This is a genomic window from Herbidospora sakaeratensis (assembly GCF_001570525.1).
Classification (GTDB): domain Bacteria; phylum Actinomycetota; class Actinomycetes; order Streptosporangiales; family Streptosporangiaceae; genus Herbidospora; species Herbidospora sakaeratensis.
In genome coordinates, this window is the sequence record NZ_BBXC01000007.1 from 423,364 (window position 1) to 538,706 (window position 115,343).

The 115,343-nt window shown below is 70.7% G+C and carries 98 protein-coding genes (1 of these 98 running past the window's edge); 62 read left to right on the forward strand and 36 right to left on the reverse strand.

The genetic code is table 11. The features are described 5' to 3' along the window. From AW271_RS41310 to AW271_RS01825, 7 genes are all read left to right on the forward strand, one after another. The coding region (locus AW271_RS41310; RefSeq protein WP_218007916.1) for a hypothetical protein at positions 1–481 on the forward strand (481 nt) is incomplete at its 5' end. Then, positions 478–1,377: a carbohydrate ABC transporter permease gene (locus AW271_RS01795; protein ID WP_062330682.1), complete on the forward strand. Its 900-nt coding sequence runs from the start codon at positions 478–480 to the stop codon at positions 1,375–1,377. The genes AW271_RS41310 and AW271_RS01795, both read left to right, overlap by 4 nt. Further along, on the forward strand, positions 1,374–2,219 hold the full coding sequence (locus AW271_RS01800) for a carbohydrate ABC transporter permease (RefSeq protein ID WP_062330685.1): 846 nt from the start codon (positions 1,374–1,376) through the stop codon (positions 2,217–2,219). The genes AW271_RS01795 and AW271_RS01800 overlap by 4 nt, the downstream gene beginning before the upstream one ends. A 253-nt stretch (positions 2,220–2,472) precedes the next feature. Further along, on the forward strand, positions 2,473–3,069 hold the full coding sequence (locus tag AW271_RS41315; protein WP_218007917.1) for a hypothetical protein: 597 nt from the start codon (positions 2,473–2,475) through the stop codon (positions 3,067–3,069). Then, positions 3,051–4,028, forward strand: coding sequence for a LacI family DNA-binding transcriptional regulator (locus tag AW271_RS01815; protein ID WP_218007918.1), 978 nt, complete (start codon positions 3,051–3,053; stop codon positions 4,026–4,028). Before AW271_RS41315 ends, AW271_RS01815 begins: the two co-directional genes overlap by 19 nt. Next, on the forward strand, positions 4,025–5,491 hold the full coding sequence (locus AW271_RS01820) for an FGGY-family carbohydrate kinase (RefSeq protein WP_062330694.1): 1,467 nt from the start codon (positions 4,025–4,027) through the stop codon (positions 5,489–5,491). Before AW271_RS01815 ends, AW271_RS01820 begins: the two co-directional genes overlap by 4 nt. Next, the gene (locus AW271_RS01825; protein ID WP_062330697.1) at positions 5,491–7,125 is read left to right on the forward strand and encodes a fucose isomerase; all 1,635 of its coding nucleotides are present in this window, start codon (positions 5,491–5,493) and stop codon (positions 7,123–7,125) included. Before AW271_RS01820 ends, AW271_RS01825 begins: the two co-directional genes overlap by 1 nt. 62 nt (positions 7,126–7,187) lie before the next feature. Here the strand turns inward: AW271_RS01825 and AW271_RS43245 are convergent, their stop codons facing one another. Next, complete coding sequence (locus tag AW271_RS43245; protein WP_218007919.1) at positions 7,188–7,853, reverse strand: hypothetical protein; 666 nt, start codon at positions 7,851–7,853, stop codon at positions 7,188–7,190. A gap of 44 nt (positions 7,854–7,897) precedes the next feature. Beyond that, positions 7,898–8,182, reverse strand: a complete 285-nt coding sequence (locus AW271_RS01835) for a hypothetical protein (protein WP_062330702.1) — start codon at positions 8,180–8,182, stop codon at positions 7,898–7,900. Between the two features lie 147 nt (positions 8,183–8,329). Here AW271_RS01835 and AW271_RS01840 point away from each other — a divergent pair, with 147 nt between their 5' ends. Continuing rightward, positions 8,330–9,109 (forward strand): hypothetical protein, encoded by a 780-nt coding sequence (locus AW271_RS01840; protein ID WP_062330705.1) that lies wholly within the window; start codon positions 8,330–8,332, stop codon positions 9,107–9,109. Between the two features lie 125 nt (positions 9,110–9,234). On the opposite strand, the gene AW271_RS01845 is transcribed toward AW271_RS01840, so the two are convergent. Beyond that, the gene (locus AW271_RS01845; RefSeq protein ID WP_169806258.1) at positions 9,235–10,023 is read right to left on the reverse strand and encodes a DUF1963 domain-containing protein; all 789 of its coding nucleotides are present in this window, start codon (positions 10,021–10,023) and stop codon (positions 9,235–9,237) included. A 122-nt stretch (positions 10,024–10,145) separates the two neighbouring features. On the opposite strand from AW271_RS01845, the gene AW271_RS01850 reads away from it, so the two are divergent. The 4 genes from AW271_RS01850 (at position 10,146) to AW271_RS01865 (ending at position 15,470) form a co-directional block, all read left to right on the forward strand. Beyond that, complete coding sequence (locus AW271_RS01850) at positions 10,146–11,564, forward strand: family 2B encapsulin nanocompartment shell protein (protein WP_062330711.1); 1,419 nt, start codon at positions 10,146–10,148, stop codon at positions 11,562–11,564. 3 nt (positions 11,565–11,567) lie between these two features. After that, a complete protein-coding gene (locus AW271_RS01855) occupies positions 11,568–13,499 on the forward strand; it encodes a terpene synthase family protein (RefSeq protein ID WP_062330714.1) in 1,932 nt (643 codons plus the stop codon). After that, positions 13,484–14,374, forward strand: coding sequence for a hypothetical protein (locus tag AW271_RS01860; protein WP_062330717.1), 891 nt, complete (start codon positions 13,484–13,486; stop codon positions 14,372–14,374). The genes AW271_RS01855 and AW271_RS01860 overlap by 16 nt, the downstream gene beginning before the upstream one ends. 73 nt (positions 14,375–14,447) lie before the next feature. Further along, positions 14,448–15,470 carry an acyltransferase family protein gene (locus AW271_RS01865; protein WP_062330720.1) on the forward strand — a complete coding sequence of 341 codons (1,023 nt, stop codon included), beginning with the start codon at positions 14,448–14,450 and terminating at the stop codon, positions 15,468–15,470. On the opposite strand, the gene AW271_RS01870 is transcribed toward AW271_RS01865, so the two are convergent. Further along, positions 15,460–16,005 (reverse strand): NUDIX hydrolase, encoded by a 546-nt coding sequence (locus tag AW271_RS01870; protein WP_062330722.1) that lies wholly within the window; start codon positions 16,003–16,005, stop codon positions 15,460–15,462. The two genes, AW271_RS01865 and AW271_RS01870, sit on opposite strands and share 11 nt — an antisense overlap. Positions 16,006–16,142: 137 nt before the next feature. Between AW271_RS01870 and AW271_RS01875 the strand changes: the two genes are divergently transcribed. Next, entirely contained in the window at positions 16,143–18,068 is a 1,926-nt protein-coding gene (locus tag AW271_RS01875; RefSeq protein ID WP_062330726.1) for a hypothetical protein, read from the forward strand. Positions 18,069–18,070: 2 nt separating this feature from the next. Here the strand turns inward: AW271_RS01875 and AW271_RS01880 are convergent, their stop codons facing one another. After that, positions 18,071–18,664 carry a TetR/AcrR family transcriptional regulator gene (locus AW271_RS01880; protein ID WP_062330728.1) on the reverse strand — a complete coding sequence of 198 codons (594 nt, stop codon included), beginning with the start codon at positions 18,662–18,664 and terminating at the stop codon, positions 18,071–18,073. A gap of 119 nt (positions 18,665–18,783) precedes the next feature. Here AW271_RS01880 and AW271_RS01885 point away from each other — a divergent pair, with 119 nt between their 5' ends. After that, on the forward strand, positions 18,784–19,095 hold the full coding sequence (locus AW271_RS01885; protein WP_062330731.1) for a PadR family transcriptional regulator: 312 nt from the start codon (positions 18,784–18,786) through the stop codon (positions 19,093–19,095). After that, entirely contained in the window at positions 19,092–19,946 is an 855-nt protein-coding gene (locus AW271_RS01890; RefSeq protein ID WP_062330734.1) for an HAAS signaling domain-containing protein, read from the forward strand. The genes AW271_RS01885 and AW271_RS01890 overlap by 4 nt, the downstream gene beginning before the upstream one ends. On the opposite strand, the gene AW271_RS01895 is transcribed toward AW271_RS01890, so the two are convergent. Both AW271_RS01895 and AW271_RS01900 read right to left on the reverse strand, forming a co-directional pair. Then, the gene (locus tag AW271_RS01895) at positions 19,919–20,773 is read right to left on the reverse strand and encodes a hypothetical protein (RefSeq protein ID WP_062330737.1); all 855 of its coding nucleotides are present in this window, start codon (positions 20,771–20,773) and stop codon (positions 19,919–19,921) included. The genes AW271_RS01890 and AW271_RS01895 overlap by 28 nt on opposite strands. Positions 20,774–20,778: 5 nt before the next feature. Further along, positions 20,779–21,540, reverse strand: a complete 762-nt coding sequence (locus tag AW271_RS01900; protein ID WP_062330741.1) for a nucleotidyltransferase domain-containing protein — start codon at positions 21,538–21,540, stop codon at positions 20,779–20,781. A gap of 94 nt (positions 21,541–21,634) precedes the next feature. On the opposite strand from AW271_RS01900, the gene AW271_RS01905 reads away from it, so the two are divergent. Continuing rightward, positions 21,635–22,654, forward strand: coding sequence for an NADH:flavin oxidoreductase/NADH oxidase (locus tag AW271_RS01905; protein WP_062332951.1), 1,020 nt, complete (start codon positions 21,635–21,637; stop codon positions 22,652–22,654). On the opposite strand, the gene AW271_RS01910 is transcribed toward AW271_RS01905, so the two are convergent. After that, positions 22,596–22,949, reverse strand: a complete 354-nt coding sequence (locus AW271_RS01910; RefSeq protein ID WP_062330745.1) for an ArsR/SmtB family transcription factor — start codon at positions 22,947–22,949, stop codon at positions 22,596–22,598. The genes AW271_RS01905 and AW271_RS01910 overlap by 59 nt on opposite strands. Positions 22,950–22,978: 29 nt before the next feature. Next, entirely contained in the window at positions 22,979–24,013 is a 1,035-nt protein-coding gene (locus tag AW271_RS01915; protein ID WP_062330748.1) for a class I SAM-dependent methyltransferase, read from the reverse strand. Between the two features lie 105 nt (positions 24,014–24,118). On the opposite strand from AW271_RS01915, the gene AW271_RS01920 reads away from it, so the two are divergent. Further along, the gene (locus AW271_RS01920) at positions 24,119–24,709 is read left to right on the forward strand and encodes an RNA polymerase sigma factor (protein WP_062330751.1); all 591 of its coding nucleotides are present in this window, start codon (positions 24,119–24,121) and stop codon (positions 24,707–24,709) included. A 57-nt stretch (positions 24,710–24,766) separates the two neighbouring features. Here AW271_RS01920 and AW271_RS01925 read toward each other — a convergent pair whose 3' ends face one another. Next, a complete protein-coding gene (locus AW271_RS01925; RefSeq protein ID WP_157553854.1) occupies positions 24,767–26,038 on the reverse strand; it encodes a hypothetical protein in 1,272 nt (423 codons plus the stop codon). Positions 26,039–26,305: 267 nt separating this feature from the next. On the opposite strand from AW271_RS01925, the gene AW271_RS01930 reads away from it, so the two are divergent. Continuing rightward, positions 26,306–30,601 carry a discoidin domain-containing protein gene (locus AW271_RS01930; RefSeq protein ID WP_062330759.1) on the forward strand — a complete coding sequence of 1,432 codons (4,296 nt, stop codon included), beginning with the start codon at positions 26,306–26,308 and terminating at the stop codon, positions 30,599–30,601. Positions 30,602–30,764: 163 nt separating this feature from the next. Here AW271_RS01930 and AW271_RS39350 read toward each other — a convergent pair whose 3' ends face one another. Both AW271_RS39350 and AW271_RS01945 read right to left on the reverse strand, forming a co-directional pair. Next, positions 30,765–33,113, reverse strand: coding sequence for a hypothetical protein (locus AW271_RS39350; protein WP_157553855.1), 2,349 nt, complete (start codon positions 33,111–33,113; stop codon positions 30,765–30,767). Between the two features lie 315 nt (positions 33,114–33,428). Beyond that, positions 33,429–34,253 carry a DUF4253 domain-containing protein gene (locus AW271_RS01945; RefSeq protein ID WP_062330769.1) on the reverse strand — a complete coding sequence of 275 codons (825 nt, stop codon included), beginning with the start codon at positions 34,251–34,253 and terminating at the stop codon, positions 33,429–33,431. Between the two features lie 47 nt (positions 34,254–34,300). Between AW271_RS01945 and AW271_RS01950 the strand changes: the two genes are divergently transcribed. Then, positions 34,301–36,160 carry a WD40 repeat domain-containing serine/threonine protein kinase gene (locus AW271_RS01950; RefSeq protein WP_157553857.1) on the forward strand — a complete coding sequence of 620 codons (1,860 nt, stop codon included), beginning with the start codon at positions 34,301–34,303 and terminating at the stop codon, positions 36,158–36,160. Here AW271_RS01950 and AW271_RS01955 read toward each other — a convergent pair. The 3 genes from AW271_RS01955 to AW271_RS01965 are packed head-to-tail and all read right to left on the reverse strand — an operon-like array spanning position 36,157 to position 38,497. After that, positions 36,157–36,804 (reverse strand): class F sortase, encoded by a 648-nt coding sequence (locus AW271_RS01955; RefSeq protein ID WP_063817825.1) that lies wholly within the window; start codon positions 36,802–36,804, stop codon positions 36,157–36,159. The two genes, AW271_RS01950 and AW271_RS01955, sit on opposite strands and share 4 nt — an antisense overlap. Positions 36,805–36,820: 16 nt before the next feature. Beyond that, on the reverse strand, positions 36,821–37,630 hold the full coding sequence (locus tag AW271_RS01960; protein WP_062330775.1) for a DUF4397 domain-containing protein: 810 nt from the start codon (positions 37,628–37,630) through the stop codon (positions 36,821–36,823). Between the two features lie 9 nt (positions 37,631–37,639). Continuing rightward, positions 37,640–38,497, reverse strand: coding sequence for a hypothetical protein (locus AW271_RS01965; RefSeq protein ID WP_062330779.1), 858 nt, complete (start codon positions 38,495–38,497; stop codon positions 37,640–37,642). Between the two features lie 112 nt (positions 38,498–38,609). On the opposite strand from AW271_RS01965, the gene AW271_RS01970 reads away from it, so the two are divergent. From AW271_RS01970 to AW271_RS01980, 3 genes are all read left to right on the forward strand, one after another. Continuing rightward, entirely contained in the window at positions 38,610–39,386 is a 777-nt protein-coding gene (locus AW271_RS01970; protein WP_062330782.1) for a hypothetical protein, read from the forward strand. A 72-nt stretch (positions 39,387–39,458) separates the two neighbouring features. Further along, on the forward strand, positions 39,459–40,658 hold the full coding sequence (locus AW271_RS01975) for an FxsB family cyclophane-forming radical SAM/SPASM peptide maturase (RefSeq protein WP_062330785.1): 1,200 nt from the start codon (positions 39,459–39,461) through the stop codon (positions 40,656–40,658). Beyond that, positions 40,655–41,896 (forward strand): HEXXH motif domain-containing protein, encoded by a 1,242-nt coding sequence (locus AW271_RS01980; RefSeq protein WP_062330788.1) that lies wholly within the window; start codon positions 40,655–40,657, stop codon positions 41,894–41,896. The genes AW271_RS01975 and AW271_RS01980 overlap by 4 nt, the downstream gene beginning before the upstream one ends. Here the strand turns inward: AW271_RS01980 and fxsT (AW271_RS01985) are convergent. Continuing rightward, positions 41,865–44,429 carry an FxSxx-COOH system tetratricopeptide repeat protein gene (gene fxsT, locus AW271_RS01985; RefSeq protein ID WP_083975967.1) on the reverse strand — a complete coding sequence of 855 codons (2,565 nt, stop codon included), beginning with the start codon at positions 44,427–44,429 and terminating at the stop codon, positions 41,865–41,867. The genes AW271_RS01980 and fxsT (AW271_RS01985) overlap by 32 nt on opposite strands. A gap of 167 nt (positions 44,430–44,596) precedes the next feature. Here fxsT (AW271_RS01985) and AW271_RS39355 point away from each other — a divergent pair, with 167 nt between their 5' ends. The 3 genes from AW271_RS39355 to AW271_RS01995 all read left to right on the forward strand — a co-directional run bounded on the left by AW271_RS39355 (position 44,597) and on the right by AW271_RS01995 (position 47,765). Beyond that, positions 44,597–44,740 carry a hypothetical protein gene (locus tag AW271_RS39355; RefSeq protein ID WP_157553858.1) on the forward strand — a complete coding sequence of 48 codons (144 nt, stop codon included), beginning with the start codon at positions 44,597–44,599 and terminating at the stop codon, positions 44,738–44,740. Between the two features lie 119 nt (positions 44,741–44,859). Then, positions 44,860–45,738, forward strand: coding sequence for an SIR2 family NAD-dependent protein deacylase (locus AW271_RS01990; RefSeq protein WP_062330793.1), 879 nt, complete (start codon positions 44,860–44,862; stop codon positions 45,736–45,738). Then, positions 45,735–47,765, forward strand: a complete 2,031-nt coding sequence (locus tag AW271_RS01995; protein WP_062330795.1) for an nSTAND1 domain-containing NTPase — start codon at positions 45,735–45,737, stop codon at positions 47,763–47,765. The genes AW271_RS01990 and AW271_RS01995 overlap by 4 nt, the downstream gene beginning before the upstream one ends. Here AW271_RS01995 and AW271_RS02000 read toward each other — a convergent pair. Continuing rightward, complete coding sequence (locus AW271_RS02000) at positions 47,749–49,119, reverse strand: MFS transporter (protein WP_083975969.1); 1,371 nt, start codon at positions 49,117–49,119, stop codon at positions 47,749–47,751. The genes AW271_RS01995 and AW271_RS02000 overlap by 17 nt on opposite strands. A gap of 359 nt (positions 49,120–49,478) precedes the next feature. On the opposite strand from AW271_RS02000, the gene AW271_RS02005 reads away from it, so the two are divergent. Continuing rightward, positions 49,479–50,348, forward strand: a complete 870-nt coding sequence (locus tag AW271_RS02005; RefSeq protein ID WP_245652940.1) for an alpha/beta fold hydrolase — start codon at positions 49,479–49,481, stop codon at positions 50,346–50,348. Here the strand turns inward: AW271_RS02005 and fxsT (AW271_RS02010) are convergent. The 6 genes from fxsT (AW271_RS02010) to AW271_RS02030 form a co-directional block, all read right to left on the reverse strand. Further along, positions 50,336–54,223, reverse strand: coding sequence for an FxSxx-COOH system tetratricopeptide repeat protein (gene fxsT, locus AW271_RS02010; protein WP_062332956.1), 3,888 nt, complete (start codon positions 54,221–54,223; stop codon positions 50,336–50,338). The genes AW271_RS02005 and fxsT (AW271_RS02010) overlap by 13 nt on opposite strands. A 17-nt stretch (positions 54,224–54,240) precedes the next feature. Then, entirely contained in the window at positions 54,241–55,440 is a 1,200-nt protein-coding gene (locus AW271_RS02015; protein ID WP_083975971.1) for a TIR-like protein FxsC, read from the reverse strand. Between the two features lie 62 nt (positions 55,441–55,502). Further along, the gene (locus AW271_RS02020) at positions 55,503–56,303 is read right to left on the reverse strand and encodes an AAC(3) family N-acetyltransferase (RefSeq protein ID WP_062330801.1); all 801 of its coding nucleotides are present in this window, start codon (positions 56,301–56,303) and stop codon (positions 55,503–55,505) included. Further along, positions 56,300–58,591 carry an FxsB family cyclophane-forming radical SAM/SPASM peptide maturase gene (locus AW271_RS02025; protein WP_062330803.1) on the reverse strand — a complete coding sequence of 764 codons (2,292 nt, stop codon included), beginning with the start codon at positions 58,589–58,591 and terminating at the stop codon, positions 56,300–56,302. The genes AW271_RS02020 and AW271_RS02025 overlap by 4 nt, the downstream gene beginning before the upstream one ends. A 24-nt stretch (positions 58,592–58,615) precedes the next feature. Next, complete coding sequence (locus tag AW271_RS39360) at positions 58,616–58,780, reverse strand: hypothetical protein (RefSeq protein WP_157553860.1); 165 nt, start codon at positions 58,778–58,780, stop codon at positions 58,616–58,618. A gap of 635 nt (positions 58,781–59,415) precedes the next feature. Beyond that, entirely contained in the window at positions 59,416–60,666 is a 1,251-nt protein-coding gene (locus AW271_RS02030) for a M20/M25/M40 family metallo-hydrolase (protein WP_062330805.1), read from the reverse strand. A 70-nt stretch (positions 60,667–60,736) separates the two neighbouring features. Here AW271_RS02030 and AW271_RS02035 point away from each other — a divergent pair, with 70 nt between their 5' ends. Further along, the gene (locus AW271_RS02035) at positions 60,737–61,120 is read left to right on the forward strand and encodes a hypothetical protein (RefSeq protein ID WP_062330808.1); all 384 of its coding nucleotides are present in this window, start codon (positions 60,737–60,739) and stop codon (positions 61,118–61,120) included. A 15-nt stretch (positions 61,121–61,135) separates the two neighbouring features. Then, the gene (locus tag AW271_RS02040) at positions 61,136–61,543 is read left to right on the forward strand and encodes a hypothetical protein (protein WP_062330811.1); all 408 of its coding nucleotides are present in this window, start codon (positions 61,136–61,138) and stop codon (positions 61,541–61,543) included. On the opposite strand, the gene AW271_RS02045 is transcribed toward AW271_RS02040, so the two are convergent. After that, a complete protein-coding gene (locus tag AW271_RS02045; RefSeq protein WP_062330814.1) occupies positions 61,534–62,604 on the reverse strand; it encodes a DUF5925 domain-containing protein in 1,071 nt (356 codons plus the stop codon). The genes AW271_RS02040 and AW271_RS02045 overlap by 10 nt on opposite strands. A 99-nt stretch (positions 62,605–62,703) precedes the next feature. Between AW271_RS02045 and AW271_RS02050 the strand changes: the two genes are divergently transcribed. From AW271_RS02050 to meaB, 7 genes are all read left to right on the forward strand, one after another. Next, positions 62,704–63,798 carry an amidase family protein gene (locus AW271_RS02050; RefSeq protein ID WP_062330819.1) on the forward strand — a complete coding sequence of 365 codons (1,095 nt, stop codon included), beginning with the start codon at positions 62,704–62,706 and terminating at the stop codon, positions 63,796–63,798. Next, entirely contained in the window at positions 63,795–64,724 is a 930-nt protein-coding gene (gene mtnA / locus AW271_RS02055; RefSeq protein WP_062330822.1) for an S-methyl-5-thioribose-1-phosphate isomerase, read from the forward strand. Before AW271_RS02050 ends, mtnA begins: the two co-directional genes overlap by 4 nt. Positions 64,725–64,799: 75 nt before the next feature. Then, positions 64,800–65,918 (forward strand): 5-methyltetrahydropteroyltriglutamate--homocysteine S-methyltransferase, encoded by a 1,119-nt coding sequence (locus AW271_RS02060; protein ID WP_062330825.1) that lies wholly within the window; start codon positions 64,800–64,802, stop codon positions 65,916–65,918. 73 nt (positions 65,919–65,991) lie between these two features. Next, positions 65,992–67,896: a peptidoglycan-binding protein gene (locus tag AW271_RS42110; RefSeq protein ID WP_062330828.1), complete on the forward strand. Its 1,905-nt coding sequence runs from the start codon at positions 65,992–65,994 to the stop codon at positions 67,894–67,896. Between the two features lie 55 nt (positions 67,897–67,951). Next, positions 67,952–69,610 (forward strand): methylmalonyl-CoA mutase subunit beta, encoded by a 1,659-nt coding sequence (locus AW271_RS02070; protein WP_062330831.1) that lies wholly within the window; start codon positions 67,952–67,954, stop codon positions 69,608–69,610. Continuing rightward, a complete protein-coding gene (scpA, locus tag AW271_RS02075; protein ID WP_062330834.1) occupies positions 69,607–71,724 on the forward strand; it encodes a methylmalonyl-CoA mutase in 2,118 nt (705 codons plus the stop codon). The genes AW271_RS02070 and scpA overlap by 4 nt, the downstream gene beginning before the upstream one ends. After that, a complete protein-coding gene (meaB, locus tag AW271_RS02080; RefSeq protein ID WP_062330836.1) occupies positions 71,721–72,656 on the forward strand; it encodes a methylmalonyl Co-A mutase-associated GTPase MeaB in 936 nt (311 codons plus the stop codon). The genes scpA and meaB overlap by 4 nt, the downstream gene beginning before the upstream one ends. Here meaB and AW271_RS02085 read toward each other — a convergent pair. The 4 genes from AW271_RS02085 to AW271_RS02100 are packed head-to-tail and all read right to left on the reverse strand — an operon-like array spanning position 72,639 to position 76,860. Next, complete coding sequence (locus tag AW271_RS02085) at positions 72,639–73,217, reverse strand: hypothetical protein (protein ID WP_062330839.1); 579 nt, start codon at positions 73,215–73,217, stop codon at positions 72,639–72,641. The genes meaB and AW271_RS02085 overlap by 18 nt on opposite strands. Beyond that, on the reverse strand, positions 73,204–74,712 hold the full coding sequence (locus tag AW271_RS02090; RefSeq protein WP_062330842.1) for a vWA domain-containing protein: 1,509 nt from the start codon (positions 74,710–74,712) through the stop codon (positions 73,204–73,206). Before AW271_RS02090 ends, AW271_RS02085 begins: the two co-directional genes overlap by 14 nt. After that, complete coding sequence (locus tag AW271_RS02095; protein ID WP_062330845.1) at positions 74,709–75,803, reverse strand: toxic anion resistance protein; 1,095 nt, start codon at positions 75,801–75,803, stop codon at positions 74,709–74,711. The genes AW271_RS02090 and AW271_RS02095 overlap by 4 nt, the downstream gene beginning before the upstream one ends. A 10-nt stretch (positions 75,804–75,813) precedes the next feature. Further along, positions 75,814–76,860 (reverse strand): hypothetical protein, encoded by a 1,047-nt coding sequence (locus AW271_RS02100; protein WP_062330847.1) that lies wholly within the window; start codon positions 76,858–76,860, stop codon positions 75,814–75,816. 217 nt (positions 76,861–77,077) lie between these two features. Between AW271_RS02100 and AW271_RS02105 the strand changes: the two genes are divergently transcribed. Then, a complete protein-coding gene (locus tag AW271_RS02105; RefSeq protein ID WP_062332962.1) occupies positions 77,078–79,021 on the forward strand; it encodes a CehA/McbA family metallohydrolase in 1,944 nt (647 codons plus the stop codon). A gap of 136 nt (positions 79,022–79,157) precedes the next feature. Then, positions 79,158–80,726 (forward strand): ABC-F family ATP-binding cassette domain-containing protein, encoded by a 1,569-nt coding sequence (locus tag AW271_RS02110; RefSeq protein ID WP_062330850.1) that lies wholly within the window; start codon positions 79,158–79,160, stop codon positions 80,724–80,726. Between the two features lie 56 nt (positions 80,727–80,782). Here the strand turns inward: AW271_RS02110 and AW271_RS02115 are convergent, their stop codons facing one another. Then, positions 80,783–81,064, reverse strand: coding sequence for a TFIIB-type zinc ribbon-containing protein (locus AW271_RS02115; RefSeq protein WP_419672892.1), 282 nt, complete (start codon positions 81,062–81,064; stop codon positions 80,783–80,785). Positions 81,065–81,091: 27 nt separating this feature from the next. After that, positions 81,092–81,907, reverse strand: a complete 816-nt coding sequence (locus tag AW271_RS02120; protein ID WP_062330853.1) for a phosphotransferase family protein — start codon at positions 81,905–81,907, stop codon at positions 81,092–81,094. Between the two features lie 16 nt (positions 81,908–81,923). Between AW271_RS02120 and AW271_RS02125 the strand changes: the two genes are divergently transcribed. Then, on the forward strand, positions 81,924–82,811 hold the full coding sequence (locus AW271_RS02125; protein WP_062330856.1) for a TIGR03619 family F420-dependent LLM class oxidoreductase: 888 nt from the start codon (positions 81,924–81,926) through the stop codon (positions 82,809–82,811). Here the strand turns inward: AW271_RS02125 and AW271_RS02130 are convergent. Further along, positions 82,804–83,823 (reverse strand): LLM class flavin-dependent oxidoreductase, encoded by a 1,020-nt coding sequence (locus tag AW271_RS02130; protein ID WP_062330860.1) that lies wholly within the window; start codon positions 83,821–83,823, stop codon positions 82,804–82,806. The two genes, AW271_RS02125 and AW271_RS02130, sit on opposite strands and share 8 nt — an antisense overlap. Positions 83,824–83,879: 56 nt before the next feature. Here AW271_RS02130 and AW271_RS02135 point away from each other — a divergent pair, with 56 nt between their 5' ends. Next, positions 83,880–84,659, forward strand: a complete 780-nt coding sequence (locus AW271_RS02135; protein WP_062330862.1) for an HAD-IIA family hydrolase — start codon at positions 83,880–83,882, stop codon at positions 84,657–84,659. Positions 84,660–84,698: 39 nt separating this feature from the next. Further along, positions 84,699–85,313, forward strand: a complete 615-nt coding sequence (locus AW271_RS02140) for a hypothetical protein (protein ID WP_062330865.1) — start codon at positions 84,699–84,701, stop codon at positions 85,311–85,313. On the opposite strand, the gene arfB is transcribed toward AW271_RS02140, so the two are convergent. Then, positions 85,310–85,705 (reverse strand): alternative ribosome rescue aminoacyl-tRNA hydrolase ArfB, encoded by a 396-nt coding sequence (arfB, locus tag AW271_RS02145; RefSeq protein ID WP_062330868.1) that lies wholly within the window; start codon positions 85,703–85,705, stop codon positions 85,310–85,312. The genes AW271_RS02140 and arfB overlap by 4 nt on opposite strands. 51 nt (positions 85,706–85,756) lie before the next feature. Here arfB and AW271_RS02150 point away from each other — a divergent pair, with 51 nt between their 5' ends. From AW271_RS02150 to AW271_RS02170, 5 genes are all read left to right on the forward strand, one after another. Continuing rightward, on the forward strand, positions 85,757–86,578 hold the full coding sequence (locus tag AW271_RS02150) for a hypothetical protein (RefSeq protein WP_062330871.1): 822 nt from the start codon (positions 85,757–85,759) through the stop codon (positions 86,576–86,578). 21 nt (positions 86,579–86,599) lie between these two features. Further along, positions 86,600–88,381 (forward strand): HSP90 family protein, encoded by a 1,782-nt coding sequence (locus tag AW271_RS02155; RefSeq protein WP_062330884.1) that lies wholly within the window; start codon positions 86,600–86,602, stop codon positions 88,379–88,381. Further along, positions 88,374–90,401: a tetratricopeptide repeat protein gene (locus AW271_RS42115; RefSeq protein WP_062330887.1), complete on the forward strand. Its 2,028-nt coding sequence runs from the start codon at positions 88,374–88,376 to the stop codon at positions 90,399–90,401. Before AW271_RS02155 ends, AW271_RS42115 begins: the two co-directional genes overlap by 8 nt. A 114-nt stretch (positions 90,402–90,515) precedes the next feature. Next, positions 90,516–92,030 (forward strand): alkaline phosphatase D family protein, encoded by a 1,515-nt coding sequence (locus AW271_RS02165; protein ID WP_062330891.1) that lies wholly within the window; start codon positions 90,516–90,518, stop codon positions 92,028–92,030. Further along, positions 92,027–93,274: an FG-GAP-like repeat-containing protein gene (locus AW271_RS02170; protein WP_062330894.1), complete on the forward strand. Its 1,248-nt coding sequence runs from the start codon at positions 92,027–92,029 to the stop codon at positions 93,272–93,274. The genes AW271_RS02165 and AW271_RS02170 overlap by 4 nt, the downstream gene beginning before the upstream one ends. Here the strand turns inward: AW271_RS02170 and AW271_RS02175 are convergent. Next, positions 93,271–94,641, reverse strand: coding sequence for an MFS transporter (locus AW271_RS02175; RefSeq protein WP_062330897.1), 1,371 nt, complete (start codon positions 94,639–94,641; stop codon positions 93,271–93,273). The two genes, AW271_RS02170 and AW271_RS02175, sit on opposite strands and share 4 nt — an antisense overlap. Before the next feature lie 252 nt (positions 94,642–94,893). Here AW271_RS02175 and AW271_RS02180 point away from each other — a divergent pair, with 252 nt between their 5' ends. From AW271_RS02180 to AW271_RS02245, 14 genes are all read left to right on the forward strand, one after another. Next, positions 94,894–97,071, forward strand: a complete 2,178-nt coding sequence (locus tag AW271_RS02180; RefSeq protein ID WP_063817827.1) for a M6 family metallopeptidase — start codon at positions 94,894–94,896, stop codon at positions 97,069–97,071. A gap of 202 nt (positions 97,072–97,273) precedes the next feature. Beyond that, positions 97,274–97,837, forward strand: a complete 564-nt coding sequence (locus AW271_RS02185; RefSeq protein ID WP_062330900.1) for a hypothetical protein — start codon at positions 97,274–97,276, stop codon at positions 97,835–97,837. 171 nt (positions 97,838–98,008) lie between these two features. Beyond that, positions 98,009–98,980 (forward strand): STM4015 family protein, encoded by a 972-nt coding sequence (locus AW271_RS02190; protein WP_169806260.1) that lies wholly within the window; start codon positions 98,009–98,011, stop codon positions 98,978–98,980. Beyond that, positions 98,977–99,840 carry an STM4015 family protein gene (locus AW271_RS02195; protein ID WP_062330903.1) on the forward strand — a complete coding sequence of 288 codons (864 nt, stop codon included), beginning with the start codon at positions 98,977–98,979 and terminating at the stop codon, positions 99,838–99,840. Before AW271_RS02190 ends, AW271_RS02195 begins: the two co-directional genes overlap by 4 nt. Continuing rightward, positions 99,837–100,784, forward strand: coding sequence for an STM4015 family protein (locus tag AW271_RS02200; RefSeq protein ID WP_245652892.1), 948 nt, complete (start codon positions 99,837–99,839; stop codon positions 100,782–100,784). The genes AW271_RS02195 and AW271_RS02200 overlap by 4 nt, the downstream gene beginning before the upstream one ends. Continuing rightward, positions 100,781–101,698, forward strand: coding sequence for an STM4015 family protein (locus AW271_RS02205; RefSeq protein WP_062330906.1), 918 nt, complete (start codon positions 100,781–100,783; stop codon positions 101,696–101,698). The genes AW271_RS02200 and AW271_RS02205 overlap by 4 nt, the downstream gene beginning before the upstream one ends. Continuing rightward, positions 101,695–102,729, forward strand: coding sequence for an STM4014 family protein (locus tag AW271_RS02210; protein WP_157553862.1), 1,035 nt, complete (start codon positions 101,695–101,697; stop codon positions 102,727–102,729). The genes AW271_RS02205 and AW271_RS02210 overlap by 4 nt, the downstream gene beginning before the upstream one ends. Then, entirely contained in the window at positions 102,726–103,523 is a 798-nt protein-coding gene (locus AW271_RS02215; RefSeq protein WP_062332978.1) for an STM4013/SEN3800 family hydrolase, read from the forward strand. Before AW271_RS02210 ends, AW271_RS02215 begins: the two co-directional genes overlap by 4 nt. Further along, positions 103,507–104,757, forward strand: a complete 1,251-nt coding sequence (locus AW271_RS02220) for an STM4012 family radical SAM protein (RefSeq protein WP_062330910.1) — start codon at positions 103,507–103,509, stop codon at positions 104,755–104,757. The genes AW271_RS02215 and AW271_RS02220 overlap by 17 nt, the downstream gene beginning before the upstream one ends. Beyond that, complete coding sequence (locus tag AW271_RS39370; RefSeq protein WP_062330912.1) at positions 104,754–105,614, forward strand: STM4011 family radical SAM protein; 861 nt, start codon at positions 104,754–104,756, stop codon at positions 105,612–105,614. The genes AW271_RS02220 and AW271_RS39370 overlap by 4 nt, the downstream gene beginning before the upstream one ends. A gap of 24 nt (positions 105,615–105,638) precedes the next feature. Then, positions 105,639–106,508 (forward strand): ABC transporter ATP-binding protein, encoded by an 870-nt coding sequence (locus AW271_RS39375; RefSeq protein ID WP_062330915.1) that lies wholly within the window; start codon positions 105,639–105,641, stop codon positions 106,506–106,508. Then, positions 106,505–107,272 carry an ABC transporter permease gene (locus AW271_RS02235; protein WP_062330918.1) on the forward strand — a complete coding sequence of 256 codons (768 nt, stop codon included), beginning with the start codon at positions 106,505–106,507 and terminating at the stop codon, positions 107,270–107,272. Before AW271_RS39375 ends, AW271_RS02235 begins: the two co-directional genes overlap by 4 nt. A 22-nt stretch (positions 107,273–107,294) precedes the next feature. After that, on the forward strand, positions 107,295–107,972 hold the full coding sequence (locus tag AW271_RS02240; RefSeq protein ID WP_062330921.1) for a response regulator transcription factor: 678 nt from the start codon (positions 107,295–107,297) through the stop codon (positions 107,970–107,972). Beyond that, on the forward strand, positions 107,969–109,609 hold the full coding sequence (locus tag AW271_RS02245) for a sensor histidine kinase (protein WP_062330924.1): 1,641 nt from the start codon (positions 107,969–107,971) through the stop codon (positions 109,607–109,609). Before AW271_RS02240 ends, AW271_RS02245 begins: the two co-directional genes overlap by 4 nt. On the opposite strand, the gene AW271_RS02250 is transcribed toward AW271_RS02245, so the two are convergent. Genes AW271_RS02250 through AW271_RS02260 form a run of 3 tightly spaced genes read right to left on the reverse strand, consistent with a single transcriptional unit; the run spans position 109,585 to position 111,851 of the window. Next, positions 109,585–110,664 carry a DUF6745 domain-containing protein gene (locus tag AW271_RS02250; RefSeq protein WP_062330928.1) on the reverse strand — a complete coding sequence of 360 codons (1,080 nt, stop codon included), beginning with the start codon at positions 110,662–110,664 and terminating at the stop codon, positions 109,585–109,587. The genes AW271_RS02245 and AW271_RS02250 overlap by 25 nt on opposite strands. Beyond that, positions 110,664–110,960 (reverse strand): DUF8820 family protein, encoded by a 297-nt coding sequence (locus AW271_RS02255; protein ID WP_062330931.1) that lies wholly within the window; start codon positions 110,958–110,960, stop codon positions 110,664–110,666. The genes AW271_RS02250 and AW271_RS02255 overlap by 1 nt, the downstream gene beginning before the upstream one ends. A gap of 27 nt (positions 110,961–110,987) precedes the next feature. Continuing rightward, positions 110,988–111,851, reverse strand: coding sequence for a LysR family transcriptional regulator (locus AW271_RS02260; protein ID WP_062330934.1), 864 nt, complete (start codon positions 111,849–111,851; stop codon positions 110,988–110,990). A gap of 125 nt (positions 111,852–111,976) precedes the next feature. On the opposite strand from AW271_RS02260, the gene AW271_RS02265 reads away from it, so the two are divergent. The 3 genes in view from AW271_RS02265 to AW271_RS02275 are tightly spaced (at most 56 nt apart) and all read left to right on the forward strand, a layout consistent with a single transcriptional unit that may run on beyond the window. Beyond that, complete coding sequence (locus tag AW271_RS02265; RefSeq protein ID WP_062330936.1) at positions 111,977–112,696, forward strand: SDR family oxidoreductase; 720 nt, start codon at positions 111,977–111,979, stop codon at positions 112,694–112,696. A 56-nt stretch (positions 112,697–112,752) separates the two neighbouring features. Next, positions 112,753–114,546: a thiamine pyrophosphate-requiring protein gene (locus tag AW271_RS02270; RefSeq protein WP_062330939.1), complete on the forward strand. Its 1,794-nt coding sequence runs from the start codon at positions 112,753–112,755 to the stop codon at positions 114,544–114,546. Next, positions 114,531–115,343, forward strand: the 5' portion of a protein-coding gene (locus tag AW271_RS02275) for an enolase C-terminal domain-like protein (protein ID WP_062330942.1). 270 nt of this gene lie beyond the right edge of the window; the window shows 813 of its 1,083 coding nt (coding positions 1–813); its start codon is at positions 114,531–114,533; the stop codon falls past the right edge of the window. The genes AW271_RS02270 and AW271_RS02275 overlap by 16 nt, the downstream gene beginning before the upstream one ends.

A 115,343-nucleotide genomic window follows, 5' to 3' on the forward strand; every position in this document is an offset into this window, starting at 1 on the left:
GCCCCAGCGTGGTTCCGCACCCGACGCCGGCGGCGCGGCGATCCGGCCCCAGCGTGGTTCCGCACCCGACGCCGGCGGCGCGGCGATCCGGCCCCAGCGTGGTTCCGCACCCGACGCCGGCGGCGCGGCGATCCGGCCCTCGGACGGTTTCGTACTTCAGCCGGCCAGCGCGGTCGTCGATCGCGCGGCGATTCGGCTGCAGGGAGGCTTCGCATCTCAGTCGACCGGCGGGGTCGTCGATCGCGCGGCGATTCGGCTGGTGCGAGGCCTCGCATCTCGGTCGGCCAGTGTGGCCGGTCTTGATCGCGCGGCGATCCGGCTGTCGGGAGGCTTCGCATCGCGGTCGGCCAGTGTGGCCGGTTTCGATCGCCCGGCGATTCGGCTGCTGCGAGGCTCCGCCTCTCAGACGGCCCTTGCGGACGGCTTCCATCGCCCGGCGGTCCGGCCCCGGGTCGGCTCTTCCGGTGAGGTCGGCCGGTGAGTACCGAACACGCGCAGGCCCGGACCCGGGGAGACGGGGCTGCGGCGCTGGCCTTCCTCACGCCGTCGATCCTCACGTTCCTGGTGTTCGTGCTGGCGCCGACGGTCGGCGTGCTGATCCTGAGTTTCTTCGACTGGAACCTGCTCAGCGACGGCACCTTCGCCGGGCTCGACAACTTCGAGCGGCTGTTCACCGACGAGCGGCTGCTCGGCGTCTACGGGTCGACGACCTACATGGCGCTGGTGATCCTGGCCGTCAACGTCGTGCTCGGGCTGCTGCTCGCGGTGCTGCTGGAGACCAGGATGCCCCGCTGGATCAGGGCGTTCTTCCGGCTCTCGTTCCTGTTCCCGTTCGTCGTGTCGGCTTCGGCGGTCGCGCTGATCTGGCGGTTCCTGCTCAACAAGGACCTCGGCCTGGTCAACTACGTGCTCGGGCTGACCGGCCTCGACCGGATCGACTGGCTCGGCAGCTCCACCTGGGCGCCGATCTCGGTCATCATGGTCAACTCGTGGAAGACGATCGGGTTCTCGATCCTCGTCTACATCGCCGGCCTGCAATCGATCCCGAAGCAGCTGCGCGAGGCCGCGATCGTCGACGGCGCGGGCGCCTGGACGCGGTTCTGGCGCATCACCTTCCCGCTGCTGTCACCGACCATCTTCTTCCTCGTCGTGATCAACACCATCAACTCCTTCCAGATCTTCGCCGAACCCCGGGTGCTGACCCAGGGCGGCCCGGGTGACTCCAGCCGCACGATCGTCGAATACCTCTACGACCGCGCCTTCGGCGACTTCGACCTCGGTTACGCCTCCGCGATCGGCATCACGTTCGCGCTGGTCCTGGTCGTGCTGACCGCCATCCAGTTCTGGTTCTCGCGCAGATGGACCCACTACCAATGAGCAGCCGACTGACCGTTGGGCACGTCGCCGCGCGCGTCCTGACGTTCGTGATCCTCGTGGTCGCGGCCGTCGCCATCACCGCGCCCTTCCTGTGGATCTTCCGCGGGGCCTTCTCGGGCTCCGACGCGGAGCTCTACCGCCTCCCGCCGACCTTCCACGCGGAGAACCTCACGCTGGACAACTTCGGCAAGGTGACCGAGCAGGTGCCGTACTTCCGGTTCTTCCTGAACTCGATCATCGTGTCGGGGACCGTGACGATCGCGCAGCTCATCACCTGTTCCACCGCCGCCTACGCGTTCGCGCGGCTGCGGTTCCGGGGCAAGGGCGTGCTGTTCGCCGTGGTCATCGGGTCGCTGATGATCCCGATCCAGGTGACGATCGTGCCGCTGTTCCTCGTGATGTCGAAGATCGGCATGACGAACTCGCTCTGGGCGCTGATCTTCCCGGGCATCTTCTCCGCGTTCGGCATCTTCCTGCTGCGCCAGCACTTCATGGCGCTCCCGTACGAACTGGAGGAGGCCGCCAAGATCGACGGCGCCTCCCGGTTCCACACGTTCGCGCGCATCATCCTGCCGCTGTCGGGCCCGTCGATCGCGACGCTGGGCATCCTGTGTTTCACGTACTGGTGGAACGACCTGCTGCTCCCGCTGGTGATGATCTCCGACACGGAGAAGCAGACGCTCCCGGTCGGACTGGTGCTGCTGGCCGGCCGCTTCTCGACCGGTTCGCTCGGCACCATCGCGGCCGGCATCGCGATGGCGATCGTGCCGGTGCTGATCGTCTTCATCGCGGCCCAGCGGTACATCGTCCAGTCGATCGCGTCGAGCGGACTGAAGCTCTGATGATCACGCTCTTCAACTCCGCATCGTCGGTGACTGGGCCTGAGGTTCTGGTGAGCACGTCCCTGCACTCCGCGTGGCCGGTGGCCCGGGCCGAGATGCCGATGAGCACTTCTCTGGACTCCGCATGGTCGATGACTGGGCCTGAGGTTCTGGTGAGCACGTCCCTGCACTCCGCATGCCCGGTGGCCCGGGCCGAGGTCCTGATGGGCACGTTTCTGAATTCCGCATGGCCGGCGACCAGGGCGAGGTTCTGATGGTCGTGTTTCTGAAACCCGCGTTCCTGCTGTTCTGGCGGGAACTGCCTCGTGCGGTCGTGGCGGGCCTGTTCTTCCTCGCGACGCTCGTGCCGCTGATCGCGTCGGCGACGGTCGGGGCGCCGGCGTGGATGACCGCGCTGGCCGCCCTGCCGCCGTCGCTCGCGATCACCTCCGTCGCGCGGTTCTGCGCGCTGGTCGCCCGTGGTGAGGCTCCGCGCCTCGCTGAGCTGCGCGGATTCGATCCGGTTCTCGCGTTGTTCGTCGCCGGATGCGCGCTCCTGACCGGCGTCACCGTGGTCGCGGGCGCGCTGGCGATGGTCGTGCTCCCGTACGCCCTCGCCTACGGCGCCCTACGCGACAAGCCCGGCCTGAAAGCGCTGCGGGGCGGGGCGATCCTGGTCGCGTTCAAGCCTCTGTGGGCGCTCACGATCGTGGCTCTCTACTGGCTCGGCGGGTTCGCCGCCGCCGCGTCCACCGGCGTGCTCGCGGTGGTCGTCGTGCCGTTGCTGCTGGTCGTCACGGCCACGCAGACGATCGGCCTGCTCGACGAGATCGACATCCTCCAGGGCCGGACGTGGCCGGCCCGAAGGTGACGATCTACCAGGTGGCCGCCCATGCCGGGGTGTCGGCGGCCACCGTGAGCCGGGTCATCAACGGCGCCCGCGTCTCGCCCGCGACCGAACGTAAGGTCCGGGCGGCGATGGCGGAACTGAGCTTCACCCCCAGCCGGGCCGCGCGCCGCCTGCGCGGACAGTATTCCGAGGTCATCGCCCTGATCATCCCCGACGTGGAGAACCCGTTCTTCACCGCGCTGGCGCGCGGCGTGGAGAACCGGGCCCGCGCCGGCGGCTACTCGGTCGTGTTGTGCAACACCGACGACGATCCGGAGCGCGAGCAGACGTACATGGACATCGTGCTGGCCGAGCACATGGCCGGCGTGCTGATCGCGCCCGCCGACGGGGCCAGTGACGTGCAGAAACTCATCGAGCACGGGGTTCCGGTGGTGGCCGTCGACCGCAGCCTGCACCGCCCCGACGTGGACGCGGTCACCGTCGACAACCGGGCCGGCGGCCGGGTCGCGGCCGAGGCGCTGCTGGCGGCCGGGTTCTCCCGGGTCGCCTGCATCACCGGGCCGCAGTCGGTCGAGACCGCGCAACTGCGAATGGAGGGGTGGCGGCAGGCCACCGCCTGGCCCGGCGACCGGCTGCTCCGCTACGCCGACTACCGCGTCGACGGCGGCCGGGCCGCCATGCGCGACCTGCTGTCGCTGCACGAACCGCCGGACGCCGTGGTGGTCGCCAACAACCTGATGGCCGCCGGGGCGCTCGACGTCCTGCGCGAACGCGGGCTCGAACCGCCGCGATTCGGCCTGGCCGTATTCGGTGATCTTCCTTTCACGTCGCTCGAACGGCAGGGCGTGCGGGTCGTCGACCTGCCCGCCCGCAACCTCGGCGAAGCCGCGGCGGCGCTGCTGCTGACCCGCATCGCCGGCGACGACGGACCCGCGCGCACGGTCATCCTGCGCGACACGAACACCCGGGAGAGATTGTGACCTTGTTCTTCGGCGTCGACATCGGCACCTCGTCGAGCAAAGGCGTCGTGGTCGACGGTTCGGGCACGGTCCTCGCTTCTTCTGTACGCGAACACCGGGTCGCCCGCCCCCACCCCGGCCACGTGGAGATGGACGGCGAGATCTGGTGGGCCGAATTCGTCTCCCTGGCCGAGGAGCTGACCACCGGCTGGGAGATCACCGCGGTCGGCGTGAGCGGCATGGGCCCCTGCGCCCTGCTGACCGACGCCGACGGCGCCCCGCTGCGCCCGGCGATCCTGTACGGCGTCGACACCCGCGCGTCGGAGGAGATTTCAGAAATCACCGAGCTCCTCGGAGGCGCGGAGACGATTCTGGCCCGCTGCGGCTCGGTGTTGTCGTCGCAGGCGGTCGGCCCGAAACTGCGCTGGGTCGCCAAGCGGGAACCGGACACCTGGGCCCGCGCCCGGCGCCTGTTCATGCCGGCGTCGTGGCTGCTCTACCGCCTGACCGGCGAATACACCCTCGACCACCACTCGGCCAGCCAGTGCACCCCGATGTACGACGGCACCGGCTGGGACCCCGAATGGGCCCCGCTCGTCGCCCCCGGCCTGGAGCTGCCCGCCCTGCGCTGGTCCGATGAGATCGCCGGGACGGTGAAATCGAACCTGGCGGGCATTTCCGCCGGAACCCCCGTGATCACCGGCTCGATCGACGCCTGGATCGAAGCCGTCAGCGTCGACGCCTGCAACCCCGGCGACCTCATGCTGATGTACGGCACGACGATGTTCCTGATCGCCACGGTCGACCGGCCGCTGCGCACCCCCTCGATGTGGGGCACGGTCGGCGCGTACGCCGGCTCCCACAACCTGGCCGGGGGAATGGCCACCTCGGGCGCGATCACCTCATGGCTGAGCGACCTGACCGGAACCGGTTTCCCGACCCTGCTGGCCGAGGCCGAGGCGTCGGGCCCGGGGGCACACGGCCTGCTGATGCTGCCGTACTTCGCGGGGGAGCGCACCCCCGTCCAGGATCCCGACGCGCGCGGAATCATCGCTGGCCTGACCCTCAGCCACACCCGCGGCGACCTCTACCGGGCCGCCCTGGAGGCGACCGCGCTCGGCGTCAGGCACAACGTCGAGGCGCTGCGGGCCGCCGGAGCCGAGGTCACACGTGTGGTCGCGGTCGGCGGCGGCGTGCGGGGCGGTCTGTGGACCCGCATCGTCAGCGACGTCACCGGCCTGCCGCAGGTCATCCCCACGACCACCATCGGCGCCTCCTACGGCGCCGCCTACCTGGCGGCCCGCGCCACCACCGGCGCCGCCATCACGGACTGGAACCCCCCGGCCGCGACCGTCACCCCCGTGCCCGATCCGGCCTACGACGAGCTCTACACCCTCTACCTCGACCTCTATCCCGCCACCCGCGAGGTCGCGCACGCCCTCGCGGCCCGGGAACACCATCTTTCCTCCGGAGGAGCACGCTGATGTACACCTTCCCCCCGACGCCGCAACGCCCGGCCGCGCCGCCGAAGACCGCCTACCTGATCGCCAGCGGCGACCTGCGCCTGTCGGCCAACCTGGCGGGCTGGCCGACCCAGGTCCAGATGGAAGCCGACGTGACCGCCGCCTTCGCCGAACTCGGCTGGACGGTCGTGCGCGCCAACGACGTCGACCCCGCCACCGGCCACGGCTTCATCTCCAGCCAGCGCATGGGCCTGGAGGTCTTCAAGACCATCCCGCCGGACGCCCCGCTCATCGTCGCCGAAGCGGTCTGGCAGTACAGCCACCACGTGCTCGCCGGCCTGCGCACCCACCGCGGCCCCATCCTGACCGTCGCCAACTTCGAGGGCACCTGGCCCGGCCTCGTCGGCCTGCTGGGCCTGAACTCCGGCATGACGAAGATGGGAGTGGCGTACTCGACGATCTGGAGCGTCGACTTCCAGGACGACTGGTTCAAAGCAGGCATCAAGAGCTGGGTGGAGACCGGGACGATCCAGCACGACGCCTCCCACGTCCACGACCTGCCGAAACTGACCGAAAGCCCCGAACGCGACCTCGGCGTCGCCCTGGCCCGCCAGCTCCTCACCGACAAGGCGATCATCGGCGTCTTCGACGAGGGCTGCATGGGCATGTACAACGCGATCATCGACGACGAGCTGCTGAACCCGATCGGCGTCTACAAGGAACGCCTCTCGCAGAGCGCGTTGTGGGCCGAGATGCTCCGCACCTCCGACGAGGAAGCCGACGCCGTCGGGACGTGGCTCCTTGAGCAGGGCATGACCTTCAAGCTGGGCGAAGACGAGGCCACCGAGCTGACCGAGGCGCAGCTCAGATGGCAGTACAAGATGTACGTCGCCGCGCTGCGCATCAGCGACGACTACGGCCTCGACGCCGTCGGCATCCAGTACCAGCAGGGCCTCAAGGATCTCTCCCCGGCCTCCGACCTGGCCGAGGGCCTGCTGAACAACGCCTCCCGCCCGCCCGTCACCACCCGCGACGGCTCCCGCGTGTTGTGGGAGGACGCCCCGCTCCCGCACTTCAACGAGGCCGACGAAGGCGTCGCCGTCGACGCCCTGGTCACCAACCGCATCTGGACCGCCATGGGCCTCGACCCCGCGACGACGCTGCACGACGTGCGCTGGGGCGAGGAGTACGACGGACAGTTCGTGTGGGTCTTCGAGATCTCCGGCTCGGTCCCGCCATCGCACTTCGAGAACGGCTACGCCGACGCGGTCGGCTGGCGGCAGGACCCGGTCTACTTCCCGCTGGGCGGCTCGACCATCAAGGGCGTCTGCAAGCCGGGCGAGATCGTGTGGAGCAGAGTCTTCATCCAGGACGGCGAACTGCACGTCGACCTGGGCCGCGCGTCGGCCGTCTCCCTGCCCGAGGAGGAGACGGAACGCCGCTCCCAGGCGACGACCCCGGCGTGGCCCATCATGCACGCGGTGTTTCACGGGGTGAGCCGCGACCAGTTCATGGCCCGGCACAAGGCCAACCACCTGAACGTGGCCTACGCGCCTGACGGGGAGACGGCGGACAAGGCGCTGGTGGCGAAGGCGGCCCTGTTCGAGGAACTGGGCGTGAAGGTGCACATCTGCGGAGACGCGAACCTGGGTTAGCCCCTGACCGGCGAGGGAGGCCCTGACGGACCCCGGTCAGGGCCTTTTCGCGTGTACGGGGGTCAGGCGCTGCGCTGCATGAAGGTGATGAGCAGCTCGCGAATCTCCGTCTGCCCGGCCTTCAGAGTGGCGATGTCACCACGCATCTCGGTGACCTCCCCGCGCAGCTCGGTGATGTTCCCGCGCAGTTCGGTGATGTCGCCACGTATCTCGGTGATGTCCTCGCGCAGCTCGGTGATGTCGCCGCGCATCTGGGTGACGTTCCCACGTAGCTCGGTGATGTCGCCGCGCATCTGGGTGATGTCCTCGCGTATTTCAGTGATCTCGCCACGTATCTCGGTGATGTCCTCGCGCAGCTCGGTGATGTCGCCGCGCATCTGGGTGACGTTCCCACGTAGCTCGGTGATGTCGCCGCGCATCTGGGTGACGTCCCCGCGCAGCTCGGTGATGTCGCTGCGCATCTCCTCCATCTTGTTCTCGAGCCGGACCTGGCCGAGGCAGAGGTTGGCGGTGTCCTCTCTGATCTCGGCGATGTCGGCTTTCACGACGGTCATGTCGTCCTGCAGGACGACGACTCGACCGTCCAGCGTCTGGACATCCTTGCGCAGGGCGATGATGTCCTTGCGGGTGTCGATGGCGCGGTCGTGGACTCCGCCGATGTCGTAGCGGATGTCGTGGATGTTGTTCTCGAACCAGTCCATACGGTCTTCGGCGGAACGCTCGGGCACGGTGCTCATGTTAGCGGCTGACTCCAGAAGAGGTCGGTGCTCGTCTACGTGTGATCTGCGGCTTCGCCGACCGCGTCGAGGCGGCGGACGAGTTCGGTCAGCAGGTCGCGGATCTCGATCTGACCGGCCCTGATCTCGCCGAGGCGGTCACGCAGGAGATCGGTGCTGCCCCGGACGAGGGCCAGGTCGTTTCCCCGGAGGGTGCGCACTTCGAGGTACACGTCCTTGACGAAGCTCTCGATGTCCGACTGGCCGCTTCTGAGGATGCCGATGTCCTCCCGGATCCCGGCGGTGTCGGTGGCGAGGTCGCGTTTCTCGGTGGAGGTCATGTCTGTCAGTGTACCGGTTCATGAATATATAGGTCTGGTACTCGTCTAGATCGGTGAGAGTGCACTTCTGCACACAACGGAACTGCCGGGCCACAGGCCCCCGTACTGGTTCGCGAATCACTCCTAACGAGAGAGCAAGGAACTGAAATGCGTACCTTCATCGCCCGGCTGGCCACCCTCACCATCGCCGCCACCGCGCTGGCCGCCGGCCTCTCCGGCACCGGCAACGCCGCGACCGCCGGCACCGTCGAACTCAAGAACGGGAAGATCACCTACGTCGCGGGCGCGCAGAGCGTCAACAGCGCCTCGATCACCGTCTTCAACGGTCAGATCGCCGTCTTCGACACGGTGAACCTGACCCCGAAGGGCGGCTGCGTGAAGTTGTCGCCGCGCGCGGTCACCTGCGGCACCACCGCGACCGAGTTCTCCGCCGACCTGGGCGACCTGAACGACTCCTTCAGCGTCGGCGTCTCGATCAGGGGCACCGTCAACGGCGGCGACGGGAACGACAACCTCATCGGGAGCAGCACCTCGGCCCAGGGGCACAACGTCACCTGGATCGGCGGCACCGGGACCGACACGATCTCCTACAAGTCCAGCAACAGCTCCGTGCGGGTCAGCCTCGACGACAACGCCGGCGACGGGCGCAACATCGACAACGACAACGTCCGCGGCGACGTGGAGAACATCGTCGGATCCACGTTCGGCGGCGACTTCCTGATCGGCGCGAACGCCAACAACCGCATCGACGACGGCGGCGGCGACGGCGACAAGCTGTTCGGCCTGGGCGGCAACGACGAACTGTTCGCCAAGGACCTGGAGAAGGACTCCGACCTCGACTGCGGCCTGGGCGTCGACTCGATCGTCATCGACAAGGACGGTCTCGACCCCGACCCGGTCGCCTGCGAGGACGTGCAGCGCTTCTGAGCTCCCCACAAGGCGGGCTCGATGCCATAAGGGATTTTCGCGAGGACATCCAGCAGTGCTGACCTGCCGAGAACATCCCGCAGGTCTGACATGATCACGGCGCTCCCCGACGGGGAGCGCCGTTTTCAGTGGCCCTGATCGTAGTAGAGCACCCGGGAGAAGTCCCGCGCCGCGAGATGGTCGCGGCGGATCCCGTAGATCAGGTAGGCCCCGTCGCCCCAGATCATCCGGGCCTCCTCGTCCTCCGAGAGTTGGAGCAGGGTCACCCACTCCTTCGCCTCGGCGAGGAAACCGGGGTCCCGCCACCCGCCCGGCACGGTCAGGGCCGCCCCGACCTCCTCGACGGACCGCTGGAAGGCCACCGAGTAGCCGCCCACCGAGTGCATCGTCCGGCGGAAGCGGGCCCGCTCGAAGTCGTCGAGCGCGTCGCGGAAGTCGTCGCGGTGCCACACCGCCGCGTAGGTCTCCTTGACGCCGCCGAACGCCTCCACCAGGTGGGGCTGGCAACTCTCCGGCCAGGTCGCGACCGTCCGGGCGGTCAGAGGGAGCTCCGGGTACGCGTCCGGCAGGGACCTCGCGGCGACGGCGGCGCCCGGAGGGACGTACACCACGAAACCCTCGGTGTCCTCGACCCCGGCCAGGAACACCAGCGTGCCCGTCTCGGGCAGGTCGAGGTCGACCTCGTAACGCGCCAGGGCGGCGCAGTCGAGTTCGGCGGCCAGGGCGAGGCCGGCGGGCACGTGCACGTCGGGCGGCAGCAGGGGCGTGCCGCCGAGGCGGCCGACCACGGGGTCGCCCTCCGCCGCGTGGGTGAGCCGGATCGTCGGGCGGGCCAGGGCGGTGAGCTTCGCGGCGGTCCGGGCGGGCAGGTGGTCGCGGACGAGGGCCGCGTAGTCGGTCAACCACGGGGTCATGATCGGCATTGTGGCGCACGCAACCGGCAAAGCCTTGCCCATGTGCGCCGGTCCACCGCCTCCCTTTCGTCAACGTGATCCACGTCGGAGGGGGCCGGCCCCTCCCTCGTGAAGGGCGTCCGATGACCACCGAGATCAACGCCGAACTCACCGCCGCCGCGGTGGCCGAGCACGCCTCCAGCCTCGGCACCGCCGCCGCCCGCAACCTCGCCACCACCACCAAGTCCGTCCCCCAGATGCAGGGCATCTCGTCCCGCTGGCTGCTGAAGGTGCTGCCGTGGGTGGAGGTCGCGGGCGGCACCTACCGGGTCAACCGCAGGTTGTCGTACACGATCGGCGACGGCCGTATCCAGTGCCTGAAGACCGGCGCCCGGGTGCAGGTCATCCCGCAGGAGCTGGGCGAGCTGCCGCTGCTTCGGGGGTACGGCGACGGCGAGGTGCTGGCCGCGCTGGCGAGCCGGTTCGAGCAGACCGAGTACGCCGCCGGCGACCTGATCGTCAGCCCGGAGCAGGCGGTCGACCGGTTCCACATCCTGGCCCACGGCAAGGTCGACCGGCTCGGCGCGGGCAAGTACGGCCACGCCGTGTCGCTGGGCGTGTTGTCCGACGGGGCCTACTTCGGGGAGCAGGCCCTCCTCGACGACCACGGCGTCTGGGAGTTCGGGTTCCGCGCGGTCACCCCGTGTGTGCTGCTGTCGTTGACGAAGGAGGCGTTCGCCGAGGTCGCCGACCGGGCGGCGGGGCTGCGGGCGCACCTGGACGCGCGGCTGCACGCCGAGACGCCGCACACCGACGCCGACGGCGAGGCGGCGATCGAGTTGTCGTCGGGGCACTCCGGCGAGCCGACGCTGCCGCACACCTACGTCGCCTACGAGACCCACCCGCGCGAGTACGAGCTGTCGGTCGCGCAGACGGTCCTGCGGGTGCACTCGCGGGTGGCCGACCTCTACAACGAGCCGATGAACCAGGTGGAGCAGCAACTGCGGCTGACCGTCGAGGCGCTGCGGGAGCGGCAGGAGCACGAGCTCGTCAACAACCGCGACTTCGGGCTGCTGCACAACGCCGACCACGGGCACCGGATCTCCACCCGGTCGGGGCCGCCCACGCCCGACGACCTCGACGACCTGCTGGCCGTCGTCTGGAAGGAGCCGACGGTCTTCCTGGCGCACCCGCACGCCATCGCCGCGTTCGGGCGCGAGTGCTCCAAGCTGGGGCTCTACCCGAACACGGTGAACATCCTGGGGCGTGAGGTGCCGGCCTGGCGCGGGGTGCCCATCCTGACCTGCAACAAGATCCCGATCAGCGACACCGGGATCTCGTCGATGTTGCTGATGCGCGTCGGCGAGGAGAGCCAGGGGGTCGTCGGGCTGCACCAGACCGGGCTCCCGGACGAGTACGAGCCCGGCCTCAACGTGCGGTTCATGGGCGTCAACGAGCAGGCGATCATCTCCTACCTGGTGAGCGCCTACTACAGCGCCGCCGTGCTGGTGCCCGACGCGCTGGGCGTGCTGGAGAACGTCGAGCTCGGGCACCGGGACTAGCACGTGCGGCCCTTCGAGCTGCCCGACTTCTACCGCCCCTGGCCGCCGAGGCTGAACCCGCACGTCGAGGGGGCCCGCGCGCACAACCGCGCGTGGGCCGCCCGGCACGGGCTCATCGACGAGCGGGTCTGGGACGCGGCCTGGGCCGACTCCATCGACCTGGCGCTGTTCGCCGCCTACTGCTTCCCCGACGCGACCCCGGCCCAGCTCGACCTGCTGACCGACTGGTACGTCTGGGGCTTCTACTTCGACGACTGGTTCCTGCGTCACTACAAGGCGACCGGCGACGTCGCGGGCGCGGCGGCGTGGCTGGCCGACGTGCGCGGGTTCATGCCGGTGGACCTGTCGCAGCCGGTGCCGGCCGCCGAGGATCCCGTACAGGCGACTCTTGCGGAGTTGTGGGCGCGGACCGTGCCGGGCACCACCGAGGAGTGGCGGCGGCGCTTCGGCGACGACACGTTCGCGCAGATGGACGACGCCTGCTGGGAACTCGGCAACCTGGCCGAAGGGCGGGTGCCGAACCCGATCGACTACCTCGAACGGCGGCGCGGCGCGGGGGCGGGCCGGTGGGTGGCCGACCTGGTCGAGCTGGTCAACGGCACCCCGCTGCCCGATCACGTGTGGGCCTCGCGGCCGGTCCAGGTCGTGCGTGACACCTTCACCGACGCGCAGGTGCTGCTCAACGACGTCTTCTCCTACCAGCGGGAGACCGAGCGGGAGGGCGAGCTCAACAACTTCGTCCTGGTGCTGCGCGAGTTCCTCGGCCTGACGCCGCAGGAGGCCGCCGACACGACCAACGACCTGATCACGTCGCGGCTGCTGCAGTTCGAGAGCACCCTGCTGACCGAGCTGCCGGAGCTGCCGCTGACCCCGGCCGAGCGCCTGGCCGTGCTGAACCTCGCGCGCTCGCTCCAGGACGCCAACGCGGGCTCCCACGAGTGGCACCTGCGCTCGTCGCGGTACATGAACGAGGAGACCAGGGGGGCCGACCCGAGGGTGCCGGTGTGGCGTCACCCGATGGGCCTGGGCACGTCGGCGGCCCGGTTGTGGGCCGGTCACCGCCCGGTCGACCGGCTCGCCTCCTTCCGGCCGCCGCCGTGTGAGCGGCCCGCGGCGAGCCCGTTCGCCGGGGCGGCCCGGACCGCCGCGGCCGACTGGGCGCGGCGCATGGGCCTGCCCTACGCGCCGCAGGCGGTGTCGTGGGCGGTCACCGCGCACCGCGGCGTGCCCCGTGACCGGCTCGAAGTGCTCGCTCAGTGGTACGTCTTCCTCGCCGCCCTCGACGGCAGCGTCGACCGGCTGTTCAAGGCGCGCCGCGATCCGGCCGGGGGGAAGGCGTTCCTCCGGCGGCTGCCGCTGTTCCTCACCGACGACGCGCCCGCGCCGGTCAACCCGGTCGAACGCGGCCTGCGCGACCTGTGGGGGAGGGCCCCGCTCGACCCGGCCCACTTCGGGCAGCTGCTCGCGGTCCGCGAGTGGGAGCTGGGCAACAGCGCCCGCGAACGGGTGCCCGACCCGGTCGACCATCTCCAGACCCGCCGCGCCGAGCACGCGGGGCTGATGGTGGATCTGGTCGTGTACGGCCTGGGCCTCCCGGCCCCCGCCAGGGGCGCGCTGGAGGAGTGTTTCGCCGACGTGGCGACGGCGCGGCGCGACCTGGTGACGTACCCGGACAAGATCGGGGTGCCCACCGAGGTCGGCAACGGCGTGCTGGCGCTGCAGCGGCTGCTCGGCTGCGGCCTGCAACAGGCGGCCGACGTGGTCGGCGACCTGCTGACCGCACGCCGTGAACAGTTCGACCGCCTCGCCGCCGACGCCCCGGCGGACTACGCGGCGGCACTGCGGACGTGGCTGACCGGCGACCTCGGCGAACGTACCCGGCTCGGCCTGTCGGGCCTGGGCACGAGAGGAGCACACGCATGGCGACCAGCCTGAGCACGGGCGCGGCCCGCACGCTGGCGACCACGACCAAGACCCGCCCGCAGACCGCCTCGACGACCCTGCGGGCGCTGCTGGACATCCTGGAGTGGCGCGACCTCCCGGGCGGAACCTACCGGCGCACCAGCACACTGCGCCGCACGATCGCCCGCCGGGGCAGCTCCCAGCCGGGGGTCCAGGTCACGGCGGGCCACACGGGCGAGCCGGAGATCCCCGGCATGCACGTCGAATACGGCTGCCCCCCGCGCGAGTACGAGCTGACCGCCGCCCAGACGATCATGCGCGTGCACCGCCGGGTGGGCGACCTCTACAACGACCCGCACGACCAGTACGACGAGCAGCTGCGGCTGACCCTCGACGCCCTGGCCGAACGCAAGGAGCTCGACCTCGCCCGCGAGCTCCTCCAGGCCCCGCCCGGCCGTCACCGCCTCACCACGGCGCAGGGCCCGCCCACCCCGCTCGACCTCGACGCCCTGATCTGCAAGCAGACCTCGCCGCGTTACCTCCTGGCCCACCCGCGCGCCATCGCCGCCTTCGGCCGCGAGTGCAACCGGTTCGGGGTCAGGCCCGACGAGGTCGACTTCGGCGGCCGCCGGGTCACCGGCTGGCGCGGCCTGCCGTTCCTGCCGTGCGACAAACTGCCGATCGCCGCCGACCACACCACGAGCATCCTCGTGATCAGGCCGGGGGAGCGGCGGCAGGGCGTGGTCGGGTTGCGCCCGTCGCAGTCGCCGGTGGTGCGCGAGCTCGGCACCTCGCGGCAGGCCGTCACCGAGTACCTGGTCAGCGAGTACTACGGGGTGGCCGTGCTGATCCCGAACGCCGTCTGCGCCCTCGACGGAGTGCAGGTGGTGCGTACTTCGGCGCACTGAGCATTCCGCCACCGACCGCGCGTCCTCTCCCGCCGAGAGTGAGTCTCCCCGGCGGTGAGAGGACGTGGCGGCGATGGAGACCCGGCAGCGAGCGATCTGGGCCGACGCGGCCAAGGGCGTCTGCATCCTGCTGGTCGTGGTGTGGCACACGGTCAACAAGAGCTACCTGCGGATCGACTGGACGTCGGCCGGCCCGTTCCCGGCGCTCTGGGGCGTCGTCGGCGACGCGCTCATGACGTTGCGCATGCCGCTGTTCTTCACCATCTCCGGCATGTTCGCGCTCAGCGCGTACCGCAGGCCGTGGGGCCTGGTCGTCCGGTCAAGGGTGGCCAAATTCCTCTACCTCTACCTGGCCTGGATGGTCGTGCACACCGCGGTCTTCTGGTTCACCCCCGCGTTCGACACCCTGAGCGCCCGCAGTCCCGGCCAGTTCGCCGAACAGCTCCTCCTCACCCCGCCCAACCTCTGGTACCTGTACGCGCTGGCCCTCTACTTCGCCGCCGCGAAACTCCTGCACCGCATCCCGGTCCCGGTGCTCCTGGGCGCGGCGGCGCTGCTCGCGGTCGTCACCGCGGCCGGCGTCCTGGACACCCCCGGGAACCGCGGCTCCCTGCTGCAGAACTTCGTCTTCTTCCTCCTGGGCCTCCACCTGCGCCCCTGGGCCGAACGGGTCGCGACCACCACGACCTGGCGGCGCACCGCGATCGTCGGTCTCGTGTACGGAACCGCGCTCGCCGCCATGCTCCTGCTGTCGGCCCAGCGGATCCCGGCCGTGTGGACCCTGGTGTCCCTGCTGGCCACGGTCTTCGGCCTCTCGGCGGCCCCCCTGCTCGGCCGCCTGAGGCTGATCGGCGACGGCCTGGCCTGGCTGGGCCGCCGCACCCTGCCGATCTACGTGATCCACATGCCGCTGCTGGCGGTCGTGCACACGACCACCTCGGGCCTGCCGGCCGACGCGCCCCTGGCGGTCGCCGCGCTCTATCCGGCGGCGGTGACGGCCGCGCTGGTCGCCGCCTGCCTGCTGATCGACCGGGTGCTGCCCGCGTGGCTGAGGGACCTGCCGGCCCGCCGCCGGGAACCGGCCCTCACCGCGTGAGGCGGTCGGCGTGGCGGGTGATCAGGTGGCGGGCCGCGAACGTCAGGTCCCGTTCCACCGCCTCCGCCAGGGTCAGCCACTTGTACGCGTCGCCCTCGCCCTCGTCGAGCGCCACCGGCGGCTCCGCGCCGACCGTCGTCAGGAAGGTGTGCCACACGTGGCCGTCGGCCCCCCGGCGGCACTGGTCGCCGTCGATCGGCTCGGTGGCGATCAGCGACAGGGAGATCGCGCGCAGGCCGGTCTCCTCCTGGAGTTCGCGGGCCGCGCTGGCCTCCGGCGACTCGCCGTGTTCCACGTGGCCGGCGGGGATGGTCAGCGCGAACGGGAAGGCGATCCGGTTGAAGAACAGGAACCGGCCCGAGGGGTCGCGGACGAAGACGCCCGCCGTCTCGTGCCACAGGCGCAGCGCCGTGTCGACGATCAGCGACCGGTCGGCGGTCTGGCCGCAGGTGGCGCAGCGGCGGCGGACGCGGCCCCCTTCGGTGTGGGGCTCGACGGTCTCGGCGTCGCAGTGCAGGCAGTATTCGTGGCGCATGGGCGGGGCCCACCCCCTCGTGAAACGCTGACCAGCCCATTGTGCGGCACGGCCGCGATCGAGGGCCTCCGCCGGTGGATACGGATCTGGCCTCGCGGACGGTTCAGGCGCGCGCCCCCGTCGGAGACAATCCGCAGATGTTCAAGAACAGGCAGAAACCGATGGAGACCGACGACGACGATCCCGTCCCCATTCTCGACCTGGCCAGGACCGAGGGCCTGGAGGTCTTCCGCCGGCGCGTCGACGAGGGCGACGTGGTGGCCCGGCAACTGCTGGGCCGGTGGGGCGTCGACGACCTGACCACCGAGAAGGGTTACCTGGCCTGGTTCGGAAACGTGCACGGCGTCAGCCCGGGCACCACCCCCGCCGAGCTCCTGACGGCCCTCGACAGCGTGCCCGAGAAGGACGACCCCGCCGTCTGGTCGGCCCTGGCCCGGCTCCTCGGCTTCCCCCCGGAGACCGCCTCGGCCGAGAAGATCCTCGCCGGCACGGTCGTCCGGCACGTCATGGACGCCGACGAGGGCGTCTACGACCAGATCGGGGAGTTCTTCGCCGCCCTCGGCGAGGACACCGACGCCTACGACCTGGAACTGGCCCGCCAGGGCGGCGTCGCCCTGTTCGGCGACCCCGGGAAAGACCAGCCGGAGGTGCTTCCCGGCCGGCTGAACGACAACGTCAGGCGGGCCACCGCCGAGCGGCTGCGGAAGATCAAGGACGACATGGTGGCGGGGGTCCGGGTCGACACCTCCGAGCAGCGCTCGCTCGACCGGCTGGCCTGGGTGCTGGCCAATCTGAAGGCCAGCCGCGAGTGCGTGGCCGTGGTGACCCTGCTCGAGAACGAGATCCGGCTGTTCGCCAACTCGGCCGACGCCCGGCTCGGCGACGACTTCAAACGGCTCTTCGACACGGCGATGGAAGACCAGCGCCAGGCCGCCGAGGAGATCAGTTCCATGTTCGACGAGATGGTCGCCCAGAAGCTCGAGGTCCGCGTCGTGAAGAAGGGCAAGCTGCCCCCCGACGTGCTGCGCCGGGGCGAGCGGCGGCTCCGCAAGACGATCAACTTCCTGGCCTCCCTGGAGAAGGACTGGGACGACCTGCGGGTGATGACCCACGAGGCCGCGCGCGGCCTGAAGATCCACGCCGAGACCCAGGCCGGAGACGTGCTGCTGCGCCGGCGGGCCGACGCCCTCGGCGAGGAGGCCGGGTGGTCGGAGGACGAGGACGTCGACCGGCGCGAGGCGGAGCTCCGGCGGAAGATCGACGAAGGGAAGCGGGCCCGCCTCTCCCGGCGGATCACCGACGCCAAGATCGCGATCGGCATCTCCAAGTTGTGCTGCTTCAAGTGCTGGCTCATGATCCAGGCGCTCAAGGCCAAGGGCATCGACCTGTCCCCGTCGGGCACCCACGCCAAGACCTACGGGGCCGGCTGGCCCGCGCCGGCCAGCCTGTCGCGCCCGTCGTTGCTCCGCGCGTTCCTGCAGATCCCGCGGGACGCGAAGAAGCGCACCGACGCCGACCGGTATCTCCTGAAGGCGATGTCGACCGCCGACGGCCGGGCGGCGATCGTCTCGGAGATCGTCTCCTTCACCGACAAGGGCCAGCTGGAGTCGGGCTACGACTCCAGCGAGGACGAGAGCGAGGTCTCCCTCACCCTCTGGGAGAACTACTACGGAGACGAGGACGAGGGCTCGTCCTCCCAGGAGGACTCCTCTCCCGAAGAGGTCGAGAAGCCGGTGCGCAAGGCGCAGCCGAAGCCGAAGCGGGTCGTCAAGAAGCCGGCGTCCGTCGACGTGGTCGAGCCCGAACCGTCCGACGGCGAAGACGAGCGGAACCAGTCGAGCGACGACGACTTCGTCGACACCCCCCGGAGGAACCAGCCGGCCGCCGACCTCACGCCGCGCCGGGTCACCCGGTCGAGCGGTCTCCAGTTGCCCGAGCTGGTCGGCTCCGACTACCCCGCCGACCCGGCCGAGGCGAGGTTCGCCAAACGCAAGGGCAGCGGAGGCGACAAGCGCAAGACCCCGATCAAGCGCCGCAAGACCAGCAGCAAGAAGAGAAAGTAGCGTCAGCGGCAGACGAGCCGGAGCGTGTCGTCGACCGCCGCGTAGACGGCCTCGATGGGCTGCCGGCCCATGATCCAGCCGCGCAGGCCCTGGTCGGCGACCGCCCGCAGCGTCGACACGACCACCGCGTCGGCGTCGGCCGAGGCGGCGCGCATGACGTCGGACAGCAGGGTGTCGAGCGGGGCGTAGACCTCGGCCGCGCGGGGGTCGTCGGTGGTCTGTAAGACGATCATGAGCCGGTAGAACTGCGGCTGCGTGTGGAACGCGCCGATGGCGGCGTGCAGGACGTGCCGCAGCCGGTCGACCTCGGTGCCGCCCTCGGTGCCGCCCGTCGGGGGCAGGCGGTCGAGCCTGCGGCGCAGGCCGTCCTGCCACTCGTCGAAGACGGCGGCGAAGAGGTGTTCCTTCGAGGAGAAGTACCGGTAGAGGGTGCCGAGCGCGACCTCGGCGTCGCGGGCCACGTCGGAGACCTTGATCTTGTCGTAGTCGCTGCCCGACAGGCCGCGCAGGCCGGTTCTCACGATGCGGGCGCGGCGTTCCCGCTGGTCCTTGCGGAGCGATTCCGGCGCCGCCGGGCCCGGCACGTCGGTGACCATCGCGGAGTTCTCCTGATCGGGTGGGAAATTTCGATCTAGGTTACCGGTCCGGACGTCGTAATGATCATGAAATCGCCGACTTGTTGTACTGTGCGACGCACAGTACTGTGTGAGGCATCATGGAACTCGAACTCCGGCGTGGCGTGATCGTGCTGGCGGTGCTCTCCCAGCTCGGCTCCTTCCGCTACGGCTACGAGCTGCGCCAGGCCCTCGCCGAGCAGGGCATGGCCATCGAAGAGGGCACCCTCTACCCGCTGCTGCGCCGACTGGAGAACCAGGGCGCGCTGGTCAGCGAGTGGCGGACCGACGGCGGCTCGCCCCGCCGCTACTACACGCTCAGCGACGAGGGCCGGGCCCTGTACGCCCGGCTGACCGGCTCGTGGAAGGAACTCACGGCCACCATGGACCGACTTCTCGAAGGGGCGTCATGAACGCCGAACAGCTCATCGACGCCTACGTCGCCGACGTCGCCCGCAGGCTGCCGCGCCGCCAGCGCGCCGACGTGGCCGCCGAACTGCGCTCGATCCTCCTGGACGAACTGGGCGACCACGCCGACGCCGAGAGCGCCCGCCGGGCGATCGACGCCTTCGGCCGCCCCGCCGAGGCCGCCGCCCGCTACCGGCCGCCCCTGGTGCTGCTCGACCCGGCCGACTCCCGCCCGTTCCTGCGCTGGTCGGTGGGCGGCCTGGTGGTCATCTGGGTGCTGGGCGCGGTGTCGGTCGTCCAGGAGCCGGGCCCGAACCCGGTCGCCGCGTGGTGGCTCGGCATCGCGGTCCCGTCGTTGTGGTGGCCGGGTGTGCTGTTCACCGGCTACGCCCTGTCGGCCTACGTGCGAAGGCGGTGGCCCGACCGGGCCCGCTGGCAGCCGCGCCCGATTGACACCGGCCAGGTCAACCGCTGGGGCCACGCCGCCGCCTGGGTCTTCTACGCCTGCGGCACGGTCGCGCTGGTGACCCTGCCGTGGTTGCACTACGACCCCGCCTTCCACGCGCGGCGCGGCCCGTGGGTGCTGGCGTTGCTGATCGTCCATCTGGTCCTGTACGCCGTCGTCATCGTCAACGGCCGCTGGAACTCGCTGACCCGGCGGCTCGACATCGTGATGAACCTGCTCGTCGGGGGAGTGCTGATCTGGGTCATGGCGGCCGGGGCGGTGTTCACCGAGGGGTGGGTCGACGACATGGTGAAGGGCGTCGTCATCCTGATCCTGCTGGTGACGGCGTTCGACGTCGTCCAGAAGACCCGGCGCGAGCTGCGTCAGCACTCCCTCAGTTCGTCGACGTAGGTCGCCGGGTCGGCGGCCGAGAACGCGCCGCAGGTGTCGTGGTTCCACAGGCTGCCCGGATAGAGCGCCGGCGCCTCCTTCGGCGGCCGCATCCCGGTGACCCGGAAGGGCGCGCCGCCGTCGTCGATCGTCAGGGTCACCGTCCTCTGCTTCTGCAGCACGTCGGCGACCAGCCGGTATTCGCAGTAGCGGGCCGTCTCCACCTGCACGTCGAAGACCTGCTGCTCGCCCGGCGCGAGCAGCACGGTCTGGCCGTCGAACCAGCTCGTGTCCGACCAGCCGTACTCCTCCATGAACCGGGGGATCGGATGGCGCGCGTCGAGGTCGAAGGACAGGTCGACGAGCATCTCGTTGCCCTGCGGCGGCGAGTAGAAAAGGGTGCCGCCGAGGGGCTCGCGGCAGTCGGCGTCGACCCGCAGGTCGAGGATGCGCACGTCGAGCTTCGAGACGTTCTCCAGCACGAACCGGGTGCCCAGGGTCTGCACGTCGACCCCGCCGAGCGAGCGCATCAGCACCGCCAGCGCGTCCATGTCGGGCGACTCGCGCAGCCCGTTGATCTTCCGCAGCGTGGCCGCGTCGGGCCGGTAGGCCGTGGGGAACACGAAGGTGTCACCCGGGTCGAGGTCGCGCACCTTCAGCGCCGCGACCACCACCGGTTTCGCGATCGGGCTCGGCGACGGCGAGGCCAGCACCACGAGCTTGGCCGCGTCGGAGGTCACCGCCGCGACCGTGCCGGTGACGACGGTCAGCAGGGCCCCGCCCACGACGAGGGCGGGCTTGCCCAGCAGCCGCTGGCGTAAGGACGGTTTGGGGTGGTGTCGGCGCACCTGCCCTATCGAATAGCCCGGACCGTCCGGGCATCGGCCGTTTCCTCCACCTGGTTGGAGGCCCAGGTTCTCCGGTACGCGTCGACCAGCCACGCGTCGGCCCGCGCCTCGTCCGGATGCTCGGGCAACACGCTCACCGGGGCGAGTTCGGCCAGCCGGCCCTCCAGCCGCGCCGCCATCGCCAGGGCCTCCTCGCGGCCGATCTCGCCGGTCCGGATGGCCACGATGACGTCGCGCCGCGGCATCGGCAGCGTGATCCGCCCGGTCTCCAGCAGCTCGGCGCCCTGGAGGCCGAGCCGGACCATGTGCCCGGCTGCCTTCGGCGTCTGGCCCCGGTCGCGCTGGGCGCGCAGGTAGCCGATGAACCGGTCGGCGGCCCGCCGGGACAGGATGAACGACGGCCCCTCGGCCAGCAGCTCGGCCCCGAGCGGGGTGACCGTCGCGTCGGGCGCGAACAGGGCCAGCAGCACGGTCGGGTTGCCGTCGAGCGCCAGCCGCATCCATTTGCGCAGGCTGTAGACGGTCAGGTCGAGGTCGCCCGGCCCCGACCGCACCCCTTCGGGCACCGAGCGGTGGATGTACTGCTCGAAGGTCCGCAGGCCGATCACGTATTCCGGCGGCTCGACGCAGATGCCCAGCTCGTCGCGGTCGCCGGTGTCGCCGACGGTGGTGCCGTGGAGGCGGGAGCCGATCTCGCAGCGCAGGATCGAGTGCTCCGCCGCGATGGCCGCGAATTCGGGGGTGCTGTGCCGCGTCCAGCCGGTCATAGGCTGAATAGTACGATAAATGTCGAACTAAGGAGACGCCGTGCTGTTCGAGCCCCTCACCCTGCGGTCGCTGACCTTCCCCAACCGGGTCTGGATGTCGCCCATGTGCCAGTATTCGGCAGCCGTCGACGGGCCCGGCACCGGGGTGCCCCATGACTGGCATCTGGCCCACCTGGCCGGCCGTGCCGTCGGCGGCGCGGGGCTCGTGATGGCCGAGGCGACCGCCGTCTCGCCCGAGGGCCGCATCAGCCCCGCCGACACCGGCCTGTGGAACGACGCGCAGGAGGCGGCCTGGGAGCGCATCGCCCGGTTCGTGGCCGCCCAGGGCGTGGTTCCCGGCATCCAGCTCGCCCACGCCGGGCGCAAGGCGTCGACCGACCGGCCCTGGCTCGGCGGTGGCCCCGTCGGCCGGGCCGACCACGGCTGGACCCCCGTCGCGCCGAGCCCGATCCCGTTCTCGCCGGCGCATCCCGTACCGGACGAACTGACCGCCGCCGAGATCGGCAAGCTGGTCGAGGCGTTCGTCACGGCGGCCGAGCGGGCGCTGCGGGCCGGGTTCCGGGTGGTCGAAATCCACGGCGCCCACGGGTACCTCATCCACGAGTTCCTGTCCCCGCACAGCAACCACCGCACCGACGCCTACGGCGGCACCTTCGAGAACCGGGCCCGGTTCGGCCTGGAGGTCGTCGACGCGGTGCGCGCGGTGTGGCCGCAGGAGCTCCCGCTGTTCTTCCGGGTGTCGGCGACCGACTGGCTGCCCGAGGGCGAACCGGCCTGGACGCCCGGCCAGACCGTGATGCTCGCCGCCGAACTGGCCGCCCGGGGGGTCGACCTGATCGACGTGTCGAGCGGCGGCAACGCCTCCACGCAGCGGATCCCGCTCGGGCCGGGTTACCAGGTGCCGTTCGCCCGGCAGGTCAGGGCCGAGGCCGGGGTGCCGGTGGCGGCGGTCGGCCTGATCACCGAGCCGGAGCAGGCCGAGGAGATCGTGGCCACCGGCCAGGCCGACGCGGTGTTCCTCGGCCGCGCGCTGCTGCGCGACCCCTACTGGCCGGTCAGGGCGTCGGGCGACTGGCCGGCGCAGTATCGGCGCGGTGCGCCTCAGCCGCGCTGACCACGCTGTCGAGCAACCCGGGGAACAGCCGGTCGAGGTCGGCGCGGCGCAGGCCGTTCATCTTCGAGGTGCCCCGGTAGACCTGGGTGATCACCCCGGCCTCGCGCAGCACCCGGTAGTGGTGGGTGGTCGTCGACTTGCTGACGGCCAGGTCGATCGCCGAGCACGGCGCCTCCGTGCCCGCCGCGGCCAGGAAACGCACGATCTCCAGCCGCGCCGGATCGGCCAGCGCGTGGAGCACCTCGTCGAGCCGGATCTCCTCGGCCGGGGGATGCTCCAGGACTCTCGCCGTCATGATTCGATCGTAGTCCGACGGACGTCGGACTACAGCAGCCGGTAGAAGCGCCAGAAGCCGAAGTCGCCGATCGGCAGGGTCTCGACGTCGGTGAAGCCCGCCTCGCGGGCGTAGCGCCGCAGGATGCCGGGGCGCATGACGGTGCCGGTCGCCGCCGACGGGGTGTGGGCGCGGCCGTCGGGGAGGCAGATGAGCAGGCTGAAGCCGTACATGAGGCGTTCGACGTCGTCGCCCTCCGGGCGGAAGGCGTCGGCGACGGCCTCGTCCATGACGACCACCTGGCCGCCGGGCCGCACCGCGCGGCGCATGGCCGCCAGGGTCTCGACCGGCCGGGGCAGGTCGTGCACGCACTCGAAGGCGAACACCGCGTCGTAGGCCGCCTCCGGCAGCGTGGCCGCGTCGGCGGCGCGGAAGGACACGTTCGGCACGTCGGCGTTGGCCTCGGCCAGGGCGATCGACGGCGGGTCGACGTCGACGCCCTCCACCGTCGCCTGCGGATAGGCGCGGGCCAGCGCGATCGACGACCACCCCGCCCCGCAGCCGACGTCGAGCACCCGCGCGCCCGGGACGTCCAGCACCGCGTGCAGGTCGGCTATCTTGGCGAGCGCGCCGGGGAGGGCGTGCTCGAACCACGGGCGGTTCATGTCGGCCTGCGACTCGCGCAGGTCGGGGCCGTAGGCGTCCCAGCCGACGCCGCCGCCGGTCCGGTAGGCGTCGAGCAGCGCCGGCAGCTGGACGGCGGCCCCGGCCAGCATGCGGGCCAGCGGGGCCAGGTAGTCGAGGCTGCCGCGGTCGGTCAGCACCTCGGCGGCGGCCGGCGGCAGCACGAAACGGCCGTCGCCGCCGACGGCCAGGATGCCGGCCACGGCCTGCTGCTCCAGCCACTCGCGGGCGTAACGTTCGTCACCACCCGCCCGCGCCACCAGTTCGGCCGGGGTGGCCGGGCCGGTCGTCAGCGCGTCGTACCACCCGAGGCGGTCGCCCAGGTGGATCGCCAGCACGTCGGTCATGCCGAGCGCGGCGCGGAAGAGCCGGTCGGCGAACCCGGCGACGGTCGTCTCCATGTGAATCCCTTCGGTCACCGGTCAGTACGCGTCCTGCACCGGGATCGGTTCCCCGTGACAGCGCCGCGAAGGGTCCGTGACAGGGGCGTCCCGCACGGTGGGGGCATGACACTCGAAACACGTTTCCAGCGGGGAGACGAGGAGGCCTTCGCCGACATCGCCGGCCGCTACTCGCGCCCCATGTTCGCCGCCGCCTACGGGATGCTCGGCGACGCCGAACTGGCGGCGGACGCCGTCCAGGAGGCCCTCGTGAAGATCTGGCAGAAGGCCGCCACCTACGACCCCGGCCGCGACCTGGCGCCGTGGTTGTTCACCATCACCCGGCGCGCCGCCGTCGACGTCCACCGCCGGACCCGGCGGGACGCGGGCGCGACCGACCTCGACGCGGTCGCCGCCCGCCTGGCGGTGCCGCCGCCGTCGCTCGACCACAAGTGGACCTCGGTGCAGGTGGCGCGGGCGCTGGCCCGGCTGACGCCGCAGGAGGCCGAGGTGCTGCGGATGGCCTACTTCGAGGACATGACGCAGAGCGAGATCGCCGCGGCGCTGGGGGTGCCGGTCGGCACGGTCAAGAGCCGCACCTTCCGCGCCCAGAAACGGCTCGCGGAACTGCTCGCCCACCTGCGATTCGGACCGGCCGAAAGCCGTCACGAAGAGTCGGAGGCGGGGCACAGGACCCGCCTGTGCCCCGTCCGGTGAAGATCTCAGAAAAGCGCGCCCTGCGTCCTGTCGACCACCTCCTTCCGTGGACGGCGGTCAGGCGGCCAGGAAGCCGGTGAGCCGCCGGGTCAGCGCCGGCAGCTCGTCGGCGCCGTCGATCACCATCAGCGGCGGCCGCAGCCGGGGGGCCGGCTCGGGCGGCGCGTCCGGGGCCACCAGCGCGCACCGCGACCACCGCGCGGGCTCGGTCGCGTAGGCGAGCATGGCCAGTCGGCCGCCCCGGCCGACGCCGTAGAGCGCGGGCCGTCCGCCGGCCGCGCGGGCGATCCGGCGCACGGCGTCGAGGTCGGCCGCGTCCGGGTCGGGGGCCACCACGGCGATCCCGGCGGCGGCCATGGCGGCGAACACCGGGTCGTACCCGAACCGCCACTCCCCGCCGAGGGCCACCACGACCCTCCCGGCGCCGCGCCAGTCCCCGTACGTGACCGCCTCGACGCCCGCCACCTGCTCCACCCGCGCGTCGGCGGGCCGGGGCGGCGGGTCGAGCCGCACGCCGTCGGGGCTCACCGACAACACCGACCCGGGCGTCCCGGGCGAGGTGAACGGCACCCGCACCACCCCGCCGTCGACGCCCGCCACCGAGCCCAGCACCCCGTCGGGGATCGCCGGCTCGGCCACCTCACCGGTCGACGGCGTGAAGACGGCCAGCCGCGAGCGGCACCCCCGGTCCACCCGCAGCACGATCCGCGCGCCGTCGCCGCCGAGCGGGGTGACCCGCCCGGTCAAACCGCCCAGCACCGGACGGCCCCGCCACCGGAACTCCGGCGGCCCGCCGGGCGGCATCCCGACGAGGCCGCCGGGCAGCACCCGGGCCCCGGTGACGGCGCCGGGCATCAGTTCCCAGCTCCCGTCGGACAGGTCGAGCACCACCGGGCCGGGCGCCTGCGGCCGGGTCAGCCCGACCAGCCGGGGCGCGAGCACGACCGCGGGGCCGCTCGCGCCCGGCGGCAGGGCGGCCAGCCGCGCCGGCCCGTTCGCGGTCACCCGGTAGACGGCGTCGCCCGTCACCAGGTCGCCCGACAGGTGCACGAAGGGCCCGCGCCCGGCGGTGAGGGTGGTCTCGGCCGACTGGGTGACCAGCGAGATCCGGTGGCGGCCGTCGTCGTTGCGGCACAGCAGCGCCCGCTCGCCGTCGAGCGGGCTGATCTGCGTGCCGGGGTCGCAGGCCGAGGCCAGCGGGCGCACCAGCGGGCCGGGACCGGTGAAGTCCCATGCCTCCGGGCGCGCCACGCCGCCCTCGGTCACCGCCAGGCAGGCGGCGTACCGGCCGTCGGCGGAGAACCGCCAGCTCACCCTCACCGTCGTCACGGGTCACACGATGCTCAGGCCGCCTTGTGGGCGACTTGTGGGTTACTGAAGATCCAGTGGGGCGGGCCGTAATGCCTCATCAGGGCAGGTTTTTCTGACCGTTGACGCCCTCTTAGCACACTTGTAACATTCAGCCATCACTGCGCAAGAATCTTGCAAGCTGATGTTTGATTCCTATCTTTTCCTCGCAACTTCAGGGATGCACAGCGTCCGTGCTCCTGTACCCCCCGACCCCTGTAGTGCCATGCCGAGAGATAGAAGAAGGCGATGACGAGAAAGCACGGACCGTTACGGCTGCTGGCGGCATTTGTCGCGGCAGTTCTCGTCGTGACCGTGGGGCCGCTGCAGCCGGTCTCCGCGGCCGGCGGGCCCAACCTCGCGGCCGGGAAGGCCACCGCCGCGAGCAGCACGAACTCCCCCTACCCCTCATCCAACGTCGCCGACGGCAACCAGGAGACCTACTGGGAGAGCTCCGGCAGCAGCTTCCCGCAGTGGGTCCAGGTCGACCTGGGCAGCGCCCAGAACGTCGACCAGGTCGTCCTGAAGCTGCCCTCCGCGTGGGGCGCGCGCACCCAGACCCTCTCGGTCCAGGGCAGCCTCGACAACAGCGGCTGGTCGACGATCGTCGGCTCGGCCGGGCAGAACTTCGCCCCCGGCAACGCCAACACCGTCACGCTGAACTTCGGCGCCACCAACACCCGGTACGTCCGCGTGAACATCACCGCGAACACCGGCTGGCAGGCCGCCCAGCTCTCGGCCCTCGAGGTCTACGGCGTCACGAGCTCCTCGGGCAACCTCGCCTCGGGCCGCACGATGACCGCCAGCAGCGTCTCGCAGAACTACGTCGCGCCCAACGCCAACGACGGCAACGCGAGCACCTACTGGGAGAGCAACAACAACGTCTTCCCCGAGTGGCTCCAGGTCGACCTCGGCTCCTCGGTCGGGGTCAACCGCGTCGTGCTGAAGCTGCCCCCGGCCACCGCCTGGCAGACCCGCACCCAGACCCTCGAGGTGCAGGGCAGCGCCAACGGCACGAACTTCTCGACCCTGGTGCCCTCCGCCGGCTACGTGTTCAACCCGGCCACCGGCAACACGGTCACGATCAACTTCTCCTCGGCCGCGACCACCCGCTACGTGCGGCTGAACATCACCGCCAACACCGGCTGGGCGGCCGGTCAGATCTCCGAGTTCGAGGTGTACGGCCCCACCGGCACGGGCGACACCCAGGCGCCCAGCGCCCCGGGCAACCTGACCTACACCGAGCCCGGCGGCACCCAGATCCGGCTCGCCTGGAACGCCGCCACCGACAACGTCGGCGTCACCGGCTACGACGTCTACCGGGGCGGCCAGCTCATCGCGAGCGTCGCGGGCAACGTGCTGACGTACACCGACAACCAGCCGGCCACCGCCACGGTGACCTACTTCGTGCGCGCGAAGGACGCCGCGAGCAACGTCTCGGGCAACTCCAACTCGGTCACCCGCACCGGCCAGTCGACCGGTGACACCCAGGCGCCGACCACCCCCGGCAACCTGGCCTACACCGAGCCCGGCTCGAACCAGATCCGCCTCACCTGGACGGCCTCGACCGACAACGTCGCCGTCACCGGCTACGACATCATCCGCAACGGCTCGGCCGCGGGCAGCGTCTCGGGCTCCACGCTGGTCTTCACCGACACCCAGCCGGCCACCGCCACGGTGACCTACCTGGTCCGGGCCCGCGACGCCGCCGGCAACGTCTCCGGCGACAGCAACTCGGTCACCCGCACCGGCAACAACCCCCAGCCCGGCACCAACCTCGCCACCGGCAAGGAGATGGTCGAGTCGGGCCACGTCCACACGTTCGTCGCGGCCAACGCCAACGACAACAACCTGGACACCTACTGGGAGGGCGCGTCGGGCACCTGGCCGAGCACCCTGACCGTCAAGCTCGGCGCCAACGCCAACGTCACCTCGGTCGTGCTCAAGCTCAACCCGTCGTCGGCGTGGGGCGCGCGCACCCAGAACATCCAGGTCCTGGGCCGCGAGCAGAGCGGCACCACCTACACCAACCTGGTGTCGGCGGCCAACTACACGTTCAACCCGAGCGCGCAGAACACCGTCACCATCCCGGTGACCGCGACCACGGCCGACGTGCAGATCCGGATCAACAGCAACACCGGCGCGCCCGGCGGCCAGATCGCCGAGTTCCAGGTGTTCGGCACCCCGGCCCCCAACCCCGACCTGGTCGTCACCTCGGCCACCTGGTCGCCCGCCTCCCCGGTCGAGACCGACTCCATCACGCTGTCGGCGGTGGTCCGCAACAACGGCAACGCCAACGCCCCCGCGTCGTCGGTCAACCTCTACCTCGACACCACCCGCGTCGCCACGGTGAACGTCCCGGCCCTCGCGGCGGGCGCGCAGACCACCGTGACCAGCAACATCGGCCCGCGTGACGCCGCCTCCTACTCGGTGAACGCCAAGGTCGACGAGGCCAACACGATCATCGAGCAGAACGACGGCAACAACGCCTTCGCCAACCCCACGGCCCTCGTGGTGCGCCCGGTCGACAGCTCCGACCTGGTCGCCGCGCCGGTGGCCTGGACCCCGAGCAACCCCTCGGGCGGCCAGACCGTCACCTTCAGCGTCGGCATCAGGAACCAGGGCACCGTCGCCTCGGCGGGCGGCGCGCACGGCATCACCCTTACCGTCCTGAACGACCAGGGCACCGTGGTCCGCACCCTCACCGGGTCGTACACCGGCGTCATCGCCGCCGGCGCGACCACCTCGCCGGTGAACCTCGGCACCTGGACGGCCGCCAACGGCCGCTTCACGGTCCGCGTCGTGCTCGCCAACGACGGCAACGAGCTGCCGGTCAAGCAGGCCAACAACACCACCAACAACGGCCTGTTCGTGGGCCGCGGCGCCAACATGCCCTACGACCACCTGGAGGCCGAGGACGCCGTCCGCGGCGGCGGCGCGGGCGTCGTCGGCCCGAACCGCATCATCGGCGACCTGGGCGGCGAGGCCAGCGGCCGCCGCGCCGTCACCCTCAACACCACCGGCGCGTTCGTCGAGTTCACCACCCGCGCCCAGACCAACACCCTGGTCACCCGCTTCTCGATCCCCGACGCGCCCGGCGGCGGCGGCATCAACGAGGAGCTCAACGTCTACGTCAACGGCGCCTTCCACAAGGCGATCAACCTGACGTCGAAGTACATGTGGCAGTACGGCAACGAGGCGAGCCCCAACAACTCGCCCGGCTCCGGCGGCCCGCGCCACATCTACGACGAGGCCAACATCTTCCTCGACGGCTCGTTCCCGGCCGGCACGAAGATCAAGCTGCAGAAGGACGCGGCCAACGCGACCAACTACGCGATCGACTTCATCAACACCGAGCAGGTCGCCCCGATCGCCAACCCCGACCCGGCGAAGTACGTCGTGCCGACCGGCTTCACCCAGTCGGCCGTCACCGCCGCGCTCGACAAGGCCCGCATGGAGAGCGGCTGGGAGGGCGTCTACCTGCCCGCCGGCGACTACCAGGTCGCCAGCAAGGTCAACGTCTACGGCAAGGCCATCAAGGTCGTCGGCGCCGGTCCCTGGTACACGCGCTTCTACGCCCCGACCAGCCAGGAGAACTCCGACATCGGCTTCGACGTCCAGTCGTCGGCCAACGGCACCTCCTTCAGCGGGTTCGCGGTGTTCGGCAACTACACCTCCCGCAACGACGGCCCCGGCAAGGTCTGGAACCTGACCGGCATCAGCAACATCTCGATCGACAACATGTGGATCGAACACCAGATGGTCATGGTGTGGGGCACCAACGTCAGCAACCTGCTGCTGACCAACAGCCGCGTCCGCAACATGTACGCCGACGGCCTGAACCTGACGAACAACAGCAAGAACAACACCGTCAGGAACATCGACGCCCGCTCCACGGGTGACGACGCCTTCGCCCTGTTCAACGCGATCGACATCGTCCAGGGCGACAACACGGGCAACCTCTGGGAGAACCTCTCGGTGACCACCCCGTGGCGTGCGGCCGGCCTGGCGGTCTACGGCGGCCAGAACAACACGTTCCGGAACATCTACATCGCCGACACGCTCTGCTACTCGGGCATCACGGTCTCCTCGCTCGACTTCGGCTACCAGTTCAAGGGTTTCGGCACCCAGCCGACCACCCTGGAGAACATCTCGATCATCCGATCGGGCGGCCACTTCTGGGGCGCGCAGACCTTCCCGGGCATCTGGATGTTCTCGGCCTCCAAGGAGTTCCAGGGCATCCGCATCAACAACGTGGACATCGTCGACCCGACGTACTCCGGAATCATGTTCCAGACGAAGTACAACGGCGCCGCCGAGTACCCCCACACCGACACGATCTTCAACAACGTCTCGATCTCCGGCGCCCAGAAGAGCGGCGACGCGTTCGACGCGAAGTCGGGCTTCGGCATCTGGGTCAACGAGATGCCCGAGCAGGGTCAGGGCCCGGCGGTCGGCTCGGCCACCTTCAACAACCTGACCTTCAGCAACAACTTCCAGAACATCAAGAACACGACCTCGACGTTCACCCTCAACATCAACTAGTCACCCGCTGAGCGGGCGCTGCCGCCGGAAGGCCAACCTCCGGCGGCAGCGCCTTTTCGTCTGGGTGTCCAGAGATTTCTGGAGGAGAAGTCATAGCGCGAAAGCCGGTTCAGTGAGTTGGTTTACCACGCATTGTGCTCGATGATGGCGAAAAGGAAAGATGCTAGTCGAGCTGAGACGACTTTATTTCGGTCGAGTTTAGTTCCGGGAAGGGAATCGGTATGTGGGAATCCAGCAGTGCCGTGAAGGGGGTTTCTTCGACGAATTTGAGTCTGATCGGCTCACCGGTGGAGCGGAACCGCAAGCCGAACGGTATCAGCTGTGGCTCCTCAAGGCCGGGAAGGCCGGATTTATCGATCTCTGAGGGACCGACCAGATCAAGCTCGTTTCCGTCTCCGTCCTCCATCACCGTTTGCTGTCTTCCATATCCGTCAAAGGTCGCCGACCGCTTCTTGTAGACGGTGGGAAGAAGCCCTGTCGCCCGCAGGTTCGACAAGGTTTGAGTTATGCTTGTGCACGCCTGCATGACCGCACTATGGTCGGGAAAGGTGGGGCGTGGATGACTTAAGCTGTTTCTTAGCCACGGGACGTTCCCGCCGACGAGGAGACCTTTTGTGGCCGTGAGGGTGTCGGCAATTTTCTCCCGACATTCTGGGTGAAGGTCGTAGATCAGGCGAGTGTGCAGGAACGGGAATATGTAGATCGGCGTGTGCTGGGTGGCGTGGGGTAGAACATCGTCTGGGCGTCGGACGAACTCTATGGTGGGTTCGGGGTCAGCGCAGATCTCGGCTGTCATGGCGAAGCCGTCCAGTAGCGATCCGAGAGAATTCTTGCCGTCTGTGCCGTAAGAGTATCCGGCGTGACTGTGCGCATAGTCGCCAAGAAGACGTTCGCTGAATTTGGTAGCCATTTTGGCCCGATATGTGAATCTGGCGTCACGCTTGGCCGGATAGTGATCAGAGAATAAGAGCCAGCAAATATAGTTTATGGTCTCGTGCAATAAGCTCTCCAGGGCGACGAACATTGTCACCCCCTGGCTGCGAACCCTTTCCACGGTGACTTCGTTGCGCGGAACTGCTTCTGATGAAGAGGCCTGGAATGCCAAGATGAATTTCTGCACTCTGGCATCGCTTGCCGGAGGGGGTGGTAACGGGGCGCCCAGCTTCCATAGGATGCGCTGAACTAGAAAGTCTTCACTCTCCTGATCCGTGGGTTGGACGAAGTGTCCTGCGCCCACGATAGCTATTGCTGCGTCCATGCGGTCTCTGGTTGCGAGCACCAAGGTCTTGATAGCTTCTTCGGGAGTGTTCTGCGACAAGTAGTTGTCGAGTTTCTCTATGTCGCCGACGCCCGGCTGCTGGCGTAGCAGCCATAGGAGTTCCTTGCGCCCGTGTCCGGAGTACAACTGCTGAATGAAGTTCTTCAATCTCAGGTAGGTAAGCTCCATCCTAGGTCTGAAGCGCACCCCGAGGCGGCTGGCTTCAGATCTCGAACGGAAGTATCCGTCCTCCGTGCGCCCGCGAATCGGATAGCGTGTTTCGCTCACCCCCATAGATATGTGACCGCTGTCGATCAGTTGTTCCAGATGCCGAATCAGTTGATCATTATTGACGCAGAGAAGTAGTTGCAGGCTCTCTGCCTCTGACGTGAGCCTTGAAAGCTCATCGGGGCTCTTCTTCGAAGCCCGGCGGCCTAACATCGTCTGCGTCTTGACCCGTATATTGTCTTCATTGGACATCAGCAAAGTCGACAACAGTGTTCGACGCTCGTCGGAGGTGAATCCGCTCATAAGGAGCCATGGCAGCCCCCAGTCATTTCCGGGCCTGTAATAGAACTGGTCTGGCATGCGGATGTCCATGAGTAGTTGCCTCAAGGAATAAGACAGCGGGGAGTCGACTCCAAGGGATGAATACACCTTGCCCGCGTCGGTTTCTCCCGTACGGAATTCGACGTGGTGGACACCTGGGCAGCCAGGATCACTGCATGAGACCTCAGGGCCATTGAGCACAGGTGGAAGGTGTCGCTCCTGCGGCCCCACGAGCATTCCGAACGGACCCACGATGACATCGGCTATCTGAAATACCCCTTGAGGCAGATGGTCCAGGACGCGAGTCGTGTCCGCATGGGAAATGAAGGCCTTGGGACTCTGGCCGTACAGTTCCCGGTAGACCGATTCCAATTCATCGCCGTGAACCCACGGGTAGCGAATGATCTTGTTGCGTATATCGGGGTCGATGGCCTGACGGAGATCCTCGAAGGAAGTGGCTTTATGGTCGATCAATAACTTGTCGCCGATAGCGAACGCTCCGAGCATCGCTGCACGTATGTCGGCGTCCGCGACGGCGGGGAAGCGAGCCGTGAGTTCGGCGAGGAGCTCCTCTCCGGAAGAGGTGAGCGTGACCGCGCTTTCAAGCGAACTGGGAAACAGATAGCCGTCCGGAAGAACGCAGCCTACCAAAAAGATGCTGGCTGCTCGGAGACGCTTCACATTCTGATCACCCGCGAGGTTCATCGCTGATCACTCTTTCGTGCGGTGACTTAAGGGGGTGTGATCATAGCTCAACTTCGGCTAAATGTCCGGCATGTCTGCTGCGTGAGGAGTGACACATCTACTGCACGCCATGCCATCCACAGGCCTTTGAGTTCGGGGCCAGAGATTGTGACGCTCTCAAAAGGCGTGCTTTCGCCGTCCAAATCCATCGCCCGAAGCCGTTCGGGGCATGCTCAGGCCAATAGCCGAGTCTCAGCAAGAGAACAAGAAGTGAGGTCAGTCCTCTAGATGGTTGAGGTGGGCGGTCATGCATTCACAGCACATTGGCGTACGAACTCAGTCCCACCAGAACGACCAGGCGTTCCGCCCCATGATCAGCTCGGCGTAGTCCTCCAGCGTGCCCGGCCCCTGCACGATGGTGTCGGGGCAGAACGTCCAGTGCTCGGCCGCCACGTGGACGGCGTGCAGCGGCGTCGTCGGCGGCGCGGCCACGCTCAAATCGAGGGTGTTGAAGCCGACCCCCACCACACGGGCCCCGAACCGCTCCTCCCACGAGCGCACGACCGCCGCCATGGGCACCGCCCACTCGTTGTGGTTCACCGCCCCCTGCCAGCCCATGACCGCCAGCGCGTCGGCGCCGCGGTCGGCCGCCACCAGGCCCAGCGGGGTGCCGTTGCGGGCCAGCTCGCGGGCGTACCAGTCGGCGACCACGTCGGGGTGGGCGACCGGCACGCCGGGCTCGGCCAGGCCGGGGGAGACCGGCCCGAAGGGCTCCAGATTGCCGATCTGGTCGTGGGAGGCCATCTCGACCCAGTCGGCCCACACCTCGTCCATGAACGCCTGGGCGTGGAACAGGTCGATGCGGTCGGCGTCGTCGGGGGCGATCTGGCCGACCGACCACGGCTGCACCGACTCCTCCATCAGCAGCGGCCACAGGCCCGAGGCGGGGTGCTCGGCCCGTAACGCCGACCACAACTCGCCGGGCACGGGATCGTCGCTCAGCCAGAACGCCGGCCGCCGGTGGGGGCGCCCGCGTTCGAACGTCGGATCGGGCCACACGGTCACGCCGGGAGGCAACTCCACGGTGAGCTCGCGCCGCACGCCGTCGTCGGCGAACAGCTCGCGGAGCTCGGGCGGCAGCAGCCCCTTTCTAACCGGCACGGCGGAAAGAATAGTTCACACGTTGTTCGTGCGGTTATCGTGTGGTCATGCCGGTTCCCCGACCTCTGCGGCCGGGCGACCCGCGGCAGGTCGGGAGCTACACGCTGACCGGCCTCATCGGCGAAGGCGGCCAGGGCACCGTCTTCCACGGCCAGACCGAGAAGGGCGAGCCGGTCGCCGTCAAAGTCCTGCACGCCCGCGTCTTCGGCAAGCGCGACTTCCACAACGAGGTCGCCGCCGCCCGCCGGGTGGCCCAGTTCTGCACCGCCCGCGTCATCGACGCCGACGTGACCGGCGAACGCCCCTTCATCGTCAGCGAGTACGTCGACGGCGAGTCGCTGGAGGCCCTGGTCAAGCGCGAAGGGCCGCGCGACGCCGGCTCCCTCGACCGCCTGGCCGTCGGCACGGCCGCCGCGCTGGCCGCCATCCACCGCGCGGGCATCGTGCACCGCGACTTCAAACCGGCCAACATCCTGCTCGGCGCCGACGGCCCGCGCGTCATCGACTTCGGCATCGCCCAGGTCGTGGACGCCGCCGGCACCGAGGCCAGCCGCGTGCAGGGCACCCCGGCGTACATGTCGCCCGAGCAGCTGGCGGGCCGCCGTCCGGGCCCGGCCTCCGACGTGTTCTCGTGGGGCGTCACGATGACGTTCGCCGCGACGGGGAAACCGGCGTTCGGCAACGACAGCATCCCGGCGGTGATGAACCGCATCGTCACCCGCGAGCCCGACCTGTCGTTCGTGCCCTCGCGCCTGCGCGGCGCGCTGGCGGCCGCTCTGGCCAAGGACCCGGCCGACCGCCCCACGGCCGCCGACCTGCTCGTGACGCTCGTGCACGCCCGCGACGAGGGCCAGCACGCCCGCGAGCGCGGCTCCCGCCGCCGCCTGATCCTCATCGGCGGCTCGCTGGGCCTGATCGCCGCCTCGCTCGCCACGGCGCTGGTGGTCCTGCCGCCGGAGCCGGCGGCCGAGCCCGTGGTCACGGTCTCGCCGATGAGCCGCCCGGTCGACGCCGCCTTCGGGCGGCCGATGGGCGCGCCCTTCACCGGCCACGGGGGAGAGGTGCTGTCGGTCGCCGCCGGGTCGCTCGGCGCGCGCCCGGTGGTCGTGTCGGCCGGCCGCGACGGCACGGTCCGCGTCTCCGACGCGGCGACCGGCGCCGCGATCGGCAGGCCGCGCCCGGTGAACGCCCTCAGCATCTCGTCGCTGGCCGTCGACGGCGACGTCGTGGTCTGCGGCGGCTACGGCGCCGGCGTGTGGCTGTCCGACCTGCGCTCGGGCCGCAAGATCGGCTTCGCCGCCGAGACCGGCGACGTGCTGGCCCTGGGGGTGACCCGGCTGGGCGAGCGCAGAGCCGTGGTCACGGCGGGCCCCGGGGCCGTCCGGGTGACCGACCTGTCGACGGGCCGCACCCTGCTGAAACTCGGCGGCGGCGCGACCGCGGTGGCGTTCACCATCCTCGAAGGCCGCGACGTCGCCGTCACGGCGGCCCTCGACGGCACGGCCGAGGTGTGGGACCTCCACTCCGGCGACCCCGTCGGGGCCCCGTTCCCCCTCCCGGGCGAGCTGCTGGCCGTCTGGTCGGACGTCGTGGTGACCGCGGCCCCCGACAACACCGTGCGCGCCTTCGACGCGGCGTCGGGCCGGCCGCTGGGCGACCCCTACCGAGGCCACACCGACCGGGTCAGCGCGCTCGCGACGACCGAACTCGACGGCCGCCCCGTGGTGGTGTCGGGCAGCTGGGACGGCACCATCCGCGTGTGGGACCTGACGACCGGCACCCCCGTCGGCCCGCCGCTGACCGGCCACCGGGGGTGGGTGACGTCGATCGCGGTGGCCATGGTCGAGGGAGCTCCCGTGGTGGTCTCCGGCGGCCGCGACGGAACGGTCCGCACCTGGCGGCTCTAACGCTCCAGCGAGGCGAAGACGATGACGTTGTCGGCGTAGTGACCCGCGCCGGCGTCGAACGCGCCGCCGCAGGTGATGAGCCGGAGCCGGGCGTCGGGGGAGGGGCCGTAGACGTCCCGGGTGGGGAACTGCTTCTTGGTGTGTGTACGCACCTCGTCGACCCGGAACGTCACGGTCCGCCCGTCCCTGGCCCTGACGAGGACGCGGTGTCCCGGCTTCAGCGTGCCGAGTTCGGCGAACACCCCCGGTCCCGTGGCGGAGTCCAGGTGCCCGGCGATGACGGCCGGACCGGGGTCGCCGGGGCGCACGCCGCCGGCGTACCACCCGGCGACCGCCGCCTTCTCCGGCGGCACCATGACGCCGCGGGCGTCGAGCCGCAGCCGCTCCAGCCGCGACCGCACCCCGATGGCGGGGATGACGACCTCCACCGGTTCGGCGTGCCTCGTCTGGGGCCTGACCTTCGCGACCTGGTTCTCGACCGGCCCCCACCCGGCCGCCGCGGCGGCCTCTCGATCGAGCGTGCCCGGCGGTTCGGCCCGGGCGCTCGCCGCGAGGACGGTGGGGGCCTCGGCGGGCGCACCCGGGGCGGTCGCCGAGCATCCGGCCGTCAGCAGCGCCGCGACCAGCATCGCCGTTCGTCTCATGGGGCGGTCGGACAGGTCACGTCGTGCGGCCCGAGGGGGTGCGGAGCCGTACCAGAACGGCACCGACGGCGAGCACGAGCGCGCCCGCGAGCCCGAACAGCCAGACCGGAACCCCGGTGGGCGCGAGCCCGCCCAGGCCGGTGTCGACGGCGCCCTGGGGCGTCACCCCGGGCGCGGCGGCGTCGGTGAGCGGCAGGAGCCGCAGCCCCCGCTTCCCGTCGAGCACGACGACGGTGTTGGTCGACCCGGGCGCGAGCCGCACGTCGGCGCTGGCGCTGTCGTCGCCCGCCGCGGCGGTGATCTTCTGCATGGCGGCGTCGACCTCGGTGTACTCGGGCGTGTCGGCGAACCGCAGGTCCTCCTTCAGGTCGCCCGCGGTGACCGTGAGGGTGCGTTCCTTCAGCGACGCGGCGATGACCCGCAGCCCCGCCTTCCCGTCGGGAAGTTCCATGGAGTCGTTGAGAACCTGCAGCCGGATGCTCTTGTACGGCCCCATCCCCGCCACCGTGTACGCCTGCCCGCCCTCGACCCGCACGTTGGCCGACAACACCGGCTGCGTGTCGGGCGCGGCCCCGGCGGGCCGCATGGCGACGGTGTACTGCCCCGCGCTCAGGTTCTGGTAGGGCGACACGCCGCCGTAGGGCACGGCGTCGAGCACGAGCTTGGCCCGGTCGCCGCCGAACGGATAGAGGTAGACGTCGACCGCCGGGGTGTCGGGCGACAGATGCGCCAGCCGGACGTGTCCGACCTGCGGCGCCGCCTGCGCCGGGGAGACGGCCAGGAAGATCAGCAGGAGGGCGCCGGTGAGTAACCGAGGGAGTTTCATCGTGCTCCGTTATGAGGACAACGAGCCGGTGGGGCTCGGCGCTGCGTACCGTATGCGCAGGATTGTTGACACTGCGTCGACCGGTCGAGCGATATTCACCTCAATGGGATGAAATCGTGACTCTTGTGCCTCAAGAAACCGGATGATCCCGGAAACCGACGCCTCGCTCGGCTCGTCGCCATCGACGGAGGAGATCTCGACCGTCCGGTACGGCACCTCCCGGGGGTCGCCCCCGCCGTCCTCGAACTCCCGAATATAGAGCCTGTGTGACGCGGCGAGCGCCGCCAGTGACACCAGGATCCGGGCGTCGACCTCCCCGCCGGCGAGCTGCCGGGTGGCCCGGGGCGTCGCGGCGAGCCGGGGATTGGCGAGCAGCTCGCGCCCGGCGTCCCGCCGATCGCGCTTGTCACGCTCCAGCGTCTTCGCGAACGTGCCTGCTCCTTGCGGGGTGACCCGCACGATCATGATGCTCCCGACGGTGGCGAGCGGCTCCGGCGCGGTGACCGGCTCCAGCCCCGGCCCGAAGAGCTCCCGCAACGCCGGGGTGAGCACCACGACGTCGGCGTTCAGGACCTCCTCCTGACCACGCAACGGCAACAACCGGGAGGGCTCGATCTGCCCGGCCAGCAGGGCGCACACCGGTGCGTCACACCCCACGATGCCCCTGACCTGCCGCGCCACCCAGGCGGCGGCCTGCTCCCGCTCCCGCGCCGCCGCGTCGATCTGGGGCACCTGCTCCGTCGGCGCGGCCACCTGCTGGACGGCCCGCGAGTTCACGAAGGCCCCCGCGACCAGGAGTCCGGCCGCCGCGAGCGCCAGGCCGCCGGCGGCACGCAACTGCCGCGCCGGAGGCAGGCCGAACAGCACCAGACCCCCAATTAGAGTTCGTCCCTTATGCGCTTACGTCATCACGGGAACACGCGCAGTGGCAAGACTCTAGCGGGTGGATTTAAAGCGATAAACGGGCATATGAAGGGTCGTGACGTGGTGGCGTCGCCTGGTCGGCGACCTCAAGGCCCGCAACCACCTCGACACGTATGCCCTCAGCCTGGTGGTGTTCTCCTTCGCCATTCTGTCGCTGCTGAGCGACGAGCTGAACGAGAACCTGCGATGGGCGGTCCTGCTGTCGGGCGTCGGCCTGCTCATCTACCGGCTGACCCTGGTGCCCGCGTCGCCGTCCCCCGTCGAGCTGCTGCACGACCGGACCGTCTTCGAAGAGGCCCCGCTGGCCCCGCTGCTGCGCGACGCCCGCGACGTCCGGGTCTTCGCGCCCTCGGCGGTGAACCTGCTGTCGCCGCAGACCTGTGAACTGCTGCGCAAGACCGTCCTGAACCGGCGCAACGGATCGGTGCGCGTGGTGGTGCTCGACCCGGCGGAGACCGCGGCGATCGCCATCGCCTCCCGCCAGCTCGACGACTCCCTGGAGTTCCCCATCCAGCGGCTCCCGCAATCGCTGGCGTCGACCCTCGAACGACTGAAACTGATCGCGGGATGGCGGACCGAGGGCGCCTTCTCCTATCGGCTGTTTCCGTACAACCCCGGCTTCTCACTGGTGCTCGTCGATCCGGAGACGCCGCATGGACGGGTGATCGTCGAGTTTCACGGGTTCCATAATCCGTCGACGTCGTCGCGCATGCATCTGGAGTTGGTGGCGGGGCGTAATGAGCGCTGGTATCGGTACTGGATCCAGCAGTTCGACCGGGTGTGGGAGGAGGCGTCCGCGCCGGAAATCTTGACGCGACGGGAAAAGCCGTGAGAGACAGTAATCGCGGAGGTACGTCAGGTCGGCGCCGACAGGGCGAAGGGGACCGCGATCACGTTACCTGAATTGGGACATCGGCCATTTCCGGCATCCCTCGACGTCGAGGCCCTCCTGGCGTCGGGGTGGAAACCGCATGCCTTCCGGCAGTTCATTCTGAAGATTCACAGCCGGTGCGACCTCGCCTGCCGCCATTGCTACGTGTACGAAATGGCCGACCAGAACTGGCGCAACCAGCCCCGGCGCATGTCGGAGCCCATCGCGAAGAAAGTCGCCCTGCGCATCGGCGAACACGCGATGACCCACGGCCTCACCGAGGTCGACGTCATCCTCCACGGAGGCGAGCCGCTGCTGGCGGGCCCCGGCTTCATCGCCTACGTCGTGCGCGCGATCCGCCGTGAGATGGACACCGGCAGCATGGTCAACGTCAGCATCCAGACCAACGGGATGCGCCTCGACGACGAGTTCCTCGCCCTGTTCGAGCAGCTGGGCATCCGGGTCGGCATCTCCCTCGACGGCGACGCCGCCGCCCACGACCGCCATCGCCTCTTCCGCGACGGCCGGGGCAGCCACGCCCTGGTCAGCGACGCTATCAGGCGCCTGTCCCGCAGCCGCTACCACGGCCTGTTCAGCGGCCTGCTGTGCACCATCGACGTCCGCAACGACCCGCTGAAGACGTATGAGGCGCTGCTGGCCTTCGACCCGCCGGCCGTCGACTTCCTGCTGCCGCACGGCAACTGGTCGACCCCTCCGCCGTTCCGCGACGCGGGGGCGTCGTCGACCCCCTACGCCGACTGGCTCATCCCGATCTTCGACCGCTGGTACCGCACCGCCGAAACCGAGGTCCGGCTTTTCACCGAGATTCTCCGGCTGATAACCGGACGGCCGTCCCGCAGCGAATCCATCGGGCTTTCCCCGGCGCTCCTGGCGGTGGTGGAGACCGACGGTTCCATAGAACAGTCCGATATTCTGAAATCCGCATATCACGGTGCGGCGGCCACCACATTGCACGTCCTGCGCGACTCCTTCGACGCGGCGTTGCGACTTCCTTCACTGGTGGCCCGGCAGATCGGCGTCGAGGCCCTCTCACCGGTGTGCCGTGAATGCGACGTCGTGGCGGCGTGCGGCGGCGGGCTCTATGCCCACCGCTACGACGAGGATTCCGGATTCCGGAATCCGAGCGTCTACTGTCCCGACCTCTACGCCCTGGTCAGCCATATTCACCGGGTTTTCGCCGAAGACGTGGCCCGCATGAGGGGAAACCGATGAGCATCCTCCCGCACCGGATCTCCGATGCGGCCTTCGCCGCACTGGCGTCGGGCGGCGGGGGAGCGCCCGCGATGAACGAACTCCGGGCGGCCCAGTTCAGCCGCCACCTCATGCTGCTGCGGGGCGTCGTCGAAGCCTTTCCCGAGGCGCGGGTGGCGGCGGAGGCCTTCGCCGTCCTGGCGGGGTTGCAGCGGGACGCCCCCGACGCGGTCGAGGCGGTGCTGCGTTATCCCGCGGTCGGAGCCTGGGCCGCCGGATGCCTGCGCGGCACGGCCGACCCGGCCCGGCTCACGGCGGTCACGCTCGCCGCCGCCTGCCTCGCCGGCCGCGAGTGCACCCTTCCCGTGAGCTCCCACCGGGGCTGGGTGACGCTGCCGTCGGTCGGCGGCTTCCCCGCCACGGGCGACTTCGAGCTCACCGTCGGCCCGGGAGGCGTCCGGGCCGACGGACGCCCCGTGGAGGGATGGCGCCCCCTCGCCAGGATCGGCGCCCGCGGCTACAGCGTCACCGTCGACGACCTCGACCCGCACCGCTGGCCCGACGAGGGCGTCGACCTGCCCCGCCTGGACGAACCGGAACGCGCCGCCTGGCAAACACGGCTCGGCGAAGCCTGGGACGTCCTCACCGAACGCCACTGGACGGTACGCGACGAGGTCGCCGCCACGGTCAGCGTGCTCACCCCCCTCGGCGCACCCGGCGACCGGCCGCAGAGCGAGTCGTCGCGGGAGGCGTTCGGCGCCATCGCCCTGTCGGCCCCACCCGACGGGGTGTCGCTCGCCGAGACCTTCGCCCACGAGACCCAGCACGTGAAGCTCTACGCCCTCATGGACGTCGTCCCCCTGACCCTCCCTGACGCCGGCGACCTCTACTACGCGCCCTGGCGCCCCGATCCGCGCCCCGCCCGCGGCCTGCTCAACGGCGCCTACGCCTACCTCGGGGTGACCGGATTCTGGCGCCGGGAACGGGCGACCGGGCATCCGCGCGCCGAGTTCGAGTTCGCGCAGTGGCGTTCGGCCGCCTACGAGGCGACGCAGGCGCTGCTGGCCGGGCGGGGGCTCACCGACGAGGGACGGCGGTTCACCGAAGGAATGGCCCGCACGCTCGGGACCTGGGCCGGCGAACCGGTCGGCGCCGCGGCACTCGACGAGGCCCGCCGTGCGCAGTCGCGACGCCGGCGGGCCTGGGAGGAACGCAACGAGATGTCGTCTAGAGTGGCTGAGGGTCGAAGTCCGTATTGATCCGGCGGTTCTGGGCGGTGGAGACGGCGTCGGGCTGGTTGATCCCGTCGAGCTCCTGGTAGCGCCGCAGCACCTCGGCCTTCAGCGCGTCGGCCTCGGCGGCCGCGCCGAAGGCGCGCAGGTCGAGCGAGAGGTTCGCGGCCGCCGACAACGTCATGAAGTGGTCGTCGCCGAAGAGGTCGCGCAACTGCTGGTGCAGCTCACGGCCGCCCTTGACGGCCTCTTCGACCTCGCCCAGCGCCGCGAGGTCGGACTGCATGTTGATCAGGCAGGTCAGCGGATAGTCGTGGTCCCAGCCGAGCCGGGCGACCAGCGCCTCGGACGCCTCCTGGTTCATTCTCCTGGCCCCCGCGGCGTCCCCGCGCAGCCGCAGCAGCACCGCGAGGTTGCTGCGAGTGGTGTGGGCGAAGGGATGGTCGCCGTCGAACACCCGGGCGTAAAGAGGGGTTATCTCCAGGGCCAGGGCGTAGGCCTTGTCGATGTCGCCCTTCGCCCGGTGGGCGTTGGACAGGTTCACCCCGGCGGCCAGGGTGTCGGAGTGGAAGGCGCCGAGCAGTCGCCGCAGTCCGTTGTAGGTCGTGTCGGCCAGATCGAGCGCCTCGTCGAAGTCGCCCCTGCGCCGCAACGCGATCGACAGGTCCTTGGCGGCCAGCAGGGTGCCGTGGTTGTCGAGCGACAGTTGCTGGCGGCCGTAGTCGAAGGCGTCCTGCCCCAGGTAGACGGCCATGTCGTAGTCGCCGCAGAGACGCACCGCCCTCGACAACGCGCTCCAGGTGCTCAGCACCATCGAGGAACCCACGCCGGTCCGGGCCGTGCTCAGGTCGCGCAGCAGGACCTGGAACATGTCGCGGGCGGTCGCGTAGTCGCTCGTCAGGGAGTGGTCGATCGCCAGGTTGTGGCGGACGCGGAACATGCCGGTGGTGTCGGGTGTGGTGGCCTTCCGGTAACGCCGCAGCAGTTCGCCGTCCTGCTCACGGGCCCGCTGGAACTCGCCGGCGACGCGCAGCGTGCTGCCGTAGCTGTTGGTGGCCCACAACGTCTCGGAGTGGTCGGCTCCGAGTTCCTTGCGCATCGCCTCGAGCGTGTCGTGGTCGGTCTGGTAGGCCAGGGTGTACTCGCCCATGCCGCGCAGGATGTTCCCGAGGTGCTTCCTGGCCACCAGGACGTCGGGGTGGTCGTCGCGCTCCTCGCGCTCGGTCCACTTCTCGATCAGCTCCTCCACCTGGGCGCGGGCCAGTTCGTAGTTCCCGGCCCGGTAGAGGTAGCGCACGGTGTTGAGCGCGAACTCCCGGACGTTCGGCGTCGCGCACTCGGCCAGGTTGGAGTAGCCGATGTGCGGCACGAGTTCCTCGAACGCCTTCCAGTTCGCGTTGTCCTCCGGGTCCTTGGGCGCGGAGTGCGCGAGCAGGAGATGCACCTCGTGGCGGATGTCGTGCTGCTGCCTCGGGTCGAGCTCCTCGCGGAGGAGGGTCTGGATCAGCCGGTGGACCTGGATCGTCCGGGTGGTCGAATCGATCTTCGCGAGGGCGAACCGGCCCAGGCCGCTCAGCGCCTTCGTCAGCAGCAGCGGGTCGTCGAGGATCGGGGCGATACGCGGCGTCTCGGCCTCGGTGCCGCGGCGGAAGACGTCGCGCGGAATCGGTTCGGGGCCGAAGAACGCGCAGCAGCGCAGGATGTCGATCGCCTGGGGCAGCCGGGTGCGGAGCTGGTGCACCGACAACTGCCAGGCCGCCGCCATCGACTGCGGGTAGTCGTCGGACTTGCCCATGCCCATCAGGCCGGTGGTCTGCGACTCGAGCAGGGTGATGTACTCGTCGATGTCCATCGCCGTCTCGTACATCAGGGCCCCCGCCTGCTCCAGGGCGATCGGCAGGTCGCCGAGCTTCTCGGCCAGGATGTCGAGCTTCTCTTCGGGCATCTCCCGGCGGATGCGGTTGGCCAGGAAGGTCTTGCTCTCGTCGCGGTCGAACACGTCGACGCGAAGGCTCTGGACCCGGCTGCCCCACTGCGGGTTGCGTGAGGTGATGAGGGCGTGCCCGGGGCCGCCGGGGATGTAGTCGCTCAGCGAGGCCGGGTCGACGGCGTTGTCGAAGATGAGCAGCCACTTGCGATAGGGCTCGCCCCGCTCCAACGCCCGTTTCACCGTACGGGCCGTCTCCTCGATGCCCAGGCCGACGCTGGGCGGCAATCCCAGGTGGGGGGCCAGCGCGGCGAGCGAGGCCGGCACGAGTTCGCGCTTCTCCGATGGGATCCAGTAGACGACGTCGTAATGCCGCCGGTATCGCCAGGCGTATTCGATCGCGAGCTGGGTCTTCCCGACACCGCCCTGCCCCTGTAAGGCGTTCGCCTTCGGTTCCAGCACCACCGAGCTCACCTGGGTGATGTTGTCGCGGAGGGCCAGCAGAAGATCCTCACGTCCGGTGAAGTGAGGATTCTTCGGTGGCACCCGTTCCCAGACCAGTGGAACCCGATCGGAAGTCGAGTGCGCTGCATGGGAAAGCTCCACGGGAAACCTCCGCCACTGTCCCACCACGGGAACCTTGGATTATGCCGCAATACTAAAGCTTGATTCACCGCCCCGCTCATCACAGAATCGTAAGGAAGCATGGTGACGTTGCGGGGAGACCTCCAGGGGAGGAACCGGTCCTGATACCGGGAAAAGGACGCCCGTAACCCGCCCTCAGGGTGCGAGGAGAGCACATGCAGGAAAATCAGAACGGTGGGATTCCCAATTACGGATCGTTGTCGCTCAGGGATCTCATGGCCATGAGCGTGCAGCGTCCGGCTCTGGACTGGGTGCTCGCCGAGGGCGAGCCCGTCGCGAGGTTCCAGAGCAGCTATTAACGGACGCCGTCCGCCGCCGTGCAGGTGCGACCGACCGGCCCACAAACGATCAGAACCGATATATCGTGCCGGAAAGTGGCCGTGGGCCGGTTCGACCGCGAGGTGTTTCTTTGCACGAGATGGACGAGCGCGACTGGGAACGATTGATCTTCCAGTTGACCAGAGGCGCCTGCACACCGTTTCTGGGGGCCGGAGCCTGCGCCGGAGTGCTCCCATCGGGCTCCGAACTCAGTGAGACCCTGGCCGACCAGTGGGACTACCCCTATTCCGACAAGGGAAATCTCACCAGGGTCGCCCAATACGGCACGGTGAAGTTCGGTGAGGCGGTGTACGTCAAGGAGAAGATCTGCCAGGTGCTGTCGACCGGCGCCATCCCCGATTTCGGCGATCCCGCCGAACCGCACGCCATGCTCGCGCGTTTTCCGTTGCCCGTCTATCTGACCACCAACTACGACGACTTCATCGTCAGGTCGTTGAGGGCCGTGGGCAAGGATCCCAGTGTGATGCTCTGTCCGTGGAATCCGGGCATCACCTTCGACGAGGAACTGTTCCGGCGGAAGATCGGCTGGAATCCCCAGCCCGACGCGCCGCTCGTCTATCACCTGCACGGCCGTCTGGGAATGCCCGAGTCGATCGTGGTGACCGAAGACGACTATCTCGAATTCCTCACCAATCTGGCCTTTGATCGAGCGTCGGATGAACCTACCATGCTCCCACCGGTGATTCTCGGCGCCCTCACCACGCGGTCGCTGTTGTTCATCGGCTACAGCCTGCAAGACTGGACCTTCCGGCTGCTGTTCAACAGCCTCAACCGCGCGGTGCCGGGAATCAACCGGCGCCGGCACCTGAGTGTGCAGTTGTCGCCGGATGGCGACGACGCCGCGGTGAAAGTGCTGCAGCGGCAGATGGAGCAGCACTATGGAGAATGGAAGGTCTCGATTTTCTGGGGGACGGCCGAAGAGTTCAGCAAGCAACTTCTAGGGCGGATGACGACGTGAATTGGGGCAGTGGAGGTCCGGCGGCACACCAGCCCTACGTCGGCCTGCGGGCGTTCCGCGCCGACGACGCCTACCGGTTCTTCGGCCGGGAGCGGGCGGCCCACGACCTGGCCGCCCACTGGCAGGCCAACCGCCTCACGATCCTCCACGGCCCCTCGGGCGCCGGCAAGACCTCCCTGCTCCAGGCCGGCGTGCTGCCGCTGCTCGATCCGGAGACCACCGACACCCTGCCGGTCGGCCGGGTGTCGTACGGCTCCGCGTTCCCCGTCGTCGACGGCGCGACCTATCCGACCGCGGCCCTGCCCCCACAGCACAATCCCCACGTCTTCGCGCTCCTGTCGGCGTGGGCGCCCCGGGAGTCCCCGGCCCGGCTCGCCGGCCTGACGCTGGAGAGTTTCCTGCGCAGCCGTCCGGCCCGGCAGGATCCCTACGGCGATCCGATGCTGGTGCTGCTGGCGATCGACCAGGCCGAGGAGCTCTTCGACGACTTCGCGCAGCGCCAGGTCTACCGCGAGTGGTTCCTCGACCAGCTCAAACGGGCGCTCGACGCGGACAAGAACCTCCGGCTGCTGATGTGCGTCCGCGACGACCATCTCGCCTCGATCATGCCGTACGGCCGCAAGCTGGTCGCCAACGACCATCGCCGGGTCCGGCTCGACGCCCTCGCCCGGGAGGAGGCCCGAGAGGCGATCACCGGACCCGTCCGGGGCACCGGCCGCGTCTACGACCGGGCCGCGGTCGACCGGCTGCTCCGCGACCTGACCGCCGACTCGCCCCCCGGCGAGCCCCGAGCCGAGCCGGTGCGGCTCCAGACCGCCTGCTCGATGTTGTGGCGCTCGTTGCCGCCCGGCGTCCGGACCATCACCGAGGCCCACGTCGGGGACATCGCGGTCACCGACAAGCAGGGCACCACCTACTGCGAGCTCAAGGTCGGGGAGGTCGCGGCCGCGCATCTCGACGGTGACACCGGGCGGCTGCTGTCGTGGCTGGCCCGCACGTTCGTGACCCAGCTGGTCACGCGGCGGAGGGTGCGCGTCAGGGACCACGTCACCGCGGGCATGGACAACGTGATCATCGAGGCGCTGGTCCGGCGCGACATCCTGCTGCGCGACGCCGAATGGTGCGAGCTGGCGCACGACCGGCTCATCCAGCCCATCCTCCAGGCGGCCGGGCCGGTGGATCTGTCCGCGTCCGGCACCGACCCCGACGACCTGCTGGGCTCGGCCGAACTCGCGCTCCGCGACCGCGACCTCGAACAGGCCAAGGCGCAGGCGCGGGCCGCGCTCGACCGGGTCAGGGGCGACCGGCGGCTGGAGGCGGAGATCCACACCTTCCTGGGCAACATCGCCCACCAGGAGCAGGAGTACGCCGACTCCATCGAGCACTACCTCCGGGCGGCGGAGCTGTTCGAGTCGCTCAGCGCCTTCGACGCGGTGGGCCGCCTCCTGGTGGGGATGGGCTGGTTGCGGCTCGCGCAGGGGCGGCCCGACCTCGCCGTCGACGAACTCAACATCGCGCAGGGCCGATATCGTCACGATCTGAGCATCAAGACCGCCTTCGCGTGGGCCCTGTGGCACGACGGTGCTCCCGCGCTCGCACGTGACACGGTCACCGGCGTGCTGGAGCAGGACGGCGACGCGCTCGACGCGCTCCAGGCGCGCGGAGAGATCCTGGCGAGCATGGGGGAGTCGGCGGCCGCGCTCGCCGACCTCGAACGGGCCAGCCCCCTGCAGTGGCCGTCCACCAAGGCCGCCCACGCGCTGGCGTCGGCGCGGCTCGCCGACGTGCAGGAACCCACGCCGCCGATCAAGAAGGAGATCCGGGAGGCGCTCGACGACGCCCCCGACAGCGGTCCGGTCTGGCTCTACTCCGCATGGATCAACCTGGCGCAGGCCGAGCGCGACGTCGCCGACGAAACGGCCAGGGACACCGCGAGGGAACACGCCAGGAGGGCGCTCAAGGCCCGTTCGCCGAGCCTGCCCCGCCACCTGAAGGACGAGGCGAGAACGCTCAGCGGGGAGAGCTGAGCACCTCGGGCACACCTCGCCAGCGCGGCATTCCGACGGACGCGCCGATCGCCATGATCAGGGCGAAGACGAGGATGAAGCTCGTCGCGTTGTGCCCCGATCCGATCGTGGCCAGCCAGCCGCCCAGAGGCGCCGCCAGGCAGACCGCGGCATGCGACGCCAGCCGGTGCACGCTCACCACCCGCGCGAGTTTGGCGCGTTCGACGTTGCGCAGCTCGTAGGTCCGGATCGAGACGTTCATCAGCGAGCCGGCGCAGCCGGTCACCAGCGTGGCGAGCCCGTAGTACATCGGTTCGGTGAGGGTGGTGATGCCCAGCGCGACCACCCAGATCCACATCTGGGTGAGGAGCGCGCCGGTGCTGGGTTTTATGTATTTCTGTACGACGTCCAGCCGGGCCAGATTCGATCCGATGGCCCCCCCGATTCCGCCTCCCGCCAGCACGATTCCCACCAGGAAGGGCGGCACGTCGGCAGACCCGGCGAGGAAGATGACGATGACGGTGTTGATGGCGAAATTCGTGGTCGTCGTGGCGAAGACGGCGTTCCGCATGAATTGGTGGCGGTTCAGCTCCGTCACCCCGATCCGGGTCTCCGTCAGGAGCCGCCGGGCGCTCCACCGGACGTCTCCTCGCTTCCGGTGGCGGGCGGAATCGGCCCGGCGGCGGCGTTTTCTCAGGTCGGCGATGGCCGACAGGAACACCCCCGAGCAGACGAACAGCACGGCGTTCATGAAGAGCGCCACCGGCGCGCCCAATTGGAAGAGCAGGCCGCCCAGAGGCCGGCCCGTCAGCACCGCGAAGTGCACGCCGGTCTCGCTCGCGGCCAGTCTTTTCGTCATGTTGTCGTCGGGAATCAATTTCGAGAGAAGGGCCGTGTCCGCGAGAGAATAGACGACGCCGAGCGCCCCTTCGAGAAATGCGACGAAAACGAGGTGGTATATGGTGACTTCGTGCACGCAGACGGGCACGAGAACCGAGAATATGGCGAGCCCGCGCAGGATCTCCGTGCAGAGCATGATCGAACGAGGGTTCAGCCGATCGGCCAGCACCCCGGCGGGCATGTAGAAGAGCAGGCCGGGCACGGTCAGCGCGAAGGTCACCAGCCCGATCTGTATGGGTGATGCGCCCTCGGCCACGGCGAGCAACGGATAGATTATTCCCAGTGTCCGCGAGCCGATCGACGAGGTGGCGATGCTCGCGACGGCCCGCCGGAAATTCGACCGCTGCCGGCGTAGCCGAATGGTATGTTTTCGCAGCTTGGCCCGTTGTCTTTTGGTCGTCGGCGGGCCGGGCGCGGGAGAGTTCAAAAAACTCTCCTTTGCAGCCGTACGGACAATGGGCAGCCGAAAACACACCTATTGCCCGTGGGGCTGGTGCCGATACGGGGTCAGGCCATGCCGAAGCGGGCCGGGAACACCCGAGGTTCCGAAGCATACTGGTGATTCGATGTCCTGGCCGTCTTTTGGGGAATCACGGAGCGGCGCGGGGGCGTGCGCATGTGGCTGGTCAAGGCCAACCCGCCAGTAAAGCGCTGATTAGCCCTGATGTCTGGGAATTTGATTTCGATTCGGCAAAGATGCGCGTCCCGGAGGCGGTCGTGAGCGGCGGGAGGACTGGTCACTCTTCCCTTCTTGGAACATTTGCGAAGAGCAAGTACAAAGTACGGTAAGCGGGGGATTCGACGACGGCCGAAGGCGGGGGAGGAACCTTGACCGTGAAGGTGGAGACGTCGGACGGCCGAAGGCTCGCGGTCGAGGAGAAGGGGGCGTCCGGCGGCCGGCCGGTCTTCCTCCTCCACGGCACCCCGGGCAGCCGCGTCGGCCCCGCGCCGCGGCCGTCGGTGCTCTACCGCGAGGGCATCCGGCTCATCACCTTCGACCGGCCCGGTTACGGCGAGTCCGATCGGCACCCCGGCCGGACCATCGCCAGCGGCGCGGCCGACGTCGCGGCCATCGCCGACCGGCTGGGCATCGAGCGGTTCTCCGTCGTCGGACGGTCGGGAGGCGCCCCCCACGCCCTGGCGTGCGCCGCGCTCCTGCCCGGCCGGGTGGTGCGGGCGGCGGCGCTGGTCGGCCTGGCGCCCAAGGAAGCCGACGGGCTCGACTGGTTCGACGGCATGACGCCTTCCAACGTGCGCGAGTTCACGGTCGCGGGGGTCGGTCTCTCGGCCGTGGCGGCGAGCCTCGGGGCGGCGGCCGCGCAGATCCGGGCCGACCCCGCCAGCAAGATCTCCGGGCTCGCGCTGGAGGCGCCCGAGTCCGACCGGCGCACCGTCGCCGACATCGGCATCCGCCGCATGCTGCTGCGCAACTTCGCCGAAGGACTGCGCGACTCCAGCGACGGCTGGGTCGACGACGTGCTGGCCTTCTGCTCCGACTGGACCTTCGACCCGGCGGCGATCCAGGTGCCGACGCTGCTGTGGCACGGGGAGAACGACGTGTTCTCCCCGGTCAGCCACGCCCGGTGGCTCGGGCGGCGCATCCCCGGCGCGATGTTGCGCATCGAGCGGGGCGTGGCCCATTTCGGCGCCCTCGACGTCCTGCCCGACGTGCTCAGGTGGCTGACCCAGGATCAGGTCGGCTGAGGCTCCAGATCTCGGTTGACGCGGCGCCAGCTCTTCAGCGACGCGATCAGCGGATGGGCGTCGCCCAGTTTGTGGGCCATGGCGTCGAGGGTCTCGGCCTGGAGCTCGCCCGCCTGGGCCGTACGGCCCGATTCGAGCAGTGTGATCGCGAGGTTGGCCTCGCAGACGATGGTGTCGGGGTGGTCCTTGCCGAGGGTCTTGACGAGGCCCTCGCGCGATTCGCGGAACAGCGCCTCGGCCCGCTGGTGGTCACCCAGGTCCGACAACGCGTTGCCGAGATTGATCATGCAGGTCAGCGTGAAGGGGTGGGTGGCGCCGAGATGGTCGCGGAAGGCGTCGAGCGTCTCGTCGCCCAGCGCGATCGCCTCCTGCGTGCGGCCGAGCGAGCGCAGGTAGATGGCCACGTTGTTGGCGGCGACCCGGGCGTAGGGGTGGCCGGGCCAGAACAGCTCGACGTACTTCTTCCGTGTCGACTCCGCCAGTTCGTAGGCGCCCGGCTTGTCTTCGAGGGCCGACCTGCAGGACGCGAGTTCGAGCAGCGCGGCCGGGGTCTCCGGGTGTGAGGGGTAACGCTGGAGGAACATGTCGGCGACCCGTTTGGCGATGACGAACGCCTCTTCGTGCCGGCCCGCCTTGCGCAGGGACACCGACAGGCTCTTCTCCGCCCGGAGCGGTTCGATGTGGTCGTCGTCCACGGCCTCCCGGTACTTGCCGATCGTCGTGGTGAGCCACTCCGCCGACTCCCGGTAGAAGCCCGCCTCACGCAGGTCGCGGCCGAGGTTCTGGGCGCTGCTCAGCGTGTCGGGGTGCAGGGGGCCGAAGACCTGGTTCATCCGGTCGTAGGTGTCCTGGTCGAGATCGCGGGCGCTGAAGCAGTCGCCGACCAGCCGGTAGGAGACCGCGAGGTTGTTCGCGGCGTTGAGCGTCTTGTCGTAGTCCTCACCGTAGAGATCCCTCCAGAGTTCGTACGTCTCCAGAGCCAGCGCCAGGGCCTTCTCGAACTCGCCGTTGGCGCGCAGGTCGGCCCCGAGGGTGCCGCGGGTGAGCAGGGTGTGGGGGTGGTCCTCGCCCAGGAGCGTCCGCTGCTGCCGCAGGGTCCACTCGTTGAGCCGCAACGAGGTCTGCGTCTTGCCGAGCCAGCGGTGCGCGTTGCTGATGTTGTGCAGCAGGAGCAGCCGCTGCCGTTCGACCTGGCCGAACTTGGTCTCCCAGAAGTCGGCCAGCCGCTGGCCGAGGTCGAGGGCGTTGATGTACTCACCACGCCGGTTGTAGTAGCGCACGCGGTCGGTGAGCAGTTTGCGGGTGTCCTCCTCCATGCAGTTCTCCGCCTCGGAGGGCAGCAGGTGGGGCCAGATGATGTCGTAGCGCGGCCAGTTCGACGGGTCGTCGACCTCGCCCTTCCGGGGCCGCGCCCCGACCAGGATGTCGTGCACCTCGTGGGAGGTCGACTCGGCCTCCTCGGTGGTCATCTGGTTGCGGATGACGGTCTGCACCAGCCGGTGCAGCTGGATGGTGTTGGTGGCCGGGTCGACCTTGGCCAGGGCGAAGCGGGTCACCTCGCGGATCAGCCGGGCGATCATGACCTTCTCACCGCGGAGGTTGGGGTCGTACTTCAGTAGCGAGCGCATCATCTCGTCGCTGTAGATGAGCTCCTGGGAGATCGGCTCCGGCGCGAAGAAGGCGCACAGTTGCAGCAGCCGGACCGCGGCGGGCGAGCGTTCCTTCAGCTGCGCCAGCGAGATGTTCCACGTCTGCGCCACCGGCAGCGGGTAGCCCCGGGGCGGTTCGGTCAGCAGGAGCTCGGCGCTCTGCTTCAGCTGGGCCAGGTAGTCGGCGGCCGGGATGGCGGTCTCCGCGAGCCAGGCGGCGGCCTGCTCGATCGCCAGCGGCAGGTGACCGAGCTCCTCGGCGACGGCGAGCGCGCCCTCGCGTTCGAGTGACGGGACCCTGCGCTTGAAGTGCTCCAGGCTCTCGTCCTCGCTGAAGACGTCCACCTCGAGGGGGGCCGCGACGTCGGCCCAGGAGCGGTTCCTGGACGTGACCAGGATGTGGCCGGCGCCCCCGGGCAGATACTTCTGGACCTGCTCCGGATCGCGCGCGTTGTCGAAGATCAGCAGCCAGCGCATCTGCCCGATCCGGAGCGCCTCCCTGGCCGCCTCGGCGCCGGCCACGACGCTGTCGCCGTAGCGGATGTTGAGCTTGGTGGCCAGTTCGGCGAGGGCCGTGTTGATCAGGTCGGGCTGTTCGGCGGAGATCCACCAGACCAGGTCGTAGTCGGCGCGGAAGCGGTGCGCGTACTCCAGGGCGACCTGGGTCTTGCCCACGCCGCCGAGGCCGTGCAGCGCGATGGTCTGCTCCGGCTGGGCGATGGTGCGGTTGACGCCCATCAGCTGGTCGCGAAGGGTCTCCATGGCGGTGCTGCGGCCGGTGAAGGTGTTGTTCCGGGGGCCGACGTTCCAGATGGGCGGCACCGAGCCGGGGAAGCGCGAGCCGAGCTGCAGGTCGGCCGGATAGCCGCGCGGGTCGCGTCCGATCGCGTGCAGCAGCGCCTCGGTCGCCTGCTCCGCCGTGTGCCGGAGCAGGTCGACGGGAAGCTGGTCGGCGAACGGCGCGGTCAGCCGCACGTCTGCCACCCGCAGCGCGATCAACGACCGCGGGTTCAGCAGGTCGGACGTCTGGCGCAGGCCGTCGAGCTCCGCGACCACCCGCATGTACGCCGGCGACACCACCGCCATGACCTGCATGTGCGGATCGAAGGCCGGGTCGGCCGCGCTCGGCGAGAGCGCCTTCGGCACGACCCGGGCGCCCGCGCGTTCGAGCACCGACCTGATCCAGTCGGTCCACATCCGGTCTTCCGGCACGTAGCTGAGCAGGACGTCGGCCTGGTCGGCGACGCGCCGGCGGGTGAAGGCGTCGAGCCAGCGGGTGCGCAGCGCGCCGTCCATCGGAGGCAGCGCGGTCACCCCGCCGTCGGTGATCGCCCCGGTCAGCCGTTCGTAGGCGGCCAGCAGCGAGTTCGGCGACCCGGAGCCGTCTCCGAAGGTGGCGAGCGTCTCCTCGAACGCGTAGAAGCGCTTGTACGGGATCTCGACCGCGCCCCAATAGCGGTTGCGCTCGTCGGGCGTCATGCCGGCGGGCAGGTTGTCGAACCGGCTCCGGGCGAGCTGGCGTCCGGCGTCGAGCTTCTCCTTCTCCCCGTCGTCGATGCGCATCGGCACCGGCAGGATCCGGATGGGCTTGGTGCGGATGCGCTCCTCGATGTACCGGGCCACCTTGGCGGCCCCCTCGATGCTCTGGTCGGCCATCGTGAAGCAGTCGACCAGCATGTCGGGCAGGTGCAGCGTGCAGATGTCGGCGATGTCGCTGCGCCCGGTCCGGCTGTCGATCAGCGTGAAGTCGTAGTTGGCCTTCATGTCGGCGCGCATCGCGTCGAAGAACAACCCGCCGCCGAGCCGGTCGTAGAGGTTGTCCCAGTCGAACGTGGACACCAGCGACGAGTAGTCGCGGTTCTGCTGCCCGGCCGAGATGAAGTCGAGGGTGCCCTCGTCGGGGAACTCCCACTCGAGGGACACGGCGTGCGGCATCACCTTCGCGTAGTCGAGGTGCCAGTCGGTGGCCCGCTGCTGCGGCCGGATGGCGGCCCAGACGTACTCGTTGATGATGTCGATCACCCCGGGGGTCGAGGCGATCACCTCGTCATCGAGGAAGGGGTGGAAGAACTTGTGCAGGCCGGGCGACTCCAGGTCCCAGTCGACGACGAGGACGCGCTTGCCGTTCGCGGCCAGCACCCACGCCGTGTTGGCCAGCGCCATCGTGCGTCCCGTCCCGCCCTTGTACGAGTAGAACGTGATGATCTGGCCTTCGCCGTCACCCATCGGGCCCTCCGCGTCCATCAGTCTGAGCTTTCCGGGCTGTTGCCCTTCGGGGGGTACGGCGTGGCCTTGCGCAGGAACTGGTTGCCCGCCCGGTTCAACGCGTCGGGGAAGGCCCGCCGGAATTGGGAGTGGTGGTCGATCGACTCGGTGGACAGATCGGACCATCGTCTGTGCAGCGTCGCCTGCAGCGCCGACCGCAACTGCGCCTCGCGGGAGACGGTATCCGCGTCGTCGCGGTTCCAGGGGATGATCACGCTGACCCAGGGAAGCTCCGCCTGGTCGAACGCGGCCAGCGCGTCCCGGCAGACCCGATCGGTCACCGCCCACGGATCGATGATCATGACACCGGGCCCGCTGGGCTGTTTGCCGGCGAGCAGGTCGGGACGAAGGTCCGACAACGATCCCATCTCCGTGCGGAAGCCGTTGGCGGTGGCCAGTTCGAGCGCGTAGGAGAAGAGCGACCGCGGGTGTTCCTCACTGCGGAACGGGTTCCAGTCTTCCGGCAGCCGTCCGTAGAAGTAGGGGTCGCGGCCGGTGGGCAGCCGGTCGCGGTCGGGCACGACCACGGTGAGGGTCAGCGCCTGGGCCGCGTCGAAGTCTTCGAACGCGCTCATGAGCGAGGGGAAGTCGAGGGGTTCGATCGGCTCCAGCCGCGTGCTCTCGCCCACCTCGACGATGCGGTTGGCCAGCGCGTGGGTGGCCACCTGGTAGGACGGGCGGCGGACGGCCAGCTTGGTCAGGCCGTAGAAGCCCTCGTCGCGGTAGCGCGGCCCGAGCCCCTCGTGCGCGAACTGGATCGAGCGGGCGACCAGGGGGAGTGCTTCGGCCTGCATCGGCGTCCACAACGCCGGGATGATCGCCTCGGGGCGGCGGCCGTCGAACCGGGGCTGACTGTTGAGCCGCTGGACGAAGGCGGTCCACTCGCGACCGCAGTTCTGGCTGACGAAGTAACGCCGGGAGTAGAGCGGGACGAACACCCGGCAGGTGGCGAGGGCCTCCGCTAATCGCTGGTGCCAAAGGTGCCCGGTGAGCAGGCCGGTGTCCATGAAGCCCGCCATCGAGGGGTCGGGCAGGTCGGTCATCTCCAGGACGTGGTCGCACAGGTCCTTGAAGAGCTTGGCGACCCACCGGTTCGCCTTGGGATCCTCATTGGGGGTGTGAGCATAGCTGAGGAAAAAATAGGGGCCGGGTGGCCGTGGAGTCGGCTGCAGTGCCATCCCCCTCCCTCCACTTGCTCACTATAGGAATGCGTCCCCCAGGGGGAGAGACCCCGAGGGGCCTAATTTCCCAACTTTCTTTCCCGCCTCATCCAGACCACGGCGAAATCCACCGCCTGGCGTACCGGAAAGAAATGGCAGAGCGCCCCGCCGACCATCCCGCGGCGCACGTTTCCCGTCGCCGCGAAATCGGCCCCGAGCTGGGCGAAGTCGCTGTCGTCGAGGATCACGTCGGTGAACTCCCACCATTTCCGGCCGTCGCCGTCTCGTATCACGCAACGGTAGAGCCTGGTCGGAGTGTGCGGATGGAGGTAGCGATATTCGGCCAGGTGGAAAACGGTGCAACGGTCGAACCCGACACCGATCAACAAGACGTGCCCGCCGATGTCGTAAAGCCGGGCGAGTGGCGAATCCTCTCCATGGTGGCATTCCCGATCGTGCCCGGCGGTCAGCTTGCCGGCCAACGGCCCGACGGCGGCGTAGGAGGTCTGCGGATGTGCGCTCCGCACCGCCCCCGGAGAGAGCCGGATCGCCTCGGCGACGGCGCCCATGGCCGTGGACGCGGTCGTGGCGGCGTCGAACGGCGGCATGTCGTCGCGGAACCGCCGGATCTCCTCCTCGGACATGCCCCGGGTCGCCGCCCGGAACCAGGGCGAGGTGTCGGAGTTGGCGGTGGTGAAGACCGGCGCGACCAGCGTTCCCTCCGGCCCGAGCGCGCCCGTCAGCGCCGCGACCACACTCGGGGCGCCGCCCTCGACCCAGCCGATGCTCCGCAAGGAGGAGTGCACCATCAGCGTCTGACCGGGGACGACGCCCAGGGCGCGGAGGCCGTCGCCCAGACCTCCGGCGGTGACGGCCGTCACGACTGCGACTGGAAGGCTTCCAGGTGGGCGGCGGAGGCGGCCCGGGCCTGTTCTTCGACCTCATGTGGGAGCCGATCGAGAAGCCAGGGGGCCAGGGTGTCACGCATCCGGGCGACGAAGGCGTCACCCAGTTCCGTGAGCGCCCCGCTCCCCGCGAGCGTCTCGATCGCCTCAGCCGTCTGCGCCCGCCACCGCGCGAACTCGTGGGTGGCCGGATCGGGGGCGACGCGCCGGCGGCGTCGCCAGAAGTCGGCCACCGCGATGTGCGCGTAGGTGCCCTGCAGCAGCCCTTCGAGCGGCCGGGGGTCCGGGCGCCAGGGGGCGTAGAAGGTCTTCTCGACGGTCTCGTCGTAGAGGTCGTACATGTCGAGGATCGCGCCCAGCTTGACGTGCTGGAATTCGTGGATCAGCAGCAGCGCGAGAGTCGCCGGATCGGCGGGCGGCGCGGCCGCCACCGCGCCGAACGCGTGGCGGGCGGCCGAGCTGACGTCGCGGCCGGTGGGGTCGGGGCGCAGCGGCATCAACGTCGTCAGCCCGGCCCGGAGCCCGGGCAGGTATTCGGAGTAGTCGGACGCGATCAGCTCCCACGCGGCCGCGAAGCTCTCCTGCCACTGGGCCACTTCGGCGTCGCTCAGCCGTCCGGCCGCGGGCCACTGGTGGCAGTCGCGGTAGGGGTCGGCGTCTTCGACGACGACGGAGTGGCCCGCCGCGTGCAGGGTGCGGACCGGCCGCCATTCGCCGCTGCCGTCGATGGCCCTGACCCGGCCTTCGTCGACTTCGATCCAGAGGTCGTCGCCGTCGACGTCGACGAGGGTGCCGACCGTGGGCAGGTGCACCGCGCCCGACCGCACGTCGGCACGGATCTTCAGGTGCGTCCCCGACCGGGCCGCGACGGCCGCCGCGATGTTGCGCAGGTGCCCGGCGGGCGCCCTGCCCTGCAGGAAGCCGACCGCCCACACCCGGACGTAGGGATGGGCGATGACGCTGTTCACCACGCCGCGGAAGGCCTCGTCGAGGTCGACCAGGGTCCGGGCCGCGTCGGGTTCGGCGGAGCCCAGCCGCTCGTCCGTGATCAGCGCTCGGCGGATGCTGACCTGCGATCCGATGAGCGACCGGATCTCGGCCTCGCCGCCGTAACCGGCGGCCAGGTTCTCGATGGTCTGACGGGAGACCTGGTGGGCTTGCATCGGGGTGGCCTCACGGACGTGGCTGATCAGTTGGAAGAGGTCTGCGCAGTAGACGCTTGGGTTGTCGAAAGAGTTGTCACGGAACCGGTGGGGGTAGAGGCCGCCCCCGCAGCTGGACACCACCGGGCACGCCTGACACGTCGCCGACAGCCCGTCGACGCCGTTCTGCCGGGCGGTGATGCCCGGATGGCGCGCCACCTCGTCGAGGCTGTCGCGGAAGACGTCGAGCCCGGTGGCCGGGGCGCCGTCGTAGGCCACCTTCAGCGAGTCGACCTGCTCGTAGGAACCGTCGGTGTCGATGACGACCAGACTGCTCGGCTCCACCCCGATGGCCTCGCTGAGACTGGACTGGCCGTAGGTCGTGCGGATGATCGAGTCGAACAGCCGGATCCGCACCGGGCGCGCGTCCTTCTCCCAGCGGTCGTAGATCGCTCCCAGCCAGTCGGCGTAGTCGGTCTCCGACCGGCGTGGGGGAGGGTCGTTCCACGTGGCGTGGGGCAGCAGGAAATCGATCTTCGGCGGTTGGAGGCGGAGAAGCGATTCGTAGACGCGAATCGGATCGTTCGCGGTGTCGATCGTGCACAGGATGCCGCTGAACAGGTGGGGGCTGTGACGCTGTAGAAGCTCGATGCCGCGCACGACCTGGTCGTAGCTGCTGCGCCCGTTCGCATAGCGCCGATGGCGGTCGTTCGCCTCGCGGTCGCCGTCAAGGGAGACGCCGATCTGGACGGCGTGCTTATCGAAAACGTCGAGATATCGTTTGCTCAGAAGTACGGCATTCGTGTGGACTTTTAGGCGGAGTTCGGCTGCCGGACTTATGTGAAGATTCAGGATGGTGAGGATCTCGTCGAGCCGCTCTGGACCCGCCAGAAGCGGCTCGCCGCCATGGAGAATGACCGATACGTCACTCAGTCCGCGGCTTCTCGCGTGGTCGGAGATTCGTTCCGCGATACGAGTGACGGTTTCGGGCGGGACCACCTTGGGTTTCGCCTGCCATGACTGGTCGGCATGCTCGTACACATAACAGTGATCGCAGGCGAGATCGCAACGAGTGTGCACCTTCACCACGAATTGGCGAAGGGCAAGATGGTGCCCTTTCATTTAGCCCGTCCGGGTCGAGTCGGATCAGATGGAAGCCTGGAAGGCGGCCACGCCCACCCGGGACGTTTCCGGCATGATCCGCCCGAGCATCGAGGCCAGTTCGCGGCCGTTGTACTTGGCCACGGACGACAGCGGCTCGTCGCAGATGTCCATGATCGCCGAAGGGATTTCGGTCCCGTAGTGGTTCATTTCAGGCCCCTAGATAGGACGGCGGCGGGGAGGGTGCCACCGCGTCGTTTCGATGTGCACACGTCCGGACCAGGGCGCCACCCCTGACAGAAGTAATCCAGACATACCCCCAAAAAGGTCATGCCATAGATGAAATACGGCATGCCTTTGGAGCGGGATCTATCTTGGTTCTGTATGCCCGGTGCCCGGATAAGCCCACGTCAAGACGGCATGGGCTGATGCTCTCCGAGCGAGCGCGCCCCTCGGCCGGAATCGGCAAGGAGGCAGCACCGATTTTCTACCACACAGAGTGACCGTGATAAGGCACCTCGATCGAACCGAGACGTGCGGCACTCGGATTCGGCCATGCCCGGAACACGGAAGGCTCGTGGTCTGGCGACTCACCCGCGGGGGTCTGGGGTGGTGCGGGCGGCGGGTGCGGAGGCCGGCCCGGCACTCCCCATGGTCGCACAGCAGGGCGGGCAATTACAGTCGGTCCGCACCCGGAGAATTCGCTCCACCAGTTCTCCGGGACCCGGGAGTGATGGATCTCCGTGCCACCCTGAGGGAAATCTTCTTTCGGGCATCGGTTTCCCTGTTGATCTAGCGCGGTGTTTGGGTGTCCGAGCTCGATTATACGCTTCGATCCGGCACGATCAATGGGCTGGGGCGAGCAGTCTGTTCAATGTCTGAACACCGAATTCCAGCCCCTCGATCGGCACCCGCTCGTCCACCCCGTGAAATAGTCCGAAGTAGTCGAGATCGGGCGGAAGCAATAGCGGGGCGAAACCGTAGCCTTTGATGCCGAGGCGGGCGAAGGATTTGGCGTCGGTGCCCCCGGTCATGACATATGGCACCGGCCGCGCGGTGGGGTCCATGGCCGTCAGGGCCGCGCTCAGCTCGTGGAACAGGCCGCTGGTGGGCGCCGAAGGTCCGTCCTCGAAGTTGATGAACTCCCGGGTGATCCGGGGGCCCAGCAGCCGGTCGACGGTGTCGAGGAATTCGTCCTTGAATCCCGGTACGAATCTCCCGTCAATTCCCGCCTCAGCGGTCCCGGGAATAACATTGATCTTGTATCCGGCGTTCATCATCGTCGGGTTGGTGGAATTCCTGATCGTGCCCTTGAACAGAGCCGCGGCCTTCGGCGGCACCTCTGACAGGTTCGCCGGGTCGATCTCCATCCCCAGGATGTCGGAGAGTTCCGCGATCATGGCTGACACCCCGGGCGTGAGCCGGATCGGCCACTCGTGGTCGGCCACCCGCGCCAGCGCCCGCGCCATCTCCGCGACCGGGTTGTCGACGGGCGGCTTCGACCCGTGCCCCGCCACCCCGTGCGCCGTCACCTTCATCCACGCCGTGCCCCGCTCCCCGACGCCGATCGGGTAGACCCGCACCCCCGACGGCATCGTCACCGAGAACCCCCCGGACTCGGAGATCGCCTCCGAGCACCCCTCGAACAACTCGGCATGCTCGGAGACCACATACCGCGACCCGAACTCCCCGGTCGCCTCCTCGTCGGCGAGGAAGGCGAGCACCAGGTCACGCCGGGGCCGCACCCCCTGCCGCACCCACGCCAGGGTCATCGCCAGCGACCCCTTCATGTCGACGGCCCCGCGTCCGTGCACGTACCCGTCGGCGATCTCCCCGCTGAACGGGTGCAGCTTCCAGTCGGCGGGGTCGGCCGGCACCACGTCGAGGTGGCCGTGGATCAACAACGCGTCCGGGGAGTCGCCGGGCACCCGGCAGACGACGCTGGCCCGCCGCGGCGCGCTCTCGACGATGACGGGGGAGAGCCCGACTTCGGCCAGCAGGCCGGCCACGTACTCGGCGGCCTCCCGCTCCCCGGGGCCGGGGTTGGTCGTGTCGATGCGGATCAGCTCGGAACAGATCTTGGCAGCCTCACTCATGATCCAAGCCTTCCTGATTGAGCATCCCCCTACTCACGCCACCCCACCAGAAGCACGCCAAGCTCCGGATGTGCGGAGGAATCTGCTGATCTATCAGGGCCCCGGCGCGCCGCCCGCCCCGGAGGGCTGGCACGCCGCCAAGGTCGCCTGCCACGACCCGAGAAGCCTCTGCCGGTGGATCGACGCGAACTGGGACGGCGGCCGTCTCGCCCTGGTCGCGCACGGCACGGCCGGTCTCGTCCTCCGGCACGCCTACCTGGTGGCCAACGGCGACGACGACTCCCGCGAGCACCGCCCGTGGGCCGGGCACGTCTCGCGCATGGTCCTGCTGGCCGTCCCGAACAGGGGCGAGGGCCTCGGGCGGTTCCGCAGGGGCGGCCCCTACGTCACCGACCTGCGCATCCGCTGGGTCGACCACTTCGACCGCACCACCGACCCGGTCAAGGTCGTCTAGATCAACGGCCCGTCGGTGCGCCGCGACGACTGCGTGGACGTCGAGCAGTTCCCCAACGCCCGCGTCGTCACCGCACCCGACGTCTTCGACGGCCGCGCCATCCTCGACGCGGTCGTCGGCCGGTTCCAGCCCACCACGCCCCCGTCACGGCCGACCCCTCAGCCGATGGAGTTCCTGCTCACGTCGTACACGAGACTGAGCACCTTCCTGGACGTGTACGCCCAGGCCTACGCCCTCCACCGGCACGCCGGCCTCACCGTCACGGCGGTCGGAGGAGGCGCGAGAACCCTGGCCAGAGCCCTGAGCCGGGTGCCGTCCCTGCGGTTCGACACGGTCCGGCTGGAGCGGCCGGCCCTCCCGCCCGACTTCCCCTGGCAGCGGGTGGTCGAGCGGGAACAGGCCGGCCACATCACCTACAGGTAGAGGCCCGTCTCCACCGGCGTCTCCTCCGGCACCACCCCCGCCTTCAGAGCGAACATCTCCGCCAGCGTCAGCCCGCCGGGCCCGACGGAAACCGAGTCCCCCAGCCACGCCGAGGCCTCGTCAGGCTGCATCCGCCCGACCTCGATCTGCGCCAGGCACCGCCCCGGCCGCACCACCGCGGGATGCAACCGCTGCAGATCCTCATTGGTCGTGACCGCCACCAGCACATCCCGGCCCTGCCCGAGAAGACCGTCGGTCAGGTTGAGCAGCCGGGAGAGCCCCTGCCCCGCGGAGAGCTTCGCCTCGGCCCGGATCAGCTCGTCGCAGTCCTCGAGCACCAGGAGACGCCACTTCTTCTCGTCATGGTCCGGGCAGTCGCACCCGACCGCCACCTCCATCAGATAGCCCGGGTCGTTGAACAGCCGCTCGGGATCGAGCACGCAGTCCACCTGACACCACGACCGCCACTCCCGGGCCAGGGTCCGCAGCAGCGTCGTCTTGCCCGTCCCGGGCGGCCCGTGCAGCAGCAGCAACCGTCCGGGAGCGGAACCGGCCCGCAGCGCCATCAGGGAGTCCAGCTTCCCCTGCGCCAGCCGGGGGTAGTTGCGCCGCACGTCGGCCCACGCCGAAGCGCCGATCGTCTTCGTCGAGCGTCTCCGGCCGTGTTCGGACTTCCAGAAGAAGCCCATCGTCACGTTGTCGTCGTCGACCGGCCTCGGTTCGGCGGCGTCCTTCACGGTTTCGGCCACCACGGCCGCGGCCAGGTCCTCGGTCACGGCCGTCACCGCGACCATCGCGTTGCCGCCCTTGTAGCGGATGACGCGCATGGTCCAGCCGTCGCCCTCGTACAGGCGGGAGTCGGGGCCGTCGTCGGACGATGCGCCGCGCACCAGGACGCCGCCGGACGCGGTCAGGGGCGCGTCCTTGCGTACCCTTTCCACGCTGGCGGTCTGCGCCCACGGCTGTACCCCGGTCGCGAAGGGGGAGAGGGCCAGGGCGTCGATGATGTCGGCGGGGCTGTCGCTGTCGTCGACCCACACTTTCATCTCGAGCGGAGTCATGGAGGTAATGATCCCGATCTGTCGGGGGAGGTGTCGACGCATTATCCGTTTACGCGTGGGACACGGGGGCGAAATCGGCCTCGCGTAGGAAGGTGAGGCATGGCGATCGATCCGTTCGTACCGTGGGGTGTCGCGACAGAGCAGTCCGACGGGCCCCGGCTGGCCGTCAAGGACGTCGTCGACGTCGAGGGGCTGCCCACCGGGGCGGGGCATCCCGATCTGCTGGGGAAGAAGGCCGAGCGCGACGCGGAGGCCGTCGCGCGGCTGCGCTCCATGAGCGTGTTCGCGGGCAAGACGCACACCGACGAGCTCGCCTGGAGCCTGGGGGGCACCAACCAGCACTACGGTGCGCCCGAGAACCCGGCCGCCCCGGGTCACGTCTGCGGGGGGTCGTCGAGCGGGTCGGCCGCGGCCGTCGCCGCCGGCCGCGCCGATCTCGGGCTGGGCACCGACACCGCCGGTTCGGTCCGCGTCCCCGCCTCCTTCTGTGGTCTGTACGGCTACCGCCCCACCCATTCCCGTGCTCCCCGCGACGGCATCGTGCCGTTGGCGCCCTCCTACGACGTTCCCGGGCTGCTGGCCAGGGAGCTGCCGCTGCTCGAATGGGCGGCCGACGTGCTGATCGATCCCGCGTCCCGGCCGGCGGCGCCCGAGAGGGCGTGGGTCCCGGCCGACCTCTGGGGCGAACTGTCCCCGCGGGTGGGGGCCGCGCTCGCCCCGGCCATCCGCGACCTGGGCCTGCCCGTCGACCGCACCCCGCTCGGGCTCGACGTCACCGACGCGTTCGCGGTCGCCCAGGCCGCCGAGGTCTGGGCCTGCCACGGCGCGTGGGTGCGCGAGAAGCGGCCCGTGTTCGGGCCCGGCGTCGCGGCGCGGTTCGAGCGGGCCGAGCGGCTCACCGCCGAGGAGGTCAGCCTGGCCCGCAAGACCGTCGCCGAGGCGCGGCAGCGGCTGCTCGACCTGCTGGAAGGGGCCGTCCTGGCGCTGCCGAGCGCCCCCGGCACCGCGCCCGCGCTCGGCCGGCCGGCCCGGACGCGGGCGGCCACGTTGCGGCTGACGTGCCTGGCGCCGATCGCCGGAGCGCCCGTGCTGGCGCTGCCGGCGGCGCGGGTCGACGGGCTGCCGCTGGGGTTGTCCCTCATGGCGGCCCCCGGAGGCGACGAGAACCTGTTCGCGCTAGCGTCGGGGGCATGACGACGATTGGCTGGGACGGCGACGCGATCGTCCTCATCGACCAGACCCGGCTGCCCGGTGAGGTCGTCCACCTCCGCATCACGACGGTCGCCGGGCTCGTCGACGCGATCAAGCGGCTGGCCGTGCGCGGCGCGCCCGCCCTCGGGGTCGCCGGGGCGCTGGGGGTGGCGCTCGCCGCCCGTACGGGAGAGCCGATCGAACCCCTGGCGGCGGCCCGGCCGACCGCGGTGAACCTGGCGTGGGGGGTGCGGGAGGCCGCCCTGGCGGCCGATCCGCTGAAGCGGGCCCTGGAGATCCGCGAGGAGGACATCCGGGCCTGCCGCGAGATGGGGGAGCGCGGCGCCGACCTGCTGGCCGCCTACGGCGCGACCCGGATCATGACGATCTGCAACACCGGCGCGCTGGCCACCGTCGAGCGCGGCACCGCGCTCGGCGTCATCCAGACCCTGCACGAACGCGGCGCGCTCACCGAGGCCATCGCGCTGGAGACCCGGCCGCTGCTGCAGGGCGCCCGGCTCACCACGTGGGAGCTGCAGAAGATGGGCGCGCCGTTCCGGCTCGTCGTCGACTCGGCGGGGCCGTTCCTGCTGGCGCGGGGCGCGGCCGACGCCGTCGTCATCGGGGCCGACCGGATCGCCGCCAACGGCGACACCGCCAACAAGATCGGCTCCTACATGCTCGCCCTGGGCGCTCACCGGGCCGGGGTGCCGTTCGTCGTGGTCGCGCCCGAGACCACCGTCGACCCGCGCACACCCGGCGGCGGCGACATCGAGATCGAAGACCGGGGGAGCGCCGAGGTCACCGCGCTGCCCGGGGTGGCGACCTACAACCCGGCCTTCGACGTGACGCCCGCCGAGCTCATCACGGCCATCGTCACCGAGCGGAGAGTGGTCCGTCCCGCGCGGGGCGAAACGCTCATTTCGTGATCAAGAAACTGGTGACATGCGCTAGCGTCTTGACGACTTCCGTCATGTTCCAGACATCAATGGAGATGATTCGCAATGCGCACAGAACCCCCCTTCCGTGCGGATCACGTCGGCAGCCTCCTGCGCCCGGCCACCCTGCTCCAGGCTCGTGACGACTACGCCAAGGGCGCCCTCGACGCCGCCGGTCTGCGCGCCGTGGAAGACGCCGCCATCCGCGACGTCGTCGCCCTCCAGGCCGAGGCCGGCCTCCAGACGGCGACCGACGGCGAGTTCCGCCGCGCCTCCTGGCACATGGACTTCATCTACCGCCTCGGCGGCATCAGCGTGGCCGCCGACGAGCAGATCGTCGTCAAGTTCCGCAACGAGAACGAGAAGATCGAGTTCACCCCCAAGGGGATGAAGGTCGACGGCAGGATCACCCTCAACGAGACGATCTTCGCCGACGACTTCGCCTACCTGCAGAGCGTGGCCGGCGAGGGCCAGACCCCCAAGCTGACCATCCCGTCGCCGAACATGGTCCACTACCGAGGCGGCCAGGCCGCCATCGACCCCGACGTCTACCCGGACATCGAGGAGTTCTGGGCCGACCTCGCGGCGGCGTACCAGAACGAGGTGGCCCGCATCGGCGCGCAGGGCTGCACCTACCTGCAGTTCGACGACACCTCCCTCGCCTACCTGAACGACCCCGCGCAGCGCGCCGAGATCGCCGCCCGCGGCGACGACGCCGACCACCTCCACCTGCGCTACATCCAGCAGATCAACACCGCCATCGCGACCAAGCCCGAGGGCATGCGGATCACCACCCACATGTGCCGCGGCAACTTCCGCTCCTCGTGGGCCGCCGAAGGCTCCTACGACTTCGTCGCCGAGGCCCTGTTCGGCGAACTCGGCGTCGACGGCTTCTTCCTGGAGTTCGACGACGAGCGCTCCGGCGGCTTCGAACCGCTCCGCTACGTGCCCAAGGGCAAGTACGTCGTCCTCGGCCTCGTCACCACCAAGTCGGGCGCCCTGGAGTCGAAGGACGACCTCAAGCGGCGCATCGAGGCCGCCTCGAAGTACATCGACGTCGACCAGCTCTGCCTGTCCCCGCAGTGCGGGTTCTCTTCCACCGTGGAGGGCAACTCCCTCACCCAGGAGGAGCAACTCGCCAAGCTGCGGCTCATCGTTGAGACGGCGCGCGAGGTCTGGGGCTAGCGAGACCGATGACCGTTGGGCATATCGGCCGTCGATCTGGGCAAAGCGCCACTCGCGCCATCCGGCGGCCAATATGCTCGGCGTCCTGTCCAACCTGTTCGGGAGTTTCCTCGTGGCGATCTCGCTGGTGACCCGCTCGCAATGGGGGGCCCGCGCTCCCAAGGGGTCCTACTCCCCGCTGACGTCCACGAAGGGTGTCAAGGTCCACTACACGGGCGGCCGCGTGCCCCCGGAGATCGTCAACGACCACAACCTCTGCATCGCCCAGGTCAGGTCGATCCAGAACTTCCACATGGACGGCAACGGCTGGATAGACATCGGCTACTGCGTCGACGAGCAGACCGAGATCCTCACCCGCGACGGCTGGAAGTCCTACCGGGAGATCCAGCCGGGCGACCTGACCCTGACGCTGAACCACGAGACCGGCCTGTCCGAGTGGCAGCCCCTTCTCGACGTGTACGTCTTCCCCGCCCAGTCCCGAACCATGATCCGCATGGAAGGCGACCGGCACTCCTCGCTCACCACTCCCCAGCACCGCTGGCCGGTCGAGCGCTATCGGCGCCGGACCGGCACGGTTCGGGTCAAGGACGACCGCGGCCGATGGGTGGCGACCGGCCGAAGCCGCCGTGAGGTCACCTCCCGGGAGCGCCTGTGGGCGACCACGGAGACGCTCACGTACTGGGACCGCATCCCGATCGCCGCTCCCTGCGCCGACCTGCCGACCGAGGCCAAGTGGTCGGACGCCTTCGTCGAACTGGTCGCCTGGTTCTGGACCGAGGGCACCATCAAGCGCTCCAGGGACAAGACGCCCAGCACCTCTGTGGCGATCTATCAGGCGGTGAAGAACGCGGCGAACGTCAGCCGTCTGCGGATGGCCCTGACCGAGGTCTTCGGCCCTGACTCGGGCGCGTTCCCCCGGCTCGGCCGAAACACCGACGGCGTGCCGCGATGGCGTGAGGCGCTCAACGACGACCTCGTGGAGTTCCATCTCTCCGCCGATGCCGGTCCCCATCTCCTCGACGTCGCGCCCGACCGGGTGCCCACTCATGAGTTCCTGCTGTCCTTGACCAAGGCCCAGCTCGGGCTGTTCATCGAGACGTCGCTGGCCGCCGACAACGCCGGTGAGGACAAGCTCGCGCAGAAGAACCGGGCCGCCTCCGAGGCTTTCATGTTCGCGGTCCTGCTGTCCGGCCGCAGCGCCTCCCTGCGCCGCAGGCCGCCCACCGCCTCCTGCAAGACCGACATGTGGCAGGTCGCCATCCGCCGGCAGGAGTTCTTCGGGCCGCGCGCGGCCAGGCAGAGCAAGGGCGAGTTCCAGATCTCGGAGGAGATCTACGACGGCGAGATCTGGTGTCCGCGTACCGAGAACCAGTCTTGGCTCGCCCGCCGGAACGGCTCCGTCTACTTCACCGGCAACTCGATGATCGCCTGCCCCCACCGGAAGGTGTTCGTCGGGCGGGGGCCCGACCGGCTGCCCGCCGCCAACGGGTCCGGCCTCAACTCCGACCACTACGCCGTGCTCGGCCTGGTCGGCAACGCCGGGTTCGTGAAACCCACCAACGATCTGCTGCACGGCATCCTCGACGCGATCGACTACCTCCGCCAGGAGGGCGGCGCCGGGACCGAGATCAAGGGGCACCGCGACGGCTTCTCCACCGACTGCCCGGGAGCGGCGCTCTACGCGTGGGTGGAGCGGGGCGCGCCCCGGCCCGGGGGCGGCACCCCCGGCACCCCGCCCGGCGGGCAGATCCCGGCGTGGCCGGGGCGGTTGTTCACCTTCCCGCCGGTCACCGTCGGTGACGACGTGAAGCGGTGGCAGCAGCAGATGAAGAAGATCGGGTTCGAGTTGGAGGCCGACGGCGCCTACGGGCAGCGGTCGCGCGACGTGTGCAAGACGTTTCAGCGCCGGGTCGACCTGCCCGACGACGGGATCGTGGGGCGGCGTACCTGGGAGGAGTCGTTCCGCTACACCTTGTGAACCCGCGGACGGCCGGTAGAGGTCCGCTTCAGCGCTTCGGCCTATCATCCGGAGCATGACAGTGGATCTGGCGGCCGGATTCGATCCCGGTTCGCGGGAGGAATGGCGGGCACTGGCGCTGTCGGTGCTGCGCAAGTCGGGATACGAGGGCGACGACCCCGAGGGGCGGCTCGCGACGCGCACCCCCGACGGCGTGACGATCGTGCCGCTCTACGACGAGGCCCCTGAGCTGCCGCGCCCGGTCGGCCACGCCGGGCCGTGGGACGTGCGGCAGCGGCACGCCCACCCCGACCCCCGGGTGACCCGGGAGGCGATCCTGGCCGACCTGGAGAACGGCGTCTCGTCGCTCTGGCTCGACCTGGCCTCGATCGATCCGGCCGCGCTGCCGGTGGTGCTCGACGGGGTGCTGCTCGACCTGGCGCCGGTCGTGCTCGACGCCGGTGACCGGGCCGCGCGGGCCGCGCACGCCTTTCTCCAGTTGAACGAGACCGCGTCCCAGTTGGACGATTTGCCGGGCGGGAACCTGGGTTTCGCGCCCGGCGATCCCGATCTGGCGGAGTTCGCCGGCCGGGCCCGCGGGGGGCTGCGGCTGGTCGTGGTCGACGCGCTGGCCTACCACGACAGGGGCGCCGCCGACGCGCAGGAGCTCGCCGCGTCGATCACGCAGGGTGTCGCCGCGCTGCGGCGGCTCACCGAGGCCGGGTTGCCGGTCGAGCGGGCGTTCGAGCTGATCGAGTTCCGGTACGCCGCCACCGCCGACCAGTTCCTCACGATCGCCAAGCTCCGGGCGGCCCGCCGGTTGTGGGCCCGGGTGGCCGAGGTGGCGGGCGGCCCGCCCGTGCAGCTCCAGCACGCGGTGACCTCGGGCGCGATGATGACGGCGCGCGACCCGTGGGTGAACATGCTGCGCACCACGCTGGCCTGCTTCGCGGCCGGGGCCGGGGGCGCCGACGCGGTGACGGTGCAGCCGTTCGACGCCGCGCTCGGGCTGCCCGACGCGTTCGCCCGCCGGATCGCCCGCAACACCCAGTCGCTGCTGGTCGAGGAGGCCGGGGTGGCGCGGGTCGCCGACCCGGCCGGGGGTTCCTGGTACGTGGAGCACCTCACCGACGACCTGGCGAACGCCGCCTGGGATCTGTTCCGGCAGGCCGAGAAGCACGGCGAGCAGGTGATCGAGGAGGCGATCCGGCAGGCCAGGGCGTCCAGGGAGAAGGACGTCGCCCGCCGCCGGCGGCCCGTCACCGGGGTGAGCGAGTTCCCGAACCTGGCCGAGAGGATCCCGGTGCGCGAGCCCGGCCCGGGTCTGCCCGGCACGCCCGACCGCTACGCCGAGCCGTTCGAGCGGCTGCGCGACCTCGCCGACCGGCAGGAGACCCGGCCGGCGGTGTTCCTGGCCACGCTCGGGCCGGTCGCCGTGCACACCGCCCGCGCCTCGTTCGCCGCCAACCTCTTCGCCGCCGGCGGCGTCGCGACCGTGACCGGCGAGGTGGCCGACTACACCGGCGCCCCGGCGGTGGTCTGCGTCTGCTCCTCCGACCGCCTGTACGCCGAGCAGGCCGCCCAGGCCGCCGCCGCGCTCAAGGCGGCCGGGGCCGCGAAGGTGTGGCTGGCCGGCAAGGGGGAGTATGAGGGTGTCGACGCCACCCTCTACGCGGGGTGTGACGCCCTGGAGGTCCTGGAGACCACGTTCGACGACCTGGGAGTGGACCGATGATCCCCGACTTCAGCGAGATCCCGCTCGGGACCGGCCACCCCGAGGCCGCCAAGGTCGACGGCGAGGTGTGGGAGACCCCCGAGGGCATCGCGGTCAAGCCCGTCTACGACGCCGCCGACCTGCCCGGCTACCTGCCGACCTACCCCGGCAAGGCGCCGTTCCTGCGTGGCCCCTACCCGACGATGTACGTCAACCAGCCGTGGACCATCCGCCAGTACGCCGGGTTCTCCACCGCAGAGGAGTCCAACGCCTTCTACCGCCGCAACCTGGCGGCCGGGCAGAAGGGCCTGTCGGTCGCGTTCGACCTGGCCACCCACCGGGGCTACGACTCCGACCATCCGCGGGTGCGGGGCGACGTCGGCATGGCCGGGGTGGCGATCGACTCGATCTACGACATGCGGCAGCTGTTCGACGGCATCCCGCTCGACCGCATGTCGGTGTCGATGACCATGAACGGCGCGGTGCTGCCGGTCCTGGCGCTGTACATCGTGGCGGCCGAGGAGCAGGGGGTGAAGCCGGAACAGCTCCAGGGGACCATCCAGAACGACATCCTCAAGGAGTTCATGGTCCGCAACACCTACATCTACCCGCCCGAGCCGTCGATGCGGATCATCTCCGACATCTTCGAGTTCACCTCGCAGAGGATGCCGAAGTTCAACTCGATCTCGATCTCCGGCTACCACATCCAGGAGGCCGGGGCCACGCTCGACCTGGAGCTGGCGTACACGCTGGCCGACGGGGTCGAATACCTGCGGGCGGGCACCAAGGCGGGCCTGGACGTCGACGCGTTCGCGCCGCGCCTGTCGTTCTTCTGGTGCATCGGCATGAACTTCTTCATGGAGGTCGCCAAGCTGCGCGCGGCCCGGCTGCTGTGGGCGCGGCTGGTGCGCGACTTCGGCGCGACCAACCCCAAGTCGTTGTCGCTGCGCACCCACTCGCAGACCTCCGGCTGGTCGCTGACCGCGCAGGACGTCTACAACAACGTCGCCCGCACCTGCGTCGAGGCGATGGCGGCGACCCAGGGCCACACGCAGTCGCTGCACACCAACGCGCTCGACGAGGCGCTCGCGCTGCCGAGCGACTTCTCGGCCCGCATCGCCCGCAACACCCAGATCGTGCTGCAGCAGGAGTCGGGCACCACGCGGGTGATCGACCCGTGGGGCGGCTCCTACTACGTCGAGCGGCTCACCGAGGAACTGGCCCAGAAGGCGTGGGCGCACATCCAGGAGGTCGAGGAGGCCGGCGGCATGGCCCGCGCCATCGACCTGGGGCTGCCCAAGCTCCGCATCGAGGAGGCCGCGGCCCGCACCCAGGCCCGCATCGACTCGGGCCGCCAGCCGGTCATCGGCGTCAACAAGTACCGCCCGGAGGCCGACGAGCCCATCGAGGTGCTGAAGGTCGACAACAGCGCCGTCCGCGACCGGCAGCTCGCCAAGCTGGCCCGGCTGCGGGCGGAACGCGACCCGGCCCAGGTCGAGCGGGCGCTGGCGGCGCTGACCGAGGCCGCCGCCGGGAGCGGCAACCTGCTGGCCCTCGCGGTCGACGCCGCGCGGGCCAAGGCGACCGTCGGGGAGATCTCCGACGCGCTGGAGAAGGTGTTCGGCCGCCACGAAGCCCGCATCCGGACCATCTCCGGGGTCTACCGCCAGGAGGCCGGCGCCGACATGAGCAGGATCGACGAGGTGCGCGAAGCCTGCGCCGAGTTCGCCGAGGAGGAGGGCCGCCGGCCCCGGATCCTGGTGGCGAAGATGGGCCAGGACGGCCACGACCGGGGCCAGAAGGTGATCGCGACCGGCTTCGCCGACCTCGGTTTCGACGTCGACGTCGGCCCGCTGTTCCAGACGCCCGAGGAGGTCGCCCGGCAGGCGGTCGAGGCCGACGTCCACGTGGTCGGGGTGTCGTCGCTGGCGGCGGGGCACCTGACGCTCGTCCCGGCGCTGAAGAAGGCGCTGGAGGAGCACGGCGCGGGCGACATCATGATCGTGGTCGGCGGGGTGATCCCGCCCGGCGACTTCGACGCGCTGCGCGCGGCGGGCGCCGACGCGATCTTCCCGCCCGGCACCGTCATCGCCGACGCCGCCCTCGACCTCGTCGCCGGCCTGCGGAACCGATGATCGCCGAAGGGGTCGTGCGGGGCGACCGCCGGTCGATCGCGCGGGCCATCACCCTGGTCGAGTCGACCCGCGCCGACCACCGTGAGCAGGCCCAGCGCCTGCTCACGGAGCTCGCCCCGGCGGCCGGGAAGGCCCGCCGGGTGGGGGTCAGCGGGGTGCCGGGCGTGGGCAAGTCGACGTTCATCGAGGCGCTCGGCACGATGCTGACCGGCGAGGGCCACAAGGTGGCGGTGCTCGCCGTCGACCCGTCCTCCAGCAGGTCGGGCGGCAGCATCCTGGGCGACAAGACCCGGATGAGCCGCCTGGCGGTCGACCCGAACGCCTTCATCCGCCCGTCGCCGACCGCCGGGACCCTCGGCGGGGTGGCGAAGGCGACGCGCGAGGCGATGGTCGTCGTCGAGGCGGCCGGGTACGACGTCGTGCTCGTCGAGACCGTCGGGGTCGGGCAGTCGGAGACGGCGGTGGCCGAGATGGTCGACACCTTCCTCGTGCTCTCGCTCGCGCGGACCGGCGACCAGCTCCAGGGCATCAAGAAGGGCGTGCTGGAGCTGGCCGACGTGATCGCGGTCAACAAGGCCGACGGCGAGTTCGAACTGGCGGCCAAGAAGGCGGCCCGCGAACTGTCCGGCGCGCTGCGCCTCCTCAACGCGCACACGCCCGTGCTGACCTGCAGCGGCATGACCGGGGCGGGGCTGCCCGAGTTGTGGGCGCACGTCCTCAAGCACCAGGAGACCACCGACCTGACGGCCAAACGGCAACGCCAGGCGGTCGACTGGACGTGGGCGATGGTCCGGGAGCGGGTCCTCGGCGACCTGCGCGAGAAGACATGGAGAATCGCCCCGGAGATCGAACGGCGGGTCCTCGATGGGGAACTGACTCCGGCCCAGGCGGCCGAGCTGCTGTACAGAGGGGGGTCACAGGTCCAGGGATGATCCGCCGAACCGGTCCTGGAGGAAGCGGCCCTGGTCCTTCAACGCCTGTTCGTCGCCCGCGTGGACCGCGTCCGCCACCCGGCCGAGGCCCGTTTTCAGCAGGTCGAGCTGGCTGAGCAGCTCCGCGTGGGCGGCCTCCCGGCGGGCCAGCGGCAGGCGGCCGTAGGCGTCCAGGCTCGTCGGGAGGTAGTCGCGGATCGTCTGCGCGACCACGTGGAGGTGGTCGGGGGACTCGACCCGGCCCAGCACGCCGCGGAGCGTCTCGGCCAGGTCGACCACGCGGTCGATCACGTCGGGCGGCAGCCCGCGCAGCCGCCCCATCAGGGTGTCGAGTTCGGCCCGCAGCGCCGACGTCTCGGCCGTGGCGAGGGACAACACGACCCTGGTCTTGTCCGAGGGGGCCAGCAGCGCGCCCAGGCCGTACAGGCCGACGACCACGACGGGCCAGAAGGCGCCCGCGACGCCCAGGAAGACCAGGCCCACGCCGACCAGCCCGCAGACCGAGCCGACGATGTTCTTCGTCGAGCCCAGGTAGGTCAGGATCCGGTCACTGGTAGCCACGGATCTCCTTGAACGCCTCGGCCAGCGAGCCGTTCCTGGCGTCGAAGACGGCGCCGCCGGTCAGGGTCGCGATCTCGTTCATCTCCTCGACGTCGCTGTCGCCGAACAGCACCACGAAGGTGCGCACCGCCTTCTTCTCGGCGGGCAGCCCCTGGTAGTAGAGCTGGAAGTCGAGGTACTCCGACCCGTCGGTGTTCTCGCCGTCGGTCATCAGCACGATCGACGAGTAGCGCCCCGGGTCGACCGGCTGCTCGTAGGCGGCGCGCAGCGCGTCGTAGATGGCGGTGCCGCCGTCGGCCGACAGGCTCTCGGCGTAGGTCTTGATCTGGCCGAGCACGGCTTCGGGCCCCGTCTCGGGCACCTGGTAGTCCTGCTGCCCCTTCAGCCGGTCGGCGAACGGCAGCAGGGTGACCTGCTCGCGGTTGCGGAACCGGGAGAAGGTGCCGTAGGCGGAGGTGTCCGCGCCGGTCAGCGTCACGAGCGCGGTGCGCAGGCTGTCGATGCGGTCGCCCTCCATCGACCCGGAGGTGTCCAGCACGAACACCGCCCGCGCGGGCACCCGCACCTGGTTCAGGTAGGCCCCGATGAGCTCGTCGGCCGCCGAGCGCCGGTTCGGGAACGGCAGCTCCACCAGCGGCGCCGACCCGAACTCGGGCGCGAGCGCGACCCCGGGCACGATCGGCCGCCGGTGGGTGGCCGTCATGATCTTGCGCTGGGTCTCGGGTGTACGCAGCCACGCGACCAGCTCGTCGTACTGCTCCTTGCGGTCCGACCCCGCCAGCAGGGTGAGCGGGTAGTCCGCCGACACCACCCCGTCCGACGGATAGACCAGCGTCAGCTTCTCGCGCATGCCCAGCAGCACCGACTCGTAGTTGACCAGCCCGTCGACGTCGGGCCGCGCGGTGTAGGCGTCGGCCAGCCAGCCCGACGAGCCGGAGGTGAGCTTCTGCGCGGAGAAGAACTCCTTGAGCCGGGGCGTCACCGCCGAGATGGTCTGCGCGTCGAGGGCCTCGCCGGCGTCCGACAGCGCCGCCGCGACCCCGACCAGGGCCGAGAACCCGGAGTTCGAGGAGGCCGGGTTGGTCATGCCGAACGTGAACCGGTTCGCGGCGGCGGTGGTCGCGATGTCCGACCAGGTCACCGGCTTGGCGTCCCAGCCGAGCTCGGCGGCCTTGGCGGGCTTGAGCCCCAGCACCACCGGCGAGTTCATGATCTTCGTCTGGGTCGACAACTTCTCCCGCGCCCCGTCGATCAGCGACAGGTAGCGGTTGGAGGAGAACCACGTCGCGTCGTAGTCGCCCGCGTCGCCGCGGGCCACCTGCTCGGCGCCGTCGAGGGTGCCGGTGTAGGTGAACTCGACCTCGACGCCCGACTCCTTCAGCAGCGGTTCGAGGTCGGCGACCTCACTGCCCGCCAGGATGCGGAACGGCTCGTCGGCCGAGCACGCGGTCAGCGACGCCGCGACCAGCGCCAGCGCCAGGAGGGCTCGCCTCATCGCTCGCTCCGCTCCAGGTACTTCTGCGCGTTCTCGATCTCCACCGTCAGGCTGCTCACCGTGGTGGCCATGTTCTCCACGGCCCGCGCGCGGAACTCGTCGATGGTGTCGATGGTGGCGTAGATGTTGTCGAACGCCTTGCGCAGCGAGTCGAGGTCGACCGTCGTCGCGGCGGCCTGCGCTTGGATGTCGGCGGCCTGGCCGCGCAGCAGCTCGCTCGTCGACACGATCAGGTCGGAGGTGGTCGCGTTGAGCGCGGTGATCTGGTCGAGCACGAGCTTCTGCCCGGCGAGCGCCTGGGCGACCACGACCGCCGTGCGCAGCGCGGCCATCGTCGTGGTGGTGGCGCGGTCGACGCCCTTGATGAGCTCCAGGTTGTTCTTGCGCACCAGGTCGAGGGCCAGGTAGCCCTGCGCCGAGACGGCGAGCTGGGTGAGCAGGTCCTGGTGGCGCTGCCGCACCGCGAACAGGGCGTCGCTGCGCAGCGCGGTGACGCGCTCCTCGTCGGGCTCGCGCAGGATCAGCTCCTCGATCTCGGCGTCGAGGGCGGTGGCCATGACGGCGTACTCCTGGAGCTTGAGCATCGCGTCCCACAGCAGGCGGCGCTCGCCCTCGATGGCGGCGTTGTCCTTGCGCAGTTCGTCCTGGCCCGACTTGAGCGAGCGCACGATGTCGTCGAGGTGCTTCTGCGCGCTCTGGTACTTGGCGAAGTAGTCGCGCAGCTTGCCCGGTAACAGGCCCATCAGGCGGCGGCCGGTGGTGGCGTTCTTCGGGTCGAGGTCGACGATCGTGCGGCGCAGGGACACCAGGTCGTCGGCGACCGGCCCCTCCGCCGCCTTCAGCGGGCGGCGGAGCATGCGGTTGGAGACCTGCGACGACGCGCCGATCTCGGACGCGCCCATCGCGGTGATGTCGCCGACCTTCTTGGTGAAGTCGGGGGAGCGCGGGTCGAGCGCGGCCAGCTCGCCGGCGAACGCGCGGGCCCGTCCGGCCAGTTCGGCGTCGCGTTCGCCGGAGATCGGCATCATCCGCGACGCCTTCTCCGCGGGCACCGGTGGGACCGGCTCCGGTGGCGTGAGTACCAGGTCCATCAGGGTTTCCTCAGAGGTAACGCTCTTCGATCATGGCGACGAGCTGTTCCAGGTGGTCGTAGGTGGGCGGCTCGACCACGTCGACCAGGTCGCGGGTGAGCGGGGTGCCCTCGGCGAGGCCGGCGAACACGCCGGGGTCGGCGGTGCGGAAGCCGTGCTTGGCGGCGAGCTCGGCGAACTCGGGGTCGTCGGTCAGCAGCCGGCCGATCTCGGTCGCGTTCTCGTCGAAGGGCACCAGGGTGTGCTTGCTGAGCACCGTCGGCGACGGGTAGAGCAGGCGCATCTGCGGGCTGATCGAGCCGTCGGCGGCGAACAGGCGGGCGGCGTACTGGGCCTCGTACACCATGATCATCGGGGTTTTCCCCATGCCCATGGCGAGGTAGTCCTCGAACGGCGCCTCGGAGGTCGACTCGCTGTAGCCCTGGTCGAGGAACAGCGGCGAGACCCGCTCGGCGACCTTGGCGTCGGCCCCCCGCACGACGTCGTCGCCGTTGGCGACGTAGCTGGTCAGCGCCAGGTACATGGCCGCCGAGTTCGAGGTGCGGATGTCCGTCGTGGTGAGCAGCACCCGTTTTCTGGCTTTGTACGCCGAACCAGGCAGCGCATCCCACCGAGTGCCTTTATCTACTATTTCCAGATATTTCTTGATGTCGAACGTGGTGCCACTCACGACCCCCGCCTGGGTCAGCGTGGCCACGATCGGCTCGAAGGTCGCCACCGCCATGGGCGAGAAGAACGGCGCGAAGGTCGCGGCGACGCCGCGGTCCTTCTTGATCTTCTCGGCGGCGGGCGCGCTCGACGGAAAGGCGAACGAATAGGTGCTCAGGTCCACGCCGGCGGCGATCTCGCGGGACCCGGCGGTGTCGACCTCCACCTGGAGGCCGTGCTTCGCGAAGGCGGCCTTGACCTGGGGGTCGTCGAAGAACGGTTTCTTCTCCGACCCGATGACGCCGCGGACGACGGTGACCCCTGACCCGAGGTTGCCCAGGACGAGGGCCGCGACGACCCCTCCCCCCAGAAGGACGGCCAGTGCCACGCCGAGTAATCTTCTCCTCATCTCACCCTGAATTATGTGAGACGCTGCGAAAACCGGCGTGTGTCACAAAAAGAATTCAGAGCTCGTTCACCACGATTTCACGGGTGACGGTTCTTACTCCCGGTTCGGGTTTTCTCCCCCCGCGTTCGACCTCACTGCACCCCGACGCACGATTGCACCCCATGCCCGGTGATGCGGTGTGACGATGCTGTCGCTTTCGGATATCGGGGAGGCGACCATGCATCATGACCCGTTGTTGCCACCGGTGGTGGCACGGGCCCTCGACGACTACCGCGCCCTGCTGGCCGAGCACGGCATCACCTGGGGTGAACCGCCGATCGGCTACGTGCGCATGCTGAGCTTCCTCCGGTTTCCGGACGAGGCTTACCAGATGTCCGGCGACACCGACCTCGACCGGGCCTTCCGCGACGCCGTCAGCGGCCGGGAGGCGCCCGACGGGCTCACCGTGCTGCGGCTCACCGCCGGCGGCTACATCCTGGAGGCCCGTTCGTGCGCGGTGCTCTCCGCGACCCCCGTGGCGGGCGTGCTCCTGGTCGACTCGGCCCGCACGACCACCGCCACCGTCACCCTCGACGGGACCGAGCACGTCCTCGGCCCGGGCGGCGCCCACCTGGCCGAGTTCACCAGCGACAGCGACCTGCGCTGCGACGGCGAGCCGGTCGACCTGTCGGTGCTCACCCGGGCGGCCGTGCCCGCGCGGCTGCGCCTGCGGGCCGGGTTCCCCTGCCGCTGGAGCGTGACATCGACCGACGGCCAGGGCTGGTGGCCCGACGGCGTGCCGCAGCGGCGCGACTACCACGGCGTGCCCTACTTCCACGGCGACGACCTGACGGTGCCGGTGCCGGCCGAACCGCTGGTCGTCCGGGTGACCCGCGGCATGGAGTACGACGTCGCGGAGACCCAGGTCGTGCCGTCGCCCTGGCGTGAGACCACGGTCGAGCTCACCCCGGCCCGCGTGTACGACGCCGCCGCGAAGGGCTGGTACGGCGCCGACCTGCACGTCCACCTCAACTGGGCGGGCGACGTGGTGGCCGCCCCCGCCGAGGCCGCCGTCATGCAGCACGGCGAGGACCTGCACGTGCTCAACCTGGTGGCGGGCAACGTGGCCGGCCGCCGCGTCTACGACCAGGAGGCGCTGCACCACTGGGCCGGCCGCGACCTGCCCTGGTCGGACGCCGGGCACGTCGCCCGGATGGGCGTCGAATACCGCAACGACCTGCTCGGCCACGTGCACGCCTTCGGATTGGCCGCCCCGCCGTCGATCTACCACACCGGCTTCCTCGACGACGCCGACTGGCCGCCGAACGGCGCCGCCTGCGGTGAACTGCGCGAACTGCAGGCGGTGCTCGGCTACGCCCACCCGTTCCACGGCCCGGTCGCCACCCCCGCCGACGTCGTCGGCGCGGGCAACCGCGACTGCAACGCCCGCGCCCTGGTCGTCGACGCCGCGCTCGGCCTGGTCGACGGCGTCGAGCTGCTGCACTTCTCGGAGTTCTCCGGCACCGTCGAGGTCTACCGCCGCCTGCTCGGCGCCGGCAACCGCCTGGCCGCGCTGGCGGGCACCGACTCGATGTTGTCCTACACCCGGCAGGACACCGTCTCCAGCCCGCCCGGCTGGGAACGCGTGTACGCCCGTCTCGGCGGCCCCCTCTCCGCCGAGGCGTACGCGCACGCCGTGCGACAGGGCCGCACCTTCGCCACCACCGGCCCGTGGCTGGAGCTGACCGCCGGGGGAGCCGAGATCGGCGACACCTGGTGCCTGGCGGCCGGCGACGAGGTCGAGATCGTGGCCCGCAGCGTCGGCCCCGAGGTCGAACGCCTGGAGATCGTCACCGCCGACGGCGTGGTCGCCGCCGGTCCGGGCGGCGAACTGCGGACCACCCTGAGGGTCACCGAACCGACCTACGTCGTGGCCACCGCGAGCGGCGGCCCCCACCGCCGCAGCCTGCACCGCCGGGTGTACGCCCACACCAGCCCCATCTACGTCGACGTCGCGGGCCGCCCGGTCGCCCGGGTCGAGGACGTGCGGTGGTGCCTCGACTGGCTGGCGCTGCTCGACCAGACCGTGCGCTCGCACGCCCGCCTCGACTCCCCGAGCCAGCTCGCCGACCACCTCGACCTGATCGAGAAGGCCGCCCAGATCTACCGCTCGCGCCTCTGACGTAAATGGTTTGCGGGCTGGTGACCAGCTCGCCTAGCGTGGACGACGTCACATCGCCTGCCCAGGGGAGATCCGTTGGAGCTCTAGAGATCATGTCCGTTTCTCTCTGACACATGACCTCTGGAGTTGGTGCGCCATGTTGCGCTGCGACGATCTCTTCTTCTATTGGGCCGACGGCACCCCCGTCTTCGAAGGCCTCGACCTCGTGATCGGCCCCGGCGTGACCGGGCTGATCGGGGTGAACGGTTCCGGCAAGTCCACCCTTCTGAAACTGGCCGCCGGCGAGCTGGTGCCCATCAGGGGCTCGATCCAGGTGTCGGGCTCGGTCGGCCATCTGCCGCAGAACCTCCCGCTCGGCGTGCGGCGCACCGTCTCCGACCTCATGGGCATCACCGAGGCCCGGCGCGCCCTGCACGCCATCGAGGCCGGGGACACCGCCGAGGAGCACTTCGAGAACGTCGTCTGGGACGTCGAGGAACGCGCCCGCGCCGAACTCGACAAGCTGGGCCTCGACGACGTCGGCCTCGACCGGACCGTCGCCACGCTCTCGGGCGGCGAGACGGTGATGGTCGGCCTGGCCGCCGAGTTCCTGCGCGCCCCCGACGTGCTGCTCCTCGACGAACCGACCAACAACCTCGACCTGGCCGCCCGCCACCGGCTCTACGACGCCGTCACCGCGTGGCCGGGCACGATCGTCGTGGTCAGCCACGACCGGGTGCTGCTCGACCTCGTCGACCGGCTCGCCGAACTGCCCGACGGGCGGATCTTCGGGGGCGGGCTGACGGCGTACGAGGACGTGCTCGACGTGGAGCAGGAGGCGGCCGAGCGGATGGTCCGCGCGGCCGAGGGCGAGGTGCGGCGCGAGAAGCGCGACCTCGCCGAGGCGCACGAGAAGATCGCGCGACGGGCCAAGAACGGCAGGAAGGCGGCGCTGACCAAGGGCCTGCCGAAGATCGCCATCGGCGCCCGGAAACGCGCCGCCCAGGAGAGCGCCGGCAAGCACCGCATCCTGCACGAGGAGCGGCTGTCCGACGCCCGCGACCGGCTCACCGAGGCGGAGGACGCGGTCCGCGACGACGCCGAGATCCGCGTCGACCTGCCGGGCACGGCCGTGCCGCAGACCCGGATGGTGCTGGAGTTCCCGCTCGGCGGCACGTTCGTCACCGACCGCGACGTGTCGGGGCCGCTGGAGGTGGTGCCCGAACGGCGCGGCCGGGAGCCGTCGGAGCTCGTCATCCGGGGGCCCGAGCGCATCGCGCTGCTCGGCCCGAACGGCTCGGGCAAGACGACGCTGCTGGAGGCCGTCACGCGGTGGCCCGCGCTGGTGCCGACGCGGTATCTGCCGCAGCGGCTCGACGTGCTCGACGAGACGGTCAGCATCGCCGACAACGTGCGCGCCGTCGCGCCCGGCGCGTCGGAGAACGAGATCCGCGCGGGCCTGGCGCGGTTCCTGTTCCGGGGCGACCGCGCCGACCAGATCGCCGGCACGTTGTCGGGCGGGGAGCGGTTCCGGGCCGCGCTGGCCCGGCTGCTGTTCGCCCAGCCGCAACTGCTGCTGCTCGACGAGCCGACCAACAACCTCGACCTGGCGAGCGTGCGCCAGCTCGCGGGCGCGTTGTCGGCCTACCGGGGCGCGCTGATCGTGGCCAGCCACGACCTGCCGTTCCTCGACTCGATCGGCGTCACGCGGCGGCTGGACCTCTGAACACGCGACGAGCCGCGACCCTGTGACAGGGCCGCGGCTCGCCGGACGTTCGGGGGTCAGCTGGAGAAGAGCATGCCCACCCAGCTGTTGCGGCGGTGGCCGTAGTGGCCGCCGTGGTGACCACCGTGACCCCAGGCGGGACCGTGGGCGGGCGGCGGCGGGGGCGGCGGGGCCGAGTAGTGCTGCTGGGCCCACTGGCTCTCCATGCGGCTCAGGGTCTCGAGCTCGCCGTAGTCGAGGAAGATGCCGCGGCAGTTGTCGCACTGCTCGATGTGGACGCCGTTGCGGTCAAGAGTCCGCATGTTGCCTCTGCACTTAGGGCACTGCATGAGGTTCATCTCCTTATGTGACGTGCATCGTTCACTCTAGGACAGCGGCGGGGCGGCGAGGATCCTCTCGCAGGAGGACATCAGAGCCGCCGCCGCGTCGTCAAGCGGGACGCCGTCTTCGCGGGCATTGGCCACCGCGACGGCCGCCAACTGGACGGTCAACGCGCGGGCCGGGCCGTCGAGTTCCCGCCACATGTCGTCGCCGGAAATCGCGGTGCCGCCGGCCCGCAGGTAGGAACGTGACAGCCGGTCCCAGCCCGCCGGGTCCATCAGCCCGTTGGCGAACCACGCCGCGGGCCGGGCCAGATCCCATGCCGGGTCGCCCCAGCCGAGGTCGTCGGGGTCGATGAGCGTCCAGGCGCCGTCGTGGCGCAGCAGCTGGCCGAGGTGCCAGTCGCCGTGCGTCAGCACCCGCCGCCGCTGGTTGAGGTTCAGGGTGGTGTACGCCCTGCGGGGGAGGTCGTGCGGGTCGAGCCGGGCCACGGCGCGTGTCACCCGGTCGGGGCCGCCCATCATGGGCACGCCGTCGGGCACCGGCTGGCGGTGCAGCTCGGCGAGCAGCTCGCCGGCCTCCTCCCACGGGGCGTCGTCGAGGTCGTCGGGCGTGAGCGGGGTGCCGGCGGGCCACACGGTGACGACGCGGTCGCCGACCCGGTCGACCGACAACGCCCGGAGCATCAGCCCCGCGGGCAGCTCGACGGCCAGGCGCGCCTTCAGCGCGGCCTCGTCGGTGTCGGCCTCGTGGGCCTTCACCACGACGTCGCCCACCCGGACCACGAGCACACGGGTGTCCTTCAGCACGGTGGGATCGCCGCCGCCCGCGTGGCGGACGAGTTCGTCGAGGAGGGACACCCGGACAATCTAAGACATGAGAATCGGCTTCGGTGTGCCCGTGTCGGGCACGTGGGCGACCCCCCAGATCATGGCCCGGGTGGCGACGCGGGCGGAGGAGCTCGGCTACCACGAGGTCTGGACGTTCCAGCGGCTGCTCCATCCCGCCGGCACCGACATCGGCGCCGTCTACCGCAGCGTGCAGGACCCGATCGTGTCGCTGGCCTACGTCGCGGCGCTGACCTCGCGCATCAGGCTCGGCGTGGCCGTGCTCAACCTGCCCTTCTTCTCGCCCGCGCTGCTGGGCAAGCAGCTGGCCACGCTCCAGTCGGTGAGCGCCGGGCGGCTCGACGCCGGGCTCGGGCTCGGCTGGATGGAGGAGGAGTTCATCGCCTCGAAGGTGCCGCTGGAGCGCCGGGGCAAGCGCGCCGACGAGTACCTCATGCTGCTGCGCCGGTTCTGGACCGACGAGGTGATCGAGCACCACGGCGAGTTCTACGACGTCGTGCCCTCACGGCAGGAGCCGAAGCCGGAGACGCCGCCGCCCATCCTGCTCGGCGGTGGTGCGCCCGCCGCGCTGCGCCGGGCCGGACGGCTGGCCGACGGGTGGATCAGCTCCAGCCGCATGCTCGGCGACGACCTCCCGGCCATGATCGGCCAGGTGAAGGAGGCCGCCGCCGAAGCGGGCCGCGAGGTGACCCGCTTCGTCTGCCGCGGCGTCACCCGGCCCGGCAAGGACGCGAGCCAGCCGCTCTCCGGCCCGTACGAGAAGATCCGGGAGGACGTCGAGGCGCTCGCGGAGCAGGGCATGACCGAGGTCTTCCACGACCTCAACTTCAACCCCGCCTTCGGCGCGCCCGACGCCGACCCGGCCGTCTCCCTGGCCCTGGCCGAGGAGGCGATGGAGAACCTGGCCCCTAGATGAGGCCGTACGCCCCGGCGATCAGCTCGTAGGAGCGGATGCGCGTCCCGGTGCCGTGCGTCATCGTGGTGATCATGAGCTCGTCGGCCTCGGTGCGCTTGCGCAGCTCGTCGAGGTGGGCGCGGACCTGCTCGGGGGTGCCCAGGGCGACGTTCGCGAGGCGGTCGCGGACGAACTCGGCCTCCATGGGGCTGAACTCGTACTCGGTCGCCTCCTCGGGGGTCGGGAAGGCTCCCGGGTTGCCCGACCGCAGCCGGAGGAACGACAACGCGCCCGGCAGCGCCTGCCGGTACGCCTCCTCCTCGGTCTCGGCCGCCAGCGCCGAGACGCCGATCATCGCGTAGGGCTCGGCCAGCACCTCCGACGGGCGGAAGGAGGCACGGTAGAGCTCCAGCGCCGGTTCGGTGTTGGCCGCGCTGAAGTGGTGCGCGAACGCGAACGGCAGGCCGAGCAGCCCGGCGAGCTTGGCCGAGAAGCCGCTCGACCCGAGCAGCCAGATCGGCGGGCGCTGCGGCCCGCGCGGGATCGCCTGGATACGCGGGAAGGTGCCGTCGAGGAAGGCGGTCAGCTCGTTCACGTGCTGGGGGAACTCGTCGGGGTCGACCTCGGCCCGGCGGCGCAGGGCGTGCGCGGTGGCCATGTCGGTGCCGGGCGCGCGGCCCAGCCCCAGGTCGATGCGGCCCGGGTGCAGCGCCTCCAGGGTGCCGAACTGCTCGGCCACCACCAGCGGGGCGTGGTTGGGCAACATCACGCCGCCCGACCCGACCCTGATGCGCTCGGTGGCCGCCGCCAGATGCGCGATCAGCACGGCGGGCGACGAACTGGCCACCCCCGGCATGCCGTGGTGCTCGGCCACCCAGATGCGGTGGAAGCCCCACGCTTCGGCTTTCCTGGCCAGGTCGGTCGCGCCGCGCAGCGCCTCGGTGGGGGTGATCCCCACGCCTACCGTCGCGAGTTCGAGGACCGACAGCGGGACCTCGGCCGTGCCCCGTGCGACACCGTGGATGTTGTCCATAACCCCAGATAACCGGAGTCTTACTCCGGTTATTTCCTTCTGCGATGCTTAGCCCCATGAGTGAGCGCAAGCCGATCGAATGCTGGCTGTCCGACATGGACGGCGTCCTGGTCCACGAAGGTCAACCCGTGCCGGGAGCCGACGAGTTCATCAAGCGGCTGGAGGCCTCGGGGAAACGGTTCCTCGTGCTCACCAACAACTCGATCTACACCCCGCGCGACCTGTCGGTGCGGCTCCGGTCGGCCGGGCTCGAGGTGCCGCCCGAGGCGATCTGGACCTCCGCGATGGCCACCGCCGACTTCCTGTCGGCCCAGCGGCCCGAGGGCAGCGCCTACGTGATCGGCGAGTCGGGCCTGACCACCGCCCTCCACGAGGCCGGCTACGTGCTGACCGACCTGAACCCCGACTACGTCGTGCTCGGCGAGACCCGCACCTACAGCTTCTCCCACATAACGCGTGCGATCCGGCTGATCGAGAACGGCGCCCGCTTCATCGCCACCAACCCCGACGCCGTCGGCCCCTCCCACGAGGGCAACCTCCCGGCCTGCGGCGCGGTCGCCGCGATGATCACCAAGGCGACCGGCGTCGACCCCTACTTCGTCGGCAAGCCCAACCCGATGATGATGCGCAGCGCCCTCAACCGCATCGACGCCCACAGCGAGTCGACCGCGATGATCGGCGACCGCATGGACACCGACGTCGTCTGCGGCATGGAGGCGGGCCTGCACACCATCCTGGTGCTGACCGGCGTCTCCAAGGCCGACCAGATCGACCGCTGGCCCTACCGCCCCTCGCAGGTCGTGAACTCGGTCGCCGACCTCGTCGACCTGGTGTAGCTGCCACGTTCTGGCAGGTACGGGTGCCAGGGTGGAGGCATGCACACCATCTACCTGGAGCTCGGCAAGAAGCGGGTCTTCGCCAACTCGGTCGACTGGCCGGGCTGGAGCCGGTCGGCCAAGTCCGAGGACGACGCGATCGAGGCGCTGCTCTCCTATGAGGAGCGCTACCGCGTGGTGGCCGACCGGGCCGGGCTGGTGTTCGAGCCGGGCGAGATCCGGGTCGCCGAGAAGATCACCGGCGACGCGACCACCGACTTCGGCGCGCCCGCCCTGCCCGCCGTCCTCGACTCCGAGCCGTGGGGCGCGGCCGAGGCGGCCAAGAACGCCGCGCTGATGAAGGCCGCCTGGGAGGTCTTCGACGCCGTCGTCGGGATCACGCCCGAGGAGCTGCGCAAGGGGCCCCGGGGCGGCGGGCGCGACCGCGACAAGATGGTCGACCACGTGGTGAACGCCGAACGGGCCTACGCCGCCAAGCTCGACGTGCGGATCAGGCCGGCCGAGGTCGCCGGGATGCGGCCGAGACTGCTGGAGGTGGTCTCGCGCCCGCTCGACGGCGACGACTACCGGTGGCCGGTGCGCTACGCCTCCCGGCGCATCATCTGGCACGTGCTCGACCACGTCTGGGAGATGGAGGACCGGACCGAGCGCTAGAAGACGTCGCGGCGCAGCCGCTTCACGTCCGACCGGCGTTTCTTGTTCTCCAGGCGGCGCTCCACCTGGCCCTTCGAGGGCTTGGTCGGGCGCCGCTTCTTCGCGGGCGGCGCGATGGCGTCGCGCAGGGCCGCCTCCAGGCGGACGCGGGCGGCCTCGCGGTTGCGCAGCTGCGAGCGGAACTCCTGGGCGGCGATCGTCAGCACGCCGTCGACCAGCCGGTGGGCCAGCCGCTCAAGGGCCCGTTCCTTCTGTACGTCGGTCAGCGCGCCCGACTGCGCGATGTCGAAGCTCAGCTCCACCCGGCTGTCGGTCGTGTTCACACCCTGGCCGCCGGGCCCGGAGGAACGCGAGAACCGCCAGCGGAGCTCGGCCTCCGGGATCTCGGTCATGCCTCTCAGATTAGCCGTGCCATCAACGCATTTTTCCGGCACTGTGGGCGGGTGACCATCGTCGGCGTGCACGGCATCGGCAAGTACAAGTACTTCGAACAGGGCGGCGGTTCCCCGGTCAAGGCGGCCGAGCTGATGCTCGCCAAATGGAACCGCTACCTGCACGACGGCGGGTTCCCCGGGAGAGATCCGGTCGCCGAGGTCGCCTACTACGCCCACCACCTGCGCAAGGGCGCCCCGCAGCCGCCGAAGAAGATGGCGCCGCCCGAGAAGATGGTCTTCACCGACTGGATGCGCCAGGTCGAGGACCACCGCGTCGCCGCCGCCGCGGGCGAGACCCTGACGGCGGTGGCCCACCGGCTGGCGGGCTGGCTGCTCGACCGGCTCGGCGCCGGGGCGCTGAGGTTCGCCGAGGACTTCTGCCCCGAGGTGGCCACCTACCTGGGCGGCGGCGCGCCCCGCACGTCGTCGCGCGACGCGGTGGCCGCGGTGATCCGGCGGCGCAGGCCCCGGGTGGTGATCGCCCACTCGCTGGGGAGCGTGGTGACGTACGAGGCGTTCTGGGCGCATCCCGATCTGCGGGCCGACCTGCTGGTCACGCTCGGGTCGCCGCTGGGCATGCGGAACGTGGTGTTCGAGCGGCTCGCGCCGCTGCCGGTCGCGGGCATGGGGGCCCGGCCGCCGGGGGTCGGGCGGTGGATCAACGTCGCCGACAAAGACGACATCGCCGCCATTCCCGCCGAGTTGCGCCCGGTTTTCAAGGGTGTGGAACGCGACGTGCAGTGCAACATCGACTGGCTGGATTTTCATACCGTCCGCAATTACCTGGGTTGTGGTGTCTTGAACTCCCATTTGCGGGACTTTCTCCAGTAAAAAGCTCGATAGGGTCGTCGCGTGCCGTACACCGAAGGGACCCGGGCCTTTCAGGTCGACCTGCGCGGAGTGGTCGATCTGCTCAGCCGGCATCTCTACTCCAGTCCGCGCGTCTACGTCCGTGAGCTGCTGCAGAACGCCTGCGACGCGATCGTCGCGCGGCGGGCGGGCGATCCGATGGCGCCCGGGCGCATCCGGGTGGAGGTGGGGCCCGGCACGATCCGGGTGCACGACACCGGGATCGGGCTCACCGAAGACGAGGTGCACACGCTGCTGGCGACGATCGGGCGCTCGTCCAAGCGCGACGAGCTCGGGTTCGCGCGGCACGAGTTCCTGGGCCAGTTCGGCATCGGCCTGCTGTCGGGGTTCCTGGTCGCCGACGAGATCCACGTCGAGTCGCGGTCGGCCTCCGGCGGGCCCGCCGTGGTGTGGACCGGGCGGTCGGACGGCAGCTACGACGTCGCCGCCGGAGCCGCCGGGCCGGGCGAACCGGGCACCACGGTCACCTTACGCCCGCGCCGCGACGCGGCCGTCTGGACTTCCAGCCGGACCGTAACGGAATTGGCCCAGCTCTTCGGCTCGCTGCTGCCCGTCGAGGTGAGCGTCGACGGCGTCGCGGTGTCCGGCGCGGGCGCGCCCTGGCAGGTCCGCCACGCCAGTCCCGCCCTGAGGCGGGAGGCGCTGACGGCGTACGGGAGAGAGCTCTTCGGCTTCTCCGCCTTCGACGTGATCGACCTGGCGGTGCCCGAGGCGGGGCTGACCGGGGTGGCGTTCGTGGTGCCCCACCCGGCCAACCCAGGGGCCCGCGACGCGCACCGCGTCTACCTCAAGGGCATGCTGCTGTCGGAGAAGCTGACCGGGCTGCTGCCCGAGTGGGCGTTCTTCGTGCGGTGCGTCGTCGACGCCGCCGAGCTGCGCCCGACCGCCTCCCGTGAGGCGCTCTACGACGACGACCTGCTCGAACACACCCGCGACGCGCTCGGCGCGCAACTGCGCGAGTGGCTGGTGCGGCTGGCCACCACCGACCCGGCCCGGTTGCGCGGCTTCCTGCGGCTGCACCACCTGGGCGTGAAGGCGCTGGCCCTGCACGACGACGACATGCTGCGGCTGGTCGACCGGTGGATCGAGTACGAGACCGCCGAAGGGCCGATGACCCTCGCCCAGTTCCGGGTCCGGCACCCGGCCGGGCGTTTCACGACCAGCGTCGACGAGTTCCGCCAGCTCTCCGGGGTCTGCGCGGCCCAGGGCGTGGGGCTGCTGAACGCCGGTTACGTGTACGACGGCGACATCCTCGCCCGGCTCACCCGCATCGAACCGGGCCACGGGCTCTCCCGCCTCGAACCGGCAGAGCTCACCACCCGCATGGCCCCCGTCGACCCGGCCGCCGAACTGGCGGTCCGCGGCTTCCTCGCCACCGCCGCCACCGCGCTGGCCCCGCTCGGCTGCGAGGTCGTGCTGCGCGACTTCGACCCGGCCGCGCTGCCCGCCCTCTACCTGACCAGCCGGGCCGCCCGCCACGAGGCCCAGGCCCGCGAGGCCGGCGAGATGGCGGGGGAGATGTGGGCCGACGTGCTGGGCGCGCTCGACGCCGGCCGGGGCGAGCAGCCGCAACTGGTGCTCAACCATCGCAACCCGCTGGTGCGCCGGGTCACCCGCCTGTCCGACCCAGACCTGGCCGCCACCGCCGTCGAGGCGCTCTACGGCATGGCGCTGCTGCACGGCCACCACCCGATGCGGGCGGCCGACACCGCCACGCTCAACCGGTCGTTCCTCGGCCTGCTCGACTGGGCCGTCAATGGATGACGTCCACGAGCTGATCGACCGGGCGCGGGCGCTGCCCTACGGCGAGGCGAAGACCACGCTGCTGGAGACGGCCCTGCGGCACGCCGAGGCGACCGGCGACAAGGCCCTGACCTGGGCGGTCCGGATGGAGCTGACCGAGGCCTACCAGTACGGCGCCGAGCACGCCAAGGCCTTCGCGGCCTTCGCCCGCTGCCTGGCCGACCACGACGCCGAGCCCGGCGGCTTCGGCGAGTGGTCCGTCCACAACCTGCTCTGGCAGTTCAAGTGGATCGTCGGCGACCTGCGCCGCTTCCCCGAGGTGCCGCTGGCCCGCACCCACCAGATGCTCGACGACATGGAGCGCCGCTACCGCGAGAACGGCGACGGCCTGCACGCCGTCTGGGCCGCCCGCTGCGCGCACGCCGCCCACCTGGGCGACCACGCCGCCGCCGACGAGCTCTACCACCGCTGGACGACCACCCCGCGCGACATCCTGAGCGACTGCGAGGGCTGCGACCCGACCTCCCGGGCCTTCTACCTGATCCTGCGCGGCCGCGACGAGGAGGCCGTCGAGCTGGCCGAGCCGGTGCTGCGCGGCGAGCTGACCTGCCACGTCCAGCCGCAGAGCATCCTGACCACGCTGCTGCCCGCCTACGTGCGGACCGGCCGGTTCGCCGAGGCCGCGCACGCCCACCGGGTCGCCTACCGGGCGATCCGCGGCGACGCCAACGAGGTCGAGGAGATCGCCTCCCACCTGTGGTTCTGCGCGGTCACCGGCAACCTGGCCCGCGGCCTGGAGATCCTCACCCGCGAACGCCCGCTGCTCGACCGGGCCCCGAACCCCGGCGCGGCCATGTGGTTCGCGGCGGCCGGCGCGCTGCTGCTCCGCCTGCTCCGCGAGCAGGGCCACGCCGGGCCCAGCGACCCGGCCGAGGAGGCCGCCCTCACCGCGAGGGCCCGCGAGATCGCGGGCCGGTTCGACGCGCGCAACGGCACCTCCGAGCAGAGCCGCCGCGTCGACGAGTGGCTGACCGCCGAACCGCTGGGCGAGCACGTGCCGCTCGACCCCCGCGCCCGGCACTCCCCGCCGCCGATCCCGCCCGCCCCGCTGCCGCCCGCGCACACCCCCGAAGAGCTGCTCGACCTGGCCGAGGAGGCGTGGCAGCGCGGCCGCGTCGACGAGGCCAAGGCCGCCTGGGCCCGGTACGACACGTGCCCGCCCGACCCCTCCCTGGAGGCGCGCCGGGCCGACGGCCGGGGCCTGGTCGCCATGGTCGACGGCGACACCGCGACCGCGCTGGCCGAATGGCGGCGGGCCGCCGGCCTGCACACCGACGACGACCGCCGTCAGGGCTCCCTCGGCCGCATCGGCCTGCTGCTCTGCCAGCTCGGGCAGGGCGACGAGGGCCTGCCGATGGTCGAGCGGTCGGCCGGGGCGCTGAACACGCCGAACGCGATCATCCGGCTCGCGCACGCCTACCTGACCCTGGGCCGCGACGACGACGCGGAGCGGGTGCTGGCCGCCGCGCCGCCCACCGGCGCCGGCCTGCTGCTGCTCGCCAACGTGCGCGGCGACGTCGCGACCGCGCTGCGCGCCCGCGACGCCCTGCGGGCCGAGGACGACCGCGAGGGCCTGGCCCGCGCCTGCGGCCTCCACGCCCACCTGCTGCTGTCGGCCGGGGTCGACGAGACGGGCGCCCGCGAGGTGCTGGCCGCCTACGACGAGGCCCTCGCCAACGCCCCGGCGTCCGACCGGGCCGGGATCCACCACGACCGGGGCAGCCTGCACCTCCAGCTCGGGCTGGTCCCCGAGGCGCTCGACGACCTCGTCGAGGCGGTCGCCCAGTACGTCGCCGACGGCGACATGGAGCCGGTCCGGTACGCCCGGTTGTCGCTGGCCGAGGCGTACGCCCGGCTGGGCCGCCCGGTCGAGGCGGAGATCGCCGCCGAGGAGGCGCTCGGCGGGTTCCGGGCCGCAGGTGACGACGAGGTGTGCGCGCGCATCGAGGAATTCATCGCCGACCTGCAAGAAGACGACTGACCGTCGCCTGGCGTTCATTGACAACGGGTACCCGCTTATCTGTTCATTTTTGGTTATCACGCTGGTCAGAGCCGTAAAACAATTCCGACAGACTGACGGTCTGCACTGTCAGACGTGCAGCGCAGATCGTTCATCTCCGGCGTGCTCCTGGCCGCCGCGGCGCCCGCTCTCCCGGCTCTCCCGTCCCGAGCCCTGAAGGCCGATCCCTTCGCCGTCGGCGTCGCCTCGGGGGATCCGTCCCCTGATGGCTTCGTGGTGTGGACCCGTCTCGTGATCGACCCCTACGGCGCGGACGGCCGGGGTTCGATGCCCTCGCGGGACATCGACGTGAAGTGGCAGGTGTCCACAGACGAGAAATTCGCGACCATCGTGCGCGACGGGACGGCCACCGCGTCGGCCCGCTCGGCGCACAGCGTGCACGTCGAGCTGGAGGGGCTCCAGCCCGGCCGGGAGTACTTCTACCGGTTCCGGGCCGAGAACTCCGTCTCGCCCGTCGGCCGCACCCGCACCAGCCCGTCCGTCGTGTCGCCGCTGACCTTCGCCATCGCGGCCTGCGCCCACTGGGAGCACGGCTACTACACGGCGTACCGGCGGCTGGCCGAGCAGGAACCCGACCTGGTCGTCCACCTGGGCGACTACATGTACGAGTACCAGCCCAACGGCTACACCGCGCCCTTCGGCAACATCCGCACCCATTCGGGCGGGGTGAAGTGCGCGACGCTGGCCGACTACCGGATGCGGCACGCGCAGTACAAGAGCGACCCCGACCTGCAGGCCGCGCACGCGGTCGCGCCGTGGCTGGTCGCCTTCGACGACCACGAGATCGAGAACAACTGGGCCGCCGACGTGTCGGCCAGCGACGCGCCCGCCTTCGAGCAGCGCCGCGCGTTCGCCTTCCAGGCGTACTACGAGAACATGCCGCTCCGGCGGGCCAGCGTGCCCAAGGGCGCCTCGATCACGATCAACCGGCGGGTCTCCTGGGGGCCGCTGGCCCGCTTCCACCTGCTCGACACCCGCCAGTTCCGCGACGACCAGGCGTGCGAGGACGGCGTGCGGGCCGGCTGCGACGACCGCCTCGACAGCGGGCGCACCCTCCTGGGCAAGGCCCAGCACAAGTGGCTCGTCGACGGCCTGCGCGACTCCCCGGCCCAGTGGAACCTCGTCGGCCAGCAGATCGTGATGACCCAGAAGGACCTCAAGGTCGGGCCCGGCCGCGAGTCGAACCTCGACTCCTGGGACGGCTACGCCGCCGAGCGCGACCAGTTGCTGCGCGGCATGGCCGGGGTGAGCAACCCGGTCGTGCTCACCGGTGACGCGCACATCCACCACGCGGCGGAGTTGCGCACCGACTTCGACGACCCCGAGACCAACGTCGGCGTCGAGCTGGTCGCCACCTCGATCGCCAGCGACGGCGACGGCTACCGCGACACCGAGCGCATGTCGGCGCTGCGCGCCGAGAACCCGCACATCAAGTACCTCGACCAGCGCCGCGGCTACATCCTGGCCCGCCTGTCGGAGCAGGAACTCACGGCCGACTTCCGCACCCTCGACTACATCAGCCGCCGGGGCGCCCCCGCGAAGACCTCGGCCCGGTTCACCGTCCCGGCGGGCGAGCGGAGGTTCGCGTGATCCTCGGCGTGGTGGCCCTCACCATCCCCCTGCTCACCGGCCTGGCCCCGCAGTGCGACGCCTTCGTGGCCATCGCCCAGCCCTACGCGACCGTCGACGGCCAGGTCAGAGCGGGCGCGGTACGCATCCTCGACGGCCCCCTGATCACCCAGGACGACCCGGAGCCGGGCGACATGTTCGGCTCCGCCCTGGCGACGGGCGACTTCGACGGCGACGGCTGCGCCGACCTGGCCGTCGGCGCCTCCGAGGAGGACGCCGGCCCCGGCGGCCGCGACGGGCACGGCGTCGTCGAGATCCTGTACGGCCTGACCTCCCGGAAGACCGTCACCCTGCCCGGCAAGGGGGCCGACCGCTTCGGCGCGGCCCTCGCGGCGGGCGACCTCGACGGCGACGGCGACGACGAACTGGCCATCGGCGCGCCCGGCGGCGGCTCGGTCTACGTCCACGGGCAGGGGCCGAAGCTGCGCCGGATCAAGAACACCGGCGGCGCGGTGACCGACCAGTTCGGCGAGGCGCTGGCCACCGGCGACTTCGACGGCGACGGCACGGACGAGCTGGCCATCGGCGCGCCCGGCGCCAACCTGATCCGCCAGGGCGAGGGCACCGTCACCCTGATCGGGAAGAACGGCCGCCGCCTGCTCTACTCGCAGGAGACCTACGGCATCGACGGCCTCTCGGAGAGCTGGGACGCCTTCGGCGCGGCCCTGGCCACCGGCGACTTCAACGCCGACGGCCACGACGACCTGGCGATCGGCGTGCCCGGCGAGGGCCTGAACAAGCTCCAGCGGGCCGGCGACTACGGCGAGGGGGCCGTGGACGTCGTCTACGGCTCACCCGGCGGCCTGCGCCCGGCCACCGCCGAAGCCTGGACGCAGAACAGCCTGGCCGGCGACGCGATCATGTACGACCGTTTCGGCACCTCCCTGGCCGCGGGCGACCTGAACGGCGATGGCGACGACGAGCTCGTGGTCGGGGTGCCCGGCGAGAACGCCGTCCAGGTGCTGGCCGGCACCCGCACCGGCGGCCTGACCAAGAACCACAACCTGCTGATCCCCGGCCCGAAGGGCGCCGAGTTCGGGGCGGCCGTCCTGGTGCACGGCGGCGACCTGATCGTCGGCGCGCCGACCAAGGGCGAGGTCTACCGCTACCGGGGCAGCGTGAAGAAGGGCTCCTACCCGGGCGTGGGGAGGAAGGGCGAGAAGATCGCCGAAGGGAACGGGTTCTTCGGCTTCGGCCTCGGCTAGAAGCGGATCCTGATGCCGACCACGGAGATCAGCGCCGAGATCGCCATCATGCCCGCGCAGGCGTACATGGACAGCCGGAAGGCCGTGTCGAACAGCGCGGGGTTCAGGTAGGCCTCGCCGGTCAGCCCGACCAGCGGCGGGACCGCCGCCACGGCCAGCAGGCTGCCGGTCCGGGCCAGGGCGTTGTTGACCCCGCTGGCGATGCCGGCGTGCCGCTGCGAGGCGGTGGCCAGCACGGTCGCCGTCAGCGGGGCGACCGTCAGCGACAGGCCCAGGCCGAACAGGGTCACCGGCGGCAGCACCTCGGTCAGGTAGTGGGCGCCGTAGCCGATCCGGCTCATCCACATGAACGCCAGCCCCGACAGCAGGATGCCGATCGTCATGGGCCAGCGCGGGCCGATGCGGCGGGCCAGTTCCCCGGCGTGCGGGGAGATCACCAGCATCAGCAGCGTCACCGGCACCAGGGCCGAGCCCGCCGCGAACGCCGTGAACCCCGAGACGGTCCGCAGCTGGAGCACGAGCACGAAGAACACCACGCCCATCGCGGCGTACATGAACAGCGTCACCGCGTTGACGGCGGTGAAGGCGGTGTTCTTGAACAGGCCCACCGGCACCAGCGCCTGCGCGCCCCGGTGGTGTTCGACGATCACGAAGGCGGCCAGGATGGCCGCGCCCAGGACCATCGGCACGACCTCGGTCTCGATCAGGCCGTAGGTCAGCGCGGCCAGCCCGATCGCCGCCAGCCCCGCGCCCAGCGCGTCGAAGCGGCCGGCCGCCTCCTCGTCGCGGGTCTCGGGCACGTGCCGCGCCGCGATCAGCAGCACGATCACCGCCAGCGGCAGGTTGATGAGGAAGACCCAGCGCCAGCCGATCGTCTGCACGATCCAGCCGCCCAGCAGCGGGCCGATGGCGGCGGCCGTGCCGCCCAGGCCCGACCAGGCGCCGATCGCCTTCGGCCGGTCCTGCGCCGCGAACGTGGCCTGGATGATCGCCAGCGAGCCTGGTGTCAGCAGCGCGCCGCCGATGCCCTGGAGCGCGCGGGCCGCGATCAGGGTCTCCATGCTGGGCGCCAGCCCACAGAGGGCCGAGGCGATGGCGAACCAGACCACGCCGATCATGAACACCTTGCGGCGGCCGTAGCGGTCGCCCAGGGAGCCGCCCAGCAGGATCAGCCCCGCGAGGGTCAGCGTGTAGGCGTTGATCGTCCACTGCAGGCCCTCGATGTCGGCGTCGAGCGCCCGGCCGAGGTCGGGCAGCGCCACGTTCACCACGGTCCCGTCGAGGAGCGCCATGCCCGAACCGAGCACCGTCGTCGCCAGGATCCAGCGGCCCTTGGCCGTGCTGAGCTGCACCGCTTCCGTTGTCACGGGACCAACATAGTCACCAGGCCGGCCTGCTCCCGGCACCGGGATCGAGTACCGGTACGGCCGTATTTCGTGCCCCAAATGGTTTTTTCTTTTCTCACGCCTTTCCCGGAGTGATGTGAGGGAGAGCCGCTTACCGCCAAAATGACTGATGTTTATTGGCAGATGTCATGCTTGAAGGCCCCGCCTCCAGCCAGATAGTCACGGTGTGTCAGTGCGGCATGTCATGTCGCAGCAGCACCCTAAGGGGGTCTCATGACACGCAGACGTGTCATCGCGTTAGCAGTCACCGCCCTTGCCCTCCCGTTCGCGACGCTCCTCCCCGCCACCGCCGGGGCCGCGGCGCCGGCCCCGCCCTCGGCGCCGCTGAACGACTTCCGGCACTGGGACGGCAAGCTCGCCGACACCTTCCAGGGCAAGGAGATCGACCTGCCGGCCCGTTACGAGCCGTCGAAGGCGCGCAGGTCGACCGCCGCCGCGGCCGCCACGCCGCCGGTGGGCACGGTGCGGAACTGGCTGGCCATCGACGACACGCAGGCCGGGGGAGCGCCGTTCCCGAAGGCGTTCACCCTGCGCGGCGTCGGCGACAAGATCGAGGTGTGGGTCGCGAACGATCTGTCGTTCCCGGCCGGGGACTGCCGGGCGCAGATCCCGAACTCCACGACGATCACCGACGCGCAGGTCGCCTACTTCGTGAACGAGTTCGACACGAACATGTACCCGAAGGAGACGGCGGCCTTCTCCACCCCGCCCGACCGCGACGGGACCAACGCCCGCATCCCCGGTGACTACACCGGCGACGGCGACAAGACGGTCGCGCTGATCGACAACATCCGCGACGACAACTTCTACGACTTCCCGGCCAACCCGACCTACATCGCGGGCTTCTTCTCGGCCGGCATCAACGAGCGCGTCGACCGCAACGTCATGACCGTGGACGCCTTCGACTGGGCCCACCGGACCGGCGACCAGCCGGCCGACGAGCCCACCGGCGACCTGTGCACCAGCCGCCCGGCCCGCCCGAACGCCTACGAGGGCACGTTCGCGCACGAGTGGCAGCACCTGCTCATGTACTACACCGACCCGTTCGAGGGGAACTGGATCAACGAGGGCCTCTCGGACTTCGCCCAGACCCTCACCGGCTACGTCGACGCCCGGGCCACCATCAACGACTTCGGCGCCGACAGCCACATCTACTGCTTCCAGGGCTTCGGCAACGTCCAGGCCCGGTACAACCCCAACCCGCGCCAGTGCGGCGGCCCGCAGAACTCGCTGACCCTCTGGGGTGAGGGCGAGCCGAGCGAGGTGCTCGCCGACTACGGCAACGCCTACGAGATCATGCTCTTCCTGTACGACCGCTACGGCGCCGACTTCATGTCGACGTTGCACCGCGACGGCGAACACCAGGGCCTGGCCAGCCTGCAGGCCGCGCTGGCGGCGGAGGGCGCCGACCTCTACCGGGTCATCCACGACTACCAGTCGATGGTCCTGCTCGACCGGATCGTGGAGAGCCGCACCGGCATCGTGCTGGGCGTGCCCAAGTCGCGGGTGACCTCGGCCTCGCTGAGCTCCACCGTGAACCTGGCCAACCCCGACACCTACGACACGCCCGGCGCCGCCCCCAACGGCGCCGACTACGTGACGCTCCAGAAGGCCAACGGCCAGCCGTTCAAGGGCAGCGAGCTGCGCACGCTGAAGTTCACCGGCGCCACGGGCCTGCCCGCCCTGCCGCTGGCCTGGACGATCGTGACCAACGAGCCCGACCGCCCCGGCAACCCGGTGCTGTTCTCCGGCAACGAGAACAACCTGAACGTCAGCGCCGTGGCCGAGGTGAGCGTCCCGGCCGCCGACCCGACCCTGCGCCTGCTCGCCAAGTACGGCGCCGAGGAGGGCTACGACTACGGCTACGTCGTCGTCTCCACCGACGGCGGCGCGACCTACACCCCGGTCGCCGGCGACCAGACCGTCGAGGGCCCGCTCGGCCCGTCGCTGAACGGCACCACCAGCGGTTTCGAACCGCACACGTTCGACCTGTCCGCCTACGCGGGCCAGAACGTCCTGCTCGGCTTCCAGTACGTCTCCGACGGCGGCGTCAACGAGGGCGGCCTCTACCTCGACGACGTCACCGTCGGCGGCACCGTCGTCAGCGACGGCTCCAGCCTGGAGCCGTTCGACTCCTTCACCGAGATCAAGCCGACGGCCGTGCACAACTGGAACGTCCGCCTGGTCGGCCTCGACGAGAAGCACAAGGTCGCCGCCCAGGTCGAGTTCAACGGCAAGGGCACGATCAACCTCAACCGCCTCGAACTCCTGCTCGCCCGCCCGTTCACCAAGATCGTGGCGATCGTGGCGTACGACGAGCCGACCGAGCTCGGCCAGCAGTACGCGCCCTACACCCTGACGGTGAACGGCGTGACCCAGCCCGGCGGCTGATCGTGCTGACCCGGCGCTGCGTGCAGATGCCTGACTAGCCGGGCGGGCATTCGAGATGCTCCGTGACCCGCATGCCTGGGGCTAGGCGTGCGGGTCACGGTTTTGTCCGGGCTCTGGGCCCGAGCCCGGCACGTGCCGGGCTCGGGGCGTGCGATTCTCGTCGCCCTCCAACCTTTTGCGGCGGTGGCGCGTCTCACCAGTCATGATCAAGCGAATCATTTCAATCGCCGCCGTCGTCGCGGCCGTGGGCGCCTTGACGCCCGCCACGGCACAGGCATCGGCCGGGCAGGTGCTCAAGCTGCGCAAGGGACTGACGATCACCCTGCCGAACGCCTGGAAGGTGCACGGCAAGGGCGACTTCACCTACGTGGTCGCCGGTAAGTGCAAGAAGCTCCATCAGCCCGGCTGTCACCAATTCTCGATCTTCGGCCCGAAGGGCATCGCCATAGGGGATGAGCTGTTCGAGCCCTACACGGGCAAGTCGCCCTACTACCCTGCCACCGACGTGCAGCCGTGCCCGCTGAACGCGAAGTGGAGCTACGGTGGCGGCGCCAAGCTCCTCACGTCCGGCTATCGCGAGATCGGCAAGGGGCACAAGGCGCAGTACCGCGCCTGGCGGATCACGTGCGTCGGGAACGACTCGTCCAAGGTGAAAGCGACCTTCATCCAGCGCGAGTGGCTGCTGCCGAAGTCCAAGATCCTCGTCGTCGACAAGTTCAGCACTGCCGGCCTGTCCGAGGTGCTCACGAACGCGGTCTGGCGCTGACCGATCGGCTGATCACCGGCGCTCGGGTACCTCAAGCCGGAACTGGCCTCGTCCGACGGGCAGGCCATGACGGTTCGAAAGGGAATCCGGCCACGATCTCCGGGCAGCTTCGATCACGAAATGTGGGCCAGATCGCTGATTTGTCGCCGCGTTCTGGTAGGAACAGGGCCCATGCTGACAATCCTCCCGGAGAACATCCACCCTGACCCGTGGGACCTCTACGACGAGACCTACGCCGGTCTGGACGTCTGCGTCTTCCCGCCGGACGACGACGACGACGAGAAGCTCCCGGCCGCCGGGTCGGTGGCGTGGCGGATCGCCGAACCCGACGCCTACGACGCCGAGGAGGGCGCGTTCGCCGGGACCCTCCAGGTGTTCCTCGACCAGGTCGCGACCGAAGAGGTGCGGGCGCTGGTCATCGGGTGCTGGGAGCAGGCGTACGACACCGACTCCGCCGCGATCGTCACCCTGTTGGCCGAGAACGCCAAACGGTTCCCGGCGCTGCGGGCGATCTTCCTGGGCGCGATCCAGTCGGAGGAGGCGGAGATCTCCTGGATCCAGCAGTCCGACGTCACCGCGCTGCTGACCGCCTTCCCGCAACTGGAGCGGCTGGAGGTGCGCGGCGGCAGCGGCCTGGCGCTCTCGCCGGTCCGGCACGAGAACCTGCGGGTGCTGCGGTTCGAGACCGGCGGCCTGCCCGCCGAGGTGGTGCGCGCGGTCGCCGCGTCCGACCTGCCCGCCCTTGAGCACCTCGACCTGTGGCTCGGCATCGACAACTACGGCGGCGACTCCACCGTCGCCGACCTGGCCCCGATCCTGGCCGGCGACCGGCTGCCCGCCCTGAAGCACCTGGGCCTCCAGGACAGCGACCACCAGGACGAGATCGCCGCCGCCGTGGCGGCCGCCCCGATCGTGGCCCGCCTCGACGTGTTGTCGCTGGCCATGGGGACGCTGGGCGACGAGGGCGCCGAGGCGCTGCTCAGCGGCCAGCCGCTGAGCCACCTGAAGATGCTCGACCTGCGCCACAACTACGTGACCGACCCGCTGGCCGAGCGCCTGCGCGTCTTCGTCGGCGACGCCGAGCTCGACCTGGAGGAGCGCAAGGAGCGCGACGACTGGATCTACGTGTCGGTGGCCGAGTGACCCACGAGTTCTTCAGCGACGTGTCCGACGGTGTCTGGACTCTCCAGGCGATGGAGGAGGACGACGACGTCCTCGCGGAGATGGACGCCGTCTTCGAGCGGGGCGACACCGACAAGGTGGTCGCCGTCCACGTCGACTCCTGGCCCGAGATGTACGAGGAGAGCTCGGCGGCCATCGTCGAGAAGCTGGTCGCCAACGCGCACCTGCTCCCCGGCCTGCGCGGCCTGTCCCTGGGCCACGTCGACCCGGAGTGGTGCGAGATCTCCTGGATCCAGCTCAGCGACCTCACGCCGCTGCTGACCGCGTTTCCCGGCCTGGAGCGCCTTGACCTGCGGGGCGGCGACGGGCTGGCGCTGACCCCGCTCCGGCACGAGAGCCTGCGGGTGCTCCGGGTGGAGTGCGGCGGCCTGCACAGTTCGTTCGTCCGGTCGCTCGCCGCCTGCGACCTGCCCGCGCTGGAGCACCTGGAGCTCTGGCTGGGCGTCGAGCGCTACGGCGGGAACACCTCGGTCGCCGACCTGGCCCCGATCCTGGCCGGTGACCGGCTGCCCGCCCTGAGGCATCTGGGGCTGCAGGACAGCGAGATCCAGGACGAGATCGCCGCCGCGGTGGCGTCCGCGCCCGTCGTGGCCCGGCTCGACGAACTCGACCTCTCGATGGGCACGCTGACCGACGCCGGGGCCGAGGCGCTGCTCGACGGCCAGCCGCTCAGCCACCTGATGGTGCTCGACCTGCACCACAACTTCCTCAGCGACGCGATGGCCGAGCGCGTCGAGAAGGCGCTTCCGGGGGTCGACGTCAAGCTGCACAACCGCCTCGCGCCGCGCGACGACCGGTTCTACGTGGCGGTGTCCGAGTGACCTCGCTCAGCCTGCCGCTGTACCCCCGGCAGAACGACGACCACCGGAAGCGCTATGCCAACCTGCCGGTCGTCGGCTGGTACGGCGACGATCCCGGGGAACCTCCCGCAGACAGCCCCGGAGCCTGGCACCTGTCGGTGTTCGAGACGGATTTCGGCAAGCTCATGGACGCCTTCTTCGAGCGGGTCGACACCGAGACGGTGCCGGCCCTCGTCATCGGCGACTGGCGCGACATGTACACGGACAGCTCGGCGCCCATCGTCGAGAAGCTGGTCGCCAACGCCCACCGGCTGCCCGCCCTCCGGGCGCTGTTCCTGGGCGCGACGACGGGCGAGTGGTGCGACATCTCCATGATCCAGCAGAGCGACGTCACCGCGCTGCTGACCGCGTTCCCCGACCTGGAACGCCTGGAGATCCGGGGCGGTGAGGGACTGGCTCTCAGCCCGGTCCGGCACGAGAAGCTGCGCATGCTCCGGGTCGAGAGCGGCGGTCTGAGCGGCGCGTTCGTCAGGGGAGTCGCCGCCTGCGATCTCCCGGCGCTGGAGCACCTGGAGCTCTGGCTCGGCGTCGAGGAGTACGGCGGCGACTACACCGTCGAGGACCTCGCGCCGATCCTGAGAGGCGACCGGCTGCCCGCCCTGCGGCACCTGGGCCTGCAGGACAGCGACCGCCAGGATGAGATCGCCGCCGCCGTCGCGGCCGCCCCGGTCGTGGCCCAATTGGAGAACCTCGCCCTGTCGATGGGCACGCTGACCGACGAGGGCGCGGAGGCCCTGCTCGGCGGCCAGCCGCTGACCCACCTCGACCAGCTCGACCTGCACCACCACTTCCTGAGCGACCCGATGATGCAGCGCGTCGAGAAGGCGCTGTTCGTGGTGGGCGTCGACCTCGGCGACCGCCCGTACGACGACGACGGCTGGTTCTACGTGGCGGTGGGCGAATGACGATCTCCCTCGACCTGCCCCGGCACACCGACGACACCGACGTCTACTACCGCCGCTACGCCGGCCTGCCGACGGTCGACTTCAACGGCAAGGCCGACCACCCGCCGGGCGAGGTGGCCTGGGAGGTGGGCTCCTGGGAACTGGCCGACTTCTACGACGCCGTCGACAGCCGCCAGGTGCGCGCCCTCGTCGTCGGCGGCTGGGACGCCGACCCCCATCAGGTGGTCGAGGACCTGGTCGCCGCGGCCCCCCGGCTGCCGGCGCTGCGCGCGCTCTTCTTCGGGGCGATCCCGCAGGAGGCGCAGGAGATCTCCTGGATCCACCAGACCGACGTCACCCCGCTGCTGACCGCGTTCCCGGATCTGGAACGCCTGGAGACCCGCGGCGGCATGGGCCTGCGTCTCTCGCCGGTTCGCCACGAGCGGTTGCGCATGCTCCGGGCCGAGAGCGGCGGCCTGGACGGCGACTTCGTGCGCGGCGTCGCGGCGTGCCGGTTCCCCGCGCTGGAACACCTGGAGCTCTGGCTCGGCGTCGACGAGTACGGCGGCGACTACACCGTCGAGGACCTCGCGCCGATCCTGACCGGCGACGACCTGCCTGCCCTGAAGCACCTGGGCCTGCAGGACAGCGACCGTCAAAACGACGTCGCCGCCGCCGTCGCCACCGCGCCGATCGTGGCCCGGCTCGACAGCCTCGCCCTGTCGATGGGCACGCTCACCGACGAGGGCGCCGAGGCCCTGCTCGGCGGCCAGCCGCTCACCCACCTGCGCCGGCTCGACCTGCACCACCACTACCTGAGCGACGCCATGATGGCCCGGTTGTCCGCCGCTCTCGCCCCGGTCGAGCTCGATCTGGAGTCCCAGGAGGACCCGGAGGAGTACGACGGCTGGCTCTACACCGCGGTGAACGAGTGATCGTCGTCGGCACCCCCGGAGACCGCCGCGCCGACCTGTTCGGCGCGGCGGCCCGCGCCCACGGCCTGGGCGAGATCACCGTGGTCCCGTGGACGGAGGTGCTGACCGGCGCTCCGCTCGCGTTCTCGGGCCTGGTCCGGGTCGACTCGCCCGGCGAGTCGGCCGAGGCCGACGCCCTGCTGCGGGGCGCGGGCGACCCCACCCGCGTCGGGGGAGGGGCGACCTGGTACACCCGGTTCGTGGACGGACTCGGACGGGTGGCCGGGGCGGGCGGCGAACTCCTGGCCAACGTCGAGGAGATCGCCGTCATGTTCGACAAGCGACGCTGCCACGCCCTGCTCGCCGGGGCGGGCCTGCCCGTGCCCGGAGGCGTGACCGTGACCTCCTACGGCGAGCTGCGCGACCAGATGCGGGCACGGTCGTGGCCCCGGGTGTTCGTCAAGCCCGCCCACGGCAGTTCCGCGTCGGGGGTGATCGCCTTCGAGACCTCCGGGACCCGCCTGCGGGCCGTCACCTCGGCCACCGAGGACCTGCGGAACTCGCTGGCGGTCCGGACGTACACCGACGAATCGACCGTCGCCCGGATCGTCGACGCGCTGGCTCCTGACGGGCTGCACGTCGAGCGCTGGTTCCCGAAGGCGTCGGTGCCGGGCGGCTGCTTCGACCTGCGGGTGGTCACCGTGGCCGGGCGGCCGACCCACGCGGTGGCGCGGGTGAGTCGGGTGCCGATGACCAACCTGCACCTCGGCGGGAGACGCGGCGACGTGGGGGAGATCCGGGCCCGGCTGGGCGCCGGCCGGTGGGACGAGGCGATGGAGATCTGCGCCCGCACCGCCGCCTGCTTCCCCGGCAGCCTGACGACCGGCGTCGACCTGATGATCGGCGCCGACTGGCGGTCGATGGCGGTCGCCGAGGTCAACGCCTTCGGTGACCTGCTGCCCGGCCTGGGCGCGCTCGACGGCAGCGGCCTGACGACCTACGAGTGCCAGGCGCGGGCCATCGCGGCGGGGTGGCGACCGTGCGCGACATGAACACGGTCGTGGGGACCCACGACATCCTGCTCGTCACCCTCGACACGCTGCGGTGGGACGTGGCCGAACGGCTCATGGCCGAGGGGCGCACGCCGGGCTTCGCCCGGTTCCTGACCTGGGAGAAGCGGCACAGCCCCGGCAGCTTCACGTTCGCCTCGCACGCCGCCATGTTCGCCGGGTTCCTGCCGACGCCGGTCACCCCCGGGCCGCACACCCGGCCGTTCGCGGCGTCGTTCCCGGGCAGCGCGACCACCGCGCCGCAGACCTGGGTGTTCGACGCGCCCGACCTGCCGACGGGGCTGGCGAAGGCCGGATATCGCACGGTCTGCGTCGGCGGGGTCGGATTCTTCAACCGGCTGAGCCCGCTGGGGTCGGCGCTGCCCGGCCTGTTCCAGGAGAGCCACTGGGCGCCCGAGTTCGGGGTGACCGCCCCCGACTCCTTCGAACGGCAACTCGACCGGGCCGAGGAGGTGCTCGACGGCGTGCCGGAACCGGTCTTCCTGTTCCTGAACGTCTCGGCGCTGCACCAGCCCAACCGCTTCTACCTGCCCGGCGCGGCCGACGACTCGATCGAGTCGCACGCGGCCGCGCTGGAGTACGTCGACCGGCACGTCGCCCGGCTGTTCGCCCTGATGACCCGCCGCCGGCCGTGTTTCGTGATCGTCTGCTCCGACCACGGCACCGCCTACGGCGAAGACGGCCACGTGGGCCACCGGCTCGCGCACGACGTCGTCTGGACCGTGCCCTACGCAGAATTCGTCCTCGACCGGAGCTCCGATGATCAGTCCGTATGAGAGTTACGTCTACGCGTACCCCCACAAGACCGCCTACCGACCGCTCGACCCGCGCCCGGCGCTGACCGACGTGTGGCGGGGCGAGCGGGCCGGGTCGTTCTACGCCCACATCCCGTTCTGCGAGATGCGCTGCGGCTTCTGCAACCTGTTCACCCGGACGGGCGCCCCCGAAGAGCTGGTGGCGGCCTACCTCGACGCGCTCGAACGCGAGACGCTCGCCCTGTCGGACGCGCTCGACCCGGCGTTCACCACAGCGGCGATCGGCGGCGGCACGCCCACCTACCTGAGCCCGGCCGAGCTCACCCGGTTGTTCGACGTCACCGGCAAGATCACCCCTTGGGGCGAGATCCCGCTGTCGGTGGAGACCTCCCCGGCGACCGCGACGCCCGACCGGCTGGCCGTGCTGAAGGAACGCGGCACGACCCGGGTCTCCATCGGGGTGCAGAGCTTCGTCGACGAGGAGGCCCGCGCGGCGGTCCGGCCCCAGAAGCGCGCCGAGGTCGACGGGGCCCTCGACGCGATCAGGGCGACCGGCTTCCCGATCCTGAACATCGACCTGATCTACGGCATCGACGGCCAGACGGCCGCCTCGTGGCGGCACTCCCTGGAGACCGCGCTGCGCTGGGCCCCCGAGGAGCTCTACCTCTACCCCCTCTACGTACGCCCCCTCACCGGCCTCGGCAAGATCGGCCGCGACTGGGACGACCAGCGGATGGAGCTCTACCGCGAGGGCCGCGACCTGCTGCTCGACCGGGGCTACGAGCAGGTGTCGATGCGCATGTTCCGGCTGCCCGGCACCGGGACCTCGACCGGCTACTGCTGCCAGACCGACGGCATGGCGAGTGTGGGGTGCGGGGCCCGGTCGTACACGGGCACCCTGCACTACTCCCACGAGTACGCGGTCGGCGCGCGGCACGTACGGTCGATCATCGACGACTACGTGCGCCGCGACGACTTCACCGAGGCCCTGATCGGCTTCACCCTGGACGAGTCCGAGCGGCGGCGGCGGCACACGATCCAGAGCCTCCTCCAGAAGGACGGCCTCGACCTGGCCCTCTACCGGAGCCGGTTCGGCGGCGAGCCCGACGTCACGGCGGTGCCGGCCGAGTGGCTGGTCCGCGACGGCGACGTGCTGCGGCTGACCGGCGAGGGCCTGGCCCACTCCGACGCGGTCGGCCCGGCCCTGTTCTCCGCCGAGGTCCGCGCCCTGATGGCGGGCAACGACGCCCGATGACGCACCTGACGATCCTCTATCGCGGGCCGCTGGCCAGCTGCGACTACGACTGCGCCTACTGCCCGTTCGCCAAACGGCGGGACACCCCCGAGCAGCTGCGCGCCGACCGGGCGGCCCTGCTCCGCTTCACCGCGTGGACCGCCGAGCAGGACCACGAGGTGAGCGTGCTGTTCACGCCGTGGGGGGAGGGCCTGGTCAGGTCGTGGTACCGGGAGGCGATGGTCGGGCTCAGCCACCAGGCCAACGTGCGCCGCGTGGCCGTCCAGACCAACCTCAGCTCCCGGACCGGCTGGCTCGACCGGGCGAACCCCGAGAAGCTGGCGCTCTGGGTGACCTACCACCCGACCCAGGTGACCTACGACCGGTTCCTGGCCAAGGTCACGGCGCTGCCGGTCCCCCACAGCGTCGGCGTCGTGGGCGACCCGGCCCATCTGGAGCACGCCCGGCGGCTCCGGAAGGACCTCCCGGCCGCCACCTACCTGTGGATCAACGCCGAGGAGGGCCGGACCTACACCGACGACGAGGCGGCCCGCTGGCAGGAGATCGACCCGCTGTTCCACTACAGCCGCTTCCCGCATCTCAGCGCGGGCCAGGCGTGCCGGACCGGCGACACGGTGATCTCCGTTGACGGCGACGGGACGGTCCGGCGGTGCCACTTCATCCCGACGGTCCTGGGAAATCTCTATGACGGCACGTTCCGCGCCCGGCTGGGGCCGAGGGCCTGCCCGAAGCTGGAGTGCGACTGCCACATCGGCTACGTGCACCTCGAACCGACCGGCCTGTACGACGTCTTCGCCGGGGGCGTGCTGGAACGTATCCCTCACAGGGTTCTCCCAGAACCGTCCAGGAAGCCCTGAGCCGGAGGGCGCAGGCTCGGCCGCATGATCGAAGTGACCCGGCTGAGCAGACGCCACGGCGACGTCGTCGCCGTCGACGACCTGACGTTCGACGTGAAACCCGGCGCGGTGACCGGGTTCCTCGGCCCCAACGGGGCCGGCAAGACGACCACGATGCGGCTGATCCTCGGGCTCGACGCCCCGCACGCGGGGAGCGCCCGGATCCTCGGCGCGCGCCTCGCCGACCTGCCCGAGCCGATGCGGGCGGTCGGGGCGCTGCTGGACGCGGCGGCCGTGCACCCCCGCCGGTCGGCCCGCGACCACCTGCGCTGCCTCGCGGTGAGCAACCGGCTCGGGCGGCGGCGGATCGACGAGGTGCTCGACCTGGTCGGGCTGACGGCGGTGGCGCACCGGCACGCGGGCGGCTTCTCGCTCGGCATGAAGCAGCGCCTCGGGCTGGCCGCCGCGCTGCTCGGCGACCCCGGCGTGCTGATCCTCGACGAGCCGGTCAACGGGCTCGACCCCGAGGGCATCGTCTGGATCCGCACCCTGCTCCGCGACCTGGCCGCCGAAGGGCGGACCGTCCTGGTCTCCAGCCACCTGATGGCCGAGACGGCGGTGACCGCCGACCGGCTGATCGTGGTGGCGCGCGGGCGGCTGATCGCCGACACCACCGTCGAGGCCCTCGCCCGGCCCGACGGGGTGCTGGTGCGCACCCCGGAGGCCCGCCGGTTCGCGCGGGCCCTCGTCGCCCACGGCGCCTCGGGGGTCGAGCCCGACGGCGACGAGCTCGTGGTGCGGGGGCTGGCGCCGAGGCGCGTCGGCGAGCTCGCCGCCGCCGAGGGAGTGGTCCTGTACGAACTGACGCCCCGCCGCGCGTCGCTGGAAGAGGCGTTCATGGAGCTGACCCGATGATCGCCGCCATCCGCTCCGAATGGGCCAAGACGCTGACCACCCGGTCGAGCTGGTACACCCTGGCGGCGGTCATCGCGCTCGGCGCGCTGTTCGCGCTGCTGTTCGGCTACGCCGGCGCCGCCGAACACGCCCGGATGACCGCCGCCGAGCAGGCCGCCTACCGGCCCTCGCCCGACTTCCGGCCGCTGATCTTCGTGCAGATCGCCGTCGGCTACTTCGGCCTGCGCGCCTTCACCGTCGAGCACCTCACCCGGACGATGGCGCTGACCCTGACCACGGTGCCCCGCCGGGGCCGGGTGCTGGCCGCCAAGGCGATCGTCTGCGCCGGGCTGACGCTCGCGGCCGGGACGGTGACCGGGCTCGTCGTGGTCTTCGTCAACCGGGCCGTGCTGACCTCGCGGCAGGTGCCCGTCAACACGCTCTCCGAGCCCGGCATGCTCCGGGTGCTGGCCGGGCCGGGGCTGCTGCTGACCCTGCTCGGCCTGATCGGCCTGGCCGTCGGCTGCCTGGTGCGCAGCACCTCCGGGGCGCTGGTCGTCACGATCGTGATGGGGGTGTTCGTCCCGGCGATGGCCTCGCTCTACCCCGAGTGGCTGGCCTGGCTGATCCTCAGCTACTGGCCGATCACGGCCGGGCTGCGGCTGCTCAGCCTCGACGCCGACCCCGACCTGCCGGGCCCGGCGGCCGGCCTCGCCGTGACCTGCGCCTGGGCCGTGATCCTGCTGGCCGCCGCGTACGCGGTCTTCCGGCGGCGGGACGCATGATGTGGGGGACGAAAGGGGCGTGATGGAGCGGCTGCTGGTCGTCGACGACGAGCCGACGGTACGGGAACTGCTGTCGGCGACCCTGCGCTTCGCCGGGTTCGAGGTCGCCTCGGCCGCCACGGGGGCCGAGGCCGTCGAGGCGGTCCGGCTCTCCCGGCCCGACCTGATCCTGCTCGACGTGATGCTGCCCGACCTCGACGGCTTCCAGGTCGTCCGCCGGCTGCGCGACCTGGCCCGGCCGCCGGTGCCGGTGTTGTTCCTGACCGCCCGCGACTCCCCGGCCGACAAGGTCACCGGCCTCACCCTGGGCGGCGACGACTACGTCACCAAGCCGTTCGACCTGCCGGAACTGCTGGCCCGCATCCGCGCGATCCTGCGCCGCACCGGCGTCCCGCACGCGCACGCCGTGGTCGTCGGCGACCTGGAGGTCGACGTCGAGGGCTGCCACGTGCGCCGGGCCGGGGTGACGGTCCGCCTGTCGCCCACCGAGTTCCGCCTGCTCAGCTACCTGGCCGAGCACGCGGGCCGGGTGGTGTCGAAGACCTCGATCATCGAGGACGTCTGGCAGTACGACTTCGCCGGCGACACCAGCATCGTCGACACCTACGTCAGCTACCTGCGCCGCAAACTGGAGACCGGCGGCCCCCGGCTCATCCACACCGTCCACGGCGTCGGCTACGTCCTGCGCGAGCCCCGATGACCTCCCTGCGCGGACGCCTCCTCCTGATCACCTGCGCGCTGCTGGCGGCCGGCCTCCTGCTGAGCGGCTCCATCGTCGTCGGCCTGCTCCGCTCGGGCCTGGTCGACCGCGTCGACACCCAGCTCCGCGTGTTCGGCGGCATCATCTCGGCCATCCCGCCCGTCCTCACCTCCCGCACTCCGGCCGACCGCGCGGCCGGCAACGCGCTGAGCACCAACCTCGACCTGATCAACCGCCTGTACATCGCGGAACTCGGCCCCGACGGCAAGCCGATCTCGGAGGTCCGCCTCCCACCGGGCCCGGGCGGCCCCGAACTACCAGCCGACGTGAGCGCCGACCCCGGAACGGACAGTCGCGCGCCGACCGCCCGCAGTGATGACGCGCGCGGCCCGGAGACGGCCGCTCCCGAGACGGCCGCTCCCAAGACGGCCGCTCCTAAGCCGGGCGTTCCCACGCCGACCGCTCCCACGCCGACCGCTCCCACGCCGACCGCTCCCACGCTGGGCGCTCTCGCGCCGGGCGGGGGTGCCGAGTGGGCTGTTCGGGACCACCAGCCCTTCGAGGCGCGGGATTCCGCAGGCGGGGCCGACTGGCGGGTGCTCGTGGTGCCGCGTCAGGGGACCGGCACCTTCGTGGTCGTGGCGGCCTCGCTCGACGCCGTGCAGGCCACGGTCGGGCGGGTGCGCGTCGTCTACGTCGTCTCCGGACTGGGGTTGCTGGCGCTGCTCACGCTCGCGGGGTGGTTCGCCATCAGGGCCGGGTTGCGGCCGCTGCGGGCCATCGAGGAGACCGCCGCCGCCATCGCCTCCGGGGATCTCGCGCGGAGGGTGCCCGACGCGGCTCCCGACACCGAGGTCGGGCGGCTGTCGGCCGCGCTCAACGGCATGCTCGGGCAGGTCGAGCGGGCCTTCGCCGCGCGGACCGAGTCGGAGGCCCGGCTGCGGCGGTTCGTCGCCGACGTCGGGCACGAGCTGCGCACCCCGCTCGTCGGCATCAAGGGGTTCTCCGAGCTCTACCGCATGGGCGGGCTGACCGAGGTCGCCCCCGCGATGGCCAGGATCGAGAGCGAGGCCGGGCGGCTGGGCCGGCTCGTGGAGGACCTGCTGCTGCTCGCCCGCCTCGACGAGGGCGGCGCCGCCCTGCCGCTGGAGCTGGCCCCGATGGACCTGCGCACCCTGGCCGCCGACGTCCGCCTCGACCTGCGCGCCCTCGCCCCCGACCGGCCGGTCGACCTGACCGGCCCCGACGGCGGGCCGCCCGGCTCGGCCCCGGTGATCGGCGACGAGGCCCGGTTGCGCCAGATCGTCACGAACCTGGTCGGCAACGTGGTCGAGCACACCCCCGGCGGCAGCCCCGTGCGCATCGGGGTCGGCACCCGAGACGGCGAGGCGGTGCTCGTGATCGAGGACCACGGCCCTGGCCTCACCCCGGAGGAGGCCGCCCGGGTCTTCGACCGCTTCTCCCGCGCCGACGCCTCCCGCAGCAGATCGGGCCCCGGCGGCGCGGGCCTCGGCCTGGCCATCGCCCGCTCCCTGGCCGAAGCCCACGGAGGCCGCCTCGACCTCCGCACCGCACCAGGCCGGGGGGCCGCCTTCACCCTGGCGATGCCCGGTCAGGTCTCCTTTTCGGGGAAGTAGTTCTCCTCGTTCACCCCGAACGTCCACGCCACACCCTGGCGGGCCCGCTGGACCCACGGCGGCACCCGCAGGAAGTAGGTGCGGAAGGTGCCGTCGGGCTCGGCGGTCGAGTTGACCACCTCGACCGTCACCACGTCTTCGTCGTCGGGCAGGCTGATGCGCCACAGGATGCCGGTCTCGTCGCGGTGGAGCGGGGTCGCGCCCGATTCGGACAGGTAGCGGTCGAAGCCGAAGTGTTCGAGCATGACCCGGCGCAACTCGGCGTTCTCCTCGTCGCGGATGCGCTCGGGGGTCAGGTCGGCCATTGACGCGACGAAGCCCTCGGGCACCGGCATGCCGTGCCACGACTCCAGCGCGAACCCGTCGGGGAAGACCAGCGCCGGGCCGTCGGAGCGGTGGAGGCGGCCCGCCTCGTCGAGGTGGAGCTCGGCCGGGCGCTCGCAGACGATGGCCGCGTTCGCATAGGGGAACCACCAGCCCGCGTGGCGGGACACCCGGGTCAGCCCGGCCAGGCCGGGGGCGTCGGCGAAGGCCGACAACCAGGCGGCGTCGTGCTGGCCGAGCACGGCGTCGAGCGCGGCCTGGCGCAGCAGGTCGCCGGCCCCTTCGCCGCCGAGCACCGACAGGCCGCGGCGGATCTCCTGGACGACCGTGTTCACCCTCGGCCACAACAACCCGCCGGTCGACTCCCACACCCGCGCCCACCCGGCCCCGCCGGTCTCGCGCAGCACGTCGGCGCGGGCCCACTCCCAGGGCTGGGTGCGCACCTCCTCGCGGACGGAATGGCCGAGCGGCTGGGCCAGCAGCGGCGCGGCCGACAGGATGAGCGAGCCCAGGCCGGCCTTGTTCAGCGCGTCGACGGCGGCCTCGCCGCCGTGGTGGATGGCGGCCGCCGCGGCGGCGACGACCGGCGACCCGGCCCACAGGATCACCGAGGGGGCGGCCAGCCCGGCGGCGGCGTAGGCCTCGCGGACGCCCGCCTCGGCCTCGGCGCGGTCGCCGGGGCCGGTCATGAAGGCGACGTCGGCCCAGGTCATGGTGGTCTCGACGCTCATCAGTCGGCCACCACCCGGAACGAACCCGGCACGTATTCACGCTGACGGACGATCCGGAACCAGCCCTTGGGCAGCGGGATCGCGGCGTGCTCCTCGTGCACCAGCCGGCCGCCCTCGGGCAGGTGGAGGTAGCCGGGGTAGAGGGTGCCGGGGCCGTGGAGCGCGTGGGCGTGGCCGGTGGCCTCGCCCAGGGCGAGCACGATGCGGCCCTTGTGGTCACGCGGCTCGGAGACGAGACCGGGAGGCACCGACGCCTCGGGGACCGGCATGATCAGGATGTCACCCTGTCGGTACATGACCAACCTTCCGTGTTCGGGGGTTGATCAGAAACTATCGACGGCCACCGACATTTCCCGGGCGACGGCGGCGAAGCCGGCGATCAGCGGGCTGCGGCGGCTGCCGCTCCAGGCCAGGCACACCTCGTTCGGCGGGATGTCGCCCACCGCGACGTGGCCGACGTCGGGGCGGGTGTAGAAGGCCGCCGCCGACAGCGGCAGGATGACGACGCCGTGACCTGCTGCGACGTGTTCGAGCTTCTCCTCCACGGCGCGGAACCGCACCTCGGGGTCGCGCCGCGTCGCGACCGCGCGCCACTCGGGGACGGCGTCGGGGTTCTGCAGGAGGCACTCGCCGGCCAGGTCGGCGATGCCGACGGCGTCCTTGCCCGCCAGGGGGTGGCCGGCGGGCAGCACGACGACGCGCGGCTCGCTCCACAACGGGAGCACGCGCAAGCCGCGCCGGTCGATCGGCAGGCGGACGTAGCCGACGTCGACCCGGCCGTCGTGGATGGTGGCGGTCTGGTCGTCCCAGGTCGTGCGGACCACCTCCACCGTCAGCCCCGGATGGCGCTCGCCGAAGGCCCGCACCGCCGAGGTGACGATCAGGCCGGGCATGAACCCGACCGTGAACACCTCACCGCCCCGGGCCGCGCGGGCGACGCGGCGGCGCAGCCCCTCGGCCGAGGCCAGCAGCGGGCGGGCGTCGGCCAGCAACTGCTCGCCCGCCGGGGTGAGCTCGGTGGCGCGTTTGGTGCGGACGAAGAGCTGGGCCCGCAGCTCCTCCTCCAGCGCCCGGATCTGGCGCGACAACACCGGCTGGGCGATGTGCAGGGCCTCGGCGGCGCGGCCGAAGTGCAGCCGCTCGGCCACCGCCACGAAGTAGCGCAGCTTCCGCAGGTCGACGTCCACCAGCGCCTCCTCCCGGTCGTGATGCCCTCAGGGTATTGCAGGCGACGAACGAGGTCTTGGACGGCGGCCTGGCGGCGGAGCCATCGTGAAGGGGTCGGCGCACTTTTCGTACAGGAGCAGAGAACATGGATCTTCACGGCAAAAGGGTCGTCGTGCTCGGCGGCACCTCGGGGATCGGGCTGGCCACGGCGCGGGCGGCGGCGCGGCAGGGGGCCGTCGTGACGGTCGCCTCCCGCCGCCGGGCCGGGGTCGACCACGCCCTCGCGTTGCTGCCGGAGGGCGCGGTGGGCCGGGTCGCCGACCTCACCGACGCGGCGGCGGTGGCGGCGGTCCTCGCCGAGGCGGGGCCGATCGACCACCTCGTCTACACCGCCGGGGAGCCGCTGGCGCTCATGCCGGTCGACGGCCTCGACCTCGACGCGGCCCGCGACTTCTTCGCCGTGCGCTACTTCGGCGCGCTGGGCGCGGTGCGCGCCGTCCTGCCCCACCTGCGGGCCGACGGGTCGATCACGCTCACGACCGGGACCGCCAAGGACCGGCCGGGGCCGGGCTGGTCGGTCGCGGCGAGCATCTGCGGGGCGATCGAGTCGCTGACCCGGGCGCTGGCCGTCGAGCTCGCGCCGATCAGGGTCAACGCGGTGGCTCCCGGGTTCGTGCGCTCGCCCCTGTGGGCCGGGATGGGGGAGGAGGCCCGCGAGCGCATGTACGCCGAGGCCGGGGCCGTGATCCCGGTGGGCCGGGTGGGCGAGGTCGAGGACGTCGCGCGGGCGTACGTGTTCCTGATGACCGAGCCGTTCGCCAGTGGGACCGTGCTGACCGTGGACGGCGGGCACGTGCTCGTCTAGCCCAAATCCGGCAAAAGGGGCGTGTGACCACAAATCGGGTGGGTACGGCCGGGCTCATGACCCAGACCGTCGGTGACTACGTGGTACGACGCCTGCAGGAATGGGGCGTGCAGCAGGTGTTCGCCTATCCGGGCGACGGGATCAACGGCATCCTGGCGGCCCTGGGCCGGGCGGACGACGTGCCCCGGTTCGTGCAGAGCCGGCACGAGGAGATGGCCGCCTTCGCGGCCGTCGGCTACGCCAAGTTCAGCGGCCGGTTCGGGGTGTGCATGGCCACCTCGGGCCCGGGGGCGATCCACCTGCTGAACGGCCTCTACGACGCCAAGCTCGACCACGTGCCGGTCGTGGCGATCGTCGGCCAGACCGCCCGCAGCGCGATGGGCGGCAGCTACCAGCAGGAGGTCGACCTCCAGGCGTTGTTCAAGGACGTCGCCTCGGAGTACCTCGTCGAGGTCAACGTGGCCGAGCAGCTGCCGAACGCGCTCGACCGCGCGATCAGGACCGCCGAGGCGTCCCGCGCCCCGACGGCGGTGATCATCCCCTCGGACCTCCAGGAGGAGAGGTACGCCCCGCCGGAGCACGCGTTCAAGATGGTGCCCTCCAGCCCGCCCGGCACGGTCTGGGCGCGGTCGGTGGCCGCTGAGCCCGACCTCGCGCGCGCCGCCGACGTGATCAACGCGGGGGAGAAGCTCGCCGTCCTGGTCGGGCAGGGGGCCCGGGGCGCGGCCGAGGAGGTGCGGCGGCTCGCCGACCTCACCGGCGCGGGGGTGGCCAAGGCGCTGCTGGGCAAGGACGTGCTGCCCGACGACCTGCCCTACGTGACGGGGTCGATCGGGCTGCTCGGCACCCGGGCCAGCTACGAGATGATGCGCGACTGCGACACCCTGCTGATCGTGGGCTCCAACTTTCCGTACACCCAGTTCCTGCCGGAGTTCGGGCAGGCCAGAGCCGTGCAGATCGACGTCGACGGCCGCTTCATCGGCATGCGCTACCCCACCGAGGTCAATCTGATCGGCGACGCCGCCGCCACGCTCACGGCGCTGCTCCCGATGATCCGGCCCAAGGTCGGCAGCGAGTGGCGGGAGACCATCGAGCGGAACGTGGCCGACTGGTGGGACGTCATGGAGCGTGAGGCCGAGGTGACGGCCAAGCCGGTCAACCCGATGCTGATCGTCTCGGAGTTGTCCCGGCGCATTCCCGGCGACGCGATCGTGACGGCCGACTCGGGCTCGTCCACCAACTGGTACGCCCGCAACCTGCGCATGCGCGAGGGCATGCGGGGCTCGCTCTCGGGCACCCTGGCCACGATGGGCCCCGGCGTGCCCTACGCGATCGGCGCGAAGTTCGCCCATCCGGGCCGTCCCGTGGTCGCCCTGGTGGGCGACGGGGCCATGCAGATGAACGGCCTGGCCGAACTGATCACCATCGCCCGCTACCACCACCTGTGGCGCGACCCGCGCCTGGTCGTCTGCGTCTTCCACAACAACGACCTCAACCAGGTGACCTGGGAAATGCGCGCCATGGGCGGCGCGCCGAAGTTCGAGGCGTCGCAGAGCCTCCCCGACGTCGACTACGCCGGGTTCGCCCGTTCCCTCGGCCTGGAGGGCGTCACCGTCACCGAGCCCGAGGCGCTGGGCCCGGCCTGGGACCGGGCGTTCGCGGCGGGCGTGCCGGCGGTGCTCGACGTGCACTGCGACCCGGAGGTGCCGCCGATCCCGCCGCACGCGACCTTCGACCAGGTCACGTCGGTCGGCGAGGCCGTCGTCAAGGGCGACCCCAGCGCGTTCCACCTGATGGCGCAAGGGGTGAAGACCAAGGCACAGGAGTTCCTGCGGTGGCCGCACACCTGATCGACCGGGTCACGGCGCGGGCCTACCGGGTGCCCACCGGCGAACCGGAGACCGACGGCACCCTCGGCTGGGACGCCACCACCGTCGTCGTGGTCCGCGTCGAGGCGGCCGGGGAGACGGGGCTCGGCTGGACCTACGCCGACGCGGGCTGCGTGCCGCTGGTGGAAGGCGTGCTGGCCGGGGCGGTGACCGGGAAGCCGGTGCTCGACGTGCCGGCCCGGTGGGCGGCCATGCGGCACGCCGTGCGGAACCTGGGGCGCCCCGGGCTGGTGTCGTGCGCGATGTCGGCGGTCGACATCGCCCTGTGGGACGCGGCGGCGCGGACGTGCGGGCTGCCGCTGTGCCGCCTGCTCGGCCGGGTGCGCGCGTCCGTGCCCGTCTACGCCAGCGGCGGCTTCACCTCGATGGACGACGAGAGCCTGCGCGCCTGGGCCGAGGCGTCGGTGCGCCGCACCCCCCGGCTGAAGATCAAGATCGGCGCCGACCTCGACCGGGTGGCGCTCACCCGCGCCGCCGTCGGCGCGGCGGCGGAGGTGTACGTGGACGCCAACGGCGCCTACACCGTCGGCGAGGCCCGCCGCGTCGCCGGACGGCTCGCCGACTGGGACGTGACCTGGTTCGAGGAACCGGTCTCCAGCGACGACCTCGCCGGTCTCGCCGCCGTGCGCGCGGTCAGCCGGGCCGACGTCGCGGCCGGGGAGTACGGCTACGACCTGCCCTACTTCGCCCGCATGACCGAGGTCGTCGACTGCCTGCAGGTCGACGTGACCCGCTGCGGCGGCTACACCGAGTTCGCC

Excerpts from the sequence above, each read along its gene's own strand:
- AW271_RS01800 (WP_062330685.1), top strand. The coding sequence starts at position 1,374 with ATGAGCAGCCGACTGACCGTTGGGCACGTCGCCGCGCGCGTCCTGACG.
- AW271_RS41315 (WP_218007917.1), top strand. The coding sequence starts at position 2,473 with ATGGTCGTGTTTCTGAAACCCGCGTTCCTGCTGTTCTGGCGGGAACTG.
- AW271_RS01825 (WP_062330697.1), top strand. The coding sequence starts at position 5,491 with ATGTACACCTTCCCCCCGACGCCGCAACGCCCGGCCGCGCCGCCGAAG.
- AW271_RS01835 (WP_062330702.1), bottom strand. The coding sequence starts at position 8,182 with ATGACCTCCACCGAGAAACGCGACCTCGCCACCGACACCGCCGGGATC.
- AW271_RS01840 (WP_062330705.1), top strand. The coding sequence starts at position 8,330 with ATGCGTACCTTCATCGCCCGGCTGGCCACCCTCACCATCGCCGCCACC.
- AW271_RS01845 (WP_169806258.1), bottom strand. The coding sequence starts at position 10,023 with ATGACCCCGTGGTTGACCGACTACGCGGCCCTCGTCCGCGACCACCTG.
- AW271_RS01850 (WP_062330711.1), top strand. The coding sequence starts at position 10,146 with ATGACCACCGAGATCAACGCCGAACTCACCGCCGCCGCGGTGGCCGAG.
- AW271_RS01860 (WP_062330717.1), top strand. The coding sequence starts at position 13,484 with ATGGCGACCAGCCTGAGCACGGGCGCGGCCCGCACGCTGGCGACCACG.
- AW271_RS01865 (WP_062330720.1), top strand. The coding sequence starts at position 14,448 with ATGGAGACCCGGCAGCGAGCGATCTGGGCCGACGCGGCCAAGGGCGTC.
- AW271_RS01870 (WP_062330722.1), bottom strand. The coding sequence starts at position 16,005 with ATGCGCCACGAATACTGCCTGCACTGCGACGCCGAGACCGTCGAGCCC.
- AW271_RS01875 (WP_062330726.1), top strand. The coding sequence starts at position 16,143 with ATGTTCAAGAACAGGCAGAAACCGATGGAGACCGACGACGACGATCCC.
- AW271_RS01880 (WP_062330728.1), bottom strand. The coding sequence starts at position 18,664 with ATGGTCACCGACGTGCCGGGCCCGGCGGCGCCGGAATCGCTCCGCAAG.
- AW271_RS01885 (WP_062330731.1), top strand. The coding sequence starts at position 18,784 with ATGGAACTCGAACTCCGGCGTGGCGTGATCGTGCTGGCGGTGCTCTCC.
- AW271_RS01890 (WP_062330734.1), top strand. The coding sequence starts at position 19,092 with ATGAACGCCGAACAGCTCATCGACGCCTACGTCGCCGACGTCGCCCGC.
- AW271_RS01900 (WP_062330741.1), bottom strand. The coding sequence starts at position 21,540 with ATGACCGGCTGGACGCGGCACAGCACCCCCGAATTCGCGGCCATCGCG.
- AW271_RS01905 (WP_062332951.1), top strand. The coding sequence starts at position 21,635 with ATGTCGCCCATGTGCCAGTATTCGGCAGCCGTCGACGGGCCCGGCACC.
- AW271_RS01910 (WP_062330745.1), bottom strand. The coding sequence starts at position 22,949 with ATGACGGCGAGAGTCCTGGAGCATCCCCCGGCCGAGGAGATCCGGCTC.
- AW271_RS01915 (WP_062330748.1), bottom strand. The coding sequence starts at position 24,013 with ATGGAGACGACCGTCGCCGGGTTCGCCGACCGGCTCTTCCGCGCCGCG.
- AW271_RS01920 (WP_062330751.1), top strand. The coding sequence starts at position 24,119 with ATGACACTCGAAACACGTTTCCAGCGGGGAGACGAGGAGGCCTTCGCC.
- AW271_RS01930 (WP_062330759.1), top strand. The coding sequence starts at position 26,306 with ATGACGAGAAAGCACGGACCGTTACGGCTGCTGGCGGCATTTGTCGCG.
- AW271_RS39350 (WP_157553855.1), bottom strand. The coding sequence starts at position 33,113 with ATGAACCTCGCGGGTGATCAGAATGTGAAGCGTCTCCGAGCAGCCAGC.
- AW271_RS01950 (WP_157553857.1), top strand. The coding sequence starts at position 34,301 with ATGCCGGTTCCCCGACCTCTGCGGCCGGGCGACCCGCGGCAGGTCGGG.
- AW271_RS01955 (WP_063817825.1), bottom strand. The coding sequence starts at position 36,804 with ATGAGACGAACGGCGATGCTGGTCGCGGCGCTGCTGACGGCCGGATGC.
- AW271_RS01960 (WP_062330775.1), bottom strand. The coding sequence starts at position 37,630 with ATGAAACTCCCTCGGTTACTCACCGGCGCCCTCCTGCTGATCTTCCTG.
- AW271_RS01980 (WP_062330788.1), top strand. The coding sequence starts at position 40,655 with ATGAGCATCCTCCCGCACCGGATCTCCGATGCGGCCTTCGCCGCACTG.
- AW271_RS39355 (WP_157553858.1), top strand. The coding sequence starts at position 44,597 with ATGCAGGAAAATCAGAACGGTGGGATTCCCAATTACGGATCGTTGTCG.
- AW271_RS01990 (WP_062330793.1), top strand. The coding sequence starts at position 44,860 with ATGGACGAGCGCGACTGGGAACGATTGATCTTCCAGTTGACCAGAGGC.
- fxsT (WP_062332956.1), bottom strand. The coding sequence starts at position 54,223 with ATGGGTGACGGCGAAGGCCAGATCATCACGTTCTACTCGTACAAGGGC.
- AW271_RS02015 (WP_083975971.1), bottom strand. The coding sequence starts at position 55,440 with ATGGCACTGCAGCCGACTCCACGGCCACCCGGCCCCTATTTTTTCCTC.
- AW271_RS02025 (WP_062330803.1), bottom strand. The coding sequence starts at position 58,591 with ATGAAAGGGCACCATCTTGCCCTTCGCCAATTCGTGGTGAAGGTGCAC.
- AW271_RS39360 (WP_157553860.1), bottom strand. The coding sequence starts at position 58,780 with ATGAACCACTACGGGACCGAAATCCCTTCGGCGATCATGGACATCTGC.
- AW271_RS02030 (WP_062330805.1), bottom strand. The coding sequence starts at position 60,666 with ATGAGTGAGGCTGCCAAGATCTGTTCCGAGCTGATCCGCATCGACACG.
- AW271_RS02045 (WP_062330814.1), bottom strand. The coding sequence starts at position 62,604 with ATGACTCCGCTCGAGATGAAAGTGTGGGTCGACGACAGCGACAGCCCC.
- AW271_RS02050 (WP_062330819.1), top strand. The coding sequence starts at position 62,704 with ATGGCGATCGATCCGTTCGTACCGTGGGGTGTCGCGACAGAGCAGTCC.
- mtnA (WP_062330822.1), top strand. The coding sequence starts at position 63,795 with ATGACGACGATTGGCTGGGACGGCGACGCGATCGTCCTCATCGACCAG.
- AW271_RS02060 (WP_062330825.1), top strand. The coding sequence starts at position 64,800 with ATGCGCACAGAACCCCCCTTCCGTGCGGATCACGTCGGCAGCCTCCTG.
- AW271_RS42110 (WP_062330828.1), top strand. The coding sequence starts at position 65,992 with ATGCTCGGCGTCCTGTCCAACCTGTTCGGGAGTTTCCTCGTGGCGATC.
- AW271_RS02070 (WP_062330831.1), top strand. The coding sequence starts at position 67,952 with ATGACAGTGGATCTGGCGGCCGGATTCGATCCCGGTTCGCGGGAGGAA.
- scpA (WP_062330834.1), top strand. The coding sequence starts at position 69,607 with ATGATCCCCGACTTCAGCGAGATCCCGCTCGGGACCGGCCACCCCGAG.
- meaB (WP_062330836.1), top strand. The coding sequence starts at position 71,721 with ATGATCGCCGAAGGGGTCGTGCGGGGCGACCGCCGGTCGATCGCGCGG.
- AW271_RS02090 (WP_062330842.1), bottom strand. The coding sequence starts at position 74,712 with ATGAGGCGAGCCCTCCTGGCGCTGGCGCTGGTCGCGGCGTCGCTGACC.
- AW271_RS02095 (WP_062330845.1), bottom strand. The coding sequence starts at position 75,803 with ATGGACCTGGTACTCACGCCACCGGAGCCGGTCCCACCGGTGCCCGCG.
- AW271_RS02100 (WP_062330847.1), bottom strand. The coding sequence starts at position 76,860 with ATGAGGAGAAGATTACTCGGCGTGGCACTGGCCGTCCTTCTGGGGGGA.
- AW271_RS02105 (WP_062332962.1), top strand. The coding sequence starts at position 77,078 with ATGCATCATGACCCGTTGTTGCCACCGGTGGTGGCACGGGCCCTCGAC.
- AW271_RS02110 (WP_062330850.1), top strand. The coding sequence starts at position 79,158 with ATGTTGCGCTGCGACGATCTCTTCTTCTATTGGGCCGACGGCACCCCC.
- AW271_RS02115 (WP_419672892.1), bottom strand. The coding sequence starts at position 81,064 with ATGAACCTCATGCAGTGCCCTAAGTGCAGAGGCAACATGCGGACTCTT.
- AW271_RS02125 (WP_062330856.1), top strand. The coding sequence starts at position 81,924 with ATGAGAATCGGCTTCGGTGTGCCCGTGTCGGGCACGTGGGCGACCCCC.
- AW271_RS02130 (WP_062330860.1), bottom strand. The coding sequence starts at position 83,823 with ATGGACAACATCCACGGTGTCGCACGGGGCACGGCCGAGGTCCCGCTG.
- AW271_RS02135 (WP_062330862.1), top strand. The coding sequence starts at position 83,880 with ATGAGTGAGCGCAAGCCGATCGAATGCTGGCTGTCCGACATGGACGGC.
- AW271_RS02140 (WP_062330865.1), top strand. The coding sequence starts at position 84,699 with ATGCACACCATCTACCTGGAGCTCGGCAAGAAGCGGGTCTTCGCCAAC.
- arfB (WP_062330868.1), bottom strand. The coding sequence starts at position 85,705 with ATGACCGAGATCCCGGAGGCCGAGCTCCGCTGGCGGTTCTCGCGTTCC.
- AW271_RS42115 (WP_062330887.1), top strand. The coding sequence starts at position 88,374 with ATGGATGACGTCCACGAGCTGATCGACCGGGCGCGGGCGCTGCCCTAC.
- AW271_RS02180 (WP_063817827.1), top strand. The coding sequence starts at position 94,894 with ATGACACGCAGACGTGTCATCGCGTTAGCAGTCACCGCCCTTGCCCTC.
- AW271_RS02185 (WP_062330900.1), top strand. The coding sequence starts at position 97,274 with ATGATCAAGCGAATCATTTCAATCGCCGCCGTCGTCGCGGCCGTGGGC.
- AW271_RS02190 (WP_169806260.1), top strand. The coding sequence starts at position 98,009 with ATGCTGACAATCCTCCCGGAGAACATCCACCCTGACCCGTGGGACCTC.
- AW271_RS02205 (WP_062330906.1), top strand. The coding sequence starts at position 100,781 with ATGACGATCTCCCTCGACCTGCCCCGGCACACCGACGACACCGACGTC.
- AW271_RS02215 (WP_062332978.1), top strand. The coding sequence starts at position 102,726 with ATGAACACGGTCGTGGGGACCCACGACATCCTGCTCGTCACCCTCGAC.
- AW271_RS02220 (WP_062330910.1), top strand. The coding sequence starts at position 103,507 with ATGATCAGTCCGTATGAGAGTTACGTCTACGCGTACCCCCACAAGACC.
- AW271_RS39370 (WP_062330912.1), top strand. The coding sequence starts at position 104,754 with ATGACGCACCTGACGATCCTCTATCGCGGGCCGCTGGCCAGCTGCGAC.
- AW271_RS39375 (WP_062330915.1), top strand. The coding sequence starts at position 105,639 with ATGATCGAAGTGACCCGGCTGAGCAGACGCCACGGCGACGTCGTCGCC.
- AW271_RS02235 (WP_062330918.1), top strand. The coding sequence starts at position 106,505 with ATGATCGCCGCCATCCGCTCCGAATGGGCCAAGACGCTGACCACCCGG.
- AW271_RS02240 (WP_062330921.1), top strand. The coding sequence starts at position 107,295 with ATGGAGCGGCTGCTGGTCGTCGACGACGAGCCGACGGTACGGGAACTG.
- AW271_RS02245 (WP_062330924.1), top strand. The coding sequence starts at position 107,969 with ATGACCTCCCTGCGCGGACGCCTCCTCCTGATCACCTGCGCGCTGCTG.
- AW271_RS02250 (WP_062330928.1), bottom strand. The coding sequence starts at position 110,664 with ATGAGCGTCGAGACCACCATGACCTGGGCCGACGTCGCCTTCATGACC.
- AW271_RS02255 (WP_062330931.1), bottom strand. The coding sequence starts at position 110,960 with ATGTACCGACAGGGTGACATCCTGATCATGCCGGTCCCCGAGGCGTCG.
- AW271_RS02265 (WP_062330936.1), top strand. The coding sequence starts at position 111,977 with ATGGATCTTCACGGCAAAAGGGTCGTCGTGCTCGGCGGCACCTCGGGG.
- AW271_RS02270 (WP_062330939.1), top strand. The coding sequence starts at position 112,753 with ATGACCCAGACCGTCGGTGACTACGTGGTACGACGCCTGCAGGAATGG.